General features: G+C 60.4%; 100 protein-coding genes, 2 pseudogenes and 1 other annotated feature (2 of these 103 cut by a window edge). Of the genes and pseudogenes, 47 read left to right on the top strand and 55 right to left on the bottom strand.

Annotated features, from left to right (window positions below; translation table 11 throughout):
• The 3 genes from ABH945_RS28315 to ABH945_RS28305 all read left to right on the top strand — a co-directional run.
• Positions 1-3,029, top strand: partial view of an efflux RND transporter permease subunit gene (locus tag ABH945_RS28315; RefSeq protein WP_429252772.1) — the 3' portion only. Its footprint begins 133 nt before the window's first position; 3,029 of the gene's 3,162 nt are visible here — the last part of the coding sequence; its start codon lies off the left edge, out of view; the stop codon is at positions 3,027-3,029.
• Entirely contained in the window at positions 3,026-4,495 is a 1,470-nt protein-coding gene (locus ABH945_RS28310) for an efflux transporter outer membrane subunit (RefSeq protein WP_429252771.1), read from the top strand. The genes ABH945_RS28315 and ABH945_RS28310 overlap by 4 nt, the downstream gene beginning before the upstream one ends.
• A gap of 65 nt (positions 4,496-4,560) precedes the next feature.
• Positions 4,561-4,830, top strand: coding sequence for a DUF4148 domain-containing protein (locus ABH945_RS28305; RefSeq protein WP_429252770.1), 270 nt, complete (start codon positions 4,561-4,563; stop codon positions 4,828-4,830).
• 63 nt (positions 4,831-4,893) lie between these two features.
• Here ABH945_RS28305 and ABH945_RS28300 read toward each other — a convergent pair whose 3' ends face one another.
• Complete coding sequence (locus ABH945_RS28300; protein ID WP_429252769.1) at positions 4,894-5,787, bottom strand: LysR family transcriptional regulator; 894 nt, start codon at positions 5,785-5,787, stop codon at positions 4,894-4,896.
• Positions 5,788-6,470: 683 nt separating this feature from the next.
• On the opposite strand from ABH945_RS28300, the gene ABH945_RS28295 reads away from it, so the two are divergent.
• The 5 genes from ABH945_RS28295 to ABH945_RS28275 all read left to right on the top strand — a co-directional run bounded on the left by ABH945_RS28295 (position 6,471) and on the right by ABH945_RS28275 (position 11,660).
• Positions 6,471-7,502: a DNA-binding protein gene (locus ABH945_RS28295; RefSeq protein WP_429252768.1), complete on the top strand. Its 1,032-nt coding sequence runs from the start codon at positions 6,471-6,473 to the stop codon at positions 7,500-7,502.
• Positions 7,503-7,536: 34 nt separating this feature from the next.
• Positions 7,537-7,652: a sequence feature (AL1L pseudoknot), on the bottom strand.
• Positions 7,622-7,882 carry an acyl-CoA dehydrogenase family protein gene (locus ABH945_RS28290; protein ID WP_429252767.1) on the top strand — a complete coding sequence of 87 codons (261 nt, stop codon included), beginning with the start codon at positions 7,622-7,624 and terminating at the stop codon, positions 7,880-7,882. Its footprint overlaps the feature before it by 31 nt.
• Before the next feature lie 63 nt (positions 7,883-7,945).
• Positions 7,946-9,166 (top strand): cation:proton antiporter, encoded by a 1,221-nt coding sequence (locus ABH945_RS28285; protein ID WP_429252766.1) that lies wholly within the window; start codon positions 7,946-7,948, stop codon positions 9,164-9,166.
• Positions 9,167-9,579: 413 nt separating this feature from the next.
• Positions 9,580-10,779 (top strand): CynX/NimT family MFS transporter, encoded by a 1,200-nt coding sequence (locus ABH945_RS28280; RefSeq protein WP_429252765.1) that lies wholly within the window; start codon positions 9,580-9,582, stop codon positions 10,777-10,779.
• A 107-nt stretch (positions 10,780-10,886) separates the two neighbouring features.
• Entirely contained in the window at positions 10,887-11,660 is a 774-nt protein-coding gene (locus ABH945_RS28275) for an MBL fold metallo-hydrolase (RefSeq protein WP_429252764.1), read from the top strand.
• Between the two features lie 46 nt (positions 11,661-11,706).
• Here the strand turns inward: ABH945_RS28275 and ABH945_RS28270 are convergent, their stop codons facing one another.
• Both ABH945_RS28270 and ABH945_RS28265 read right to left on the bottom strand, forming a co-directional pair.
• The gene (locus ABH945_RS28270; RefSeq protein ID WP_429252763.1) at positions 11,707-12,813 is read right to left on the bottom strand and encodes an alkene reductase; all 1,107 of its coding nucleotides are present in this window, start codon (positions 12,811-12,813) and stop codon (positions 11,707-11,709) included.
• 51 nt (positions 12,814-12,864) lie between these two features.
• Entirely contained in the window at positions 12,865-13,623 is a 759-nt protein-coding gene (locus tag ABH945_RS28265; protein WP_429252762.1) for a nuclear transport factor 2 family protein, read from the bottom strand.
• Here ABH945_RS28265 and ABH945_RS28260 point away from each other — a divergent pair.
• Positions 13,507-14,394: a LysR family transcriptional regulator gene (locus ABH945_RS28260; RefSeq protein WP_429252984.1), complete on the top strand. Its 888-nt coding sequence runs from the start codon at positions 13,507-13,509 to the stop codon at positions 14,392-14,394. The genes ABH945_RS28265 and ABH945_RS28260 overlap by 117 nt on opposite strands.
• Positions 14,395-15,159: 765 nt before the next feature.
• Complete coding sequence (locus ABH945_RS28255; RefSeq protein WP_429252761.1) at positions 15,160-16,464, top strand: MFS transporter; 1,305 nt, start codon at positions 15,160-15,162, stop codon at positions 16,462-16,464.
• A 234-nt stretch (positions 16,465-16,698) separates the two neighbouring features.
• Here ABH945_RS28255 and ABH945_RS28250 read toward each other — a convergent pair whose 3' ends face one another.
• A complete protein-coding gene (locus ABH945_RS28250) occupies positions 16,699-17,721 on the bottom strand; it encodes a DMT family transporter (RefSeq protein ID WP_429252760.1) in 1,023 nt (340 codons plus the stop codon).
• Between the two features lie 406 nt (positions 17,722-18,127).
• Positions 18,128-20,428, bottom strand: coding sequence for an NADP-dependent malic enzyme (locus tag ABH945_RS28245; RefSeq protein ID WP_074771448.1), 2,301 nt, complete (start codon positions 20,426-20,428; stop codon positions 18,128-18,130).
• A gap of 135 nt (positions 20,429-20,563) precedes the next feature.
• On the opposite strand from ABH945_RS28245, the gene ABH945_RS28240 reads away from it, so the two are divergent.
• The 8 genes from ABH945_RS28240 to ABH945_RS28205 all read left to right on the top strand — a co-directional run bounded on the left by ABH945_RS28240 (position 20,564) and on the right by ABH945_RS28205 (position 29,041).
• A complete protein-coding gene (locus ABH945_RS28240) occupies positions 20,564-21,550 on the top strand; it encodes a LysR substrate-binding domain-containing protein (RefSeq protein WP_074771447.1) in 987 nt (328 codons plus the stop codon).
• A 387-nt stretch (positions 21,551-21,937) separates the two neighbouring features.
• A complete protein-coding gene (locus ABH945_RS28235) occupies positions 21,938-23,371 on the top strand; it encodes an NAD(P)-binding domain-containing protein (protein ID WP_429252759.1) in 1,434 nt (477 codons plus the stop codon).
• A 188-nt stretch (positions 23,372-23,559) separates the two neighbouring features.
• On the top strand, positions 23,560-24,579 hold the full coding sequence (locus ABH945_RS28230; protein WP_429252758.1) for an ABC transporter substrate-binding protein: 1,020 nt from the start codon (positions 23,560-23,562) through the stop codon (positions 24,577-24,579).
• A gap of 22 nt (positions 24,580-24,601) precedes the next feature.
• Entirely contained in the window at positions 24,602-25,657 is a 1,056-nt protein-coding gene (locus ABH945_RS28225) for an ABC transporter permease (RefSeq protein ID WP_429252757.1), read from the top strand.
• The gene (locus tag ABH945_RS28220; protein WP_429252756.1) at positions 25,651-26,478 is read left to right on the top strand and encodes an ABC transporter ATP-binding protein; all 828 of its coding nucleotides are present in this window, start codon (positions 25,651-25,653) and stop codon (positions 26,476-26,478) included. Before ABH945_RS28225 ends, ABH945_RS28220 begins: the two co-directional genes overlap by 7 nt.
• A 61-nt stretch (positions 26,479-26,539) precedes the next feature.
• On the top strand, positions 26,540-27,574 hold the full coding sequence (locus ABH945_RS28215) for an ABC transporter substrate-binding protein (RefSeq protein WP_429252755.1): 1,035 nt from the start codon (positions 26,540-26,542) through the stop codon (positions 27,572-27,574).
• A 457-nt stretch (positions 27,575-28,031) separates the two neighbouring features.
• Positions 28,032-28,499, top strand: a complete 468-nt coding sequence (locus tag ABH945_RS28210) for a hypothetical protein (RefSeq protein WP_429252754.1) — start codon at positions 28,032-28,034, stop codon at positions 28,497-28,499.
• Positions 28,500-28,738: 239 nt separating this feature from the next.
• A complete protein-coding gene (locus tag ABH945_RS28205) occupies positions 28,739-29,041 on the top strand; it encodes a VF_A0006 family four-cysteine protein (RefSeq protein ID WP_429252753.1) in 303 nt (100 codons plus the stop codon).
• 724 nt (positions 29,042-29,765) lie between these two features.
• Here ABH945_RS28205 and ABH945_RS28200 read toward each other — a convergent pair.
• Entirely contained in the window at positions 29,766-30,065 is a 300-nt protein-coding gene (locus tag ABH945_RS28200) for a hypothetical protein (protein ID WP_429252752.1), read from the bottom strand.
• Positions 30,066-30,495: 430 nt separating this feature from the next.
• On the opposite strand from ABH945_RS28200, the gene ABH945_RS28195 reads away from it, so the two are divergent.
• Entirely contained in the window at positions 30,496-30,951 is a 456-nt protein-coding gene (locus ABH945_RS28195) for a hypothetical protein (protein WP_429252751.1), read from the top strand.
• Positions 30,952-31,296: 345 nt separating this feature from the next.
• Here ABH945_RS28195 and ABH945_RS28190 read toward each other — a convergent pair.
• The 6 genes and pseudogenes from ABH945_RS28190 to ABH945_RS28165 form a co-directional block, all read right to left on the bottom strand.
• Positions 31,297-32,188, bottom strand: a pseudogene (locus ABH945_RS28190) (IS30 family transposase).
• Between the two features lie 151 nt (positions 32,189-32,339).
• Positions 32,340-32,567, bottom strand: coding sequence for a hypothetical protein (locus ABH945_RS28185; RefSeq protein WP_429252750.1), 228 nt, complete (start codon positions 32,565-32,567; stop codon positions 32,340-32,342).
• Between the two features lie 13 nt (positions 32,568-32,580).
• Positions 32,581-33,240, bottom strand: a complete 660-nt coding sequence (locus ABH945_RS28180) for a flavin reductase family protein (protein WP_429252749.1) — start codon at positions 33,238-33,240, stop codon at positions 32,581-32,583.
• A gap of 357 nt (positions 33,241-33,597) precedes the next feature.
• Positions 33,598-34,074, bottom strand: coding sequence for a PRC-barrel domain-containing protein (locus ABH945_RS28175; RefSeq protein WP_074771440.1), 477 nt, complete (start codon positions 34,072-34,074; stop codon positions 33,598-33,600).
• A 167-nt stretch (positions 34,075-34,241) separates the two neighbouring features.
• Complete coding sequence (locus tag ABH945_RS28170; RefSeq protein ID WP_429252748.1) at positions 34,242-35,453, bottom strand: acyl-CoA dehydrogenase family protein; 1,212 nt, start codon at positions 35,451-35,453, stop codon at positions 34,242-34,244.
• A 40-nt stretch (positions 35,454-35,493) separates the two neighbouring features.
• Positions 35,494-36,405, bottom strand: coding sequence for an ABC transporter substrate-binding protein (locus ABH945_RS28165; RefSeq protein ID WP_429252983.1), 912 nt, complete (start codon positions 36,403-36,405; stop codon positions 35,494-35,496).
• Positions 36,406-36,667: 262 nt separating this feature from the next.
• Here ABH945_RS28165 and ABH945_RS28160 point away from each other — a divergent pair, with 262 nt between their 5' ends.
• Entirely contained in the window at positions 36,668-37,579 is a 912-nt protein-coding gene (locus ABH945_RS28160) for a LysR family transcriptional regulator (RefSeq protein WP_429252747.1), read from the top strand.
• 53 nt (positions 37,580-37,632) lie between these two features.
• Here ABH945_RS28160 and ABH945_RS28155 read toward each other — a convergent pair whose 3' ends face one another.
• From ABH945_RS28155 to ABH945_RS28140, 4 genes are read right to left on the bottom strand one after another with little or no spacing between them, the layout of a single operon-like run.
• Complete coding sequence (locus ABH945_RS28155; protein WP_429252746.1) at positions 37,633-39,243, bottom strand: rhodanese-related sulfurtransferase; 1,611 nt, start codon at positions 39,241-39,243, stop codon at positions 37,633-37,635.
• On the bottom strand, positions 39,240-39,836 hold the full coding sequence (locus tag ABH945_RS28150) for a cysteine dioxygenase (RefSeq protein WP_429252745.1): 597 nt from the start codon (positions 39,834-39,836) through the stop codon (positions 39,240-39,242). The genes ABH945_RS28155 and ABH945_RS28150 overlap by 4 nt, the downstream gene beginning before the upstream one ends.
• On the bottom strand, positions 39,836-40,651 hold the full coding sequence (locus ABH945_RS28145) for a class II aldolase/adducin family protein (RefSeq protein WP_429252744.1): 816 nt from the start codon (positions 40,649-40,651) through the stop codon (positions 39,836-39,838). Before ABH945_RS28145 ends, ABH945_RS28150 begins: the two co-directional genes overlap by 1 nt.
• 19 nt (positions 40,652-40,670) lie before the next feature.
• Positions 40,671-41,747 (bottom strand): LLM class flavin-dependent oxidoreductase, encoded by a 1,077-nt coding sequence (locus ABH945_RS28140; RefSeq protein WP_429252743.1) that lies wholly within the window; start codon positions 41,745-41,747, stop codon positions 40,671-40,673.
• 357 nt (positions 41,748-42,104) lie between these two features.
• Here ABH945_RS28140 and ABH945_RS28135 point away from each other — a divergent pair, with 357 nt between their 5' ends.
• The gene (locus tag ABH945_RS28135; protein ID WP_429252742.1) at positions 42,105-43,427 is read left to right on the top strand and encodes an LLM class flavin-dependent oxidoreductase; all 1,323 of its coding nucleotides are present in this window, start codon (positions 42,105-42,107) and stop codon (positions 43,425-43,427) included.
• Between the two features lie 73 nt (positions 43,428-43,500).
• On the opposite strand, the gene ABH945_RS28130 is transcribed toward ABH945_RS28135, so the two are convergent.
• The 11 genes from ABH945_RS28130 to ABH945_RS28080 form a co-directional block, all read right to left on the bottom strand.
• The gene (locus tag ABH945_RS28130; protein WP_429252741.1) at positions 43,501-44,730 is read right to left on the bottom strand and encodes a porin; all 1,230 of its coding nucleotides are present in this window, start codon (positions 44,728-44,730) and stop codon (positions 43,501-43,503) included.
• A gap of 496 nt (positions 44,731-45,226) precedes the next feature.
• The gene (locus ABH945_RS28125) at positions 45,227-46,762 is read right to left on the bottom strand and encodes an amidase (protein WP_429252740.1); all 1,536 of its coding nucleotides are present in this window, start codon (positions 46,760-46,762) and stop codon (positions 45,227-45,229) included.
• Between the two features lie 24 nt (positions 46,763-46,786).
• Positions 46,787-48,409 carry an ABC transporter substrate-binding protein gene (locus ABH945_RS28120; protein WP_429252739.1) on the bottom strand — a complete coding sequence of 541 codons (1,623 nt, stop codon included), beginning with the start codon at positions 48,407-48,409 and terminating at the stop codon, positions 46,787-46,789.
• 2 nt (positions 48,410-48,411) lie between these two features.
• Complete coding sequence (locus ABH945_RS28115; protein WP_429252738.1) at positions 48,412-49,461, bottom strand: aldo/keto reductase; 1,050 nt, start codon at positions 49,459-49,461, stop codon at positions 48,412-48,414.
• 42 nt (positions 49,462-49,503) lie between these two features.
• Positions 49,504-51,120, bottom strand: coding sequence for an ABC transporter substrate-binding protein (locus ABH945_RS28110; protein WP_429252737.1), 1,617 nt, complete (start codon positions 51,118-51,120; stop codon positions 49,504-49,506).
• A 39-nt stretch (positions 51,121-51,159) separates the two neighbouring features.
• Complete coding sequence (locus ABH945_RS28105; protein ID WP_429252736.1) at positions 51,160-52,224, bottom strand: ABC transporter substrate-binding protein; 1,065 nt, start codon at positions 52,222-52,224, stop codon at positions 51,160-51,162.
• 81 nt (positions 52,225-52,305) lie between these two features.
• Positions 52,306-53,496, bottom strand: coding sequence for an LLM class flavin-dependent oxidoreductase (locus tag ABH945_RS28100; protein WP_074771425.1), 1,191 nt, complete (start codon positions 53,494-53,496; stop codon positions 52,306-52,308).
• A gap of 175 nt (positions 53,497-53,671) precedes the next feature.
• Positions 53,672-54,628 carry an aliphatic sulfonate ABC transporter substrate-binding protein gene (locus tag ABH945_RS28095; protein ID WP_429252735.1) on the bottom strand — a complete coding sequence of 319 codons (957 nt, stop codon included), beginning with the start codon at positions 54,626-54,628 and terminating at the stop codon, positions 53,672-53,674.
• A 63-nt stretch (positions 54,629-54,691) separates the two neighbouring features.
• Entirely contained in the window at positions 54,692-55,933 is a 1,242-nt protein-coding gene (locus ABH945_RS28090) for an SfnB family sulfur acquisition oxidoreductase (protein WP_429252734.1), read from the bottom strand.
• A 56-nt stretch (positions 55,934-55,989) separates the two neighbouring features.
• Positions 55,990-56,778 (bottom strand): ABC transporter ATP-binding protein, encoded by a 789-nt coding sequence (locus ABH945_RS28085; RefSeq protein WP_429252733.1) that lies wholly within the window; start codon positions 56,776-56,778, stop codon positions 55,990-55,992.
• Between the two features lie 8 nt (positions 56,779-56,786).
• Positions 56,787-57,608, bottom strand: a complete 822-nt coding sequence (locus tag ABH945_RS28080; protein ID WP_429252732.1) for an ABC transporter permease — start codon at positions 57,606-57,608, stop codon at positions 56,787-56,789.
• 304 nt (positions 57,609-57,912) lie between these two features.
• On the opposite strand from ABH945_RS28080, the gene ABH945_RS28075 reads away from it, so the two are divergent.
• The gene (locus tag ABH945_RS28075) at positions 57,913-58,449 is read left to right on the top strand and encodes an OsmC family protein (protein ID WP_429252731.1); all 537 of its coding nucleotides are present in this window, start codon (positions 57,913-57,915) and stop codon (positions 58,447-58,449) included.
• A 115-nt stretch (positions 58,450-58,564) separates the two neighbouring features.
• Here ABH945_RS28075 and ABH945_RS28070 read toward each other — a convergent pair whose 3' ends face one another.
• Positions 58,565-59,164, bottom strand: coding sequence for a nitroreductase family protein (locus ABH945_RS28070; RefSeq protein WP_429252730.1), 600 nt, complete (start codon positions 59,162-59,164; stop codon positions 58,565-58,567).
• 433 nt (positions 59,165-59,597) lie between these two features.
• Between ABH945_RS28070 and ABH945_RS28065 the strand changes: the two genes are divergently transcribed.
• The 4 genes from ABH945_RS28065 (at position 59,598) to ABH945_RS28050 (ending at position 64,075) form a co-directional block, all read left to right on the top strand.
• The gene (locus ABH945_RS28065; protein WP_074771419.1) at positions 59,598-59,801 is read left to right on the top strand and encodes a cold-shock protein; all 204 of its coding nucleotides are present in this window, start codon (positions 59,598-59,600) and stop codon (positions 59,799-59,801) included.
• 619 nt (positions 59,802-60,420) lie between these two features.
• Positions 60,421-60,726 carry a DUF4148 domain-containing protein gene (locus ABH945_RS28060; RefSeq protein WP_429252729.1) on the top strand — a complete coding sequence of 102 codons (306 nt, stop codon included), beginning with the start codon at positions 60,421-60,423 and terminating at the stop codon, positions 60,724-60,726.
• A 572-nt stretch (positions 60,727-61,298) separates the two neighbouring features.
• Entirely contained in the window at positions 61,299-62,579 is a 1,281-nt protein-coding gene (locus tag ABH945_RS28055) for a dicarboxylate/amino acid:cation symporter (protein ID WP_074771417.1), read from the top strand.
• Positions 62,576-64,075 carry an aspartate/glutamate racemase family protein gene (locus tag ABH945_RS28050; RefSeq protein WP_429252728.1) on the top strand — a complete coding sequence of 500 codons (1,500 nt, stop codon included), beginning with the start codon at positions 62,576-62,578 and terminating at the stop codon, positions 64,073-64,075. Before ABH945_RS28055 ends, ABH945_RS28050 begins: the two co-directional genes overlap by 4 nt.
• Positions 64,076-64,105: 30 nt before the next feature.
• On the opposite strand, the gene ABH945_RS28045 is transcribed toward ABH945_RS28050, so the two are convergent.
• Positions 64,106-65,014 carry a LysR substrate-binding domain-containing protein gene (locus ABH945_RS28045; RefSeq protein ID WP_074771415.1) on the bottom strand — a complete coding sequence of 303 codons (909 nt, stop codon included), beginning with the start codon at positions 65,012-65,014 and terminating at the stop codon, positions 64,106-64,108.
• 370 nt (positions 65,015-65,384) lie between these two features.
• On the opposite strand from ABH945_RS28045, the gene ABH945_RS28040 reads away from it, so the two are divergent.
• On the top strand, positions 65,385-66,794 hold the full coding sequence (locus ABH945_RS28040; protein ID WP_429252727.1) for a purine-cytosine permease family protein: 1,410 nt from the start codon (positions 65,385-65,387) through the stop codon (positions 66,792-66,794).
• 105 nt (positions 66,795-66,899) lie between these two features.
• Here the strand turns inward: ABH945_RS28040 and ABH945_RS28035 are convergent, their stop codons facing one another.
• Positions 66,900-67,829, bottom strand: a complete 930-nt coding sequence (locus ABH945_RS28035; protein ID WP_074771413.1) for a LysR family transcriptional regulator — start codon at positions 67,827-67,829, stop codon at positions 66,900-66,902.
• A 206-nt stretch (positions 67,830-68,035) separates the two neighbouring features.
• On the opposite strand from ABH945_RS28035, the gene ABH945_RS28030 reads away from it, so the two are divergent.
• From ABH945_RS28030 to argE, 4 genes are read left to right on the top strand one after another with little or no spacing between them, the layout of a single operon-like run.
• The gene (locus ABH945_RS28030; RefSeq protein WP_429252726.1) at positions 68,036-69,385 is read left to right on the top strand and encodes a flavin-containing monooxygenase; all 1,350 of its coding nucleotides are present in this window, start codon (positions 68,036-68,038) and stop codon (positions 69,383-69,385) included.
• Positions 69,385-69,816: a RidA family protein gene (locus ABH945_RS28025; RefSeq protein ID WP_074771411.1), complete on the top strand. Its 432-nt coding sequence runs from the start codon at positions 69,385-69,387 to the stop codon at positions 69,814-69,816. Before ABH945_RS28030 ends, ABH945_RS28025 begins: the two co-directional genes overlap by 1 nt.
• Before the next feature lie 10 nt (positions 69,817-69,826).
• Positions 69,827-70,504, top strand: a complete 678-nt coding sequence (locus tag ABH945_RS28020; RefSeq protein WP_429252725.1) for a DUF1028 domain-containing protein — start codon at positions 69,827-69,829, stop codon at positions 70,502-70,504.
• A complete protein-coding gene (gene argE / locus ABH945_RS28015; protein ID WP_429252724.1) occupies positions 70,497-71,666 on the top strand; it encodes an acetylornithine deacetylase in 1,170 nt (389 codons plus the stop codon). The genes ABH945_RS28020 and argE overlap by 8 nt, the downstream gene beginning before the upstream one ends.
• Positions 71,667-71,756: 90 nt before the next feature.
• Here argE and ABH945_RS28010 read toward each other — a convergent pair whose 3' ends face one another.
• Positions 71,757-72,104, bottom strand: a complete 348-nt coding sequence (locus tag ABH945_RS28010; protein WP_429252723.1) for a hypothetical protein — start codon at positions 72,102-72,104, stop codon at positions 71,757-71,759.
• A 473-nt stretch (positions 72,105-72,577) separates the two neighbouring features.
• Here ABH945_RS28010 and ABH945_RS28005 point away from each other — a divergent pair, with 473 nt between their 5' ends.
• Positions 72,578-72,739 (top strand): hypothetical protein, encoded by a 162-nt coding sequence (locus tag ABH945_RS28005; protein ID WP_429252722.1) that lies wholly within the window; start codon positions 72,578-72,580, stop codon positions 72,737-72,739.
• 74 nt (positions 72,740-72,813) lie between these two features.
• Entirely contained in the window at positions 72,814-74,193 is a 1,380-nt protein-coding gene (locus tag ABH945_RS28000) for an MFS transporter (protein ID WP_429252721.1), read from the top strand.
• A gap of 112 nt (positions 74,194-74,305) precedes the next feature.
• Here ABH945_RS28000 and ABH945_RS27995 read toward each other — a convergent pair whose 3' ends face one another.
• From ABH945_RS27995 to ABH945_RS27970, 6 genes are all read right to left on the bottom strand, one after another.
• Positions 74,306-75,259 (bottom strand): LysR family transcriptional regulator, encoded by a 954-nt coding sequence (locus tag ABH945_RS27995; protein ID WP_429252720.1) that lies wholly within the window; start codon positions 75,257-75,259, stop codon positions 74,306-74,308.
• 269 nt (positions 75,260-75,528) lie between these two features.
• Complete coding sequence (locus ABH945_RS27990; RefSeq protein WP_429252719.1) at positions 75,529-76,026, bottom strand: flavin reductase family protein; 498 nt, start codon at positions 76,024-76,026, stop codon at positions 75,529-75,531.
• A gap of 17 nt (positions 76,027-76,043) precedes the next feature.
• The gene (gene ribB, locus ABH945_RS27985) at positions 76,044-76,841 is read right to left on the bottom strand and encodes a 3,4-dihydroxy-2-butanone-4-phosphate synthase (RefSeq protein WP_429252718.1); all 798 of its coding nucleotides are present in this window, start codon (positions 76,839-76,841) and stop codon (positions 76,044-76,046) included.
• 53 nt (positions 76,842-76,894) lie between these two features.
• Positions 76,895-77,206 carry a DUF4387 domain-containing protein gene (locus tag ABH945_RS27980; RefSeq protein WP_429252717.1) on the bottom strand — a complete coding sequence of 104 codons (312 nt, stop codon included), beginning with the start codon at positions 77,204-77,206 and terminating at the stop codon, positions 76,895-76,897.
• Between the two features lie 2 nt (positions 77,207-77,208).
• Positions 77,209-78,573, bottom strand: a complete 1,365-nt coding sequence (locus ABH945_RS27975; RefSeq protein WP_429252716.1) for an acyclic terpene utilization AtuA family protein — start codon at positions 78,571-78,573, stop codon at positions 77,209-77,211.
• 37 nt (positions 78,574-78,610) lie between these two features.
• Positions 78,611-79,975, bottom strand: coding sequence for an LLM class flavin-dependent oxidoreductase (locus tag ABH945_RS27970; RefSeq protein WP_429252715.1), 1,365 nt, complete (start codon positions 79,973-79,975; stop codon positions 78,611-78,613).
• A 313-nt stretch (positions 79,976-80,288) separates the two neighbouring features.
• Here ABH945_RS27970 and ABH945_RS27965 point away from each other — a divergent pair, with 313 nt between their 5' ends.
• The 3 genes from ABH945_RS27965 to ABH945_RS27955 all read left to right on the top strand — a co-directional run bounded on the left by ABH945_RS27965 (position 80,289) and on the right by ABH945_RS27955 (position 83,903).
• A complete protein-coding gene (locus ABH945_RS27965) occupies positions 80,289-81,359 on the top strand; it encodes an amidohydrolase family protein (RefSeq protein WP_429252714.1) in 1,071 nt (356 codons plus the stop codon).
• A gap of 100 nt (positions 81,360-81,459) precedes the next feature.
• On the top strand, positions 81,460-82,863 hold the full coding sequence (locus tag ABH945_RS27960; RefSeq protein WP_429252713.1) for an MmgE/PrpD family protein: 1,404 nt from the start codon (positions 81,460-81,462) through the stop codon (positions 82,861-82,863).
• Positions 82,864-82,994: 131 nt separating this feature from the next.
• Positions 82,995-83,903 (top strand): LysR family transcriptional regulator, encoded by a 909-nt coding sequence (locus ABH945_RS27955; RefSeq protein ID WP_074771401.1) that lies wholly within the window; start codon positions 82,995-82,997, stop codon positions 83,901-83,903.
• Positions 83,904-83,962: 59 nt separating this feature from the next.
• Here the strand turns inward: ABH945_RS27955 and ABH945_RS27950 are convergent, their stop codons facing one another.
• The 3 genes from ABH945_RS27950 to ABH945_RS27940 all read right to left on the bottom strand — a co-directional run bounded on the left by ABH945_RS27950 (position 83,963) and on the right by ABH945_RS27940 (position 87,823).
• Positions 83,963-85,261, bottom strand: coding sequence for an MFS transporter (locus tag ABH945_RS27950; protein WP_429252712.1), 1,299 nt, complete (start codon positions 85,259-85,261; stop codon positions 83,963-83,965).
• Positions 85,262-85,407: 146 nt separating this feature from the next.
• Positions 85,408-86,301 (bottom strand): NAD(P)-dependent oxidoreductase, encoded by an 894-nt coding sequence (locus tag ABH945_RS27945; RefSeq protein ID WP_429252711.1) that lies wholly within the window; start codon positions 86,299-86,301, stop codon positions 85,408-85,410.
• Positions 86,302-86,347: 46 nt separating this feature from the next.
• Entirely contained in the window at positions 86,348-87,823 is a 1,476-nt protein-coding gene (locus tag ABH945_RS27940; protein WP_429252982.1) for an aldehyde dehydrogenase, read from the bottom strand.
• A 127-nt stretch (positions 87,824-87,950) separates the two neighbouring features.
• Between ABH945_RS27940 and ABH945_RS27935 the strand changes: the two genes are divergently transcribed.
• Entirely contained in the window at positions 87,951-88,481 is a 531-nt protein-coding gene (locus ABH945_RS27935) for a hypothetical protein (RefSeq protein ID WP_429252710.1), read from the top strand.
• Positions 88,482-88,625: 144 nt separating this feature from the next.
• Here the strand turns inward: ABH945_RS27935 and ABH945_RS27930 are convergent, their stop codons facing one another.
• From ABH945_RS27930 to urtA, 8 genes are all read right to left on the bottom strand, one after another.
• Positions 88,626-89,651: an aliphatic amidase gene (locus ABH945_RS27930; protein ID WP_074771397.1), complete on the bottom strand. Its 1,026-nt coding sequence runs from the start codon at positions 89,649-89,651 to the stop codon at positions 88,626-88,628.
• Positions 89,652-89,724: 73 nt separating this feature from the next.
• A complete protein-coding gene (locus ABH945_RS27925; RefSeq protein WP_429252709.1) occupies positions 89,725-90,060 on the bottom strand; it encodes an FmdB family zinc ribbon protein in 336 nt (111 codons plus the stop codon).
• Positions 90,061-90,085: 25 nt separating this feature from the next.
• Entirely contained in the window at positions 90,086-91,324 is a 1,239-nt protein-coding gene (fmdA, locus tag ABH945_RS27920) for a formamidase (RefSeq protein ID WP_429252708.1), read from the bottom strand.
• Positions 91,325-91,376: 52 nt separating this feature from the next.
• Positions 91,377-92,066, bottom strand: a complete 690-nt coding sequence (gene urtE, locus ABH945_RS27915; RefSeq protein ID WP_429252707.1) for an urea ABC transporter ATP-binding subunit UrtE — start codon at positions 92,064-92,066, stop codon at positions 91,377-91,379.
• Positions 92,067-92,086: 20 nt separating this feature from the next.
• The gene (gene urtD, locus ABH945_RS27910; protein WP_074771393.1) at positions 92,087-92,830 is read right to left on the bottom strand and encodes an urea ABC transporter ATP-binding protein UrtD; all 744 of its coding nucleotides are present in this window, start codon (positions 92,828-92,830) and stop codon (positions 92,087-92,089) included.
• A 3-nt stretch (positions 92,831-92,833) separates the two neighbouring features.
• The gene (urtC, locus tag ABH945_RS27905) at positions 92,834-94,000 is read right to left on the bottom strand and encodes an urea ABC transporter permease subunit UrtC (protein ID WP_429252706.1); all 1,167 of its coding nucleotides are present in this window, start codon (positions 93,998-94,000) and stop codon (positions 92,834-92,836) included.
• A gap of 52 nt (positions 94,001-94,052) precedes the next feature.
• Positions 94,053-94,970 carry an urea ABC transporter permease subunit UrtB gene (gene urtB / locus ABH945_RS27900; RefSeq protein WP_074771391.1) on the bottom strand — a complete coding sequence of 306 codons (918 nt, stop codon included), beginning with the start codon at positions 94,968-94,970 and terminating at the stop codon, positions 94,053-94,055.
• 55 nt (positions 94,971-95,025) lie between these two features.
• On the bottom strand, positions 95,026-96,300 hold the full coding sequence (urtA, locus tag ABH945_RS27895) for an urea ABC transporter substrate-binding protein (protein WP_429252705.1): 1,275 nt from the start codon (positions 96,298-96,300) through the stop codon (positions 95,026-95,028).
• A 179-nt stretch (positions 96,301-96,479) separates the two neighbouring features.
• Here urtA and ABH945_RS27890 point away from each other — a divergent pair, with 179 nt between their 5' ends.
• Together ABH945_RS27890 and ABH945_RS27885 are read left to right on the top strand one after the other, a co-directional pair.
• Positions 96,480-99,908 (top strand): hybrid sensor histidine kinase/response regulator, encoded by a 3,429-nt coding sequence (locus ABH945_RS27890; protein ID WP_429252704.1) that lies wholly within the window; start codon positions 96,480-96,482, stop codon positions 99,906-99,908.
• A 55-nt stretch (positions 99,909-99,963) separates the two neighbouring features.
• Positions 99,964-100,878, top strand: a complete 915-nt coding sequence (locus ABH945_RS27885) for a response regulator (protein WP_429252981.1) — start codon at positions 99,964-99,966, stop codon at positions 100,876-100,878.
• 167 nt (positions 100,879-101,045) lie between these two features.
• Here the strand turns inward: ABH945_RS27885 and ABH945_RS27880 are convergent, their stop codons facing one another.
• The 3 genes from ABH945_RS27880 to ABH945_RS27870 form a co-directional block, all read right to left on the bottom strand.
• A complete protein-coding gene (locus tag ABH945_RS27880) occupies positions 101,046-101,909 on the bottom strand; it encodes a transporter substrate-binding domain-containing protein (protein ID WP_429252703.1) in 864 nt (287 codons plus the stop codon).
• Positions 101,910-101,974: 65 nt separating this feature from the next.
• Positions 101,975-102,466 carry a putative quinol monooxygenase gene (locus ABH945_RS27875; RefSeq protein WP_429252702.1) on the bottom strand — a complete coding sequence of 164 codons (492 nt, stop codon included), beginning with the start codon at positions 102,464-102,466 and terminating at the stop codon, positions 101,975-101,977.
• Positions 102,447-102,809 (bottom strand): alpha/beta fold hydrolase, encoded by a 363-nt coding sequence (locus ABH945_RS27870; RefSeq protein ID WP_429252701.1) that lies wholly within the window; start codon positions 102,807-102,809, stop codon positions 102,447-102,449. Before ABH945_RS27870 ends, ABH945_RS27875 begins: the two co-directional genes overlap by 20 nt.
• Before the next feature lie 102 nt (positions 102,810-102,911).
• Between ABH945_RS27870 and ABH945_RS27865 the strand changes: the two genes are divergently transcribed.
• Entirely contained in the window at positions 102,912-103,874 is a 963-nt protein-coding gene (locus ABH945_RS27865; RefSeq protein WP_429252700.1) for a LysR family transcriptional regulator, read from the top strand.
• Here the strand turns inward: ABH945_RS27865 and ABH945_RS27860 are convergent.
• The 3 genes from ABH945_RS27860 to ABH945_RS27850 form a co-directional block, all read right to left on the bottom strand.
• Positions 103,864-104,025: a hypothetical protein gene (locus ABH945_RS27860; protein ID WP_429252699.1), complete on the bottom strand. Its 162-nt coding sequence runs from the start codon at positions 104,023-104,025 to the stop codon at positions 103,864-103,866. The genes ABH945_RS27865 and ABH945_RS27860 overlap by 11 nt on opposite strands.
• 96 nt (positions 104,026-104,121) lie before the next feature.
• A complete protein-coding gene (locus ABH945_RS27855) occupies positions 104,122-105,807 on the bottom strand; it encodes a thiamine pyrophosphate-binding protein (RefSeq protein ID WP_429252698.1) in 1,686 nt (561 codons plus the stop codon).
• Positions 105,800-107,041 carry an MFS transporter gene (locus ABH945_RS27850; RefSeq protein WP_074771383.1) on the bottom strand — a complete coding sequence of 414 codons (1,242 nt, stop codon included), beginning with the start codon at positions 107,039-107,041 and terminating at the stop codon, positions 105,800-105,802. Before ABH945_RS27850 ends, ABH945_RS27855 begins: the two co-directional genes overlap by 8 nt.
• A 416-nt stretch (positions 107,042-107,457) precedes the next feature.
• Here ABH945_RS27850 and ABH945_RS27845 point away from each other — a divergent pair.
• A pseudogene (locus tag ABH945_RS27845) lies at positions 107,458-108,164 on the top strand (DDE-type integrase/transposase/recombinase); the annotation flags it as partial.
• Positions 108,165-108,455: 291 nt separating this feature from the next.
• A complete protein-coding gene (locus ABH945_RS27840) occupies positions 108,456-108,728 on the top strand; it encodes a hypothetical protein (protein ID WP_253189837.1) in 273 nt (90 codons plus the stop codon).
• A 77-nt stretch (positions 108,729-108,805) separates the two neighbouring features.
• Here ABH945_RS27840 and ABH945_RS27835 read toward each other — a convergent pair whose 3' ends face one another.
• Positions 108,806-109,300, bottom strand: coding sequence for a hypothetical protein (locus ABH945_RS27835; protein WP_253189836.1), 495 nt, complete (start codon positions 109,298-109,300; stop codon positions 108,806-108,808).
• 369 nt (positions 109,301-109,669) lie between these two features.
• Between ABH945_RS27835 and ABH945_RS27830 the strand changes: the two genes are divergently transcribed.
• The 5 genes from ABH945_RS27830 to ABH945_RS27810 all read left to right on the top strand — a co-directional run.
• The gene (locus tag ABH945_RS27830) at positions 109,670-110,659 is read left to right on the top strand and encodes a GlxA family transcriptional regulator (RefSeq protein ID WP_429252697.1); all 990 of its coding nucleotides are present in this window, start codon (positions 109,670-109,672) and stop codon (positions 110,657-110,659) included.
• A 930-nt stretch (positions 110,660-111,589) separates the two neighbouring features.
• Positions 111,590-112,381, top strand: coding sequence for a helix-turn-helix domain-containing protein (locus tag ABH945_RS27825; protein WP_429252696.1), 792 nt, complete (start codon positions 111,590-111,592; stop codon positions 112,379-112,381).
• Between the two features lie 46 nt (positions 112,382-112,427).
• Positions 112,428-113,810 (top strand): undecaprenyl-phosphate glucose phosphotransferase, encoded by a 1,383-nt coding sequence (locus ABH945_RS27820; RefSeq protein ID WP_429252695.1) that lies wholly within the window; start codon positions 112,428-112,430, stop codon positions 113,808-113,810.
• Positions 113,811-113,865: 55 nt separating this feature from the next.
• On the top strand, positions 113,866-115,047 hold the full coding sequence (locus ABH945_RS27815; RefSeq protein ID WP_429252980.1) for a polysaccharide biosynthesis/export family protein: 1,182 nt from the start codon (positions 113,866-113,868) through the stop codon (positions 115,045-115,047).
• Positions 115,048-115,069: 22 nt separating this feature from the next.
• On the top strand, positions 115,070-115,343 hold the beginning of the coding sequence (locus ABH945_RS27810; protein ID WP_429252694.1) for a hypothetical protein. It continues 1,409 nt past the right edge of the window; 274 of the gene's 1,683 nt are visible here — the first part of the coding sequence; its start codon is at positions 115,070-115,072; the stop codon falls past the right edge of the window.

The raw sequence follows: 115,343 nt of genomic DNA, 5'->3' as shown, positions 1-115,343 counted from the left end.
TTACTGTCACGTATCCGGGCGCGTCTGCAGAGACCGTGCAGGACACTGTGGTGCAGGTGATCGAGCAGCAACTCAACGGTCTCGACGGACTGCGCTACATCTATTCGAACAGCAACTCGGACGGCAGCATGTCCATCATTGCGACGTTCGATCAGGGCACCAATCCGAACATCGCGCAGGTTCAGGTGCAGAACAAGCTGTCGCTCGCGCAGCCGCTGTTGCCGCAGGAAGTGCAGGAGCAGGGGATTCGCGTCGCGAAGTACCAGGTCAACTTCATGATGGTGGCGTCGCTCGTGTCGGAAGACGGCAAGATGTCGAGCGCCGATCTGGGCAACTTCCTCGCGTCGAATCTGCAGGACCCGATTCTGCGGACCAAGGGCGTGGGTGACTACGTGTTGCTCGGCGCGCAATACGCGATGCGAATCTGGCTGAATCCGGCCGCATTGGATAAATACGCGCTGACGCCGCTCGACGTGACGTCCGCGATCAGTGCGCAGAACGTCCAGGTGTCGGCCGGTTCGCTCGGCGGACTGCCGACGCAAACGGGCGTGCAACTCAACGCGACCATTGTCGGCAAGAGCCGTCTGAAGACCGCTGAAGAGTTCAGGAACATTCTGCTGAAAACCAATAGCGATGGCTCGCTCGTGCATTTGCGCGATGTCGCCACCGTGGGCCTGGGTGCGGAAAGCTATTCGATCTCCAGCAAATACAACGGCAAGCCGTCGGCGGGGATTGCACTGCGTCTTTCGACAGGTGCGAACGTGCTCGATACGGTTGCGCGTGTACGTGCGTTGCTCAAGGAAAAGGCCGCGATCCTGCCGCCGGGCGTCAAGGCGATCGTGCCTTATGACACGTCGCCGGTCGTATCAGAGTCGATTAAGGAAGTCGTGAAGACGCTGCTCGAAGGCATCGTGCTGGTGTTCCTCGTGATGTACCTGTTCATGCAGAACCTGCGCGCAACGCTGATTCCGACACTCGCAGTGCCGGTGGTGCTACTCGGCACGTTCGGCGTGCTGGCGGCGTTCGGTTACACGATCAATACGCTGACGATGTTCGGCATGGTGCTCGCGATCGGCTTGCTGGTGGACGACGCCATCGTGGTCGTCGAGAACGTCGAACGGGTAATGACCGAGGAGCACTTGTCGCCGAAAGACGCGACCATCAAGTCGATGGGACAGATCCAGGGCGCGCTGGTCGGGATCGCGACGGTGCTGTCCGCCGTGTTCGTGCCGATGGCATTTTTCAGCGGCTCGACCGGTGTGATCTACCGACAGTTCTCAGTGACGATCGTCTCCGCGATGGTGTTGTCGGTGATCGTTGCACTCGTGTTCACGCCGGCACTGTGCGCGACGATTCTCAAGGTACCCGAGCACGGACATAGTGAAAAACGCGGTTTCTTCGGCTGGTTCAACCGGCGCTTTGACAGCTTCACCAACCGCTTCGAAAAAGCGGTGGTGGGGATTCTGAAAAAGAAGCCGCGCTATATGTTCGCGTGGCTGATCATGGTCGTGGCAGTGGCCGCCCTGTTTCCGAAAGTGCCGACGGCGTTTCTGCCGAACGAAGATCAGGGGCAGTTGCTTGTGCAGGTGCAAATGCCGCCGAACGCAACCGCCGAGCGTACCGAGCAGGTATTGACGGAAGTGCGCGAGTATCTGTTGACGAAGGAATCCGGTGCGGTAGCTTCCGTGTTTACCGTGAACGGCTTCAACTTTGCGGGTCGCGGACAGAGTTCGGCAATGGCCTTCGTCGCGTTGAAACCGTCCAGCCAGCGTACGGGTAAAGATCCGAGCGTGTTTGGTGTGGCCTCACGTGCGGGAAGTTTCTTCAAGACCATCAAGGACGGTACCGTGTTGCCGATCGTGCCGCCGGCGATCATGGAGATGGGTAACTCTGAAGGCTTCGACATGTATTTGCAGGACTCGCAATCGCGTGGTCACGAAGCGCTGATGGCGGCATTCGGCAAGTTCATGGCACAGGCGAAGAAGGACCCGGTGCTCACGAACGTGCGTCTGAACGGCATGTACGACGAGCCGCAATTCCACTTCAATGTCGACGAACAGAAAGCACAGGCATTGGGCCTGAGTCTCGCGGATATCGACGACACGATGTCGATCGCGTGGGGTTCCGAATATGTGAACGACTTTATCGACCGCGGTCGCGTGAAGAAGGTCTACGTGCAAGGGCAGGCGGGTGCACGCATTGATCCGAACGACTTCGCGAAGTGGTATGTGCGTAACAGCTCAAACCAGATGGTGCCGTTCGACGCGTTTGCGTCGGGTTCATGGGGCTTCGGTTCACCGAACCTCGAACGTTTCAACGGCATTCCCGCAGTCGAAATTCAGGGTCAACCGGCTGAAGGCTATAGCACGGGCCAGGCCACCGCCGAGGTGAAGAAGATCGCGGCCACGCTACCTGGCTACACCCTCGCGCCAGCCGGCCTGTCGTACGAAGAAGCAGCTGCTGGCAGCCAGGCGCCGGCCCTGTACGTGCTGTCGGTGCTGATCGTGTTCCTGTGTCTTGCAGGTCTGTACGAAAGCTGGACGGTGCCGATCTCGGTGCTGATGGTGATACCGCTTGGTGTTCTCGGCGCAGTGTGCGCGACACTTGCGCGCAGCCTGACCAACGACGTGTTCTTCCAGGTGGGCTTGCTGACGACCGTCGGTCTGTCGGCGAAGAACGCGATTCTGATCGTCGAGTTTGCGAAGCAGTTGTACGAGAAAGAAGGGCGGACACTTGTGAATGCAGCGGTGGAAGCAGCGCGGCTGCGCCTGCGCCCGATCATCATGACATCGATGGCATTCATGCTCGGCGTACTGCCGCTCGCGATTGCACGCGGCACGGGTTCGGGTAGCGAAAACTCGGTGGGTACAGGTGTGGTAGGCGGCATGTTGACGGCTACCTTCCTCGCAGTGTTCTTCGTGCCGATGTTCTACGTCGTCATTACCCAGTTGTTCACGAGAGGCAATCCCACGGACGACCCGGAAGCCGGTCAAGTGGAACAACGCGAAACCGAGGGGCATACAGCATGAACACAAGATGCAAGTGTATTTTTGCCGCTGCAGTCAGCCTGTTCATGGTGACCGGTTGCACGCTGATGCCGGATTACAGGCGTCCCGATGCGGCAGTTGCGCAGCAGTTCCCCGACGCGCAGGCGCATCGCGACAACGCCGTGTTGAAGAGCGTCGGTGATCTGCGCTGGCGCGATTTCTATCAGGACCCGGAACTCGATGGGTTGATCCAGATGGCGCTCGCAAACAATCAGGATTTGCGCGTGTCGGTGCTGAACATCGAGAAGGCGCAGGCCGAGTACCGGATTCGTCGCGCTGATCTGTTGCCCACGTTGTCAGCGTCGGCGAGCGATGCGGTCGAACGGTATCCGCAAGACGTGTCGCCGACCGGTTACGCGGAAACGGCGCACGACTACAGCGTGCAGGGCGCGGTTGCGTCGTATGAGTTGGATATTTTTGGCCGTGTGCGCAGCCTGAGTCAGGAAGCGCTGCAAAACTACTTCTCGCTCGAAGCGACACGCAAAGCATTCCAGATCACGTTGATTTCGGAAGTCGCGCAAGGCTGGCTTACCTATCAGGCTGATGCAAACCTGATGAAGTTGAGTGCCGATACGCTGAAGAGTCAGAACGACGCATACCGGATCACGAGCGCGAAGTACAAGTACGGTACGAGCTCGCTGCTCGACGTCACTCAGGCCGAGACATCGGTGCGTACCGCCGAGAGTAATCTCGCTGAATATCAGCGTCAGATGAAGCAGGACGTCAATGCATTGACGCTGCTGGTAGGCAAAGCCGTGCCGACGAATCTGCTCGATGTGCGTGAGATGGATGCGCTCAAACTGAACGACGCGCTGTCGCCCGGCGTGCCGTCAGATCTGCTGACGCGTCGGCCGGATATCGTAGCCGCTGAGGATTCTCTGAAGGCGGCGAATGCCGATATCGGTGCCGCACGTGCAGCGTTTTTTCCGCGCATCGAGCTGACGGCGTCGGGCGGCACGGCAAGTGCTCGCCTGGGCGGTCTGTTCGAACCTGGCAGCGGCGCGTGGAGTTTCGGTCCGAATATCTCCATTCCGATCTTCGACTATGGACGTAATGCGGCGAACCTGAAAGTCTCCAAAGTGCAGCGCGATATCGCAGTCGCGACGTATCAGAAGACCATTCAGACCGCGTTCCGGGAGGTGTCGGATGCGTTGGCCGGACTCGATACCTATCGCAGCCAGGAGACGGCCGGCCGACAGTTGGTCGACGCAAGTGCAAAGGCCTACAAGCTCTCCAGCGATCAATACGCGGACGGTGTCACCGATTATCTCGACGTACTCGTCAACCAGCGTTCGCTGTATAGCGCGCAGCAGAACCTGATCAAGCTCCGGCTTGCACACGCGGGAAATACGTTGTCGCTCTATACCGCGCTCGGTGGTGGATGGAATCAGGCGGATTCGCCTGATACGCCCAATGCACCTGCCACGCAGACAGTCAGTGCCCGATAGCGCGAGGCCGTGTCAGTGAATGCGTCTTGTCGCGCTAGCTATGAATCAATCTTGAGGTCTCAATCATGAAGTCTATTGTTCGTATCGTTGTGCTTACCGCTGCCGTTGCGGCGCCGATGTTGTCGTTTGCTCAGACCACCCCGTCCGTGACGCGTGCGCAAGTGCGTGCTGAAATGAGCCAACTGGAAAAGGCCGGCTACAACCCGAGTACCGCAGGCGCGTTTTATCCGTCGGGACTGCAAGCGGCGGAAGCGCGTGTCGAGACGCAGAACACGCCCGCTCAGGTCGCACATGCGACCGGTTCGAGCGCGGTCGATGGGACCACGACGCAGTAAGCAGTCAGCGGCTCCTGGCGATGGCGGAGCGAGGGCGTGTACGTTATCGCGATACCTCGCCCGCTAGGTGGCGATGGATTGCTGCGCGAGTTCGAGCAGGAGCCGCGTCGTTGCTGAACGGTCGAATGCGCGGGTCGCAATCACCAGTTCGGTGAAGCAGTTCGCCATCGGAATCGGGCGAAACACCGCGCCGTCAATACCGAATCGCTCAAGCGAGCGCGGCACCAGGCCCACGCCTAATCCAGCCGCCGCGAGACTCACGATACTCACGGAATCGCCTGCTTGCAGCATCGTTGCGGGTTCGAAGCCCGCTTCCATGCACAACTGCAATACGCGATGTCCGATCCCGACGCCAGGCGGATCGCCGACGACGATGAAGCGTTCGTTAGCGAGATCGCGCAGCGTCAACTTGTCCGCTTGCGCGGCAGGATGTTCGCGTGACATGACGACGTCTAGCGGTTGCCGCGAGAATGCGGTGAGCTTGATCGATGAAGGCAACGGGCCTGGCGGCGAGCGGAGGAATGCGACATCGATCCGTTCGTCGGCGAGGGCAGTCACCTGTTCTTGCACCGTGATATCGCGAAGGTCGAGCTCCACTTCGGGACGCGCTTCTGAGAATCGATGCAGCAACGCGGGCAATTCCGGTTCCAGCATTGCCGAGTGCGCATACGCGATGCACAGCTTGCCTAGTTCGCCGCGGCTTGCGCGCCGTCCCGCGAGTACGGCCGTCTCTGCTTTGGCGAGCGCCGTTTTTGCGTGTTCCAGAAAAATCGCACCGGCTTCTGTCAGTTCAATACCGCGCCGAACCCGATGAAAGACCTTGAAATCGAGTTGCGCTTCCAGCGTTTTGATCTGCTGCGTGACAGCGGGTTGGGCAATCCCAAGCAATTCTGCCGTGCGGCCGAGGTGTAACTGCTCGGCAGCGGTGACGAAGGTGCGGAATTGACGGAAATCCATGAACGTCCCCAAATTTCGGTCGGCGAATCATATCAAATCCGATGTGACTTAATGCGGGGTCAGGTAACCACAAAGGCGCATTCGCCCGTTGGTTTCATCGGACCAATGTGGCATGAACATGTTGGAGGAGCGTGGCAGGACTGCGGCGGCTAGCCGTCCGTATCCCGTCAATGCAGATTGCCGAAAATTCCTCGCAATGCCACGCGCAACAGTTCGTCCGATGTGGGCTTGCTCATGAAGCTCATGGCAGGGCGCATACGTTTATTCGTATATCAGCGCGCCGAGGATTTCTGGCTTGACGTCCAGTTGACTATCAAACTGCAGCACCAGTGTTCCGAGTAACGTCCACTGGGCGCGCATACCTTTTGCCGCGCACACAGGTGGCTATCTCCCGCTGAACATCGCCGGTTCGTTCCTCGGCCCCTGGCTTTATGGACCGGTGAGCGATCGTTACGGTCGACGGCCGGTGTTCCTTCTCTTCCTGGTGATGCAGGCGGTCGCGGTGCCTGTGTATCTGTCTGTCAGCGGCTCTTGCCGCACCCTGAATACGTTTCGCATCGATCGCTGGCGCGCGGTGATTTACAAACGACATTATAAATGTAATGTCGTTTGTAAAAACAAAATAGTCATATATCTACCGTTTTACGTAGTAAAATTGTCATCAACAAATCACGGATTTCCCCATGGACGCCGACCTTTCCCCTGATGCCGCTCTGGCTGCCGACATCGAGCGCGTAAAGCTCTCGCACCCGAAAACGCGCGAGTTATACCGCGAGGTGTGTGCGCTGCTGTTCTTCCGCTACGGCATCACGCCCACTGCGAACCGGCTGTACCAGCTGGTCCGGCGGGGCAGCATGGGCACGCCGACCCAGGTGCTCGGCGAGTTCTGGACGGAGTTGCGCGAAAAGAGCCGTGTGCGTATCGAACACCCGGACCTGCCGGCTGATCTCGGTGCGGCGGCAGGCGAACTGGTGGCGACCCTCTGGACGCGCGCGACTGCGTCGGCCGCGACCGCGCTGGACGCGCTGCGCGATGAAGTAGAGAGCGCGAGGGCGGACGCGCAGCTATCGGTGACCACAGCCCGCGATGAACTCGGCCGGGTCGAGACCGCGCTCGAGCAGCGCACCGCGGCGCTGCTCGCCGCCCAGGTCGAAGTACGGGAACTGGAGAAGGCGCAGGCCGAAGGCCACGCTCAACGTCAGGCGCTCGAGGCCGAACTGGAACGCAGCCGCGCGGCACTCACCGCACGCGATCGCGAACTGGTTGAGGTGAGGGAAGGTTTTTCGCGCGATCTCGACAAGCTGCGCGAAGCGGCGGAGCGTGCTGAGGAACGGTTGCGCGCATCGGAAAAGCGTGCGCTGCTGGAGATCGATCGTGAGCGCAGCGCTGCGGCGAAACTGCAGAAAGAACTCGATGAGACGACGCGTCGCGTGGAGCAGAAAGAGGCCGATCATCGTCGTGCGTCGGAAATCATGCAGACGCAACTGGGCGAAACACGTCACCAGGCAGGTGTACTGCAGGGGCGGCTCGATGCTGTTCAGGCAGAGAACACGCGGTTGCAGTCAGAGATCATCGCCCTGCGGGAAAAGCAGGCGAGTGCGCGCGAAATCAGTGAACGGGCGGCCCCTGCAGCGGACCGTCGAACGCCGCGTGCGACGCGTCCGGCGCGCAGTGTGCCGGCCAAACCGCTCACGCGTCGCAGAAAGACGATATAGGACGGAAAGAACTGATCTATGCGGAGAGGCCCGATGCGGCAATCCGCAGACTTTGGAGATCGGCTCGACCCCAAGGGTATCGCCATGCTGATCGATGGAGGCCTTCAGGATTTCAGGGGTTGGTCGAGCTCCGCCTGGGCGAAAAAACCACTCACGAGTTTCGGAGTCTTCTGAAACAGCCCAGCACCGAGCTTGCCAGGCGCGCAGCACATCTTTGCGCGCAGTTTCACGGTGCGCGCGGCTACCTGTCCGAATCCGAATCAGCACGGCTCTATCGCGATGCCACCGCTGGTACCATCGCGGCCGGCGCGAGCGAACTCGTCCGCGAAATCATCTTCGACAGTGTCGACCCGGAAGCGCTGCTCGACCAGGCGCGCTGATCACGCTGTCTTTTGTTGCAATCCCTCAAAGCAATTTTTCTTTTCTTCCGCACGGAGCATGCAATGTGGTTGATTCAAGTGGCTGTCGTCATTCTGGTCTGCAATGGCTGCGGTGCGATTGCCGTGCGTCTGGGGCAATGCAAGGTCATCGGCGAGATTACCGGTGGTATTTTGCTCGGGCCGCTCGCTCTGGGTGCCGTTACGCCGTCGCTCTATAACGAACTTTTCTCGCCGGGCGCGACTTCGGCAATCGGCCAGTTCGGAGAGGTCGGCCTTGTTCTGCTGATGTTCGAAATCGGCCTCGATGTGCGTTTGCCGCAGCAACGCGCGCTGTTCGGCCCGGTGCTGATTGCGTTGGCGGGTATGTTGCTGCCGTTCGGCGGCGGCGTCGCGATTGGCTGGTTTGCGCACGATACGCTCGCGCCGCAGCAGGCGTTCTGGCCGTTCGTGCTGTTTTGCGGCGTGGCGTTGTCGGTGTCGGCGGTGCCGGTGATGGCGCGCATCGTCGCCGATCTGAATCTCACGCGGCACCCGGCGGCCTCGTCGGCGCTTTCGGCGGCAATGGTCGGCGATCTGCTCGGCTGGTGTGTGCTTTCGCTGATTATCTGTTTGTCGCGCCACGACGCGGGATGGCGCACGCTGGGTGTGAACCTCGCGGCGCTCGCGGTGTATGTGGCGGTGCTCGTGATCGCGTCGAAGTGGTTCCTGCGACGCGCGGTCGAACGCTCGCTGGCGCAAGGCTGGTCGCGCGACACGGTGGTGATTCTGGCCGCCTTCGTGCTGATCTCTGGATGGCTCACGTCGCGCTTCGGCTTTCATAGCGCGTTCGGCGCACTGCTACCGGGCATGCTGCTGCGTCAGGTGCCCGGATTGCGCGAGCATTTCAACCGTCTGCTGGGCGGTTTTCTGCATAGCATCCTGATGCCGATTTTCTTCGCGTATGCGGGGCTGAATCTGCAGATGTTCGATGTTACTGTGCATGCGCAGTGGTTCTGGCTGCTGGCGTTTATCGCTGTCGGATTTTCGGGGAAGTATGTGGGCGTGTTCGTCGGATCGCGCGCGGTTGGACACGCGCGTGGCGACGCGACGGTAATCGCCACGCTGATGAATGCACGCGGTTTGATGGAACTGATTTTCCTGTCGATCGGATTGCAATTGCGGATATTGCCGCCGAACGTCTACACGATGCTCGTGATTTTCGCGTTGTTCACCACCGGGGTCACGGCGCCGCTGTTGCGCCGTTCTATGCGTCCGACGACGGCGGTCGCGACGGAGTCGATCTAGTACGGAGCGATGGGCGGAACGTCTTGGCGTTTCGTCCATTTTTGTTTATACGGATGCCAGGAATACCAGACAGTCGTCGGGCTAGACTCCGGCGAACGAGCGGATAGATACGGCAATGCCGTCTTCCATATAAGCCGTTCTTTCGCGACATGAATAATCATGTAATCACGGCGACGTTTTTCCGCGTTCGTTCGCGCGTCCATTTGCCATCTCCTCCGACGATATAGCCTCGAATTGCTACCACACGATGTCCCGCCGACGCGTCGATTGAGCGGCTTGCGCATCGATGCGCAAGCATTTACACTGCGGCCCAGACAAGCGGCTCACAGCTTCTTGCGTAAGCGTTAACGTGAACCAACGCACATCACTGCATCACCTGCAAGGGGTTGGTGCGAGTGCGACTGGTTCATTGAATGAAATCGAACGCTGCTTCTCTCGCGTCTTCGCGACGTACCGCTTTCCTGTTCTCCGTTGGCATCGTTCTGATAGCGGCTAACCTTCGGGCGCCTATAACAAGTCTCGGCCCTGTACTCGGCGACGTACAGCGCGAGCTTGGGTTGAACGACGCCGCCGGCGGCTTGTTGAGCGCACTTCCCCTTGCCGTCTTTGCGATCGTATCGCTCGTTGCGCCAGCTTCTGGCAGAAAGCTCGGAGCAGAGCGGGCACTGGGTGCCGCATTGGTCGCGATCCTGACGGGCACGTTGTTCCGGTCGCTTGCCATTCACTCTGCCGTTTGGGTCGGCACTCTGGTTATCAGCGCGGGTATTGCGGTAGCCAATGTCTTGTTACCGGGCCTGGTGAAACGCCGATCTCCGAAGCACGCTGCATCGCTCATCGGGATCTATGCGGCGGCAATGGCCTTATTTGCCGGACTAGGCGCCGGACTCGCGGTGCCGATTGCGCACATCCCCGGTTCAAGTTGGCGTGTGTCGCTTGGTGTGTGGTCCGTGTGCGCGGCGATCGCGCTGCTGGCGTGGCTTCCGCAGATGCGTAGCAGCCGTCATGAAGCTCGTTCCCCCGCGTCCGCCGCACTGGCGACGAACAGGTCGCCGTGGACGCAGGCGATCGGCTGGCAAGTATCCGCGTTTTTCGCATTTCAGTCGATCGTGTTCTATTCCATCGTGAGTTGGTATGCGACGATTGCCGCGTCGCGAGGAGTCTCCCCGGCATCGGCCGGTGTGGATCTGCTGCTTTTTCAGATTGTCGCGATAGCGACCAACCTGGGCGCCGCGCCGATCATCAAGCGAGCGAAAGACCAGCGGTTCATCGGCGCGGGATGCGGACTTCTTTACCTCGCGGGATCTGTCGGCATGATGCTGGATTTGCCGTTCTCGACTCTATGGTTGCTGGTGGCAGGTCTGGGTGCGGGCCTTTCGTTGACGACGAGTCTTTCGCTCTTCGCGCTCCGCTCTGCGAGCCACGAGCAGGCGGCCGAACTTTCGGGTATGGCGCAGTTCGTCGGATATGGCGGTGGTGCGCTAGGTCCGATTGTTTTTGGCGTGCTCCATGAGATGACCTCGAACTGGACCTATTCGCTCGCGATTCTGGTTGCAGCTAGCATGCTTGTTACGCTGTTTGCCTATCAGGCGGGTAGGGACCGGACGATGGTTTAAGCGTGAAGAGTGGTGGTTCAATCGCCTACGGCGCTTCCATGACAACGATCTCGAAGTCCGAGGCGAAGTGTGTCAAAGTAACCACTCATACTCGCGAGCGTCCCTAAATGACCACGTTACCAATTGCCCAGCGGTGGTTTGAACTCCAACGCGTCAGCGATGACATCACCCTGCTTTGGGAACCCCACGTCGTGCCGCTGATGCGCTGCAATATCTGGCATGTGCGCGGCCGCGACCGAGACCTGATGATCGACACGGGGATGGGTATCGGCAGCCTGCGCGATGCGGCCAGGCACCTGTTGCAGAAGGACGTCACCGCCGTTGCGACGCACACGCACTCGGATCACGTCGGCGGACATTACGAGTTCGAACACACACTGGTTCACGAGTTGGAGGCAGATAACCTGCGCTCGCCGCGCGAGCGTGGCACCCTACTGGCGTCGGTGTTGGGCGACAAGGCAATTCGCAGGTATCGCGAAGCAGGGTATTCGATCGACGGTGATCTGATTACGGCACTTCCCGACGCTGATTACTCGATGTCTGACTATCGCGTGCGGGCCGCGACGGTGACGGAAATCGTCAAGGAAGGGACCGTCGTCGATCTCGGGAACCGGAGTTTTGAAGTCCTGCATCTGCCCGGCCATTCACCGGGCAGCATTGGCCTGTGGGAAGCGGCTTCCGGCACTCTGTTCTCCGGCGATGCGATCTACGATGGCCCGCTACTGGACGAGATAGGCGGCGCTGATATTCCGACTTATGTGCGAACGATGAAGCGCTTGCGTGAACTACCCGTGCAAGTGGTTCACGCGGGGCACGATGGAAGCTTCGGGCGCGAAAGACTGATCGAGTTGGTCGATGCCTATCTGGCTAAACGCACCTGATCGCTGGCTGGCTCGGCGGTTGGGTGATCTGGCTGCTGGAGTCCGGTCACTCGACTTGGGACTGGTAAAACGGATAGTCAGTGTAACCCTTGGCAACCGTGCCATTCACACCGTATAAGGTGGCTCGATCCGCGTCAGCGATGGGCCAGTCGTGCTTCATCCGCTCGACCAGATCCGGGTTCGAAATGAACGGCCGTCCGAACGCGATCAGGTCGAGTTCGCCGCGAGCGAGGGCCGCCTCGGCGGTGGCGCGGGTGAACCCACCTGCCGCCATCAACGTGCCCTGATACGCCTCGCGGAATCGGGCAGCGAAGCCATCAGGGATCGACTCCGCGCCGATGGTCAACTGATCGCTCAAATGAACATAGGAGAGACGCATTTCATTCAGCACATCAGCCGCGTACAACCACGTTTGTGCTTCATCCTCGTAAGGCCGCATGTCGAACAGGCGGCCAAAGGGTGATAGCCGCACAGCAACCCGCGTATTGCCGATCTCATAGGCGAGTGCATCGAGCGTTTCCCGCATAAACCGCAGACGGTTCTCGATTGACCCGCCGTAGATATCGGTACGCGTGTTCAGCGCCCCATTCAGAAACTGTTCGAACAGGTAGCCGTTTGCACCATGCAGTTCGACGCCATCGAAACCGGCATCAATTGCCCTGCGCGCGGCCTGTACAAAGTCGACGGTGATTCGCTTAACTTCCTTTTCGCTTAACGCTCTAGGATGACTTGCCTGAATGGGTCCGGCTTGACCAGGTGCGATCCACGCAAAAGCGTTCGACTTCTCGGCCAGTTGCGAAACCGAGGACACGGGTGCTAATCCGTCGGGCTGGATGGATACGTGCGACATACGTCCTACGTGCCACAATTGGGCGAAAATTTTCCCGCCTTTTGCGTGCACTGCATCTGTGACTTGACGCCAGGCGTCGGTCTGTTCATCCATATAAAGCCCCGGATTGAACAGATATCCGCAGCCTTCGCGCGAAATGGGCACACCCTCACTGACAATCAGGCCTGCGGTCGCCCTTTGCGAGTAGTAGAGAACAGTGTGCTCATCGGGGATGTCATTGAGTGCTCGCGCGCGCGTCATGGGAGCCATGACTACGCGATTCGAAAGCGGCGTACCGGCCAGATCATAGGGTTCAAATAACATGTTCGTTGAAGTCCGAAAAAGAGTTGAAGAATGCGGGTGCGGCCAGGGTACTCAACTGGGCAGGATCAGACCGTTTCCCGGGTCGCCGCCACCGCCGTTGGACTCCGGCCAGACGACGTCGAGGCGGGTACGGCTGATAAGCCAATGATCGTCGACGAGTCGATATTCGTCGGCGTAAAGGCCAAGCAACAGAAACGGACTTTCTGATGCAGGCCGTGTCGTCACCAGGTCGATCAGGTAGCAACGTCCCTCAGCGCGATCCTCGTCAAGGAGTTCGATCCATTGGTTGGCGATCGCATGCAGAAATGGGTAGCGCCCACGGTTTTGAGTATCGAAAGCTGCGAAGGCTTGGGAGAGCCCCTCACGGATCGCATCCCGTCCACGCCACACGCCGCGATCGACTTCGCAGATCGCGTCCGTGGTGAATAGCTGGGCCAGTGCATCCATCCGGTTCGCGTCCAGGTAGTGGCAATAGCGCTTGCGGACGTTCTTGATGGCTTCAATCGCGAGTAACTTCGAGATGTCGGTAGACACAGATTCCTCGGTCGGAAATAGGTGTTGCCAGCTTAACCCCGCGCATTTACTCGATAAATCCCTCAAAAATCCATTCACTTGATCCTGCCAGGATAAAGTAAAGCATTTCTCGGGATACCTATGGCTTATCAGCGATTCGATGGAATTACCGAATTCGTACTGGCGGCGCAGCTTCAAAGCTTTACGGCTGCGGCATTGCAACTCGGTGTCACCAGTTCCGCAGTCGGCAAGGGAGTGTCCCGGCTCGAGCGTCGTCTCGGTGTAAAGCTTCTTCATCGAACTACGCGCCGGCTCTCCTTGACCAGCGAAGGAGAGATCTATCTGACCAGTTGCTTGCGTGTGATCGGGGATCTGGACGACACCGAGGATTGCCTCTCCACGGGACAACCTGAGCCGCGGGGGCAACTACGAATCGAATTGCCCGGCGCGTTCGGGCGCACGCATATCGCACCGGCGTTGATAGCGCTGGCGAGACAGTACCCGCAACTAGACCTGACGATTACTTTTGGTGACCGCACGGTCGACATGATTAGCGAAGGTATTGATCTTGCGGTACGTATCGGCGATCTGAAGGATGATCCAGAACTCGTTGCCCGACCGCTCGGTGAACAGCATCTGGTCATTTGCGCCTCGCCTGACTATTTGCGAAAGCGCGGTCAGGTGGCCGGCAAGGCGGCCCTGCTTGAGCATGACTGCATCATTGGATGGCGCAGGGGCATACGTGCTACCTGGTTACTCTCCGGCCCGGAAGGCTCGGTCGACGAGCAGGAAATTCACGTTCGTCACGAACTGGGCGACGGAGAGATGATGGTGCGAGGTGTCCTTGAGGGCTGCGGCTTGTCCCAGTTGCCGACCTGGCTGGTGCATGAGCATTTGAAGTCGGGCGATCTGGTGACGGTTCTGGATGAGTTCTCGGGGGTGAAGATGCCCATCCACGTTATCTGGCCTCGAACTCGCTATGTCCAGCCGAAGGTGCGTGTCGTCAGCGACGCTTTGCTGGCATTGGCGGAAGGAAGCCCAGAGGTTTTCGCGTGCGGTCCGGCCTGATTTTTTTGCGCTCGGGCGGCTATGTGCTATTGACGGAAGTCGGATCCGCGTCGACCTGCGAGCAGACTGATCGCGACGATGCACGCACCAACTGTTGTTTTATCCGTCATGTATCGAGCGCCGCTATTTACCAGGACAAAGGCTTGAACATTCACTACAACGTTCGACGCCATCACACTCTTTATTGAAAGCAATTGGAAAGGTCGATGACCCGTCCTGAGGTAACTGCGCACATAGCGTCACGCTCGACCTATGTCTGACTCTCTGCTCACCTCACTGCAATCTGGCACCCAACCCATCTAATTTAGTTATCAGCACTCTCGCATCAAACCGCCGCGAAGACTGCTTCCCATCTGCTGAAGAAATAACTCGAAGTCGTCGCGGCCGGGGCTCCTCGCGAATTTCCAGCGCTCCAGATACATAGACGGAAAAGAGCGGAAGCACGATGTGATCTGCATAGCCTGTGGTTAACCCGATGTTCTTCACCGGGCCGCGCTTCGCTAACGTGCGTACCAGGCGGTGGCTCGACATATCTTCTTCTACGCAGTTTGTCCGGGCCATTTTCGCGCAAACGGCAAGACGCCGGGTTCCAGCAGAAGCTCCGGTCGACGCGCATCAGACCGTTCGATGTGCAGGCATAAGCCATGCTGAATTCACCGGCTATCCCGCCACGTACTCGCCCACGCCATTCGCGCGATCAACGGCAAACTGCCCCAAAGCATCAAGCTGCACCTTCACCGTATTCACCGTATTGAGAGGAAAAAAATGCGTCTGGGTTGGTACTCTGATCTCACGCCTGTCGAGCGGCGCACCTACTGGGCGTGTTTCGCCGGGCTTGGCCTCGATTCGATGGATGCCACCATCTTCTCGCTAGTGATTCCGGCCCTGATCGCGACGCTCGGACTGACTCATCCGCAAGTGGGTTATCTGGCGACGGCGGCGCTGCTGGGGGTGGCTATCGGAGGATGGGGCGCGGGCATTCTCGCCGACAGAATCGGACGCGTCCGCGTGTTGCAGTTCACGATCCTGTGGGTGGGCGTCTTCACGGTCGCCGCAGCTTTCGCCAATTCGTTTCCCGTGCTGTTCGGCATCCGCGTAATGCAAGGTCTGGGTTACGGTGGCGAAGCGGCCGTGGGCGGCGTGCTCATCAGCGAGGTTATCCGGCCTGCGCTGCGTGGCCGGGTCGCCGCATCTGTCCAGAGTGGCTATGCACTCGGCTATGCGCTGTCGGTTGCGCTATTGCCGGTCATTGCCTCGCTATTCCCCGAGCAGATCGGCTGGCGCGTATTTTTCGCGATCGGCATCTTGCCGGCGGGCCTGATTCTGTTTATCCGCCGACTGGTGCCGGAGTCGGGCGCCTACGCCGACGCGAAGGCGGCACGCGACAACGGCGTCACGCCGACGCCGTTCTGGGAGATCTTCGCGCGTGCTCACCTGCGTCGCACGTTGGCCGCAGTGATCATGGCGACGGGAATCTACGGCGGCGCGTATGTGATGATCACCTGGCTGCCGACCTATTTGCGCACCGCATTGCACCTGTCGGTTGCGACGAGCGCGGGCTATCTCGCGTTCAATATCGTCGGCTCTCTCGTCGGGCCGTTCTTCTACGGATGGATGTCGGACCGCGTGGGTCGGCGGCCGGCGTTCATGACTTTCCTGGTGCTGCAGGCGGCCAACGTCGCCGTCTATTTGCTCGCTCCGATCGGGGCCACCGTTACCATCGCGCTGAGTTTCTTTCTGGGCGCCTTTCAGGCTGCTTTGGCTTCGGGCATGTTGCCGACCTTCGCTGAGTTGTTCCCGACCAACATCCGAGCCAGCGGCCAGGGCTTTTGCCTCGGCGGTGGACGCGGCTTCGGCTCCGTCGTTCCGGCGACGGTGGGACTCCTTGCCGCGTCTTTGCCACTCGGTACGGCGATGGGCGCATGCGCGCTGTGCGCGTACGCGATTGCCTTCTGTGCGGCTATTTTCCTGCCTGAAACCAGCGGGATGGACCTGCACAAGGCATCGGCCGAATCCGTGGAGCAGAGCGATGTCGAGAGTCCGCGCGTGGAGAGTGTGCTGCGCACTTGATGTGCAGATGCGTGGCTCGGCGAAGGTCGTTTGTAACGGTCCTTCGCCGATATGACGCGCGTGTATCCGGCACTATCTTTGAGCGCGTCGGAAAACGACAGGCGCGTGGATCAGCGCCACCGCTTCGAACTGTTCATCACAAGCCCGAACGTGCATCTCGAAGCAGACGTGCAACTACATGTCCAAAGCATCCGATAGCGCGTCGCGGTCACACCATCCCAAGCCAGATCGTTTTCAATTCGCCGGGCGGGATGCCGAAGAAGCCGATCCCGCCAACGTATCCGCCGGATTCGAATGACGCGAGCGCACTTGCGGCAAACGGGTGACCAGCCAAATTCCGCTGCATACCAGAACGAGCGCCACGAGGTTCTTCCACTCCATGATGTTCTCGTTCAGACAGATCGCCGACAGCGCCGTGCCGAACACGGGCACGAGGAAATTGAAAATGGTCACTTTGCCGACGGGGTTGTACTTCAGAAGCAAACTCCACAAAGTGAACGCGACGGCAGAGAGAATCGCCAGATATCCCAGCAATGCCGCCGATGCGGGCGTGAATTCGCGCAGCGTTCCGCCTGCAGCGTAACCGGCTGTCAACAGAACCAGGCCGCCGAATCCCAACTGGTAGCCGGTCATGACCATCACGTCCATCTGTTGCGAAACGCGCTTGCCGTAAATCGAAGCAGCGGAAAGGACAAACGCGGCAATCACGATGAAACCTTCTCCGCGCAACGTGAATGCAAAGTCGAATAGACCATCACCGAAATTGACGACCATGACGCCCGCAAATCCCAACAGGCATCCGGCGGCTTTGCGAGGCGAAATCTTGTCGTTCCGGTAAATGAAATGGGCGAGTAGCACGCTAAAGAAGGTCGTCGTCGAATTCAATATCGAACTGCGCACGCCCGTCGTGTAAGCGAGGCCGATATAGAAGAAAACATATTGAATGGCGGTCTGCGTGAAGCCTAAAAGCATCAACTGTCCGGCATTTCTCCGCGTTAAATTGAGCAAGGGCTTTTTCGATAACGCGGCAAGTATCAGCAGCGCCAGTCCCGCTATTGCGAACCTGTAGCCGGCAAAAATCAGTTTCGATGGAATGTCGTTCGGCGTAATGCCCAGCAGCGCATATCCAATCTTGATGGCGGGATACGAACTGCCCCACAGCGCGCAGCACAAGGTCGCCAGCGTGATCAGCAATTTGGGTTGCGAAAAGAATTGTGCGGAAACGCGTGGTTCCGTCGTTTTTATAGAAGTGCTCATGTCTCGAATGATGTTGTCGGCGCGCATGTGGTGGACTGGCCACTGCAGCAGGTCGCCGTTATTGCTTTGCCGTTGTACCGGTTGATGACGGGAAATCAGAACTTATCTGACTAATTTTTCTTGTACGTCATCATACAACATAGATTGAAAGGTTCGGTGGTTGCCGAACCGGTTTCAAGCTTTTGAATTGTCGAGACGGATGAGGGGACAACGTTGCCCCCGGAAGAGGCCCGGCCCCGCGCCCGAGTAGGCGCAAAGCCGGTTAAGTGCGCAATCCCTCGCGGCGCGTTATGCAAGTTTCTTCACGATCGCGTGGCCGGCTTCGGTAGCGATCGCATTGCCGCCGGGATCGCCGGTATGCGGTCCTTCAATCACTGTTGTCCCGTCACCGAACCTCGCCGCCCGATTACGCGGACGCGTTGCGATTCGCTTCGATCACCGTCAGCGCCGCCATGTTGACGATCCGCCGCACCGTCGAACTCGACGTGAGGATGTTGACCGGCGCGTTGACGCCGAGCAGGAAAGGTCCGACCGCGACATTGCTGCCCGCTTCGGTCTTGAGCAGGTTGTAGGCAATGTTGCCCGCATCCACGTTCGGGCAGACGAGGAGATTGGCAGGCCCCTTGAGCGGCGAGTTAGGCAGAAGGCGCAACCGCAATGCTTCATCGAGCGCGCAGTCACCGTGCATCTCGCCGTCCGCCTCGATGTCGGGAGCCTGCTGCCGGACGATCTCCAGCGCGCGGCGCATCTTCACGCCCGAAGCCGCGCTGCCCGAACCGAAATTCGAACGCGACAGCAGGGCAGCCTTCGGCGTCAGGTTCAGCCACTCCATCTGACGAGCGGCGGCAATCGTGAATTCCGCAATCTGCTCCGCGTTGGGATCGTCGTTGATGTGCGTGTCCACCAGTGCCACCGTCCGCTGATCGAGCAACAGAATATTCATGGCCGCGTACGTGGATGCCCCCGGCTTCCTGCCGATTACCTGATCGACAAAGCGCAAATGATCGTGGTACGCGCCAACGGTCCCGCAAATCATGCCGTCCGCGTCGCCGAGCTTCACCATCATCGCGCCGATCAGCGTCAGGCGACGTCGCATCTCGACCCGCGCCATCTCCTTCGAAATGCCGTCGCGGCACATCAGTTCCCAATACGTCGTCCAGTATTGCGGGAAGCGCTCGTCGTATTCCGGGTTTGTCACTTCGACATCCTGGCCGAGTCGAAGCCGCAAACCAAATCGCTCGATGCGTGCCAGCAGCACCTCGGGGCGTCCGACCAGGATCGGCCGCGCGAGCTTCTCGTCGACGATCACCTGCACGGCGCGAAGCACGCGCTCGTCTTCGCCCTCGGTGAAGACGATCCGCGCATTGCCGCCGTCGCGCACGACCTGACGTGCGGTCGCGAACAGCGGCTTCATGAATGCGCCGGAGTGGTAGACGAATTGCTGCAGCTGTTCGACATACGCGTCCAGATCCGCCAGCGGACGCGTGGCGACGCCGCTTTCCATCGCCGCCTTCGCCACGGCCGGCGCGATACGGGCGATCAGACGCGGGTCGAACGGCGTGGGGATCAGATATTGCGGACCGAAGGCCACATCGGATGCGCCATAGGCTGCCGCGACGACTTCGTTCTGCTCCTCTTCCGCGAGACCTGCGATCGCGTGAACCGCGGCGATCTCCATTTCACGGGTGATCGTCGTTGCGCCGACATCCAGCGCGCCGCGGAAGATGTACGGGAAACAGAGGACGTTATTGACCTGGTTCGGATAGTCGGAGCGGCCCGTCGCGATAACGACATCGTCGCGCGTCGCGTACGCCAGTTCCGGGAAGATTTCGGGCGTGGGGTTGGCAAGCGCGAGAATCAGCGGACGCGCGGCCATTTGCTTCAGCATCTCCGCGCTCAGGATTCCGCCTACCGAGAGACCCAGAAACACGTCCGCGCCGCCGATGACTTCGGCCAGCGTGCGGGCCTTCGTCTCCTGCGCGAAGCGCTCCTTGGCCGGGTCCATCAGCGTGGTGCGGCCGCGATACACGACACCTTCGATATCCGTCGCCCAGATGTTTTCGAGCGGAAGCCCGAGTTCGACCAGCAGGTCCAGACAGGCCAGCGCTGCCGCACCGGCTCCCGACGTCACGACCTTCACTTCCGAAATCGACTTGCCGACGACCTTCAGCCCGTTGAGGAAAGCTGCGGACACGGTGATGGCGGTGCCATGCTGATCGTCGTGGAAGACCGGAATCTTCATGCGCTCGCGCAGTTTGCGCTCCACGGTGAAGCACTCCGGCGCCTTGATGTCCTCGAGATTGATGCCGCCGAACGTGGGTTCAAGACCCGCGATGATGTCGACCAGCTTGTCCGGATCGGTCTCGTTGATCTCGATGTCGAAGACGTCGATTCCCGCGAACTTCTTGAAGAGGACGGCCTTGCCCTCCATGACCGGCTTGGATGCCAGTGCGCCGATGTTGCCGAGGCCGAGCACGGCTGTGCCGTTCGTGATCACGCCCACCAGATTGCCGCGGCTCGTGAAACGGTGCGCCTTCAGCGGATCGGCGGCGATGGACTCGCACACGGCGGCCACGCCGGGCGTGTAGGCCAACGCGAGATCGCGCTGGGTCACGAGCGGTTTGCTGGCGACCACGGAGATCTTTCCGGGGGTCGGAAACTCGTGATAGTCGAACGCGGCCTGCTGTTGTGTCTCTGTCTGTTTCATGTTTTCGGTCTGAGCGCGTGCGCTGGGCCAGTCCCGGCGCGATCCGTCGAGACGATTCTAGAGATCTGCCATAAGGAGATGATTCTGTTTTAATATCGACCCATCATTTTTTCGTGATGGGTGGTCGGCTAGCCAATGACATTCGAGTCCAACGACGTAGTCCGGCGGCTTGGCGCGCGTCTGAAGATGCGGCACCTCGTGCTGTTGCTGCAAATCCAGCAGCACGGCTCGCTGACGCGCGTCGCGGAGCACATGGCCAGCAGCCAGCCCGCCGTGACGAATGCGCTGTCGGAGCTGGAGAGCATGTTCGGCACGCCGCTGTTCGAGCGCTCGTCGCGCGGCATGCTGCCCACCGCGCTGGGCGCGGTCGTGCTCGAGCGGGCGCGGGCGATGGTCAACGATCTCGACCACCTCGCCCGCGAAATGGAGGCGGTCGCCGCCGGGCATGCGGCTCACCTGCATATTGGCGTGATTCCGTTTATCTCCGGGCAGATGCTGTCGGCGGCGCTCAAGCGGTTGCAATCGCGGATGAAGCAGCGCGTAACCGTGACGATTCACGAAGGAACCAGCGATCAACTCCTGCTTCAACTCAACGATCACATCGTCGATATCGTGATCGGGCGAGCGTCGTCCGCGGTCGATCTGAACCACATTTCGTTCGAAGTGCTGTACCGGCAGCAGCCCCGGATGATCGCGAGCCGGCGTCTTGCGGCAAAACTGGCGCGCACGAAGCTGGACTGGAACAAACTGGTTGCGCTGGACTGGATTCTCGGCGCACCGCATACGCCGATGCGGGAGCAGGTGGCCGACCTGTTTCTCGCCGAGGGCATTTCGCCGCCCGTTCCGGTCATTGAAAGCTACTCGTCCAAGCTGATCGGGGAAATGATTGCGTCGAGCGACGAAGCGGTATCGATCGTGCCCGCCGATATCGCGGAGGAACTGGTGCGCATTGCCGGAGTGGCAATCGTGCCTTACTCGTTTACATGGACGTTGCCGCCCATCGCATTGTTCACGCGTTCCGCAGGAGCGAACTCATCGGCGCGGAGTCTGTTCGCCGAGGCGCTGCACGAGATATGCAGCGAGACCTATGCCGAAGTGCCCCGGCAAGGGTTGACGGGGTAATGACGCCCTTGCGATAGGGCGGCCTGATTTCTTGCTGCATGGCCTGCAGATGAAACGCGCCGGCACGAACGTCCCGATACAGCCGCTCCAGTTCCGCGTGTCTCGCCAACGCACTCGCACCCGCACCGGCACCGGCGATTTTCATCGCGCGGCTTTTCCTCCGGCTGAGAATCCAAAGATCGATTTGTTGGTTTGCCTTGTGCAGGCGCCTTTGTAAGCTGCGGAGTTCAAACGCTTGTCCAGACCGGACAACTGGCGCTGAAAGCAGGCGTCGACTCCGTGTGCTCCGGCAGCGCGGCACGAGACGCGTCATTGCATCTTTGCACTTTCGCGCAGCATCGGCGCAATCTGCATCGCCCTGATACGGCTAACGAGGAACCCCGACTGATGACACAGACTGTCCATCCCGATGACGAAGCCCGCCGCACGCTCGAACTGCTCGGACCCGCGCCCGAGAACTGGGTGCCGGACCGCCCGGGTATCGACCACAACGTGTTGATTGTCGGCGGCGGGCAGAGCGGTTGTGCGTTCGCTTTTGCGTTGCGTCGCGCGGGCATTGGGCGCGTCAGCGTGATCGATGCGGCCGACGATGCGTCGCTGGCCGGCGTCTGGCTCACCCGCGCGCGGATGAACCGGCTGCGCACGCCGAAGTCGCTGGTTGGGCCCGAAGGCGGGCTACCCGGACTCGGTTTTCAGGCGTGGTACGAGGCGCGTTTTGGTGCGGCGGCGTATCGCGAGATCGAGCGGGCTCCGCGTGAACAATGGGCAGACTATCTCGCGTGGTATCGCGAGTTTTTGCAGATCCCGATTCGTTACGGAACCCGGCTGCTCAAGATTGAGCCGCTCGGCACACACTTTCGTTTGCATCTCGATGTGAACGGCGTCGCGCGGGTCGAATCGGCGCGCAAGGTGCTGCTGTGCAATGGCGTCGCGGGCAACGGCGGCGCTTTTGTGCCGCGCGTCTTGCAGCAGTTGCCGCCGTCGCTTGTCGCGCATACGTCCCACGCCATCGATTTCGACGCATTGCGTGGCAAGTCGGTTGCCGTGCTCGGCGGCGCGGCTTCTGCATTCGATGCGGCGGCTACCGCGCTCGAAGCGGGCGCGGCGGAGGTCCATCTGTTCGCACGGCGCGCGAGCCTGGCGGCGGTGCCGGTCTCGCGTGCGCGTGGCTATCCCGGTGCTTACGACAACTACTTCGATCTGCCCGACGCATTGCGCTGGTCCCAGGCGCTGCGCTTCCGGCGCTCTGGTTCGACCGCGCCGCTCGACGCAATCCAGCGCGCGACGCGATTCGCGAACTTCCATCTGCATCCAGGAACGGAGTGGGAAACCGCGAGTGAATCGTCAGGGCGTATTACGGCGCAGGTTTCAGGCGAGACGTTTCAATTCGACTTCGCGATTGCGGGAACCGGCTATTTCATCGATCCGTCGGCGCGACCGGAACTCGCGGCGTTCGCATCGCAGATTCGCTTGTGGCGCGATCAGTACACGCCTCCCGCGAGCGATGCCGACGACGCGCTCGGCGCGCATCCGTATCTCGGCGCGGCGTTGGAGTACGTGGAAAAGTCAGCGGGACAGGCGCCGTTCCTGAAGGATATTCACGTCTACAACCCGGCCGGATTCGTTAGCGCGGGCGTGCCGGTCGGTGACGTGCCGAGTATGAAGCGCGATATTCCTGCCCTAGTCCGGCGCATCAGCCGCGACCTTTTTCTCGCCGACCTTGACTCGCATGCGGTGCGACTTTCAGCAGACGTCCCTGCTGATTTCGACGATTCGGCGTATGCGGCGAGTATCTGGCAACGCGAAGCCTCGAACGTCTGACTCAAAGGATAAGAGAGGTATCCACGGCCGTTGACGGCCGTCGGATATCTGTCTCTTCGCCGCGCATGTCGCCGTTCTGATGACATGCAAAACATAAATATTGAATAAATATAAACATATCGAAAGAGAATAATTCTCTCGCCGGTATTTCGTCGCTACGCTGTGCTGATTATTTCCGGCGAGGACCTATGACCGATTCCGCTCCAACGTCTTTTTTCACACGACGACAACTGTTGCGCACGCTGGCTGCTGTACCGCTTGCCGCAGCCGGACTGCGCGGCGCGAATGCCGCGACCGCTGCAACTACCGCAATTACGAACGCGACCGCAAGCACGAGCGGTGTCACGCTAGTACTCGGCGATCAGGCCGGCGGCACGCGCGCGCTCGTCGAAGCAGCGAAGGTGCTCGACGGTGTGCCTTACGCGTACCGCTGGGCCAACTTTCAGGGAGCGGCGCCGCTATTCGAAGCGCAACGCGCGGGCGCCGTCGATCTCGCTCCGGCTGGCGACCTGCCGGTTCTCGCCGCGGCGGTAGGCGACCCGTCTCTGAAAATCGTGGCGACGCGAGTGGGATCGGGCGCGCAACTCGGCATTCTTGTCGGCCCGCATTCGACCATTCGCAACGTCGCTGAACTGAAAGGGCGCACGGTGTTCGTTTCGTCGGCGCGCGGCAGCATTTCGCAGTTCCAGCTTTATGGCGCACTGGCCGAGGCCGGGTTGTCGAAAGAAGACGTGACCGTGCGTTTCATTCTGCCCGTCGATGCATTCGCGGCTTTCGCGTCCGGTTCGATCGAGGTATGGGCGACGTTCGACCCGTACTACGGCATCGCCGTGCAGCGCGGCGGTCGCATTTTGCGCGACGGCAGTGGCATTAACAGTGGACTCGGCTTCATCACTGCTTCGGGTGATTCGCTGACCGATCCGCGCAAACGTGCGGCGATTGCGGATGTATTGGCGCGCTATCAACGCGCGGGCGATTGGGCCGTGGCGAACCCCGATGCTTATGCACAGATCTACGCGTCCCTCACGCGTTCGCCGCTCGACGCCGCCCGGCAGATCACGCAGCGCGCGTCGTTGAAGCAGCACTTTGTCAACGACACGGATATCGACGCGCTGCAAAAAGTCGCCGACCGCGCGAACCGGGACGCGATTCTGCCACGTCGTATCGATGTCCGTGCGATCTCGGAGACCCATCTTGCCGCCGCATGACCTCGCATTGACGGAGCGCGACATGTCCACACAAACGCAAACCCACATTCTCGATCTGGCGGATGTTCCGGCCAGGGACGCCACCATTTCGCGTGACGATCGCAAGCTGATCGTGGCGGGGTTCGCCGCACTCGCATGGTTTGCAGGCGCGGCTATCACGCAGTGGTGGCCCGCACTCGACGACTGGCCGTACACGCGCGAATTGCTCATCCTCAAGCTGGTCTTCGCGGTGTTGTCGGTGGCGATCGGCGTAGCCGGATGGCACGTGAGTGCAGCGGCGAAAACGGGCAGCGCGCAGTCGAACCGCTTGCGCGTGCGAACCTGGCTCAACGCGACGCCCTGGCTACTGGCGCTCGCCATCGCGCTGACGCTATGGGAAGTCGTCACCGCCCAACTCGAATGGCTGCCACGGCCATTCTTCGCGCCGCCGCAGGCATTGATCGGCGTCTTTGCAGACGATCTGCCGAGGCTCTCTGCGAGCGTCGGCCATTCGTTCGTGCTGCTCGCCTACGGCTATGTTTGCGGCGCGCTCGCGGGCTTCGTGATCGGCGTCAGTATTGGCTGGTCGAAGGCGGTCGGCTACTGGCTGCATCCGGTCTTGCGCCTGGTCGGCCCGCTGCCCGCTACCGCGTGGTTACCGCTGGCGTTTTTCTTCTTCCCATCGAGCTTCAGCGCGAGCGTGTTTCTGATCGCGCTGGCAACGTTGTTCCCCGTCGCGGTGCTCACGTGGTCCGGTGTCGCGAGCGTCAGTTCGGCTTACTACGACGTCGCCCGCACGCTCGGCGCGCGGCCATCTTTCCTGATTCTTCGCGTCGCTATTCCCGCAGCGCTGCCTTCCGTTTTCGTCGGCCTTTTCATGGGGTTGGGTGCATCGTTCGCCGTGCTGATCGTCGCCGAGATGATGGGCGTGAAGGCCGGGCTCGGCTGGTATCTGCAATGGGCGCAGGGCTGGGCCGCGTATTCCAACATGTATGCCGCGCTGCTCGTGATGGCGCTGATGTGCTCCGGGCTCATCACGTTGCTGTTCCGTGTACGGGACCGTCTGCTCGCCTGGCAAAAAGGATTGCTCAAATGGTAGCCGTTGCTTCTTCCAATTCGTCGCCGCATGCCGCGACGACTGTACAAGCTCGCCGGGGCACGCGCGTGGACGTGCGTGGCGTCAGTCACCGCTTCACGCTGCGCGGCGAAGCGCTGCCGGTGCTCGACGATATCAACCTGACGGTCGAGCCCGGTGAATTCGTCGCGTTGCTGGGCGCGAGCGGCTGCGGGAAATCGACCTTGCTGCGGCTCGTCGCCGGTCTCGATGCGCCCGCGCGCGGCGCGATTCACGCGGATGGCGAAGTGGTGGCGGGTCCCGATCCGTCGCGCGTGGTCGTTTTTCAGGACCCGACGCTGTTTCCGTGGCGCACCGTGCGCGATAACGTCGGACTCGGTCCTCAAGCTCAAGGCAAGACGCGTGGTGCTGCTGCGAAACGCGATGCCGCTGAACGTATCGATGCCGCGCTGGATCTCGTCGGCCTCGCGGCTTTCGCGAACGCCTTTCCGCATCAACTGTCGGGCGGTATGGCGCAGCGTGCTGCGCTGGCGCGCGCGCTCGTCAACAATCCGCGGTTGCTGGTGCTCGATGAACCATTCGGCAAGCTCGATTCGCTGACGCGCATCCGTATGCAAGGCGAACTCGTGCGGCTGTGGCAGGCGCAGGGGTTTTCGGTACTGCTCGTCACGCATGACGTCGAAGAGGCGCTGTATGTCGCCAATCGCGTGATCGTGTTGAGCGAGCGTCCCGCGCGGATCGTCGCCGAGGTTCGCAACGACGCGCCGTATCCGCGCCATCGCGACGATCCCGCGCTGGTGTCGTTGCGGCGCGAAGTTCTCGGGCTACTGGGGCTCGACACGTAATTGCGTAATCGCGCGAAGACGCGATCACAGACCATCCACTCAAGTACAGGGAAGCACTGCAATGAACCATACCGACGACAATCAGCCCGTCAACGCCGCGCGCCGCCTGTGGTTGCGTAACACCGCGTGGGCGGCTGGAGCGGCGGCGCTGGGCGGCGCGGCATTCGGCCTGCCGGGCACGCGCGCAGCAGCCGACGAAGCACTCAAGCCGATCAAACTCTCGTGGAATGCGGGGGCGATCTGCACGGCGCCGGTCCCCGTGGCGGAGAAGCAGGGCTTCTTTCGCAAGCATGGCTTGCAGGTCGAGCTGATCAACTACTCAGGTTCCACCGACCAGCTGCTCGAAGCGATCGCCACCGGCAAATCGGACGCGGGCGTCGGCATGGCGCTGCGCTGGATCAAGCCGCTGGAGCAGGGCTTCGACGTCAAACTGACGGCGGGCATCCACGGCGGCTGCATGCGGCTGCTGGCGACGAAGGCGTCGGGCATCGTCGATCTGCAAGGACTCAAGGGACGCACCGTGGGCGTGAGCGACATGGCGAGCCCCGCGAAAAATTTCTTCGCGATCACGTTGAAGAAGATCGGCGTCGATCCCGACAACGATGTGCGCTGGCGGCAATACCCAGCACCGCTGCTGGGCGAAGCGCTGAAAAAAGGCGAAGTACAGGCGATCGCAGATGGCGATCCGACCATCTGGACGATTCGCGAGGGCGATCATCTGCAGGAGGTGTCGAACAATCTGTGCGGCGAGTATGAGAACCGCGTGTGCTGCGTGCTGGGCGTGCGCGGCTCGCTGATCCGCAAGGACCGTGGGACCGCGCAGGCGCTGACTCAGGCACTACTCGAAGCCACCGAGTGGACCGCGAACAATCCGGCTCAGGCTGCGGCGATTTTCGCGCCGAATGCGCCGGGCGCGAATGTCGAGCAATTGACCGCGATGCTCAAGAGCCATACGGATCATCATCATCCGATTGGCGATGCGTTCAAGAAAGAGATCTCGCTCTATGCGGATGATCTGAAATCGGTTGGCGTGTTGAATGCCGGCACGAACTCGGATCGTTTCGCGACGCGGGTGTTTTCGGATGTGTTGGCTTGAGGAGGGGCGCGACGGGAGTTCGATTTTTTGAAATCGCTGGTGGGGATCGTGGATTGTGGGGAGCTTCGTCGACAGCGCAAAATGTTTGTTCGGTGAATCTGCTGGCTGTCTTTGTGCGCTGTCGATGAATAGCGCGTGGATTTGCATGGGCCGGCCATTTCGCGGACGCACTGTGAGCATTACCGGAACGGCTCTTTCAGTGGATGACACCGCAATGGGCTAAACATTAAATTTTATGCGATATGACTGAGTGGAGGAGGTCGGACTGCCAGTTTCAGACGTTCGACCCCTGTGAGTAGATTGATAACTGTTCCGGGAGGCATTGAAGAAATCTTCTCAAGATTTTCTGAACATTGCCGTATAGACAGGTTGGATTTGCGCATCTTCTGGTGCGCTTATAGTTGATCCATGCTTTGTCTCGGAACTTAAATAAAAAATGAAACGTGGCGGAATACCTATGTTGGTCGCGGGCGTGTTGTCGATTGCCGGTTGCGCAACGACTTATCAGGAACCGACGCAAAGCGACGCATCCACCCTTGTTTTTCGCAAAGCCGCTGATTTCACTGCGCAGGCCATGATCTATGGCGGCGCAGCGGAGTGCACGGAGCGACATCTTCTGCCAGTGATGAACACAGACAAGGAACTGGCGCGCAAAGTGATTCCCGGCGCACCACTTTCTTTTTCAATGTTCTATACGAAAAATCTGTTGGTGGCAGGCAGGTTCTGCGTCGACACGTTGACATTCACGCCGGTTGCCGACCACACCTATGTTGCCACGCTGTCCGTGGACGACGGCCAATGCCATATCGATCTGAAAGACAGAGGCGCAGCGGCCGCGCCGCTTGCGACGCCAGAGCCGGTGATTAGCAAAGAGCACAACTGGAAACGCGCGATGACGGAACAAGGTCCATTTTGCGGTTCGTGATGTGATAAGGGATTATGGGCTTTTGCACTGGATGTCGTTGCAGGGGGATGTGCGAAAGTCTGTATGCCGCGAATTTGGAGGGCGGATATTGGTGGCGCAAGGAAGGTTGCGAGACAAGTCTATTCATTTGGCATTGAATGGTGCGGTTTTACGGGTTTCGGCAATTAGCGACGTTCGACATCGTAGCCAAAATCCTCGACAATCGCTGCCGCCATTACCTTTTAGTCTCGCCCGGATTCATGCGCAACATTACCTATCTGATTCTTTCGATTATGCTCGCCTCTCCGCTCCCGGCAGTGGCATTCGGGCCCAACAATTCAGACTATGACCAGTGCATATTGCTTTCACTGACAAACAGTGAAAGCAGGCAGGCCGCAACCTCAATTAGAGATGCATGCTACGCGCTTTATAGAAACGGCGAGTTGCTCTTGCCTCGCGAAAAGTCGTATCACGTCTGTGTGCTGCAGAATGTGCAGGGCGTGAGAGACGTATTTGCCGTTAATGAGATCTTGCACGCTTGCCGCCGTCAGAATCGGATGTGACTGTCCGCTGATGAATTTGGCCGCCGTTCTGTGTGGGCCGGGCGAGTTTGCGATGCGATGCGATTCGCATCGACCGGGAGTGAACTTCCGGGTTCGGCCAGCGACGGCCAGTCATCATCGCATCGGAGCTGACATATGAGCGACCACTCGATGTCGAAACACGGTCGCGGCGTTACAGGGCTTTGTCTCAAAGCGTGCTCGCGGTATCGGAAGCATCGAATATGTCATTTGCCTTCGGCTACTTTAAGCCCGGTGTCGTGAACGACGCGTCGGTCGTGGAGGCTAGCGGTCACGGCGTCGCGGTCGGAGGAACTGATGTCATATATCTAACGTTTTCCCCAGAAGACTTGGCGGGATCGCGAGGCCGACGTATCAGAAAATTACCACTTATCTGGCACTTTGGACGTCGGGTCATATTCCCCCCATTGCCAAAGAACGGGACGCCCAATGTCCAGATGGTTCTATCCGGCCGTACTAAACCATTCATTTCGTACGGGCTAATTTGAAGGGTAAGGCGAGCGGGATATGAGTGCTATCTAATGTATCAAGCATCATTCCATTATCCATCCTGCGTGAGAGTAGCGTCTGCATGCAGAAACAGTCGAGGTTCAAGTTTCTGAGTCAGATCCGACAGAGCCGTATTGATCTGTGACGTCATATTCAAATGCGCGCGTCCCAATGTTTCGAACAATCAATGATGCTTGCTGGGCTAGCATCAATGAATTTATGCAAAATAAGTAAAATCGGGCCAACATGTAATTTTTAGATAATTGATGAAACATTTTGTGTTAAAAATCGGGTGCATTTTTACGTACAAAAAATTGGAGAAATTCGTGAAAAAATCGAGGGTGCTCTGCGCACTTTTTGGAGTGTTCGGATTTATCGCAACTACTGCTTTTGCAAATTTGGTAATAACAGCACCAAACCAAGGGATACCGAGTCGCACAACGACATGCGACTGTGAGCAGGAGGCAATCGTCACACCCGGGTCGTATTCGGCACCGGCTGGTTCAACGATGGACATGCTCACCAATGTCTGGATCACGTCACACGCAAACGGCAATGCGACTGTGTTCGCAAGTTCACCAGACGCGTTCTGCAAAGTGATGCCAGGCTCTTTCCTTTCGTATCAGTGGCCCACCCAGCCGTACAATTATCAGGTGACGGTCGAATGTCAAACTGGCTTGGTTGTCAAACAGAGTTCTATCACCATCCAGGCGTGTACGCCTATGTCGGACTGTGAAACGTTAACCATTCCGTTGAATATCACCGCATATATCGGACACTAAATAAATCTCCAATCTCAAGGAAACGCCCACCATTCGTCGGACTTTTTCATTTGCGACACTAGCCTTGGTTTCGACATAAATGCTGTGACCTTGGGCGTCAATTCACTTGGAGCTGCTTCAGGCTTCAGGTTGGTCCAGTTTCACATAAACAAATAGGAGAATTTCGTGAAAAAATTTAGCATATTCTACGCGTTGCTAGCCGCATTCGTATTCATCGCTCCTGCTGCTTTTGCACAACTGATAATCACAGCACCAAACCAGGGGGTACCAGATCACACGGTGAATTGCGACTGTGAGCAGGTGGCAATCGCCACGCCCGGATCTTACACAGCGCCAGCCGGTACGACGATGGATATGCTTACCAATGTCTGGATCACGTCTCACTCAAACGGCAATGCGACTGTATTTGCAAATTCGGCACATGCGGCCTGCAAAGTTTTGCCGGGGACATTCCTTTCGTATCAGTGGCCCACCGAACCGTACAATTATCCGCTGACGATTGAATGCCATACCGACTTAGTTGTTGCGCAGACCTCTATCACCATCCAGGCATGTACGCCGATGGGAAAATGTGAAACGTTGGACGTCCCGTTGAATATCACCCCGTCGACCGCACATTAAAAATTTTTCTGTTTTAATGAAAAGTCCCACTATTCGTGGGAATTTTTTGGTTTAATCACGGCAGCGCTGACAAAGCATCAAAAAATGCGAGTTATATTCCTCGACTGTTTTCACTGGAATTTCGCCGTGAATACTGTGACCTTGGGCGCCGGTTCGCTCGAAACTTTTTCGGGACGCTGTATTGCCGCGATGAAGCGCGAACCGCAGGGCGCATACTTCACATCTCGTTCAGATCTTGGCTCAGCCGAGGGCTTCTTAACGACGACGAACCGGCGAATGGCTGCTGTACTTTGGAACACGACGATCAGGCGGCGATCGCCTGAATGTCCGAGATGGGCGGCGGATTCAACCGGTGGATGCAATAGTTTGCTGGAATTGTTCGGCTGGCGTCTCGTAGTCCAATGTCTTTCTCGGACGCCCGTTCAATCGTCTTGCCACGGCATTGAGTTTGGCCTGCGAATACACTGACAGGTCGGTGCCTTTAGGGAAGTACTGCCTTAACAGCCCGTTTGTATTTTCGTTCGATCCGCGCTTCGATGGATGCTGAGGATCGCAGAAGTAGACCTGGATATCAGTGGCCACAGTGAAGCGTTTGTGTCCGGCCATCTCCGTTCCCCGATCCCATGTCAGCGATTTATAGACCTCCTGCGGTAATTTTCGGCATGTTTGATGAGCGCTCGATGACCGTTTCGCTGTCCTTGCTGGCTATATTCACCAGCATGACATAGCGTGTCTGTCGCTCGACGAGCGTCGCAGTCTGGCTGCTCCCGCGGCCGCACAGAAGATCGCCTTCCCAGTGCCCCGGCGCTGTGCGGTTGTCAATTGCGGCTGGACGTTCGCTGATCGACACCGTGTCGCGAATCCTGCCGTGGTCGTCCGTCTTCTGCGTGTGATGGCGCGAACGGCAAGTGCCCCGGGTGCGCCGCAAATGTTCCAGCAACCCATTCTCAGGGCTAGATGAAGAGACTGCGATAGATGGTCTGGTGGGACACGTGGTACTCCTCGTTGTCTGGGTACGTAAGCCTGAGCCATCCGGCAATCTACTGCGGTGACCACTGCAACTGGAGCTTGTCTGCCACGATGTGCGCCAGCGTTCGGTGCACAACCAGTTACTGGCTTTGGGGCGCTGCGCCCGATTCCAGGCAAACTGATTGGCGTGGCTTGCCCGATAGCCGTCCGGGCCACTGTTACATTTGATTTCACGACAGATGGTGGAGGGAGCTTGCGAAAGTGGCATGGCGATTGACTGGATTGAATCGTCGGCCGCAAGTGCCCGCGAGATTTATTCGCGCTCCTCCAGCGTCAACGCCAATCTCGATCGATGCCTTTGTAGTGACTGGATTTCAGCTGTCTCAGCCAGAATCCCCTGTACAGACGAGTGGTTCCAGTCAAAAAGCTTGACGACTTTCTGAAAGCGACTCTCCCTTGCGCCAACGTTCCCAGATCAGCGCTTTCTGCTTCTCGCTGTAGTAAATTCGCCGTCGCTGTTTCATCTGCAACACTCCCACTGCTTGCGCAGTCTTTAGTGTGTTGCATCCACCGGTTGAATCCGCCATCGCCTGCCACCGTTCGAAGCAAGCAGTAATCAGCCAGAAACCGGCGATCAACAACTCCATCCGGACATTCGCCTCACACCTTCGCTAGCGGCTCGTAAGCTCTCTCCGGTATGTCAGCCAGCCTGGACGTATGCACCTGTGCGCTAAGCCCAAAGAACTTCTGGAAGCTCATAATCAACGGCGACCACTTATCCGGATCGATCCGATTGGCGTGACCTTCCATCAGCAGATCGGGATGGACGTGAACGCGCTGGATCCGCACCTCTATCAAACTGATAAAGCCGCGCAGTTGATCACTGTCTTCGCCGATGCCGTGAGTTGCCGCAACGACAGCTTCGAGCTGGATCGGACATTCGAGTGCGCGTGGCGCGCTGACGGTATCGGATGCCACTCTCGTCATTCCCGCGCGGCCGAATTTGTCGGGTTCATAGACGTAGCCCAACGCCTGCCTGAATTCAGAAACAGGATATGTACCCGTGGTTCGTGCAATGCGGTCGACAGCGCCGACCTCGTTGACTGACGGAAGATTCAGCACACATTCTCCGGTGCGGAGCAGATTGCGTGTGGTCTGCGATGCTGACGCGATACCCAGCACGCCTCGCCAGCCCAGCCAGAACGCCGACGACATGGGCGCGAGATTGTGCGTCCCGTCTTCGTTGACGGTGCTGATCAGAACAACGGGCGTTCCCAGATACAGGATGTGGGGCTCTGCGACTACGTGAGGCGTATTCATGGGTTCCTCGATATGTGAATGGAGGATTCCATGATGCGATCTGTTCACACTCGATACACCCCGATTCTTGCTTCGTTATTCGTCGCCGCGTTAGTCTTGCGATTGGGAGCCCTTCAGGGCTGATCGAAGTCGACTACTTGCGTATCTGGTGAATATCAGGCGCCCCATGATTCTGATCGTGTCCGCATCCACGTAACTGCGCGAATGATTCCGGATCATCGATCTCATCAACGGAAACAAAAAGCCGCCTGCGCGGCATCACACCAGGCAGGCGGCATCGAGGCCACTTTGCAATAACTTCACCGACGCCTTCCAGCGCCAGAAATTCAAGCGGCCTTCTTAATGGCCCTAACGGCCTTAATGGTCGAGCGGCGGCCTGATGTCAGGATCGCTCTCGACCACTTCCTGCGTTGCAAGCCAGTACGGCTGACGGTCGTAATAGCTATGCATCGTCGTGCCCCATTTTGAATCGGCCATTGTCGGCCAGTGGTCCTTGTCGAAGCCAGGATCGTCCTTCAGACGCTGCGCAGTGATATCGACGTGAAAGCATTTTTCATCAGTGTCGAGGGTCAGCGCGCTCCACGGGATGGCGTGCAATGTCGCGCCCATGCCCAGGAAGCCGCCTTCGGACAGAACGGCATAGGCGATTCGTCCGCCGCGTACGTCCAGCATGATGTCGGAGATTTTGCCCACATGCTCGCCATCCGACGACATGACCTTGGTGCCGTCGAGCGTCGCCGACGCCATCACGTCCGGCCCCGGACCTTCGCCGATACCGCTGCCAATCACGTTGGCGCCGCCACGCGTATCACCTTGAGGATTGATTGAGCCCATTTGTGCCTCCTGAAAGAATGGTGCATCGAGCATGCCGCAAGGGCCATACCTGACGTATCCACCGAGCGGTGGCCGTTTCTTCCAATGGTCTGCACAAAGCGGGATGCGTTTGAACGCTTGCCCTACGCGATAGCGGCGCATGCGCAACGTTTAATAAACCGCCTCATTCAGAGCGCAGCAAAGCCAGCAAACGCGGCGCGCCCCACATTACCCAGCACCGTGTCGTTTTGCGGCGTATGAATCCGCGCGCACAACACGTCGCGATAGTGACGCTCCAGCGGATTGTTGCGACTAAGTCCCGGATTGCTACTCGCCTCCAGCGCGAGTTCCACTGCTTCGATCGCGTGCCGGCTGACCAGATATTTGATCGACGGCGCCTCCGCTGCGCTCACCTGGCCAGCCGCGCCCGCATCCAGCAGGATGCGGTTATTGAACAGCAACGTATCGATGCGGCCCACTGTCTGCTGGAAACTGTCGAGACTCGACAGCGGCGCCTTCAGTCCAGACGGGATGCGCGAAGCGGCCCATTGCACGAACCAGTCACGCGCGGCGCGCGCGACACCGTCGTAGATTGAGGGGAGCAATACGTTCATCCAGATGCCCGTGATCGGGTCCATGCCGCTCGCCGATTCGGGAGCCTGAAGATCGACCGCATAGCCGAGCGGCACACGCACGTTCTCGAAGATAACCTCATGACTACCCGTTGCGCGCATGCCGAGATGGTTCCACGGTTCGCCGAATCGGATGCCCGGCGTATCGCGATGAACGAGCCAGGTCCCCACGCGCGGCGATGCTTCATCCGTGCGGCCCCAGACTGCGAACCAGGTGAGGCCAGGACTCCCCGTCGAATAAAGCTTGCGGCCGCTCAGTAGCCAATGATCGCCGTGACGTTGCCCAACCGTCGCAGGCAGGCCGCCACGGGACGGCGAGCCGAGTTCCGGTTCGACACGCAGCGAATTGATCAGCCCGCCGCGCTCGACCGCATCGCGCGCAATCCGCTCTTTCAATTCGACGGGCCAGTTCGGATTTGCCTGAAGGCGCAAATGATAGAGGCACTGCATAACGAAGATCAGCGCCGTCGAAGGCTCGCCGCGTGCGATTGCACGGACCACCTTCAGCGTTTGTGCCAGCGTCGCTTCGTGCCCGCCGAGCGCACGCGGCACGGTCAGCGATAGCAGGCCCGCGCGCCGCAAACGCGCGAGGTTGTGATGCGGAAATTCGGGGCCGCTGTCGAGCGCGGCTGCGCCTGCGGCGAATTCGCCGGTTAAGGCGTTGAGCCATTCGTCTGCTTGCGGGCCGTCGAGGTCGGCGAGCGCGTGCAGTGCAACGGCGTCGCGCTCCACGTCGTCAAACGAGGTAGCGGGGTGGCGGCTGGTCATAAGCGTGACTCGGAGAGACTGAAGCGGACGTGTGTCGACCTTATTGCCCGGCAAGCGGGAATTGACGATCGAAACTCGGCGTCACGTCCAGATGCGTTTTGATGACATCCGCGCGTTCGTACAGATTGGCGGTCTTCTGCTGCTCGGCAATCAAACCGTCGTCGATGGCGACAGGATGTAGTTGCGCGCGCTGATACATGGTCTTCAACACGTCAGGCGGCAAGCCGGTGACCTTCGACTGCATCGCCGCCACTTCGTCGGGATGCGATAACGCCCAACGCTGTCCTGCCGCGACGCGCTTCAGGAAGTCGGCGATCTCGCTTTGCTTTGCCTTGATCGACGCTTCGGTGGCCGCCTGGAAGCTAAGGCCCGACGACAGGTTGACGCCGTTCGCAATGCTGCGGTCGTGATCGCGCTGCTCGGCCAGCGCGACATACGGGTCCCACGTGGACCATGCATCGACATTGCCCGACGCGAGCGCGGCTTTGGCGTCGGCGGGCTGCATGAAGCGCAGCGACACGTCCGACTGTTTGATGCCTGCGCGCTCCAGCGTTGCAATCGCCAGATAGTGACCAATCGAGCCGCGCGTCGTGGCGATGCGCTTGCCCTTCAGATCGGCAGCGGACCGGATCGGCGAGCCGTCGGGCACGATGATCGCGAGATCGACCGGAGCCGAGCGCGTCGCGGCCACCGCGCGCACTCTCGCGCCCGCCGCATACGCGAAGATCAACGGCGCGTCGCCCAGGCCGCCGACGTCGATTGCGCCTGCGTTGAGTGCTTCGCCAAGCGGCTGCGCAGCGGGGAAGTTGAACCACTCGATCTGGTAAGGCACATTCTTCAATTGCCCGGAGGCTTCCAGAACGCCGCGCGTCTGCAATTGCTGATCGCCTACCTTCAATGTCGTGTCGGCGAGCGCGGCCTGAGCCGCGCCAACGGTCAGCGCGGCGAACATCAGGCCGGAGAGAAGCCGGTGCGTGAAACGAAGGGCAGGATAGGTCATGAGATGTCGGTATGTAGAAAGCGCAGCAATGCAAAAGCACACAATACGTACGCGTCTTTTATAAGGCAAACGCATTGTTCTGCTTTCTTAAGATGCAAGTTAGAAAAGCACGGCGCGCTTGAACAGAAGCACGACAACACGCTAAGCTCGCGTCAGTGCCGTGTCGTCGCGGTCATTTCACACTCCACGCTCAACTCCACGCAAAAGCCAATCAATGAAACTCGATGACATCGAGGCCTTCGTCGCCGTCGTGCGCAGTCAGTCGCTCAGTCAGGCAGCCGACTCTCTTGCGCTGACCCAGCCGGCCGTCACGCGCCGCATCCAGAACTTCGAAGAAGCGCTCGGCGTCGAACTGCTCGACCGCAATACCAAGCCGCTGAAAACCACTGCAATGGGTCGCGCGGTCTACGATCAGTGTCGCGCGATCGTGCGTGAAGTGGACGCGCTCAGACACCTCGTTACCGACGATTCGCCGCTCGCAGGCGTGTTGCGGCTCGGCGTCGCGCAAACCGTCGCCGATGTCGCGATGCTCAAGGCACTGCACGCGCTGCGTGGCGCGCATCCTGAGTTGCAGGCGCGGGTCTCGACGGGGTGGGGCAATCCACTGCTGCAAAGAGTGGAAGACGGCGAACTGGATGCCGCGATTGTTCTACTGCCCGCCAATCGCGTATTGCCGGAAGCGCTGTCGGGCAAGATGCTGGGCGAGTTGAAAATGGCCGTGGTCGCGCGCAAGGGCACACTGAAAAAGCGTGCACATACGCTGGCCGAGTGCCAGTCGTACGGATGGGTGTTGAACCCGGACGGCTGCGGTTTTCGCGCGGGTTTGCAGCAGACGCTCGCAGCGCAGGGGTATACGCTGAAACTCAATCTGGAAACACTGGGCACGGAGTTGCAACTCGGTCTGGTGGCCGATGGTGTCGGCCTCGGGTTGGTGCCGCAGCCGCTGCTGCGCATCAGCACTCACGCCGCGCAACTCGATGTGATTCAGGTCAGCGATTTCAAGCCCGAAATCGCAGTGTGGATCGTGCGATCACGCGCACTCGGCAAGTTCGAGTCGGCGCTGCAGGTGCTCGCGGAAAGCGTCGAGCAGCGCTTCAAGGCCGCGCATCTGTCGCGAGCAGCCTGAGTGCTTGAAGCGCGAGCGGCTTCGGTGGACCGCTCGCGTTGCCCGCTGCGTCGTTAGATCACAAAGAACCCGTGCGTGCCGTCACGATCGAGTTGCGCGACGAGACCGTACTCCCACTCCAGATACGCGTTCATCGCTTCGCGTGCATTGTCGGTGCCTTCATACGGACGGCGGTATCGATCGATGCGCGGCGACGCCAGGCGTTGTTCGCCCGTTTCGGAGGGCAGGCCCGCTGCAATCCATGCGGTCGTGCCGCCGTCGAGCACATGCACCGGCTTGCCCGTCAACGCGGCGATTTCCGGCGCGACGTACGGTGCTAGCGCGTTGGTGCCGCACGTGACCACATAGCGCTTTGCATCGGGCAACGCGCGCAGATCGTCGGCGCCATTCGACAGACGCGAGCGCACGAGCCAGTACGCGCCGGGAACGTGCGCCTTCACATGATTCGCACTCGACGTGACGTCGATCACCAGCGTTCCGCTCGATGCGTCCGCGAGCAATACAGCGAGTTCGTCGGCACGTAGAGCCGGTGTCGCCGCTGTGGGTTCGGGCTTTAAGCCACGCCATGCGCCGCTATCGGTGAGGTCGTCAGCCGACGCTTCGTCGACGACATACACGTCGACGTTCATCTGCGCGAGCCACGACGCCGTCATATTCGCGCGCACGCCGTCGTCGTCGAACAGCACGACGCGTGCGCCGCGCACCGGCGCGAACATCTCCGTCTCCTGGACAAGCTGGCCACCTTGAGCGCCCTGAAAACCCGGCGCATGAGCGCGCTCGTATTCGGCAGGCGTGCGTACGTCGAAGCGATACGTGGTGCGTGCGGAATCCGCTGCCCATCGGGCCGCTTCCGCGAGCGTCGTGCGATGAACCCCGGCGCGGTCGGCCAGCGCCCGCGAAGCGGTGCGCGACGCGTCGAGATGAGTGTCGGCGAGACCGGCCTGCGGATCGAAACGACGCTGGCTACCGTGCTCGAGCGTTTGCCCCGCGAGCGTCCAGCCGATCGTGCCGTTGCGCAGCGCGGCGACCGGATTCGGCAAGCCCGCATTCACCAGCGACTGCGCGCCGATGATGCTGCGCGTGCGCCCCGCGCAATTGACGATCACACGCGTTGCCGGATCTGGCGCGAGCGCGCGCGCACGCAGCACGAGTTCCGCGCCGGGCACGCTGACGCTGCCGGGAATGTTCATCGTCTGATATTCGTCGAAGCGACGCGCATCCAGCACCACCACGTCGTCGCCGTTCGCAAGCAGCGTGTTGACCGCCTCTGCCGACAACGACGGCGTATGCCGTTGCGCTTCGACGAATTCACCGAATGCCTTGCTCGGCACGTTCACATCGCGGAACACTTCACCGCCCGCGCGAATCCAGCCGTCTAGTCCGCCCGCAAGTAACGCGACCTGCGTGTAGCCGAGCGACGTCAGCACGTCGGCGGCTCGCTGCGCGAAGCCTTCGCCGGCATCGAACAGAACGATCGGCACGTCGCGCCGGGGCAGTCGCGTGTACGCATCCAGTTCGATTTTCGAAAGCGGAAAATTGGCGGCGAACAGCGGATGACACTGCGCGTGCGGATCTTCTTCGCGCGTATCGAGCAGCGCGATTTCACGGCGCGCCAGCAGTGTTTGTCGCACGTCTTCGTAAGTGCGGGTCGGGTATGACGTCATGAACGGGGTTGTTCCTTGCTGAGGTCCCACAGGTTGGGGAGTGTCGGATTCGAGTAGCCGGAAATAAAGGGCTTGGGCACGCCCTCCGGTGAATAGGTCGCGCGGCGCACCGCGCCGATGTTCGCGCCATAGACGTGGATGCTGATCGATGTGCGATCGTCGTAGGCATTGCGTACGCGGTGGATATCGCCGATAACGGGCGACACCGCTTCGACATCGCCCGCGTCGAGACGCAGTTCGGCGCCGCTCTGCTGTAGCGAGCCGTCGGCATGACGCGTATACGGCGCGGCCAGTTCGGCGCCGCGCAGCACGCCGATGAGACCCCACACCGTATGGTCGTGAATCGGCGTCTGCTGGCCCGGTCCCCACACGAAACTCACCACACTGAAACGCTGACGCACATCGGCGTAAAGCAGGTATTGCTGGTAGCGCTCGGGCGACGGTTGCGCGTACGCATCGGGAAGCCAGTCGTCGGTGCGGATCAACTCGTGCAACGCGGCCTTGCCGTGTTCGAGCAGCGCGCTTTCCCCGACATTCGAATCGACCAACTCCGCGATGTCTCCGATAAAGCTTCGCAGTTTATGAATGGACATCAGTCGAGAAAATCCCTTTCTGTTTCCAGCAAGCCTTCATACAGGCTGTCGAATGAATGCCGTGCGCCGTTGGCGCGGCCTATCTGCTGATGGGTCAGATCGGCCATCTCGTGCGGTATTGGCTGTGGCGTGCCTGCGGCTTCGGCAAGCAGTTGCGTGTGGCAGGCGTTCTCTAACGCGATGTACCACCACGCCGCCGCTTCCACCGACGGACCCGCCGTCAGGATGCCGTGGTTCTTCAGGATCACCGCCTTGCGTGAGCCTAGCGTGTCGGCAATCCGCGCACCCTCGCTGGTGTCGAGCACCACGCCGCGAAAATCGTCGAACAGTTCATGGTCTTCGTAGAACACGCACGAATCCTGCGTCAGCGGATCAAGCTTGCGGCCGAGCGTGGACCACGCCTTGCCGTAAAGCGAATGCGTATGCGCGGCCGCCACGATCCCGGGATGCGCTTCGTGAATCGCCGCATGAATCGCAAATGCCGCCTGATTCAGCGGACCATCGCCGATCACGATTTCACCGTGCTGATTGACGAGCAGAAGATCCGAAACCCGTATGCGGCCAAAATGCCGCCCCAGCGGATTGACCCAGAAATGATCGGTCCATTCGGGATCGCGCGCGGTGATGTGTCCCGCGAGACCTTGTGCAAAACCGTTGTGCGCAAACAGGCGGAATGCGCCTGCAAGTCGCTGCCGACGGTGAAGACGTTCCTGTTCGAGCGAACGTTGCGGCACGTTGTCGTCATCGAACCAGAACTTGCGTACGGGCGTTTCGCGAAACGTGAGGGAAGAGTGGTCGGCGGTCGGGGTGCTCATGGGGTTCTCTCGGGTCCGGTCATGCAGCGCGACGCACGCGAGAGGTCAACTCGCGGGTGGCGGGGATCAGTTCGCGGCCATAGTCGATTGCGTCGTCGAGCGGATCGAAGCCTCGAATCAGGAAAGTGGTGACGCCCAGTTCGTAGTATTCGCCGAGTGTCTGCGCGACCTGTTCGGGCGTGCCGACCAGCGCGGTCGAATTCGAGCGGCCGCCGATTTCCTTGGCCACTGCCGTCCACAGACGGTCATCCGCGCGCACGCCATCGCCCGACGCGGCGAGCAGACGCCGCGCGCCTTCGCTTTGCTGCGGAGCGCCTGTCGGCAAACCCTTCTCGGCGCGCAAACGGCGCGTCTCGTCGAGAATGTGTTCGGCGCGTTCCCACGCGGCTTTTTCCGTCGACGCGAGGATCGGCCGGAACGACACCGAGAAGCGCACGGTGCGGCCGTGTTTGGCGGCTTCGGCGCGTACGCGGGTGACCTGCTCGAGCACCTGCTGTTTCGATTCGCCCCATAGCGCGTACACGTCGGCATGTTTGCCTGCGACTGCGAGCGCAGGTTCCGATGCACCGCCGAAATATATCGGCAGATAGGGCGTCTGTTTCGGCTTGACTTCGGAGAACGCACGCTCGAAGCGATAGAAGCGACCCTCGTGATCGAACGGCTCCTGTTCGGTCCATACGCGACGCAGCACTTCAAGGTACTCGTCAGTGCGTGCATAGCGTTCGTCGTGACTCAGGAAGTCACCGTCGCGCCGTTGATCCTCGTCGCTGCCCCCAGAGATGAAATGCACCGCGAGCCGCCCGCCGGAGAAGTGATCGAGCGTGGCAAGCTGCCTGGCTGCGAGCGTCGGCGCGACAAAGCCGGGTCGATGCGCCAGCATGAAATGAACCCGTGACGTAACGCTCGCGGCATAGGCAATCGTGATCGTCGCGTCGGGGCTGGTCGAACTGTGCGGCACGAGAATGCGATCGAAGCCCGCATTCTCGTGCGCCTGGGCGAAGGCGCGCACGTAATCGGTATCGATAGCGGGACCTTGCGGATGATGCGTTTCCGACGTCACACGTTGCTGAATCATGCCGATGAATTCGACGCTCACGTTAGCTCCTTGCGGAAATCCGTTGGGGTGGATAGAGGAATGCTTTAGCAGATAAGCCGGAGAGTGGCCCATCAACCTGTCGCATGCAGGCTAACATCGCGTTATGCAAGGGCTAAATAGTATATTCAGCTAAAGATATCGAATGTGCATGTTAATGGCGGCGCAAGCTAATAGCCGCGTTACACGTCCACGCGCCTGAGCGTGGTGCCTGCGCGTCACGCAACCCACACATATGACGTCGTTGGGTGCTGTCATTGCATTCGCTGTTTATGCATTGTTAAGGAGTCAGCGACCGCAAGCAGACGAAGCGAAGCGCAAATATACTTGCACGACCGTATCCGCGATGGAGATCAACCGATGTCCCGTCAGCTTCGCCTCGGCGCTTTCATGCGCCCCACCACGATTCACACCGGCGCATGGCGCTACCCCGGCGCCTATCCCGACGCCAACTTTAACTTCACGCACCTGAAGCGTTTCGCGCAGACGCTCGAACGTGGCCGCTTCGACGCGTTCTTCATGGCGGACCATCTCGCGGTACTCAACATGCCGCTCGACGCGCTCAGGCACAGCCACACGGTCACGTCGTTCGAGCCACTGACCTTGCTGCCGGCACTGGCCGCAGTCACCGAACGGCTCGGGCTGGTCGCGACCGCATCGACCACGTTCGACGCGCCGTATCACGTGGCACGCCGCTTCGCGTCGCTCGATCACATCAGCGGCGGCCGGGCAGGATGGAATCTGGTGACGACATCGAACCCGGACGCAGCACTCAATTTCGGCCTCGACGAGCATGTGGAACACGACGAACGTTATCGACGCGCGCGTGAGTTCTTCGACGTGGTCACCGGACTGTGGGATAGCTGGGCCGACGACGCTTTTATCCGCGACACCGCGAGTGGCGACTACTTTGATCCCGCGAAACTGCATGTACTGAACTACAAAAGCGACAACTTCTCGGTGCGGGGGCCATTGAATATCGCGCGGCCCGTGCAGGGCTGGCCGGTGATCGTGCAGGCAGGTTCATCGGAAGCAGGGCGGCAGATCGCGGCCGAAACTGCGGAAGTGGTATTCACCGCCCAAAGTAATCTTGCCGACGGCCAACGCTTTTATGCCGATGTCAAAGGGCGAATGGAAAAACTCGGCCGACAGCGCGATCACATGAAGATCCTGCCGGCTGCATTCGTCGTAGTGGGCGACACGCTGGAACAGGCTCAGGAAACGCGAGCGCGGCTCGACACATATGTTCACTATGAAAGCGGCATTGCGTCGTTATCGATTGCATTGGGTCACGACGTCTCCCGTTTCGATCCGGATGGATCGTTGCCCGAGATTCCCGAAACCAACGCGAGTCGCACGGCGCGTCAACGGGTGCTCGAATGGGCGCAGCGAGACGGTCTGACGATTCGCCAGCTTGCGCAGCGCATTGGCGGTTACTCGGGGCTGGAAATGGTCGGCACGCCGGCATCGATCGCGGACCAGATGGAGCAGTGGCTCGTGGAAGAAGGCTCGGATGGCTTTAATGTCATGTTCTCCCACCTTCCGGCCGGACTCGACGACTTTGTCGATAAGGTCGTGCCGGAGTTGCAGAGACGCGGCCTGTTCCGCCGCGAATATGAAGGGGCGACGCTGCGCGAGAACCTTGGCTTACCGCGGCCGGAGAACCGATTCTTTCGCCGGTAAAACACCCTGACGCGGCCGTCGGAAGAAAGGTAGAGCGAGATCCCGGTCCATTGCCGGACCGGGATCTTCTGCTTTAGAACAGATGCTTGATACCGGCCGACACTGCGACCTGTTTGCTGGTCGCAGACGGTGTGAGATAGCCAATCGCAGCCACGGCCGGACGTCCGAGCGAGTCGGTTCCGCTTGCATGCTGGAATGCGCCGGTCACATACAGGTCCGTCGCTTTCGACAGCGAATACGCGGCACCCAGGTTGACCTGCTCGTACTTCGCGCCTTCCTTGCCGCTCGTACTGCCGCCTTCCGTATAGTCGAACGATGTGCCGAAGCGCAGGAACGGTGTGGCCTGATAACGCAGGCTTGCGCCCACCGTATTCAGACTCGTCGAACCGTGATATCCGAACGTATTCAACGCTGCGGTCGTCCCGAGACCACGGAACTGCGTATTCGAGTAAGACACGCCGAAGATCGCGCCTCCTGCTGCATAGGTTGTCGCGACGGAAACCGTCTGCTGCGAATTGGCCGACGCAAAGCCCGCGATAGCCGGATTGGATTCGGCGGTCGTGGCCGAGCCTGCGGAGCCGAGATTATTGCCCGTCGCGGTCGCATTCGGGTTGGTGCCGTATAGCGACACGTTCGGATTGCGCGCATTGAAGATCGACGCGCCGATCGCGAACGCTCCGCCCGTATAGTTCGCACCCAGCGACCAGTACTGGTTCTGCGTAGCATTGCCGGCCACACCGCCGAGGCTGTACAAGCCGCCGAAACGGAAGCCTCTATAAGTGTCCGACAGATACTTGAGCGTATTGTTGATACGGTGCGTGAAGTTCAGATTGTCATAGTCGGCGGGATGAATCGCGAGGTTACCCCAATACCATCCATAAATGAGCGGCGAAACGAATTCGACCGACGCGTCACCCTGACGGCCCAGGGTGAACGTACCGTATTGCGGAGCCGAAAGTCCCACATAAGCCTGCCGGCCGAATATCGCACCGCCTTGCCCTAGCGCGCCATTGTTCACGCTGAAGCCACCCTCGATCTGGAAGATGGATTTCAGTCCACCACCCAGATCTTCAACGCCTTTCAGGCCCCAGCGGCTCGATGCCAGCCCGGACGAGCCGCTGTCGAATTGCGCTACCTGTGTGCCGCCTTTTGGCCGTCCCGAAGCGGAAGTCGCTGCGGTTTGCGCGTTGTTCACGTAAGTCACGTTGCCGGTCACGATGCCATATAGCGTGACGCTGCTTTGTGCGTTTGCAGTGCTGGCCAGCAGAGAAGAAATACTGAATGCGAAAAGTAGTTTTTTCATATTTTTTGAATCGATGTCGAGGGGCGCGTCGCGGAAGTGACTAAATGAAGAACATCTGACGATGCCGGGAGAACGATAAGCAAAAGCAATCGACGGAACAAACAATAAAAGTCGATATGGATATCGGTCATTTGTTTCCGGGAAGCGCTACAGCTTCAATAAATTGGCGATGGCATCGGACATCGACACTTATTAGTATTCCTTGGGTAATTTGCTGTCGGTTGATTGAACAGATTCGCGTTATATAGCGGCAGAAAATAGCTTTGGAAGAGGGTATGACGAAGAAGATTGGTAAGGCGAAAGCGTATGAAACTGCGCGCATGTCGCGTGCTCACGACACTTTTTTGGGGACGTGTGTTGTCAAAGGACGAGCAGGTTATCGGGAGCGTAAAAAAAAGCGACGTCGTTGCCGACACAAAGATGCGGGCAACGACGTCGGCTATCTGCTGATAGGTGCCGCAATAGAGCGGCACGTATCGAGGAGTAGAAAAGCTGTTTAACGGGTAGCGCGTGTATTGCCCGCTTCATAACCCGGCGGCACGAGAAATCCGCCATAAACCTCTTCCAGCAGAGCCGCAAATGCAATCGGCGTGCGGTCTTCGAGCCACGGCCCCACGGCTTGCGCGCTGACCGGCAAGCCGTCATCGTCCAGACCGAGAGGGAAACTGGTGGCCGGCAATCCGGGCAGCACAGGCAACCCCGCCCAGTAGAAGAAGTCGAGGAAGCGCACTTCGCGCACGCCGTCTTCGAACGCTACAGGATAGGTGCGCGCGTCTTTCGGCTGCTGCTGGTTGTGGCGGAAGGCAGGTACCGGCGCGACCGGCGTCACGACTACATCGAACGATTCGAAAAGCCGTTCCCACTGATGACGCAATGCATGTCGTTGTTCATCGGCCCTGAGCCAGTCGCGATGGGCGAGCGTGGGGGCGCGCAGCCAGGCGGCGTCGGCGCTGTCGTCGTCGGGGGCGAGTGCGGCGAGGCGCTCGCGGGCCGCCTCGCTCAATGCGGGCGGCTCGGCCAGCGACGAACCCAGCAAGGTCCGGTACAGCGCATGACTGCGGGTGAGATCGGGCAACAGACCGCCGGGAAGATCGGCAGGGCGGCTCACCTGCACGCCCTGTGTGCGCAATCGCTCGACCACGCGTTCGGACACGAAGCGCTCCGATACACTTCTTTCGGTGCCAGGCCACGTATCGATCACCAGCACACGGAATCCGGCGAGGTGCGCATGACGCGCGGGCGGCAACGTTACATGCCACGCTTTATTCGTCAACGGATCGCGGTTGAGCAGCAGATCGAGTGCGAGTTCGAGGTCGCCTGCACTGCGCGCGAGCGGCCCGGCGACACTCAGATCGCGCGCGGAAAAGCGACCGCGCGGTGCACCTGCGCCGAGCAGGGATACGAGACCGTAGCTCGGTTTATGGCCATAAACGCCGGTGAAATGCGCGGGAATGCGGATCGAGCCGCCGATATCGGAGCCGAGTTCCAGCGCGACATAACCCGCCGCGAGCGCCGCCGACGATCCGCCGGACGATCCACCGGGTGTGCGCTCATGATCCCAGGGATTGCGCGTCAATCCATAGACTTCGTTGTAGCTTTGCAGGTCGGAAAGCGCGAGCGGCACATTGGTTTTGCCGATGATCAACGCACCCGCGTCACGCAGAGCGGCGACCGAGAGCGAATCGCGCTCTGCGACGTTGTCAGCGAAAGCCGGATTGCCGACGCTGGTCACGAGTCCCGCCACATCGAATGATTCCTTTACCGTAATCGGCACGCCAAGTAATGGGCGTCGGTCGCCACGCGCCAATGCCGCGTCGGCATCACGGGCGGCAGCTCGCGCGGTGTCGAAATCGCGCGCGACCACGGCGTTCAATTCGCCGTCGAAGCGTGTAATGCGGGCAATCGTATGTTCCAGTAATTCGACCGCTGACACGCGGCCTTCGGCCAATGCTGCGGCCTGCTCCCGCGCACTGGCAAAGGTCAGTGCATCGAGTACGGCGGACTTCGGTTCATCCAGTTCAGGTGCGCTCATGGTAGCTAGATCTCAGGTCGATGGTCAGGCTTTCGGTTCGATCCACGCGTCGGAGAAATCGCCCGCCGTCAGATCGATGCTGTTGTTCAGGTTGTGAACCCGCGAGTGATACACCTGCAACGCCGACGGCACCGTCACCAGCGGCAGCACCGGCAGGTCACGGCCGACGATCTGCTGAATCTGCCGGAACGCGGACGCGCGGCGGCCCTCGTCGGTTTCGACGGCGGCCGCTCGAAACAGGTCGTCGACTTGCTGGTTCTGATAGTGCGAAGCGTTGATCCAGATGAGCGGATGGCTGACACCGTCCGACCAGTAAATGCGCTGCACGCCAACCGTCGGATCGTAAAGACGGCCGAGGCCGTTCAGATTCAGATCGAACTCGCGAGCCGTATAGGCGCGACGCAAATAGGTCGGCAGATCGCCGTCGAGAATGCTCGCCTTGATACCGATGCGCGCGAGCGCGGCGCGCAGATAATCCGCCGCGCGCCGGAAATCCGATCCGCTGATGTAGTTGATCTTCAGCGCGAAACGCTGGCCGTCGGCCTGTTTCGGATAACCTGCCGCATCGAGTAAGCGATTCGCTTCGTTCACGTCGAACGGATAGCGAAAGGTGCTGTCGTCGTAATAGCTCGACAACACGGCGGGCACTGGCGAATCGACCACGCTCGAACGTTGGTAGAAGACGTTGTCCTTGATGAAGTTGCGATCTATCGCGTGTGCAATAGCCTTGCGCACCTCGGGCTTGGCAAGCACTGGATTGTCCAGGTTGAATTCGAGGAAAGCCGCGTTGTTCAGATACGCATCGTAGCTGTCGTCGATTTTCAGATTCGGCAACTTTGCAAGACGGCTCAGATCGGCGAGGCCGACGTTGGTTGCGGCATCGACCTCACCGGTTTCGAGCGCGGCGGAAATGGACGCCTGATCGGGCACGATACGGTAGATCACATGGTCCAGATTCGGTGCGCCCGGCCGCCAGTAGTTCGGATTCCTGCGAAGGCTGACGTGACTGCCGCGCACCCATTGGTCGAAGACGAACGGGCCGGTGCCAATTGGCGCGGTGAGATTCGGGCTTGTCAGAGGATCGCCGTCGCCGTAGCGGTGTTGCGGCACGATGGGCAATTCCGCGGACGAAAGAGCCTTGATCAGATAGGGCGTCGGCTTGCCGAGCACCACGATGGCCGTCAACGGATCGGGCGTTTCGACCCGCTCGACATTGGCGAGCGTGATGCGTCCGCGCGGGCCGAGGCGTTTTTGCGTGAGGATCGAGTAGCTGACGTCGGCGGACGTGAAGCTCTCGCCATCGTGCCACTTCACGTTGGGCCGCAGTTTGAACGTGTATCGCAGACCGTCGTCACTGGTGCTCCAGGCAATGGCGAGCAGCGGTTGCGGCTTGAACTGCGCGTCGTAGCGCAACAACCCTTCAGTAATTTTCGCGCTGATGTTGCGGATCACCGTATTGGTGTCGAGCAGCGAAACCAGCGACGGCGGCTCCTGCTGGACTGCATAGGTGAGCGTTCCGCCCTTCGCGGGCGTGGTCGCTTGCGTGCTGGCGGCTGCCGCAGTCGGGAGGTCCGCCCATGTGCCGAGTGCACCGGCGGAGAGAGCGGCCAGCGATGTCTGCATGAAACGCCGACGATCTACAGTCATGGTTAGCCTTTTAGCGCGTTTGCCGTTGTGTGTTCAGTTGCCCCGTGACGCGCAATTCGACCGAAGAACGGATGCCCCGGATCGTTGAAGCCAGGCGTCGACGGATGGCCGCTCGTCACCAGCGAATCGACGAATGCTTCGTCGTCGGCATTCAACTGATAGCGCAGCGCGGGCAGATAATCCTGCCATTGCGCTTCGGTGCGCGGACCGGCAATCGTCGAACTGATATAGCGGCTGTTGAGCACCCACGCCAATGCGAATTGGCCCGCCGACAAACCGCGCGCCTCGGCATGTTCCCGTACGCGCCGCGCGAGTTCGATCGACTCGGGACGCCATTCGGTCTGCTGCAAGCGGCGGTCGCTGCGGCCCGCGCGCGTATCGGCACCGGGTGTCGCGCCGGGTTCGTATTTGCCGGTCAGTACGCCGCGCGCGAGCGGGCTATAGGAGATCACGCCGAGCCCATAGCGGTGCGCGGCAGTCAATTGCTCAGCCTCGGCCTGACGATTGGCGATGTTGTAAAGCGGCTGGCTTGCGATAGGCGCAGCGAGTCCAAGCGCCTGCGCCGTGTGGCTGAACTCCGCAATCTTCCACGCGCGATGATTCGACAGCCCGTAGTAACGCAGCTTGCCTGCGCGGATCAGATCGTCGAGTGCGCGCACCGTTTCATCAACCGGCGTTTCGTGATCTTCGCGATGGATGTAGAGCAGGTCGAGATAGTCGGTGCCGAGCCGTTTCAGGCTGGCATCGACGGCGCGCTCGATGTATTTGCGCGACGCACCTTGCGCGTTCACGTCGCCGCTTTGCAGCGGGTTCGCAAATTTTGTCGCCAGTACCCAGCGTTCGCGCTGTGCCGCGATTGCGCGGCCAACCACGCGTTCCGACTCGCCCTTGCCGTAGACGTCGGCGGTATCGATCGAATTCACGCCCTGTTCCTGCGCCTGATCGATGATGCGGGCTGCGGTCGCTTCGTCGGTGGGGCCGCCGAACATCATTGTGCCGAGCGTCAATGTCGAGACCTTGATGCCGCTGCGGCCGAGTTGTCTGTATTCCATGTCAGTCTGATTCCGTGAGATTACGAGTCGAAAAGAAAGGCGTTAGCGTTGCAACCACGTATCGGCGAAACTGCCCGATACGCCGTCGGGTCCCGTCGTATGGTCGTGTACCGCGCGCGAATAAACGGTGAGGTATTGCGGTGAAACGAGATTGATGTCGGGCAGGTCGCGCTCGATAATCCGTTGAATCTGCGAGAAGAGTTGCTTGCGTTTCGCCTCGTCGGTTTCTTCGGCGACTTGCGCGAACAGTTGATCGATCTGCGGATTGCTGTAATGCGAGCCGTTCGTGAAAGGCACGCCGCGCCGGAAATTATTGGTCGTATAAAGCCGCGCTACGCCGGCCACCGGATCGAACAGATTGCTCATGCCATTGACCGAGAAATCGAAATCGCGGTCGGTGTAGATCCGCTTCAGATAAGCGGGCAGATCCTGGCTCCGAACAGTCACGGTAATGCCGAGCCGCGCGAGTGCCGACTTCACATAAGCAGCCGTACGCGCAGGCAGATCGCCAATCGGCAACGGGTCGAGCGTCAGCGCAAAGCGCGTGCCGTCGCTCTTACGCGGATATCCCGCTTCGTCGAGCAGCGCGTTGGCGCGCTCCACGTTGAAGGGATACGGCGTTGGCGCGGGATCATAGTAAGGGCTTGAAGGAATGATCGGGCTGGCAAGCGGCGTCGCGTAACCGTAGAAGATCACCTTGCGAATGACCTCACGGTCTAGCGCCGATGCAATCGCCTGACGCACCTTCAGATTCTTTAAAACCGGGTTGTCGAGATTGAATTCGATACGCGATACGCCGGCCTGAAATTCATAACCGCGTGTGTCCAGTCCGAGCTTCGGATTGCCTTTCAGGCGAGCGAGGTCAGAGAGCGGTACTGGGGTGTCGCCGCTCAGATCGGCGGAGCCGTCTTCGAATGCAACGGTCCGCGCGGCCGGATCGGTGATCACCTTTACGACGATGCGGTCGAGTAGCGGCTTGCCTTTGTCCCAGTAGTCGTCGTTGCGCACATATTCGATGTAGCTGCCGCGTACCCATTTGACGAAGCGAAACGGTCCGGTGCCGATCGGTGCATTGTTGGCGGGATTGGTGAGCGGGTCAGTGCCTTCGTAGATATGCTTCGGCAGAATAGGCGTTTCCGACGACGAGAACGCCTTGATCAGATACGGCGCGGGCTTCGACAGCGTGATAACGACGGTGTACGGGTCCGGCGTCGCGACCTCGGTGACGTTGGCAAAGGTCGTTTTGGCGCGCGGATGAACCTGCCTGAGCGTCTCGATCGAGTAAGCGACGTCGGCGGAAGTGAACGGCTGACCGTCCTGCCACTTCACGCCGTGACGCAGATGAAAGACGTATTTCCGGCTGTCGTCGCTGACTTCGAACGAGGTCGCGAGCGAAGGCTTCGGCCGAAACTGGAAGTCGTATTCAAGGAGTCCTTCGACCACTTTCGGACTGACCTTCAGCACGTTGGTCGCGGTAGTCGCGAGATCGACTAGCGCGGTCGGTTCCGGCGTGACGATGAAATTGAGCGTTCCGCCGCGCGTTTGCGCCTGCGCATGCGATGCGCCGAGTGCGGCGACCAGCGAGAGCGACAAGACAAGCGCGCGATGAAAGACGCGCGCGCGGCGGCGCAGCGCCGCCTGCGTTGTGACATAAGCCATCGTAGGATTGTGCGTAAAGAAAGGGGGATTGCAGCCGGTTCAGAGCGTGGCGGGTGCGGCGGTCTGCTGCCGTCTTGCGAGCGCGGCACGCAAGGGCGCGGGATCGACCCACGCGTCAACATCGAAATCGGAGGGAATGAAGCCCCATGTGAACAGAAAATGCTTGAAGTCAGCGAGCGCGGCGAGTGCTCGCGGATCGAGCCCGAGTGTCAATTGACGATGCAATCCGCCGGGATATGCGTGGCCTACCCAGTGCTCTGCGCTGCGTGTTTCGCGGGCAACGTAGTGCGCGACATCGCCCGGATGAGCTTGCGCCCAATCAGCGGCGTCCAGCGTGCGGGCCACGACCCGTTCGACCAGGTCGGGGCGCTCGCGCAGCAATTGCGCATCGACCGTGAGCGGACGCGGCGTGCCGTTATTTGCATGCAGCACGCGGTTGGGCTGCGCGCCGATTTCAACCAGAATCTTCGCATTGAGCAGATTCGCGATGTCGAGACCTGTCGCGCCTTTGACGAACACAACGTCGGCTTCGCCCCGCAGCAAAGCTTCTGCTTCGCGTGCGAATTCGTGCGAGCGTTGCGCGTCGAGCCAGTCCGCGAGTGATGCATCCACGGAAGGTTTGGCATCTTCCAGACCGCGCGGTGTATGCGGCAAATCGACGAGATCGATGTCTTCGAGTTGAACGCCAATCGCGCCGAGCAGTGACGAGAAGCCCCGCAAGGCGGTCGCGCGATGAAAATCGACCACGCTTGCCCGGGTGTTCAGCGGGAAGCCGAAGCGCCGCCCCTGTAGCGCCTCTGGAGACGCATCCAGCTGACGGTCAAGGGTGATCAATGCCTGGAACTCGTCGACCCAGCTCAGGCCGATCAGACGCGTTTCGCTGCCTTGGGCGCGCGCCCACAGCGCGGGGATATTGCCGCCCTGTCGAAACGACCACGGCTGCGTGTGCGTGAAATGCGAGCGGCGAATTTTCACGTCGTCGGCATCCTGCAGCGCTTTGACGTCGATGCCGTCGGCGGCGAATTCCTGTTGCAGCCAGCCCTTCTGCGCGGCAATACCGAACGGAGTGGGAGCAGGGCAGCGCGTGTACCAGAGTCGGCTCATTGAATCACCTTGAAGTTGGAGGGTGTCGGACCCGTACGGCGGCGGCTAGCGACGCCGCCATTTCGCGCATTGGCGAAACGCTCAGAAGCGCAGGCCGGCTTCGCGTAACAGCGGCAAAACGCGTTCGCCGAAGAATTCGAGGTCCGGTTGAAAATCGAAGAAGCTCAATTGCACACCGTCGATGCCCGCCTGATGCAGACGCACGATGTAATCGGCAACCTGCTGTGGCGAGCCAACTATCGAGATGTTGCCGCCCACCGCACGCGCGGCGGCCTGGTTGCGTTGCGGAGCGTTGCCGCGCCACGCATGCGCATCGCTCTCGAAGCGGTGGAAGCTACCTTCGTCACCATGCGCAACGATTGCATCGCGATAGGCGTGTGCTTCTGCTTCGGTCTCGCGGCACACCACCATCGGATTGATGAGCGTGCGGATCTGGCGCCCATGCTTCGCGGCAGCGGCTTTCACGCGTGCCGTGTGGGCGGGCAACGCGGCCAGCGCAGCTTCGATTTCGGAACCAGCGGGACTTGTGATGAACACAATGTCCGAATAACGTGCGGCGAAGTCGATACCGGCGTCCGAGCCGGTTGCATTCACGAGCAGCGGACGGCCGTAATTCGGCTTCGGCGTAACGAAAGCCTTGTCGAGTTTCCAGCTTGAGAGCGGAGGTGCGAAGCTGAAGTTATCCGGCTGCGACCAGAGTTGCTGAACGGCGTCGAGAAACTCGGCCGCCAGTTCGTAGCGTCGATCGTGTTCGATGCGATGCCAGCCGAACATTTCATGCTCGACTGCACGATGACCGGTCACGACGTTGATACCCCAGCGTCCTTTCGAAATATGATCGAGCGTCGCGGTGAATTTGGCGAAGTGCAGCGGATGCCACGGTCCATAAAGCACATGACTGGTGGCGACCAGAATGATGCGCTCGGTGCGCGCCGTCATTGCAGCGAGCGACATGAATGAGTCGAGCGCCTCGCCGTTGAATACGCCGCCATAGCCGCCTTTTGGCAGCCACTGCGACAGCGCGAATACCAGATCGAAACCGAGTGCTTCCGCTTTTTGCACGAGCGCGAGGTTGTAGTCGAAGCTCCAGTCGGTGGAACGCGGCAGCGTCGAGGCGCTCCAGCCGCCCGCCTGAATCGGCAGGAACAGGCCGAGCAGAAGCGGTTGTTCGAATGCGCGCGACACGGGGCTGTCGGCGAACGTGGCAGGCGAACGAACCGGCACGAATGAAGATGCGGCCTGTGGTTGAGCGTCCAGAAGAGAGTGAGTCACAGTGAAAGTCCGTGCCGGTTAGAGTTGTCTCAGCAAGCCGACTCGACTCGCATCGACGCAGTAGATCATGTGAGTTCTGGAATGCAAACCAATCAATTCTGCTTTTCTTTTGATGCCTTCCAACACTGTATGGCCGCTGCTGTTGCAGCAACGATTCAGCGTCAATCGAAGCACTTCAGGTGTTCGATTTCCAGACGATGTCGCGCACATTCACCTTCTTCGGAATCAGGCCGAGTGCATACAGGCGGTCGGCGGTGTTCTGCTGTGCATCGAGTAGCGGCGTGCTTAGCGCGGTTACATCGAAGCTGGCGTTCTGGGTGACGAGAGCCATTACGTCGGCGGGTATGCCGGTAGCGGCGGAAAGCGCGCTGGTCACTTCGGCGGGATGCGACTTCGCCCACGCTGCGGCTTCTTTCGAGCCGTCGATATATTCACGGACCAGTTCAGGATGCGCGGCAGCAAAGCCGCTATTCGCCAGCAGAAATCCCGAACTCGGCTTGATCTCTCCGGTGTAGGCGAGAACTCGCGAAGGTGTCCGCTTTTGCGCAATCGTAAAGTAGGGGTCCCAGATAACCCATGCGTCGATATCACCGCTGTCGTATGCAAAGGCAGCGTCGGCGGCGCCTAGCGAAATGGAGTCGATATCGGCTAGCTTCACGCCGGCCTTTTCCAGAGCCGCCGCAATCAGATCATGCGAACTCGAGCCTTTTGCATAGCCGACTTTCTTGCCGCGCAAATCGGCGAGTGTGCGGATGCTGGAAGTGGCCTTCACCAGAATGCCTTCGCTCTTGGGCCCCGAAGGCTGCGCGGCGATGTAATCGATATGGCCGCCTGCTGCCTGTTGAAAAATGCAGCCCACGTTGCCGGAATTGCCGAACGAGATCTGACCGATGTCGAGTGCCTGCAACAACGTGAGCCCGGATGGAAACTCCACCCAATTGACTTTTATCCCACGCGGCTCGAAGCGCTTTTCGAATACCTTGAGTTGTCTCGCCACGAGCGGAATGCCGGTTTTCTGAAAGCCGAGGCTGATCGTATCGGGCGTCGCGGCAAGAGCTTTAGATAGCGGCGCAATAAAAGCCGCGGCGGCGAGCGCGCTGCCTGCGGCGAGAAATTGACGACGTCCCGGCATGCGAGGATCTCCTGAAGAATGAGGTGAATACGTAAGCGGCGAGCGTGTAATGCAGCGCCGCTCTTAAGTTTGTCCGGTAGGCGAAGGGCGCACGCCGTTCAGATAGAAGTTGCCGACTGCCGCGTATTTCCAGCGGACCGGATCGTGCACGGTATGCACCCGTGCATTGCGCCAATGCCGGTCGAGATTGAATGAGGGATGCGTTGAGCGGGTACCCGCCAGTTCGAACAGTTTGCTGCTTGCGTCGATGGCGATTTCGGTGGTCAACGCTTTTGCTTCGGCCACCGCGATCGATGCCGCGGCAATCGTGTCCGGGCCGGGGTCGGCGAGACAATGGTCGATTTCGCGGCCTGCACGTTCCATCATCGCTTCGGACGCGTGTAGACGCGTGGTCAACTCGCCGAGTTGATGGATCACGTACGGGTCGGCTCCGATTGCCGGAATCGTGCTCGCAGACGAAGCCGCGTCGCGCTCGCGGATGAACGCGATCGTCGCGTCGAGCGCAGCCCGTGCAATGCCCGCGTCGATGCCGACGTGGCTGATCTGCGTGACCGCGTTTTGCGGCCAGTGTGCGTAGCTTTCGTGAATCGGGAGCACGTTCAAAGCGGGCACCCACACGTCATTGAAAATCACGGTGCCGCTGGCGGTGGTTTTCTGGCCGAAGCTTTGCCAATCGTCGACGATCTTCATGCCCGGATGGCCTGCGGGCACGATGGCGACCGTGCGGCGTCCCGCCTGATCCTGGCCGATGGTGGACACGTAGTCGGCGAATAGTGCGCCGGTCGAATACAGCTTGGTGCCGGACAGGCGGAAGCCTTCGCCGTCGGGTGTGATAGTCATCGCCGAGCCGCTGGGCTGTCGTCCGCCCACGTCGACATTCGCATTGCCAAAGCGGGCGCCGTGCAGAATTTCGCCGAGAAAGAAGGCTCGTTGCCGTTCGTCGCCGGTCTTCCAGATCCAGAAAACCGCGCTGTTGTGGTTCTGCTGAATTTGCGCAATGGACGGGTCGGCCGCGGCGAGCAACGCGAATACCCGGCCGACCGTCGCGTACGACACCTGTGCGCCGCCGTATTCTTTCGGCACGGTCATCGCCCACAGTCCCGCGCTCGAACAGGCATTCAATTCGTCAAAGGGAAGAATGCGTTCGCTGTCGCGGCGCGCGGCGTCGGTGGCAAAGTTCTGCGCGAGATCACGCGCGATCCGCAACGCTTCATCGTCTGACGCAATGATGTGGGCCGGTGTATAGACCCGTGGTGTCGTTCGGGCGGTCGCCGCGAACGCGAGGTTTGAAACTTGGGCGGTCATCGACGGCTCCGGGGCAGTCCATTGAGGACCGGGGGATAAGCGGGACACTTCGTTCATCAGAAGTGAGAGACGGTGCTGATTTCGATTTCGGACGCAGCCGGAGCTGGCGTGTGCTTCGGCGCGGGCAAAGGCACGCCGAGTTCCGTGAGCAGCAAATGGCGCAATTCCTTCAGCTTCGGATGACCCGGCTCGCGAGGATGATCCAGCTCGAGCGGAATATCGAGCGAAATACGACCCTTCGACAGCACGAGGACACGATCCGCGAGTAGCAGCGCTTCGTCCACATCGTGAGTGACAAGGAGGACGGCAGGGCGGCGGCGTTGCCACAGGTCGAGAACCAGTTGCTGCATTTTTAGCCGCGTCAACGCGTCCAGCGCGGCGAATGGTTCGTCGAGCAGCAGCAGTTGCGGGTCCTGTACCAGCGCGCGAGCCAGCGCCGCCCGTTGCGCCTCGCCACCGGAGAGCGTGAGCGGCCACGCATCGAGCCGGTGCGAAAGACCCACGTCAGTGAGCGCCGCCACTGCTTTATCGCGTGCATTAGCGCTACGCAAACCGAGTGTGATGTTATTGACGAGCCGCTTCCACAGCACGAGCCGGGGCTCCTGAAACACTACTGCCCGTTGAGTGGGGACCGTGACGGCTCCGTATGACGCGGTATCGAGTCCCGCGAGAGTGCGCAACAAGGTGGATTTGCCCGATCCGCTATGGCCGAGCAGAGCCGTAAAACTGCCGCGTTCGATGTCAAGGTTCAGGGAGTCGAGCACCACCTGTTGATCGAATGCGCGAGTAAGGCCGCGCAGACGAACCACGGGTTCTGACTCGGGTAAAGGCGGGGTCACTGTCACGGCGTGGCTCATTTTCTTTGCGCCGTTGGACGCCACACAAGCGCGGCGCTTTCAAGCTTTCTCACCAATGCATCGGCGGCAAGACCGAGCAGCGAGTAGACGATCAGGCCGACGAAAATGATGTCGGTTCGCACGAACTCGCGTGCGTTCATGACGAGATAGCCGATTCCGCTCGATGCATTCACCTGCTCGCCAACCACCAGGCTCAGCCACGCTACACCGATTGCGTATCGCAAGCCAACCAGTGCCGAAGGCAGCGCACCTGGCAAGATGATGTGCCAGATCATTTCTGCGCGAGTCAGCCCGACCGTGGTCATTGCCTCGATAACTTTGGGATCGACATGGCGAATGCCCGCATACAGGTTCAGATAAATCGGGAAGGCCGAACCCAATGCAACCAGCGCAATCTTCGGCGCTTCACCGATGCCGAACCACAGAATGAACAGCGGCACCAACGCAAGGTGGGGCAGCGTGCGCATCATTTGCATCGGCGGATCGATTGCGTCCTCGCCTTTGGAAGAAAGCCCCGCAACGAGCGCAGCCACTACGCCAATCGTGGCGCCAATCGCTAGCCCGCTCGCGGATCGGCCGAGTGAAACGAGAAGATTGCGCGCGAGTTCGCCGGAGACGGTCATCGCCCAGAACGTCTGGGCGATCGTGACCGGCGCGGGAATGAAGCGCGTCGATACCCAGCCGTTCCAGCAGGCAATCTGCCAGGCGAACAATAATGCAATCGGTGATACCGCGCGACGCCATCGAATAGAGGGAAGACGGCGTTGCGTCGATTCGTTAAAGGCGTGTGGCGTCAGGAATTCGGTTTTTGCAGACATGTCCGTTGCTTTGACCAACAAAATTTACCGTGCAGCAGCGAGTCTCGCGTCAATGCGCCGGGCATGAGAAATCTATCGGAGAGAAGACGCCATGGACAACGAACAATAATTTCTATTCTTATCTGATTCGTTGCGCGAGAGTGTGGAGAAATGATCGATTGACGTAAGCAAAGCAGAATCGCTTGGTTCGTTCGAATGGAGCGGGTAGTTATTCTTCGACGCGAAGCCGAAGCATGCGGGCGCGTGTGCCTTTGCTATTCATCGCGTTTTTTTTATCCAACCTTCGAAATAGAACTATCGACTCATGACGACGCTCAACGAGTACCTTGTCCAGAAGCGCGCGGCGTGGCTCGCCAAACGTGAAGCGGCGCGCAACGATCCCAATATTGCAGCGAACCGACTGAAAGCCAACGTGCGTGCATTAGGCCGCAGTGGCGTGCGGGAAATCCGTATCCGCGATTTCCAGGTGATTAGCGATAGCCCGGCAGACTTCGCGGGATACAACCTCGGGCCCGCGTCGCCGGAATTGCAACTCGGCGTGCTGGGAAGCTGCATTACACACATCACGCTGATTCAGGCCGCCGAGCGGCAGCTCAGGATCGATTCGATCGAGGTGGAAGTAACCGGTGAGCAGCATCCGCTTGCACAACAACCGGGCTTCGAAAATGTGCCGATCTATCCGCACAATATTCGCTATACGCTGGATATCGTGTCGCCTGAGTCACCCGAAGCGATTCGCGCGTTGCATGAAGCGGTGGAAGCGGTGTGCCCGATTTTCAATCTGCTGAAGAATCCGCAGACGATTGTCGGCGAATTGCGGCACGTGAGCGTGGCGGCTTAAGTCGCTGCTAGCTACCGCGAGTGGTTGCAGTGAGGGTTTCACAGCGACAGGACATGAGTCATGATTTGCGGCTTCGCGCGTTGAACGCGCGAAGCACATGCAACTCGCGTGGCGATTAGAGCGCGAGTCGTCCTTCGAACGCGATCTCGGCTAGCGGCTTGCGCTGGCTTTGCACTTCGCGGGCCTGCAGCGTTTCGGACAACGTGGCCTTGTCACCCGCGCGACCGATCGCAATACCCGCTTCAATCGAATAACCGTCGGGAACCGCGAGTTGCTGGCGAATCTTGTCGCGCTCGATGCCGGCGAGACCATGTGCATGCCAGCCGGACAGCGTGGCTTGCAACGCGAGGTAGGCCCACGCGGCGCCGGTATCGAACGAATGCGTCGGTGCAGGTACTTCCGCTGCCGCGCCGGGAGGCGTGAAGGTGTTCTTCGACAGCACGATCACGATAGCGGCCGCGTGCTTTGCCCAGCTCTGATTGAACTCATTGAGAAAGCCGACGAATTGCTCCCAATGCGGCGTGCCGCGCCGTGCATAAACGAAACGCCACGGCTGTGAGTTATACGAGGAGGGCGCCCAGCGAGCCGCTTCGAGGAGCGTTAACAGCGTAGCTCCGGGGATCGTGTCGGCACTGAAAGCGCGCGGCGACCAGCGATCGAGAAATTGACGGTCGATCGCGTGTTCGGCCGTACGTGAGTTCGATTCAGTTGTCATGGATTACTCCGGGGAAAAAGAGGTGAGTGCCCGAGTTCTGAAAGCAGATGGGTCTGGGACGACGCCGGCCATTTTATCTGCACGCATTGCGCGACTGAACTGAATTCTTCTCGCACACTTATCACTCGCGGAGTGGCTTACTTGTGATGAAAGCCAATTCGAATAAAGTTCTTTTCTTCCGTTTCAAGACAACAGCACTGGATGAAAAATCAGCGGCGCGACTCTGCGCGGCAAACCGAACCGGTAGTGACACAACGAGATAACCATCGAAGATTTGCTTGGTTTGGCGCAGCCCTGAATTCATTTATTGTGAAGGTCGCGTCACTTGGATCAACCATCCCCGGCGCAACCTGGATCCGGCAGCAACGGAGCGCCTCGGGCGCGCAACGCCTTCGCCGTGGTCCAGCCCAACAACCAGCAAGGAAGAAGCTTCATGGCGACAGGTACGGTCAAGTGGTTCAACGACGCGAAAGGTTTTGGCTTCATCACGCCGGATGACGGTGGCGATGATCTTTTTGCGCATTTCTCGGAAGTGCGCGCGGAAGGTTTCAAGTCGCTGCAGGAAAATCAGAAGGTGAGTTTCGACGTCAAGCAAGGACCGAAAGGCAAGCAGGCGGCGGATATTCGTCCGCTGTAATTGCAAGCGTTTTAGCTCTTCAAGACGCGCATCGCGTTCAACTGCGCAGAGAGACGACGCGCTGCCGCCCTATCTGGGCCGGTGGCGCGTTGTGCTTTTAGCTGTGTGCTGTTGTTCACGGCTTGCAATGTTCTGACTCTCGTCAGATCTGAACTTGCGCTTACTCGATGACAGATAGTGTGCAATGCACTTCTGGCAGGACTCGCTGCGATCATCAAAACGAAATCCTTCCCGCCTGCCTAAAAACCTCCTGCGAAAGGATGACTGGCCGATGAGGTTTCACCCGGTCTTTCGTTGTTAAGGCCAGCCACTTTCTCGTCCTCTGCCATTTAGAAGCGATACCAACCCAACGCGTAAAAATTACGGATCGCTATCCTATAGCAGCGCTTTTCGTTCTCAATAAAATCTGATCGCTGTTATCGCGCTCTATTCGAAGTTTAAGCAGATTATCCGATGCATCGCATTGCACTTTTCCGATCACATTCTGAAAAAGCGAACCGGACAATAATAAGTTTTCAAATCGATGTTAATTTCCGGCATTCCATTGACTAGACTAAGCTTATCAGCCGGATAGAGGATTGCTTATCGCGGCTGAATCCATAGTCTTCAGAGGTGAGCCATGATGAAATCGCTGATTTGCGTAGCTATAGCCGCGGCCTGTTCCGCAGCGCCGATCGTTGTTTTCGCCCAATCCAGCAGTTCAGTCACGCGAGAGCAGGTGCGAGCCGAGGTCATCGATCTTCAGAAAGTGGGATATAGCCCCGGTACGGCGAGCGATTACGATTTCCCCGGCAATATCCAGGCGGCCGAAGCACGCCTTGCCGCGCAACGGGCTGGTGCGCAAAAATCTTCGTCAGGTGGCTATGGACCGTCCATCGGCGGATCAGGGCAATCCGGCGCGCGGAGCGTGCGGGGAGCGCCGTGACACGCGGCTTTCAATGTGAGTAAGTTCGCAGTCGAACCCTCGGTTCTGCCAGCGCGCAATGACCAGGCGCACTGGCAGACCAGCCGCACCACACTGACTTCGCCAGAGAAGAGCCGCGAACCCGCGTTTATTCGCAAAAAGACAAACCAACGCGCCCAGGTCACGCGAAGTCTTTGCAGAAAATCGCACACGTCTTCGCATTCGATCCTCTCGTAGCATTAAGACTCGCTTTACGCCCACTCCCACTTCAAACGCCGGTGAGCAAACGCATCGCTTCCATTCCTGTCGATCTGACCAGTACCCAGTTCCGCAGCAATCCCTATCCCGCATACGAACGCTGATCCAGGATTGATCCGAACCACCGCGCCCCGCGCCGGCAAGGCGTCGGGGCGCGTTATGCGGCAGCCGCATAGCGCAATGCCACACCCGCATCACCGATATTTTTTTCCCCCTTAGCATTTGCCGAACCTCCCGTGAGTCGCTGGGAGCCCGATCTGCAACCAGTCATATTCATCGACGCCCGCGCCGCTTACGAGCCGCGTGGGCGTCGAACAACCCGAAGGGATCGATAAATGAAAAACCGCCTCACGCTATATATCGCCGCCGGCATGGTGCTCGGCGTCATCGCAGGCTATGTGTGCCACGCCGGGGCGGCCGATGCGGCGACCACCAAGGCGATCGCCGGTTACTTTTCGATCATCACCGATATCTTCTTGCGGCTGATCAAGATGATCATCGCGCCGCTGGTGTTCGCGACGCTCGTGTCGGGGCTTGCCGGCATGGAGAGCGGCTCGGACGTGGGCCGCATCGGCTTGCGCACGGTCGGCTGGTTCGTGCTGGCGTCGCTGGTCTCGCTGGCGCTCGGGCTGGCGCTCGCCAACCTGCTGCAACCGGGCGCTGCGCTGCATCTGACGCCGCCCGCCGGTGAGGTCACCACCGGACTCGACACCGACGGCCTGAACGTCAAGAACATCCTGACGCACGCGTTCCCGACCAGTCTGCTCGACGCGATGGCGCGCAACGACATCCTGCAGATCCTCGTGTTCTCGCTGTTCTTCGGTATCGGCCTTGGCGCGCTCAAGCAAGATCCGCGCGTGAAGGTCGTGGTGGATGCCATCGACGGCATGGTGCCGGTGATGCTGCGGCTCACCAACTACGTGATGCGCGCCGCGCCGTTTGGCGTGTTCGGGGCGATTGCGTCGGCGGTCACGGTGCGCGGACTCGGTGTCCTCCTGACATACGGCAAGCTGATCGGCTCGTTCTATCTGGGGCTGGTGCTGCTGTGGGCGATTCTGATCGGCGTCGGGTATCTGTTCCTCGGCAAGCGCGTCGGCACTTTGCTCAAGCTGGTGCGTGAGCCGGCTCTGCTGGCGTTCTCGACGGCCAGCAGCGAAGCGGCTTATCCGCGTCTGACCGAAAAGCTCGAAGAGTTCGGCGTCGACAAGAAAGTGGTCGGCTTCACGCTGCCGCTCGGCTATGTGTTCAATCTCGACGGCTCGATGATGTATCAGTCGTTTGCCGCGATCTTCATCGCGCAGGCGTTCGGTATCGACATGCCGTTGTCGCAGCAGATCATCATGTTGCTGGTGTTGATGCTGAGCAGCAAGGGCATGGCGAGCGTGCCGCGCGGGTCGGTGGTGGTGGTCGCGGCGGTCGCGCCGATGTTCCATCTGCCCACCGCCGGTGTCGTGCTGGTGCTCGCAATCGACCAGATTCTCGACATGGGCCGCACGATGACCAACGTGATCGGCAATAGCATCGCGACCGCCGTGATCGCCAGGTGGGAAGCGCGACGCTCGGCGGCTCCGGCGCAGGCGCAGCACTTCGATCAACTGCAAGGCGAAATTCGATGATGGAACCGTTAGCCCGGCCCCGGCGGTCTCTCGGCATCATCGGCGGTCTTGGGCCGCTGGCGAGCGCCGATGTGTTCTACAAGCTGGTCAAGGCCACCCCGGCGAGCAACGATGCCGAGCATTTCGATCTGGTGTTCGAGCAGCATCCGTATCGCAATGCGGGGCGCTCGCGGGAGGCGACTGTCGAACGCATGCTGTATATCTTCGACACCATTCGCGAATTCGAGAAGCGCGGCATTGCCTCCGTGGTGTTGCCGTGCTTCCTGAGCCACACGTTTATTGACCAGTTGCAGGAGAATTCGCCGCTGCCTATCGTCGATATGCTCGAAGGGATTCGCGCTCATGTGCGGCGGCGTTTTCCTTCCGCGCGGCGCATCGGCGTGCTCACGTCGGACTATGTGCGTGATGCAGGGCTTTTCGAGCGTTACTTCACGCAGCCCGAGTTCGAAGTGATTCATCCGCGACCTTTCGAGGCGGACGGTCTCGATCCGGTGACGAGCGCCGTGTACGGAGAAAACGGCATAAAAAGCGGCACACTCAGCGGATTGCCGGTGGAGTTGCTGCGCGCGGCCTGCGAAGATCTGGCCGCGCAGCGCGTGGACGTGATCGTGCCGGGCCTCACCGAGATCGGCCTCGTTGCCGACCAGCTCGACCGTTTGTCCGTACCTTTGCTGGATTCGAACCTCGTGTACGCACAGTACGTCGTGAGTGGCGAGTACGGTCATCCAGGACGTGTTTTCAAGGTAGGCGTGGTGGGCGGCGTGGGACCTGCGGCGACGATCGATTTCATGCAGAAAGTCGTGCGCAACACACCGGCTTCGCGCGATCAGGATCACATCAAACTGCTGGTCGAGCAGAATCCGCAGATTCCCGACCGCACCGAGAATCTGATCGGCGACGGACCCGACCCCACGGTCTCGCTTTACGCGACGTGCAAGAAGCTCGAAGCGGGTGACGCCGACATCATCGCGATTCCGTGTAATACCGCGCATGCGTATGTCGAACGGATTCAGCCTTATTTGAAGGTGCCGATCGTCAATATGCTGACTGTGACGGTCGCGTATCTGCGCGAGTCGTTTCCGGCGTTACGGGAGGTCGGTCTGCTTGCGACATCAGGCACGATTGCCAGCGGCGTTTATCAGAAGGCGCTGGAAGCGCACGGTCTCACGCAGGTGGTGCCGGGACCGGCGCTGCAGGCTCGCGTGATGAACGCTATCTACGGCCCTCGCGGCGTGAAGGCGGGCTATACCACCGGCGAATGCGTGGATGAAATCACGCAGGCAGTCGACGATCTGATCGGGCGCGGTATCGAAGTCATCATTCTTGGCTGCACCGAATTGCCGTTGCTGCTGCAGCAAGGCGAGATATGCGGGTCGAGCGGACGCATTGCAATGCTCGCCGATCCGACCGACATTCTCGCGCGGCGTTGCGTCGCGTATGCGCGCGGCGACATGCAGGCGGAAGTTGTCGGGTTAGCCTCGCTGAGTTCCGCTTAGGTATCTCGGCGAATCGTGGGACCGGACCGTCTATGCCGCCGGGCGGGATTGAAGGTAGTCCCAGAGATCGTTGATCAACGGCATGTCGTTGTTCCGGTCGCGATAGAGGCGCAGTTCGAGATCGAGTTGCCATGTCTTGTCGCCTGCCGGCACGAGCGAGCCATCATTGAGTTCCGATTCGATCAGACTCTTTGGCAGCCACGCGATACCTTCGCCATTGAGAACCAGACGTTTGAGTACATCCGCCATATCGGATTCGAAATGCGGATTAAGGATCGGTTTCTTACTCGCGCGATGCAGTAACAGGTCGAAGCATCGGCCGAAATAGGTCGTCGCGCTATAGGCGATAAGCGGAATAGGGCGCGCGAGCGTGCCAGGAAGTCTGAATGCGCGAGTCAGGCGCGGGTCTGACGAACACACCGGCAGGAATACATCGCGGCCGACAGTGAGATACGGATAGCGTGTCGAGTCGAGATGCAGCGGCAGTTCGGGATGCTCGTAGGCGAGCATCAGTTCACAGTTGGAGTTCACGAGCATCAGAATCGAGTCGTGAACATTGGTCGGTATGATCCGCACTCGCTGCACATTAAAGCGGCTCTGCAGCGATTGAAGCCAGTCCGGTACAAAGCCCACGGAGATTGCATGCCCAGCCGCTATTTGCAGCGCAGTGCCCGGCATGCGTTGCTCGCTGCGAATGATTGCACGCGTGTCGAGCAACTTGCCGATGACGTCTTCGGCGGCTTCGCGAAAAAGCCTGCCAGCGGCAGTAAGAGTAGGGGGGAAGCTGCTGCGGTCGATCAGTTCCGCGCCGATCCACTGTTCCAGAGCCTGAATGCGGCGACTCAGGCCCGACTGAGTCACATTTCTAAGTTCTGCCGCGCGCGAAAAACTTTGGTGCTGTGCGAGTGCGATGAAATCCTCAATCCATTTGACTTCCACTTTGACTCCTTGACGGCATCCAGACTTATCGGTCTTACGGGTAATTGGCGCCTCATTCTAAACGCGCCAATTATGTGGCGCATTCAACGTATGAGGAATTGGGCATTGGCGGTATGTTGGGGAAGGGCAGGCACGGCTCGGGAAAATCGTCACCAGAACAACCTGCCACGCGCTTCGATCTCCGTTCACATTCCCATTACGCATAGGTAGAAACTATGCAAAGCATCGTAAAACAGTGTTGGTCAACGAAATTTGGCGTCAGTAAATTCGGACGCATCGTGGGTTGCGGGACATTTCACTAATCGAAGTCCTCGCCCGGTTGATCAATTTTCGTCTCGTACGCGATACGACGGAGACACTGGAGAGACGTATGGCTCAAGACCGCATGACGGTTCCCCTGATCGAGAAACACACGATCGGTTACGTGCCGGAAAACGAGCGGCACGGCAAGGTTCGCGATCTCTTCACGCTCTGGTTTGGCGGCAATATCGCGCCGTTGCCGATCGTGACTGGCGCGCTCGGCGTGCAGATCTATCACCTCAATCTCTTTTGGGGCATCGTCGCGATCGTCGTCGGGCAGGCGCTGGGCGGCATCCTGATGGCGCTGCATTCGGCGCAGGGCCCGCAGATGGGTATTCCGCAGATGATCCAGAGCCGCGCGCAGTTCGGCTCATGGGGCGCGCTACTCGTGACGGTGATCGCCGGCATCATGTATGTGGGCTTTTTCGCTTCAAACATCGTGCTGGCGGGTAAATCACTGCACGGCATCGAATCGTCGATTCCGGTCAGCGTCGGCATCGTGATCGGCGCAGTGGGTTCGGGGCTGATCGGCATCATCGGATACCGATTCATACACATGCTGAACCGGATCGGCACATGGGTGCTCGGAATCGGTATCGTGGTGGGATTCGGCTACATCGTGACGCACGTGCAGTCAGACGACTTCCTGACTCGCGGTGGTTTCAGCATCGCCGGCTGGCTCGCTACAGTGTCGCTGTCCGCGCTCTGGCAGATCGCTTTTGCGCCGTACGTGTCCGACTATTCACGCTATCTGCCCAAGGATGTGGGCGTCGCGTCGACGTTCTGGGCAACCTATCTCGGCTGCTCGCTAGGCTCGACGCTCGCGTTCGTATTCGGCGCCGTGGCCGTGCTCGCGGTGCCGGCCGGTGCCGACACGATGGACGCCGTCAGGACATCGACCGGCGCGATCGGCCCGATCATGCTGGTGCTGTTCCTGCTGAGCGTGATTAGCCACAACGCGCTGAATCTGTACGGCGCGGTGCTGTCGGTCATTACGTCTCTGCAGACGTTCGCGTACCGGTGGATTCCGACGGCGCGAGCGCGTGCGGTGCTGTCCATCGTCATTCTCGTGGCGTGCTGTTTTGCTGCGGTCGGTGCGTCGAAAGACTTTATCGGTCACTTCGTCGATCTCGTGCTCGCGCTGCTGGTGGTGCTGGTGCCTTGGACCGCGATCAACCTGATCGACTTCTACGTGATCCACAAAGGCCAGTACGAAATCGAATCGATCTTCCGCGTGGACGGCGGCATCTACGGACGCTTCAATCTGCAGGCGCTGATCGCTTACGCAATCGGTATCGTGGTGCAGATTCCGTTCATGAATACGCCGATCTACGTGGGTTCGTTCTCGTCGCATCTGGATGGCGCGGACCTGTCGTGGCTGGTGGGCATCGTCGTGACGACGCCGCTGTACCTGTGGCTCGCTACACGCGACACCGCGTATCGCCGTCGCCAGAATCAACCGGTGGCCTCGGCGCGATAATCAGTGCGGCGCGCCTTGCGCGTTGTGACATTCGTCTGATGTTCAAACAGAAAAGCCCGTCGGCAACCTGCGTTGCCGACGGGCTTTTTGCTATCCGCCTCGAACTTATCCCTGGCCGATGTGCAGGCGCCGGATATAGCTCTCACAGAACGCTGAGAATCGCCTGACCACCTCGCGCGGCTTCATCGAATTCGACATGGCGATGCCGAGCGTCGTCGCGTTCACGCTCTCCTTGAACTGCTTGATCACGAAGCCTTCGCCGTCGACGGTGCGGTTCGACTTCAGCGGGAAGTTGAGAATGCTGTAACCGAGCCCGTTCGCGACCATGCCTCGCACCACTTCCGGTTGCGACGACCGGAACGCCGGCATCGGCCGGCCGCCCACCGCGTCGAACAGCGACGAGAAATACTCGCGGCTGTGCGGCAGATCGAGCATCACGTACGGCTCGGAAAGCAGATCCTGCAACGACACCTTGCGCGCACGCGCGAGGCGGTGCGTGCCCGGCAGGATCGCGTAAGGGGGCAGTGTCAGCAACGGATTGAACGTGACGCCGTCGGCGAGATCGAGGCTGTAGGTCAGCGCGATATCCAGCGAGCCGTCCAGCAGACCGCTCAGCAACGTGTCCTGATGCGCCTCCGTGGTGCGGAACGTGATGCCCGGATGATCCTGAACGAAGCGGCTGATGATGCCCGGCAACAGCGGCGGCGCCAGCGACACCATGCAGCCGAGCGCGATGGACCCGGACATGCCGCCGTCCAGTTCCTGCGCGGTGAGCTGCAGTTCTTCGGCGTTTTTCAGCAGATTGCGCGCGTGGCCGAGCAGATCGCGGCCCGGCTGCGTGAGCGACAGTCCGCTCGCGTGATGGCGAATAAAGAGCTGCACGCCGAACAGTTCTTCGAGATCGGCGAGCGCCGTGGAAATGGACGGCTGCGAAATATGCAGACGCTTCGCAGCGGCAGTGAACGACAGTGTTTCTGCGGTCACGACGAAGTAGCGCAGTTGACGCAGCGAATAACGTACCGGATAGCCTTCCATCCAGATCTCCTGTGAAGACGTGCAGAGCGTCATTATCCGCCGTCGTGCGACAGCTTGCATAGGTAAAAACAATGCAAGGCATTTTTTGAATGTATTTTAGTTTGAGACCCGTGCCGCGTAGAGTCTGTCGCTAAGTCGTCGTCGGAAGAGGGTTGCGCAGCGCACCCCGACCATAACGGATCAAGTCGTTTTTATAGGAGGCAGCCATGACGGCTGAAAAACTGTCCATCGACACCGTGATCGTAGGTGCCGGTCAGGCCGGCGTAGCAGCGAGCGAGCACCTGAGCAGGCAAGGTGTTCCGCACCTCGTGCTCGAGCGCGACCGGATCGCCGAACGGTGGCGCACGGGCCGCTGGGATTCGCTGGTCGCAAACGGTCCCGCCTGGCATGACCGGTTCCCCGGCATGGAGTTCGAAGCACTTGACCCGGACGCGTTCGCGGGCAAGGAGCAGGTCGCGGATTACTTCGTCGCCTACGCGAAAAAATTCAATGCGCCGGTACGCACCGGTGTCGACGTGAAGCGTGTCGAGCGTCAGCAGGGGCGTCCAGGCTTCATCGTCGAAACGAGTGAAGGCACGATCGAAGCGAAGCGTGTCGTGGTGGCGACCGGGCCGTTCCAGCGCCCCGTGATTCCGCCGATCGCGCCGCAGGACGCAAACCTCACGCAAATCCATTCGGCCGATTATCGCAATCCCGCGCAATTGCCCGCAGGCGCGGTGCTCGTGATCGGCGCGGGCTCCTCGGGCACGCAGATCGCCGACGAACTGAATCGCGCGGGCCGCGACGTGTACCTGTCGGTCGGCGCACACGACCGTCCGCCGCGCGCTTATCGCAATCGCGATTTCTGCTGGTGGCTCGGCGTGCTCGGCGAGTGGGACAAGGAAGAGGCCGGCCCCGGCCGCGAACACGTGACGATCGCCGTCAGCGGCGCCTACGGCGGCCAGACCATCGACTTCCGCCGCCTCGCGCATGAAGGCATCACGCTCGTCGGCCTGACGAAATCGTTCGGCGACGGTGCCGTGCAATTCGAGCAGGATCTCGCCGACAACATCCGGCGCGGCGACGAGAATCTGTTCGCGTTGCTCGACGCCGCCGACGCCTATATCGAACGCAACGGCATCGATCTGCCCGCTGATCCGCAGGCGCGCGTGATTCCGTCCGACCCCGCATGCGTGACGAACCCGCTGCGCGAACTGGATCTCGCGAAGGCAGGCATCCGCACGATTATCTGGGCGACGGGTTATGCGACCGATTACAGTTGGCTGCACGTCGACGCCTTCGACGAGAAGGGCAAGCCGAAACATCAGCGCGGTGTATCGAAGGAGCCAGGCGTGTACTTCCTCGGTTTGCCGTGGCTGTCGCGACGCGGCTCGTCCTTCATCTGGGGCGTGTGGCACGACGCGAAGCATGTCGCCGATCACATCGCGACGCAGCGCAAATACGCCGAATATCGCGACGCGGATCAACGTCGAGCCGACACGGATCGCACAGCGAAAGCTGAATCCGCGTGGAACGACACGCAAACCACCAACACGACCGAACTGGGAGTCAACTGATGCCGACCCATACCCGCATCCGTATGTTCAACACGAAAGACACGTATCCGAATCAGACGCTCGACAACGACCTGTGCCAGGCCGTGCGCGCCGGCAACACGGTGTATGTGCGCGGCCAGATCGGCACCGATTTCGACGGCAACCTGGTCGGTCTGGGCGATCCGCGCGCACAGGCCGAACAGGCGATGAAGAACGTCAGGCAACTGCTCGAAGAAGCGGGCAGCGACATGTCGCACATCGTCAAGACGACGACGTACATCATCGATCCGCGTTACCGTGAGCCGGTTTATCAGGAAGTCGGCAAGTGGCTGAAGGGCGTTTTTCCGATCTCCACGGGGCTTTGCGTGAGCGCGCTCGGCCAGCCGCAATGGCTGATGGAAATCGACGTAATCGCCGTGATTCCCGATAACTGGACGCCGTCGCAAAGCTAAGGAGCAACGCATGACATTCTCGATCGTCGGACGTTGCCGTGAGACGGGTCAACTCGGCATCGCCATCAGTTCGTCGAGCATTTCGGTTGGCGCGCGCTGTCCATGGGTACGCGCGGGCGTCGCTGCAGTGGCGACGCAAAATGTCACGCTGCCCGCGCTCGGTCCGTTGATTCTCGATCTGATCGAGCGTGAGCAATTGAGTCCCGAGGCCGCACTCGAGCGGGCGTTGAGCGAGCAGGCGTGGAGCGAATATCGTCAGGTGACGGTGGTCGATTCGCAAGGCCGCACGGCGGTATTCACCGGCCAGCACGCGCTCGGCGTGCATCACGCGGTGGCGGGCGAACAGTGCGTCGCGGCGGGCAACATGCTGGCCGGCCCGCATGTGATCGACGCGATGACGACAGCGTTCGAAGCGGCGCAGGGCATGCTCGCCGACCGTCTGCTCGCGGCGATGCACGCGGCGACGAAAGCAGGTGGGGAAGCGGGCCCGGTACATTCGGCCGCGTTGAAGATCGCCGATACGCAAGTGTGGCCGGTGGTCGATCTGCGGGTGGATTGGGCCGACCACGATCCGATCGGCCAACTCGATTCACTGTGGCAAGCGTATCGCCCGCAGATGAACGACTACGTGACGCGCGCACTCGATCCGACCACGGCGCCGAGCTATGGAGTGCCCGGCGATGAGTGAGCTATCGAGCCGCGCGGTGCTGGAGCGTCTGGTCAGTTTTGCGACTGTCAGCCGCGATCCGAATCTCGAACTGATCGCGTTCGTTCAGCAATATCTGGCCGATCACGGCGTCGAATCCGAGCTGTTTCATAACGACGAGCGCACCAAAGCGAATCTCTACGCCACGATCGGACCGCGCGACAAGGGCGGCATCGTGCTCTCCGGTCATACGGACGTGGTGCCGACCGACGGCCAGGCGTGGACCGTCGATCCGTTCCGTCTCACCGAAAAGAGCGGCCGTCTGCATGGACGCGGCACGGCCGACATGAAGGGCTATCTCGCGTCGGTGCTCGCCGCGGTGCCGATGCTGGTCGCGCGCAAGCTCGACATGCCGGTGCATCTGGCGTTCTCGTACGACGAGGAAGTAGGCTGTCTCGGGGTTCGCTCGATGCTCGCGGATATTCAGGAGCGTGCGCACAAGCCGCGTGTTTGCCTGATCGGCGAGCCGACCGGAATGAAGCCGGTGCTCGGTCACAAAGGCAAGCTCGCGATGCGCTGTCACGTGAAAGGCGCGGCGTGCCATTCGGCGTATGCACCCTATGGCGTCAACGCGATCCAGTACGCGGCGCAGCTCATCAACCGGCTCGAAGCAATCGGCGACGAACTCACGCAGTCGCAGTATTGCGACGAGCGTTTCGATCCGCCGTTTTCGACGGTGCAGACAGGTGTCATCAAAGGCGGACGCGCGCTGAACATCGTGCCCGCCGAATGCGCATTCGATTTCGAAGTGCGTTCGGTGCCGGGCTTCGACGCGAATACGGTCGCCGAGCGTCTTCAGGCCTATGCGCAAACCGAATTGCTACAGAAAATGCGCAAGGTGCAGGCCAATACCGATATCCGTTTGGAACCGCTCAATGCGTATCCTGGACTCGCCACATCGCCCGACAGCGACGCAGCGCGTCTGGTCGCCCATCTAAGCGGATCGGATGACTTCGGCACCGTGGCGTTCGGCACCGAGGGCGGGCTGTTCACGAACGCGGGTATTCCGACCGTGGTGTGCGGGCCGGGCAGCATGGACCAGGGCCACAAGCCGGACGAGTTCATCACGGTTGAGCAGTTGCAGCAATGCGATGCAATGCTTGCGCGGCTCGCGCAACACCTGAGCGAAGGCGCGAGTCACTGAACGGAGAGAGCGAGTGAGGTAGCCGCACTTTCACTATCGAGTCTGTCGGCGGCAGACCTGAGAACCGGTAGCGCGGTCACGATGCAGCGCTTATTTCTGTCGATTTTCCTCGTGGAATTCGACGTCCTCGATCACATCGCCGGTATCCATACGCTGGCCCGCGCGCTCGCGTACTTCCTGTTCGTGCGTCTGCTGGGCGCGTATTGCCTGCTCACGAAGCTGTTTGCGCAGATCGCGCGTCTTCCACCAGATGATGCCGCCGATCACGATGGCAGCCCCAAGTAGCACTGCCAACATCACGAGCGAAACGGCGAACCCCACGACGAGCAGTGCAGCGCCTATTACTACGGCCAGCACCTTCGTCAATAAGCCCGGCGGTCGAGGACGCAGGGTTGCACCGTTCTGTCCGAGCCTTTCCTGCTGCCTGTCGAATTGCATTACATCTCCAATCGCCGTTATCCCGACGCGGTTTCAAGGGTGAACGCAGCAGCGAGCTCAAATTCGATGGTTTGAGGTTGAATTGCTGATGCGAGGGTCGCCCCTTTAGAACAAAGATTTACGCGGTGGAACTTCGAGTGCTTTGTCCTGTGCGGATCCACGTTGCATACCGTGTGCATTATCATGCGCAAGCTCGGCGAGTCGCAAGCGGGTCGCAAGCGGGTCGGCCGGAGGCCGCTGGGGCGGCATTGGGAAAGTAATGACGCGCGGTCAGTTGAGGGCGGCGCTGATTTTCTGCGGTGTTTGGCTAGCAAGATGGTTTTCTATATTCGGTTAAATTTGACATAACGTAAATTATCAACAGAAAGTCTGTAGCGGCAATATGAGAATGTCGTGTTCCAGCAAGATACAGATGTCGGGTTTTGCTGCTGGTGCGATGCTGGGTGCTTCCGGTCGGATTACGGGAGGCTGGCATGCGTCAAGCCAAACTGGTGACACTGAACATGCGCGAACTCGACCGGTTGAAGATGGTCCAGCCGTATTCCGCCGAGCATCTTCCGCTCATTCATCCGCAAACCCAATCAGTGTATTTGTTCATCGCATGGATGCCGCGCCGTCACTTGACGAGAATATGACGTAATCGGCTCTGGTGCCTCCGTAGTAATTTCGACGCCCAGCTCACCGTCCATTATTCAAATCAGGAGACAACATGGCAGAGCAGAACATCCGGACCCGGGTCGACAAGGCCAGACAGGCGCGGCGCGCACTGATTTCCAGTTGCGTCGGGACATCGGTGGAATGGTATGAATACTTCATCTACGGCACCGCAGCCGCACTGTATTTCGGACCGCTGTTCTTCCCGAACAAAGATCCCGCGATCGCACGGCTGATCGCCTTCGCGTCGTTCGGTGTGGCCTTCCTCGCCCGTCCACTCGGCGCGTTCGTGTTTGGCCACCTCGGCGATCGCATCGGCCGCAAGTCGACGATGATCTTCACGCTCATGCTGATGGGCACGGCCACCGGCGCGATCGGAATACTCCCGACTTACCAGCAGATCGGCGTACTCGCCCCGGTTCTGCTGGTCACGCTGCGTCTGCTGCAAGGTCTCGCGGTTGGCGGAGAATGGGGCGGCGCCGTGCTGGTGGCAGTCGAAAATGCGCCACGGCACAAGGTTCGGCTCTACGGCGCGGCGCCGCAAATGGGCAGCGGCTTCGGGCTGTTTCTGTCGACGGGAGCCATGGCGCTCGTCGGCCTGTTGCCACCTGACGCGCGCCTCGCATGGGGCTGGCGTGTGCCCTTCATTGCGGGCTTCGCGCTCGTGCTGATCGGCCTTTTCATCCGGCTCGGCGTCGCGGAATCCGAAGACTTCAAACGCATGAAGGCGGCTGGCCGGCGCGTGAAGCTCCCGATCGCAGACGTGCTGCGCCATGCGAAGCTGCCCACGCTGGTGGCCACCGCGATGTCCGCGTCATTTGCGGTCGTGTTCTACATAGTAGCCACCTACTTCGTGTCGTACGCAACGTTCCATCTGAAGATGCCGCAGGCAACCACCTTCAGACTTGTGATGATTGCCTCGCTGATCGATCTGATCGCCTTTCCGATCATCTGCTCCTACGCGGACCGGATCGGCGCGCATCGGGTATTTTTCTTCGGAACGCTGTTTGCGGTGCTGTGCAGCGTTCCTTTATTCCTGACGCTCAATACGGCCAGTCCGGTGCTGGTCGGTCTTGCCCTATCGTTGACGATGGTTTGCGGACAGGTCACCACCTATGGCGTGGTCGGCAGCATGAGCGCCGAACTGTTCCCCGCCGAGTACCGCTACACCGGCGTCGCGGTGTCGGGAGCGATCGCGTCGATTCTGTTCAGCGCCCCCACTCCGCTCCTCGCCGAATGGCTAATGCACAAGACGGGTTCGTGGGTGTATCTGGCCGGCATGGTGTCGGTTGCCGGGTTCATCGCGACGCTGGGCGGCATCGGCTACATGAAGCTGCGTCGTCAGGTGCATCCGGTGGGCTACGTGGGCGAGTCCAGCCACGCCGTCAGCGACACCAGTCCTGCAGCCACCGTAATCGGCAGTAGCCCTATGTGATGGGCTGACGCCTCTTCCTGCCGCGCTTCCAGATCACGCCACCGTTCAATCGCGGTGGCGTGATCGTTTGTTCAGTACGCTGGGGAAATCGAAATCGGAAGGCAACGCGATGTCATGCAGCCGAGCGACCGGCGTCCAGCGGCACCGCGCCGGCATCCGGAATCAACGACTCGAATTGCTGATGCAGATGCTCGCGAAAGCTCGTGATCGCCGCAGTCGGCAACGCCTTGCGCGTCACGATGCTGCCGTAAGACCGCGTGGCGTGAAAGTCCGTGAGTTCGAGCGTGGCGCGATTGCGCCGCGCATTCGACTCTGCGAGCGATCGTGGCATGAAGGTCAGAAAGCCTCCCGTGTCGATCATGCCGAGCAGCGTCGGCAACGTCGCCGCCGTCGTCGCATCGAACACAGCGCCGCGTTCGCCGAAGGCCATCGCCAGCCGCTGACGCAGGTCGCTGTAACGCGCCAGCAGAATCAGCCGATAAGGCAACAGCATGTCGATCGTCACCTCTTTCGCTTGCGTAATCGGATGAGCGGACGGCGCCATCAACACAACCGGCTCCTCCGCCAGCGGACGAAACAGCAGGTTGTCGTGGTCACCGTCGACCGCCGCGACGCCGAGATCGGCCGTGCCGTCGGCGATCGCCTTGAGCACGTTTTCATACGGCATGTCCTTGAGCTGGACACTCACGTCCGGAAAGCGCTCGCAATACGAATGAATGATCTGCGGCATGAAGGTTGCCGCGATCATCGGCGTCGCGGCAACGACGACACGATTGCGCGCGGCGTCGGAGCGGTCGCGGAACTGACGCAAAATGTCATACAGACCGCCGAGCGCGTCGATCGCCGCAGCTTGCAGCAAGCGGCCTTCTTCGGTGGGTTCGACGCGCCGGGTCGTGCGCACCAGAAGCTGCACCCGTAGTACGGATTCCAGCTTTTTGACCCGACTCGACGCGGTGGGCTGCGAGATGCAGAGACGCTCAGCCGCTTTGCTGAACTGCCCTTCTTCGAGGACTACCAGAAATGTTTCCAGCTCGGGCAGGTGAAAGCGAAACGAGGGATTGTCCATGAGGTCGGCAAGGATCGAGAATCGTCCGGGCCGCTACCGCGCCGCCGTCGGAGCGTACGAACGCTCGAACGCGAGAGGTATACGGCATCGTTGATGTGCTGGCGATGGTAGCACGCAGCGTAAGCTGTAGATTGATGTCGCGGATGCGTGCTCGACCAGGGAAAACGCGTAGGTTTGCAACCAGCCGTGGCCGTTTCGCCTTCGCATGCGCGAGCGCCGGCATCCATCCCGGAGCCGGCGCATGTCGAGATGAATCAGCCAGCTTCGGCTTACGCTTCGGCGAGATCGTGGAGCAGACGGGTCAGGTATTTGCCGTCACGAAACGCAAGCGGCGGGCGGTCGCCGCGAAACACGTTCTCGACCAGGCCGAGAAACACCACGTGATCGCCGCCGGGGTACGTCGCCATCTTCCGGCACTCGAGGAACGCAGACGCGCCGCGAATGATCGGCAAACCGGCGACACCTTCGTCGATTTCGACGCCGTCGAACTTGTCGTCGCCGGACTTGGCGAAGCGATCCGACACGTGAATCTGATCGACGGCGAGGATGTTGACCACGAACCGTTCTGTGTCGCGGAAAGCAGGATGACTGCGCGACGTAGTCGACTGGCTCCAGAGCACGAGAGGCGGCGCGAGCGAGACGGAACTGAACGAATTGGCGGTGACGCCGTAACGCCGTCCGTCGGCGCCCAGCGTAGTGATGACCGTCACGCCTGTGGTGAATGCGCCAAGCGTGTTGCGCAAAATTTTGCTGTCGATGGCGTCCATGGTTTTTCCCCAAAAAATCAGGCTGTTTCTAACGCCGCACAATACGCGGCCATTTGTGCAATCGATACGAGCACGATCCGATGCGCGACCGCAAAGCGCACCAGATCGGCTCGCCGCGCCATCGTTCCGTCTTCGTTGACCAGTTCGCAAAGCACACCGGCGTAGCCGCGCCCCGCCAGCCGCACGAGGTCGTAAGCGGCCTCGGTGTGACCTGGGCGCTCCACCACACCGCCCTCGCGGGCTCGTAGCGGAAACACGTGACCGGGACGCACGAAGTCGGCAGCCACCGATTTCGTCGACGCGAGCGCGTTGATCGTCGCGGCGCGGTCGGCCGCCGAAATGCCCGTGGTGACGCCGTGGCGAAGATCCACGCTGACGGTGAACGCCGTGCGAAAGGACTCGTCGTTCTCCTGCACCATCGGCGGCAATTGAAGGCGATCGAGCACGCGGCCCGGCATCGAGATACAAATCAGACCGCTGGTGTGCCGCACCATGAACGCGAGAGCTTCGGGCGTCATCGCGTCGGCGGCGATGATCAGATCACCTTCGTCCTCGCGATCCTCGTCGTCGACCACGATGACGAACTCGCCACGCTCGATCGCCCGTATCGCGGCCGGCACACTGTCGAACGCGGCCGTCGGATCGGCACGGCGTCGAAGCGATGCAGCGCGCGTCAACGGGTCGGTCAATGGGCTACCCTGGCGGCTTCGTTCGTCGGCCGGCTCGATAAAAAAGCTGCTGCGCTTGCAGACCTCGCCTGCGTCGTACGATGCGTCGTCTGCGCGTGCATCGAGCGTGGAATTAGCGTCTTGCATATTGATTACCCTTGCGTCCATTTGCGTCAAACAGAAAGTCAGCGAGGCGCTCGTTACAGCGGCACTTCGATATCGAGCAAAGGCGCATGCTGCTGCGCGCCGTAAATGTCCGTGTCGCCGATCGCACCCGAGGCGATCCGGCGCGGCAGCGTCGCTTTCCACGCCAGCGCGGGCGGATACTCGGTGAACCGGACTTGCCCGACCTCGACCTGATAGAGCGCCGCAATCCGCTCCGCCGTGATGACGCCCGACTCGCGGACCTTCTCGAACAGCGAACGGTCGTCGAACATGATGTCGAGCGTGATATGGAACGGTCCTGCGTTCTTGCTCTTGCAGGCCTTCGCAATGTCTTTGAGACGGACCATCGTCACACCTCCTCGTAGTCGATCGGGAACATTTCCAGCGGATCGTCGGGCAACACGACGTGCTGCAGAATGAATTCGTAGACTTCGCCGCGCTCGATATCCGACGGCGAGAATGGAAACGCCATGTTGCCTTCGCGGCACATCCGGCCCGCGAAGTCGGAATGCAGCAAGGTCACTCGCGTCAGCGACAGCGCCGCGTTGGCGATCTCCTGCGTTTTGCCCACGACCTCCGCAATGATCGCCATCTCGATCGGTACGACGCCCGTCGCCGGCTCCCACGCGCCCATCACGCCGTTGTGGCCGTATGTGCGCAGCACCAGTTGATAATCGTCGGAGTTGATGCCGAGTGCGGACACTTTCGTGCGCGTCGATTCGCGCACGAAATCGAGAAACGTTTCGATTTGCGCGATCAGCCCGGGGTCCCGGGTCGCGGCAAACGTCACAGTACTGAAGCCGACGCTGCGCACACCCTCCAGCTTGATCGAATAAGGCTGCGGCTGCCAGCGCATGCCCGACACGCGCACCACGCGATCGGTGACGGCCTCGATCCGGCAATCGGTGGTGTCCACGAGGCCGCCAGGCTCATGACGGATCACCGGACTCGACGTCTCGTGCAATGCCTGCACGGCCACCGACAACGGCGTGCAGCGCAACTCGGGATTCATCGGTTCCGCTTCAACATAGTCTTCGCCGACCGTCACGAGCAGGCAGTCATGCTTCTTCGGAATAGCGGCGTTGCACGCGCACTCCAGCATTTTTCCCGCATACCACGACGAGGCCGCCGGCATGCCGTGATGCATCGCGAGCGCGACCCACGGCGACGGATCAGTGCCGCGTCCGCCGAGAATCACCTGCGCGCCAGCTTCCAGCGCGGTGCGATACGGCTCGGGACCCATCATGCCGACAATCCGTTTCGCGCCGTCCAGCACCTGCTCGTCGAGGTGCGGCGCGTCGTCGAGCGCTCTGATACGGCCTTCGCCAAGCCGCTGTTTGATATAGGCCGCCGGTTGCTCCGCGTGGATCAGCGCCATTCTGAAATGCAGATCATGCTCACGGGCGATTTCGCGCACGATCTCCGCGCAGACCTGAAGATGCGGCTCACCACCTGCGCCGCCCGCGGTGCCGACCATCATCGGCACGCCGGAGGCGATCGCAGCACGCAGCAGCAGTGACAGGTCGCGCTTCATCGCAAGCCGCGAGTTCAGCGTTTTGCCGGAGCCGAGGTAAAACGGGCCGGGGTCCGAACTGCCACCGTCGACACCGAACATGTGCGGCTTGCGCTCCATCGCCGCCCGAATCGATGCCTCGGGAAAGCCATACCCGAGGATGCCGCTCGCCGACATCATGCGTACAGTCTTGCTGGTCATTGTGACGGGTTCTCCTGGATAGATGCTCGACTCACGCTCACGACGGCTTGCGCCAGTCGCCCGCCAACGGTTTGCGCAGACCCAGATGACTGCGCAGCGTGTCGTCCTCGTATTCCTTGCGGAACACGCCGCGCTTCTGCAATTCGGGGATCACCAGACGCACGATGTCCTCGTACGTTCCCGGCACATAAGTCGCCGACAATACAAAACCATCGCATGCCTTGTCGAACCATTCGATCATCTGCTCCGCGACCTGCTCGCCTGTGCCGACAAAGCACGGTCCGTCGCGCAGCGTGCCGCGACCGGACGCCTCGACGAAGTCCTTCACCGACGGATTCTTTTTGCCGCTGACCTGCACCACCTTGTCGCGCAGGCTTTGCCATGACACGGCGGCGAGTTCCTCGTCGGTGAACGGCTGATCGTAGGGGCGGCCCGCGAAGTCGATATTCAACGTTTCGCCGATCATCGTGAGACCGTCGATGGGCCGCGACAGCGCCGCGATCACCTCGTGCTTCTCGCGCGCCTCGGCTTCCGTCGCGCCCACGATGATCTTCACTTCCGCGCAAATCCTGAGCGAGTCAGGATCGCGCCCGGCCGCTGCCGCGCCCGCCTTCAGCGCCTGGTACTGTTTGATGCCGTTCTCGAGCGTCGGATATTTGGCGAACACCACTTCGGCCCAGCGGGCGGCAAAGGCAAGGCCGCGACCGCTCTGCCCCGCTTGCAGGATCACCGGATGCCCCTGCGATGAACGCGGTACGGTCAACGGTCCGCGTGAATTGAAGAAGCGTCCGTTGTGATCGAGACGCGTCACCTTCGACGGATCGGCGAAATAGCTTTCCTGCTTATCGGCCACGATCGCGCCTTCGCGCCACGTGTCCCAGTGGCCCATCACCACTTCCATGAATTCGTCGGCGCGGTCGTAGCGGGCGTCGTGTTCGAGATGTTCGTCGGCGCCGAAGTTGGCGGCCTCCGAGTCGTTCATCGACGTCACCACGTTCCAGGCCACGCGTCCTTTCGTCATCAGATCGAGCGTGGCGAACAGGCGGGCAACGTGATACGGCTCGTAGTAAGTCGTCGAATACGTCGCGCCGAGGCCGAGACGGGAGGTGACCATGCCCATCGCCATCAGCACGGAAGTCGGTTCGAGCTTGATCGCGCGCACGCCGTAGCGGACCGTCTCGCGATGGCTATTGCCGTAGATATCGGGCATCGCAAGACGGTCGTCGAAGAACGCCATGTCGAACTTGCCTTCTTCCAGGGTACGTGCCACGCGCTGGTAGTACTCGGGAGTCAGATAGTCCGTCATGCTCGACGGATGCCGCCACGAGCCCGCGTAGTTGCTGCAGTTCTGCGCCTGAAGGAAAGCGACCAGCGCCATTTGTCGAGGCTTGTTGGAACTCATGATGTGATTGTCCTTGTGATGGTTCTGGCAACGGTGTGCACGGAAGCAAAGGTATTCCCGCGGACCACTTGGGACAATTTGCACAGTTCGATAGATCTATAGGCATATCGAATGAATCGCGCTATCCGGGCCGCACATCGATCCGGTTATGCTTGTCGCCAGGCCTTGAGTGCGACACTTTCACGGCTTCACACGAATGAATACGAGCATCGGCCGCGTATTCATCCGCTTGACGAATAGACCCGAAAAACCGCAATGGGCGTCGAACAGATTCATTGCAAGGTCCGGGCAATTTTCCTGGAGGAGACGTTTCGTGAACCTGTCAACGCAGCCCACGCCGGGCACCGTCCACAACAACCCGCCGCTTCTGCAAACCCGCTCCCCAAGTGCCGAGTGGCTCGGCAGCGCTCAGGAGCCCGCGCTGGACCCGCAGCGACGGATCATCGATCCGCATCATCACTTCTCGCATCACTGGGGAGGCTACGGACTCGACGACCTGCTGCGCGATACCGGCGCCGGTCACCGGATCGAAAGCACGGTCTACGTGCAATGCGGCTGGGAATATCGTCAATCAGGCGACGAATCGATGAAGCCCGTGGGCGAAACCGACGCCGTGGTGCGGCTCGCCGAAGCGGCCAAAGCGCGCGGCGCGAATACCGATGTTGCAGCCGGGATCGTCGGCTTCGCCGATCTGCTACTCGGGGATGCGGTCGAGCCGGTGCTGGGTGCACAGATCGACGCGGGCAAAGGACGTTTTCGCGGTATCCGCTTTGCCGCCTCGCGTCACGAATCGTTTCAGCATGGCGTGCTGCCGCGACCGCCCGTCGGGCTCTATGCGAACACTGCGTTTCGCGCGGGCGTCCGGCAGCTCGCCCGACTCGGACTGACGTTCGACGCCTGGGTGTATCACACGCAACTTCAGGATGTGATCGAGCTGGCGCGCAGCGTGCCGGAATCGACCATCGTGGTCGATCACATCGGCGGCCTGCTTGGGGTTGGACCTTACGCGGAGCGCCAGAAGGCAGCGTTCGACGAATGGTTGCCGCTGCTCGCGCCGCTTGCCGCCTGCCCCAATATCGTGATGAAGATCGGCGGCTATGGGACTACGGTGTTCGGCTACGACTTCATCAGTCAGCCGAACCCGCCATCGTCGGCCACGCTTGCCGATGCCTGGCGGCCCACGGTGACCGAGGTGATCGAAACCTTCGGTGCGAGCCGCTGCATGTTCGAGAGCAATTTCCCGGTCGACCGGGCGTCCGCGAGCTATGCCACGGTGTGGAACGCCTTCAAGAGACTCGCCGTTGACGCCAGCGAGTCGGAAAAACAAGACCTTTTCTATAACACCGCAGCGCGAACGTATCGGATCGGCGACGCCGGTCGCTAACGTTGACCGAGCTCGCGCTGACTATTGCGTCGCAACGCTTTCTGACCCTCGCACGCAAGTGCCGGGATCCTATTCCGCCATGCCTGATCCTGGAGACCCCATGCATAGCACCTCCGTTTTACGCCAACCGTCAGGCAATCTCGCGCAATCCCTCGCGCGCTTCACGCTCGATCTGCAGCTCGCGGCCATTCCAGATACGGTCTGGAACAAGTCGGTCCATCACATCGTCGATGCGATCGGACTGGCGTTTGCGTCGCACAATTTCCCATTCGCGAAGGCGGGTCTCGCGGGCATCCGTGCCGCGGGTGCCGCCGGCGACTCAACGGTGATCGGCAGCGGCGACAAGCTGTCGCCTCGCGACGCCGCGTTCGCCAATGGCTACCTGATGCACGGCCTCGATTTCGACGACACGCATCCGGCCAGCATCGTGCATCCGACCGTGGCCTGCCTGCCTGCGGCACTGGCCATCGCCGAAGCACGCGACATGAGTTGGGGCGAGCTCATCACCGCCTACGCGGCGGGAATGGAGACCGCCATCCGGCTGGGCCGGGCGGTCAAAGGCGGCTTCCATCATGTCGGCTTCCACGCGACCGGCATCGTCTCGCACTTTAGTGCGGCGATCGTCGCCGGTAAGCTGCTCGGGCTGAGCCTCGATCAACTCGTGTCCGCGCAGGGCATTGCCGGGAGCACGACGTCCGGTATCCAGGTGTTCCTGGAAAACGGCGCGTGGACCAAACGCATGCATCCGGGCTGGGGCGCGCTGTCGGGTATCACGGCGGCGCACATGGCGCAAGCCGGATTCGCCGGACCGGATCGGCCGTACGAAGGCAAATTCGGACTCTTCGATACACACCTGCAAGCGCTTGCCGGTGAAGTCGACGCCGATTCCATCGCCGAAGGTCTGGGTCGACAGTGGACCCTGCTCGATACGTCGATCAAGCCCTATCCGGTTTGCCATTTCATTCACGGATGCGCCGAAGCCGCATTGCAATTGCGCGAACAGACAGGTTCGATCGATCGCATAGCAGGTATCACTTGCGAGTTGCCCGCCGCCACCCTCGCGATCGTCGCCGAGCCTGCCGCCGCCAAGCGTGTGCCGAAAAGCGATTACGAAGCCAAGTTCAGTGCGCAATTCGTCATCGCGGCCTGTCTGCTGCGCGGTCGCTTCACGTTGGCGGAGCTCAGCGACGAGAGCTTGCGGGACCCCGACATCCTGAAGCTCGCGGCGAAGGTCGAATGCATCGCGGAAACGGAGTCGCAATTCCCGAAGTACTTCTCCGGTGCGGTATCGGTGCGGCTTGTCGACGGCGGCACGCTGCGCGTCAAGGTGCCGATCAATCTCGGAAGCGGCGAGCGCGCGTTGAGTCTCACGGAGATCGTCTCCAAGTTTCGCGGCAACGCGAGCATCGGTTTGCCCGCCAGCCAGGTCGATGCCGCGCTCGATACCCTGCTGGGCGCTTCCCGGGACACCCCCGTGCGAAGCATCACGCGGGCGCTCGCCTGATCCGTGGCGCAGTGCCTGCTAGAATCGGCGCTCAGTAGCCACGACTGAGCCGGGGCCGCCGCCCATCCGGGCGGTGCATCGCTAACCGGCCGGCTTCGACTCTTTCCGCTGATTCTTAAAGGCTCCGTGCTATGGACATGAGGCACCTTCGCTCCTTCGTCGCAGTTGCTGAAGAACTGAGTTTCAGCCGGGCCGCGGAGCGGCTGCACATGTCCCAGCCTCCTCTCTCACAACACATCAAATCGCTCGAAGAGGAGATGGGGGTGACGCTGCTGGCGCGTACCCGTCGCGAGGTCCGGTTGACGGACGCGGGCGCGGTCTTTCTCCAGGAGAGCCGGGTTCTGCTCGGCCAGTTGCGCGTCGCTATCAATGCCACTGTCCGAACTGCACAATCCGATGCGGGTGTATTGCGGCTGGGGGTCGCCACGTCGGCGTTGTTCGGCGTGATGCCGCGATTTCTGGACCTGATGCGCACGACTTTCCCGCACGTCGACGTGTCGGTCAGCGATATGCAGTCGAAAGATCAGGTCATTGCCGTCGCGCAGGGAACGCTCGACATCGGCATCGTTCACGTTCAGCCCGACCGGATGAAACTGCATCACATGCCGATCTTTAGCGAACCTCTCGCGGCCGTGCTTCCCGAAGGCCATCGACTGGCCGATTCCACCGACTTCTCTCTGTCCGACCTCGCGATTGAGCCGATGATCGCACTCTCGCGCGAACACGGGCCGGCGGTGTTCGATGCGGTCGTCGCGTCGTGCATCGATGCGGGTTTCAGTCCCGAGTTCAAGCACATGGCGCGCAATCCGCTGATCATCTTTCAGATGGTGCGGTTGGGTTTCGGGGTGTCCGTGGTGCCGCTCTCCTATGCGCACAGTGCTTTCCCGGGACTCTGTTTCCGCGAACTGCGACCAACCGAAGGTCGCGTACGAATGGAAGCCATCTGGAGCGACAAACGGGCGTCGGCGCTGACGCTGCAGGTGACGAAGCGAATCCTGCCGCAACTGACTGAGTCGTTGCAGCAGGCGGTGGCCCCGTAGCTCGCAGGCAAACATTGCGCCGACATGCGGCATGTAGACAGTCATCGCCCACGCGCAGTTCAGGCTTCCCCTTTCACCAGATCCGGCGTCGCCCGAACAACAGGCCTCACCACCGACGACGCCACCACCACCGTCAACGCGATAAATATCGCCAATGCGAGCAGCCCGCTCGAAAACGTACCCGTCATCTGCTTGAGTACGCCCACCGCAAACGGCGCGAAAAATCCCGCTACATTACCGATCGAACTCAGCACGGCGAAGCCCGCAGGTGCTTCTGTTTCAGACAGCATCGCCGCGGGAATTGTCCAGAAAACCGAGATGCTGGCGAACGCGCCGAAGCCTGCCACCGTGAGTGCGCCGAGGCGGAGCACGGGTTGTTCGGTCAGCGCCGCCGCACTCAATGCGAGCACCGCGACGATACCGGGGATCATCAGATGCCAGCGCCGTTCACGCTTACGATCTGAACGCGCGCCCCACCAGATCAATCCCGCTGCGCCAGCCACGAACGGCAGCGCTGACAGCAGTCCCACCTGGCTCACGCTCACGCCGAACGCCTGCACGATCTGCGGCAGAAAAAAGCTGACTCCATAATTTGCCGCGACGATGCCGCAATAGATGAAACCCAGCAGCCACACCCGCGAATTGCACAGCGCATGCCACGCGCCGTGCGAACTCGAAGGCGGCAACGCGCGGCGCTCGACGGCCAGTGTCTGCTCCAGCCACGCGCGCTCCTGCGGTTCGAGCCAACGCGCGTTGGCCGGAGAATCGGCCAGCACGCGCAGCACCACTATGCCAAGCACGAGCGAAGGCAGCGCTTCGAGCAGGAACAACCACTGCCAGCCATGCAGTCCCAGCGCACCATGCAGATTGAGGATCCATCCCGAGATCGGTGCGCCGAGCGCCGCGGACATCGGCAGCGCGACAGCGAACCACGCGACCATGCGCCCGCGATAAGCGGAGGGCAGCCAGTCCGTCAGAAACAGCATCACGCCTGGGAAGAAGCCGGCTTCGGCGGCACCGAGCAGGAATCGCAAACCAAGAAAACCGGCGGTGTTGTGAACGAACGCGAACAGCAGCGATATCACGCCCCACGACAGCATGATCCGCGCGAACCAGCGACGTGCGCCGAAGCGCCGCAACATCAGGTTGCTCGGTACCTCGAACAGCACGTAGCCGAGAAAGAAGATGCCGGCCCCCGCGCCGAATATCGCCGGCGACAGGCCGAGATCATGATTCATCGAGAGTGCGGCGAAACTCAGGTTGACGCGATCCAGATAGGCCGCGAAGTAACAGACCATCAGCAGCAGAACAATGTGCAGGCGAACCTTGCGGATAGTACTGGCTTCGATGCTTGTCATGGATTCGTCTCCTTTATTCGGCATCGGATGCAGTCACACGCGCTGTGCTGAAGATCAGCGATCTGTCCCGTGCCGTTTCGTTATTCGTCTGGCCTTTCAGAAAAACGGGACGACGATTACTTCGCCGTCCATCAACCGGCAGTCGTTCAATCGCTGGATGCGGTGATGCGCCCATCCACCATTTGCACAATGGCCGGGTGATAGTTCTGTCCAAAACCCGCATCGCGCGTCCGGCACATCAGGTCATAAGTGTATTGCGCAATGTGCGGCGCGAATTCGCCTTGCCTGGCGAGGTTGAGTGCCAACGCGGCATCCTTGATCGCATACACCAGCGGAAAAACCTTCTCCGGAAACTTGTCCAGCATCAGCGACTTCATGCCGTGATTGCGTAGCACGAAACTGTCGGCCGAGCCTTTCGACAGCAGGTTGAACAGCACCTCGCCGTCGAGCCCCGCGCGCCTGCCGATCGTCAGGACTTCGGACAATGCGTTGACGGTCATGAAAACCATCATGTTGTTCAGGATCTTCACCGTCTGACCGCTGCCGATATCACCGCAATGAAGCACGTCCGAACCCATGCATTCGAGCAAAGGCCGCAGCATGCTCACGTGCTTCTCAGTGCCGCCGACGGTGATGAACAACGTACCCTGTACCGCCGCTTCGCGCGTGCGGGCAACCGGCGCATCGACGAAATCGATGCCCTTCTCCGCGAGCGTGGCGGCCAGTTCACGCGTGCCGGCTACATCGCTAGTGCTCATATCCACGATCATCTTCACCCGGCCGTGCGACGCCACCAGCGCCGCGCACACCTCTTTCACCTGCTCGATGGAAGGCAGCGAGAGAAACACAATATCTGCCTGCTGCGCAAGCGCTTCGATCGAATCCGCCGCCGACGCGCCGTGCTCGACCACCCGGGCGACGGCTTCTGCTGACATGTCGAACACATGCACCGGCAACGACGACTTGCGCACGAGGTTCGTGCTCATCGGTTCGCCCATTACGCCCAGCCCGACAAATCCGAGGCTCCATTCCTGATTCATGACTGCTCCACAAGATTAGAAAGTACGCACACTGGCTGGGTTGCTGTCATGTCCGGATCGCAAACGGATCGCGCACGGAATCCGAGAAATCGATCATGACGTTTTTAGTGGTGAGATATTCGCGCAGCCCAGCGTCGCCGCGCTCGCGACCGATACCCGATTCCTTGAATCCGCCAAACGGCGCCTGAGCAGCCAACGCCCGGTAGGTGTTGACCCACACGGTGCCGCATTGCAACGCTTTGGAGACACGCATGACGCGGGAAATATCGCGCGACCAGATGCCGGCGGCGAGGCCGTATCGACTGTCGTTGGCCATTGCGATGGCTTCAGCTTCGGTGTCGAAGGGAATGATGGCGAGCACCGGTCCGAACACCTCCTCCTGTGCGAGTGCGCTGCGATTGTCGACGTCGCTAAAGATGGTCGGCTCGATGAAATAGCCCTGTTCGAGGCCCGGTCCCCGCGCGCGCCGTCCACCTGTGACCAGACGCGCGCCCGCGCTTTGCGCTTCGTCGATGATCGACAGGATGCGGCGATATTGCGGCTCATTGGCCACCGTGCCCATCTCCGTGCGCGGGTCGGTCGGATCACCCATGCGGATCGCCTGGGCTCGCTCGACGAGGCGATCCACTACCTCGTCATAGACGCCGCGTTGCACCAGCAGGCGCGAGCCCGCGACACAGGTTTGTCCGGTCGCACCGAAAATACCTGCGAGCGCACCGACGACCGCGTGATCGAGGCTTGCATCGTCGAAGATGATGTTGGGTGATTTACCGCCGAGTTCGAGTTTGACCGGCACGAGACGCCGCCCCGCCGCAGCCGCAATCTGGCGGCCCACTTGCGGACTGCCTGTAAAGCTGATCAGTGCCACACCCGGATCTTCGACCAGCGCGCGGCCGGTCTCCGCGCCACCCGTGACGACGTTGAACACGCCCGGAGGAAAACCCGCCTCTTCGACCAGCGACGCGAACTCGAGTGTCGAAGCGGATGCATGTTCCGACGGCTTCACGACGACGCAGTTACCAGCCGCGAGAGCAGGCGCGAGTTTGTTCGCTAGCAATGCCAATGGCGAGTTCCAGGCAGTGATCAGGCCGACCACTCCATATGGCTCCATCGACACATAGTCGAGCGTATCCGGCTGATCGATGGGGACATGCTGACCGAACAACTTGTCGGCGTAGCCCGCGAAATAACGCAGTTGCCGCCCGACCCACAACATTTGCGGACGGGTCTCGCGCACGAGCTTGCCGTTGTCGGCGGTTTCGATCAGCGACATGCGATCGGCAGAGCCTTCGATCAGTGTCGCCAGCCGATGCATCAGCGCGGCTCGCGACACGCCCGAACTGTTACGCCAGCCTTGTGTGAATGCGCGATTGGCGGCAGCGACTGCACTGGCGACATCGGCTGCGCTGGCATCGGGAATTTCGGCCCACACTTCTGCGGTGTAGGGATTGATGCTTTGCAACATACGGCGGTCCGTCGCATCCACGCGGCGGCCGTCGATATAAAGTTGATATTGGGTTATCACCGTCACTCCTCCTCGTAGTCTGTCCTCCTGGCAGCGAACTATACGAAGTACGGAGCAACGTCGTCCAATACGGAATTCGACGTTCAGTTATTTCAAAGCACAACGCTTCACTGAACGCCTTGGATTGCCAACCGGCTGGCTCGACGTTCCGCGGCTGGTCACGGATGTTCCCGAATCGGTCTCGGCTCTGCTCGATCCGCCATCGGGTCGGCTTGCATCCAGTCAGCAGGAACCGCTTGCAGCGATAACACCGGAGAAGGCGGTGGCAGGAAAGTCCGGAAACAGGACGGCGACGACCACGAGCGATCGGCGCGCTCTATCGTCTGAGGCGAAGCAGGACAAAGTTACCACCGTGACGGAGCAAGTCGTGGAGCAGCAGAACCAAGCCCGCGCGGCTCGCTCTGATCTGGCAATCCCGCAACCTGCTGACAACGATGCGCCCACGCCCGCTTCTCAACCGCAGCCCGCACCAGCCTCTTTCACCGAGATCGTCGCGGAGCCGCGTCGTTCTGCGCCTGTCACCAGCCTGGACGATCTGGTCGGTATCGCGCCGATCGCAGAGGCGCTCATCAAGACGCTCGCGGGCAAAGCGCGGACTGGCCGTCTTGACGAAGTGAAAGCGCTGGCACTGTTACAGCAGATCGTCACGCTCTGACCTGAATCGGCTGTTGAACGGGATATCGCGACTCCTGGTTCGCCGGAATGGATGGTCCGTTCTGTACAGACCATTCCGCGATCCAGCCGTGTCAGATCATCCAGCGCCGCGCAGCGCCGCAACCGGATGACCGCGCCCGCCCCCTTATTCCCCGTTCGGAATCCCTTCAATAGGACACTCCGGCGTGCCCGGTGTGGCACGCGTAAGCGCTTCGACGCGACGGCGCGTGCCCTCGGGGTCTTCAATCCAGTCACGATAGAATCCAAACGGACAGGCCGCCACGCCGTTCGCGCCGTCGCCCGAATTGATCGTGCCCGTGTACCCACGGTGCAGAAGTTTGTACAGATGGTTCTGCGACTGCATATTGCGCCGCGCGTCGCGGATCATGCCCAGCGATAGCTCCGCGTACTGCACGCCCATCTCCTCCTCGCCGCACTCGCCGAGCGTGCGTCCGTCGAAGCCCACGATCGCCGAGTGGCCGAAGTACGAATACACGCCGTCCCAGCCCGTCGCATTCGCCACGGCGACATACGTGTTGTTCATCCAAGCCATCGCCTTAGCCACCATCACCTGCTGCTCCTTGGCCGGATACATGTAGCCCTGGCAGCGCACGATCAATTCCGCGCCGTTCATCGCGCAGTCGCGCCAGATCTCGGGATAGTTGCCGTCATCGCAGATGATCAGGCTGATCTTCATCCCCTTCGGCCCGTCGGTCACGTAGGTACGATCGCCGGGATACCAGCCTTCAATCGGGGTCCACGGCATGATCTTGCGATACTTCTGCACGATCTCGCCGTGATTGTCGATCAGCACGAGCGTGTTGTACGGCACCTTGCGCGGATGCTCTTCGTGACGTTCTCCGGTGATCGAGAACACCCCCCAAACATTGGCCTGGCGACATGCCGCCGAGAAAATTTCCGTTTCCTCGCCCGGCACCGTCGACGCCGTATCGAACATCTCCTGCCGGTCGTACATGATGCCGTGCGTCGAATACTCGGGAAATACCACGAGATCCATGCCGGGCAGTCCCTGCTTCATGCCGACCACCATGCCGGCGATCCGGCGCGCGTTGTCGAGCACCTCCGCCTTCGTATGCAGACGCGGCATCTTGTAGTTGACCACCGCGACGCCCACGCAATCCTTACTGCTCGAAATATCGCCATGTCGCATGACAGATCCTCCTTGAATACGCCTGGATTGCGGGCGGCATTCCGGCCGCCCGCGCCGCTTCCCCACCATCGCCCTAGTGGCTGATCATCCAGGGTCGTCCTGCCGGTCGTTTGAGTCCGTCCGAAGCCGTCCCGGCGAGCTTCGTGCCGCCACCCGAGCAGCAACTGCATCCCGCACGATGACGCAACGGCGGACCGTCACCGGACTGTCGCGGCGCATGCGACGCACGCTCGTTCGTCGCGTGTGCCGAGCGGCGCGCGTGCGTCATCAGAGCCAGCGAAGGCGCACTGATCACCCGGCCGCTCTCGCCCCCGCAATCGGGACATCGGCAGGGTTTTTCACGGTCCGCCATGCGCCGCATGACAGAAAACGGGCCGCAACTCGCACATTCGAAGTCGTAGATCGGCATGACAAGTTCTCCTGGTCGCGTGGGCTCAGACGTTCACCAGATCCGGCGAGCATGGCAATTCCACGCCGCCCTTGATGTGCTGGATGGGGCCATCGGCATTCGGGCGAATGTCGAAGTCGAATATTTGCGTCGGCAGCCACAAGGTCGCGCACGCGTTGGGAATATCGACCACGCCGCTGATATGCCCTTGCACCGGCGCACAACCAAGCAACGAATACGCCTGCGCGCCCGAGTAACCGAACTTCTTCAGATACTCGATCGCATTCAGACACGCCTGCCGGTAAGCAACCGTCACGTCGAGATAATGCTGACCACCGTGCTCGTCGACAGAAATGCCTTCGAAGATGAGGTAATCGTTGTAATTCGGCGTGATGGGGCTCGGCTGGAAGACAGGATTGCGGATGCCGTATTTCGCCATGCCGCCCTTGATCAGGTTCACGCGCATGTGCACCCAGCCCGCCATTTCGATCGCGCCGCAAAACGTGATTTCGCCGTCGCCCTGGCTGAAGTGCAGATCGCCGACGGAGAGTCCCGCGCCATCGACATAGACAGGGAAAAACACTTTCGAGCCGCGCGACAGGTCCTTGATGTCGCAATTGCCGCCGTGCTCGCGCGGCGGCACGGTGCGCGCCCCTTGCGCCGCCGCTTTGTCGCGCGCGTCGCCGGTGAGCTGCCCCATATGCGCGGTCGCCGCGAACGGCGGATTCGCCAGCGGCGGCACGCGCTCCGGCGCCGTCGCGATCAGGCCGGTTTCGCGTGCGTTCCACGTTTCGAGCAGCTTCGGATCGGGCAGGCAGCCGATCAGGCCCGGGTGAATCAGGCCCGCGAAATTTACACCTGGAATGTGGCGCGAGTTGGTGTAGAGGCCGTGAAAATCCCAGATCGATTTCTGCGCGCTAGGGAATTGATCGGTGAGAAAACCGCCGCCATTCGACTTCGAGAAAAACCCGTTGAAGCCCCACTGGCTATCGGACTTGGCGCCGATATCCAGCAGGTCCACCACCAGCAGGTCACCGGGTTCCGCACCGTGTACGCCGACCGGGCCGGACAAAAAATGGACGATCGACAAGTCGATGTCGCGCACGTCGTCGGCGCTGTCGTCGTTCTTGATGAAGCCGCCGGTCCAGTCGTAGGTTTCGAGGACGAAGTCGTCGCCTGGCTTGACCCAGCAAGCCATCGGAATATCCGGGTGCCAGCGGTTGTGCACCTGCGTGTTTTCGTAGGCCGACTGGTTCAGGTCTACCTTGATGAGAGTGTCGGGCATTGCGTTCGCTCCTTGGTTCGAGGGTCGGTAAATGCGGTGCGGTGAGCCGCACTCATACGGAGAGGTATTCGCGGATGCGGTCGGTGTCGCCCGCATCGCGTGTGCTTTGATGCACGAAGCGGCCGCCTTCGATCACGAAGAGCCGGTCGGCGACGTCGAGTGCAAAACTCAACACCTGCTCGGACACCACGATCGCGATGTTGCGGCTCGTGCGAATCTCGTTGAGCGCCTTCGCGATGTCCTTGATGACGGATGGCTGAATGCCCTCCGTGGGCTCGTCGAGCAACAGCACTTTCGGCTCGGTGGCGAGCGCGCGGGCAATCGCAAGCTGCTGTTGCTGACCGCCCGACAGGTTGCCGCCCTTGCGCCGACGCATGTCGAACAGCACGGGAAAAAGCGCGTAAAGATCGTCGGGAACGAGTGTCGTCGCGGCGTTTTCGAGACCCGTCTGGATGTTTTCCTCGACGGTCAACGACGCGAAGATCTGCCGGCCTTGCGGCACATAGCCGATGCCTTTCGCGACGCGCCGGTAGCTTTCGTCTTTCGATACGTCGGCGCCGCCCACGCGCACCGTGCCGCGATTGGCGGGCAGCATGCCGATCAGCGCCTTGAACAGCGTTGTCTTGCCCATGCCGTTGCGGCCCATTACCGCTACGCTTTCGCCGTTCGCCACGGAAAATCCGATGCCGTGCAGCACTTCGCTCTGGCCGTAGCTGACCACGAGGTCGTCGACTTCCAGCATGATGTGTTCTCCGTATAGATTCAGTGGCCGAGATAGACGTCGATCACGCGCGGGTCGGATTGCACCTGCGCCATCGGCCCTTCCGCGAGGATCTTGCCTTGATGCATGACCGTGACCTTGTGTGCGATCCGCTCGACGAAAGCCATGTCGTGTTCGATCACGATCATCGAGCGATTGCGGCAGATGCGATCGAGCAGTTCCGCGGTGACTTCGCGCTCGCGCACGCTCATGCCCGCAATCGGTTCGTCCAGCATCAGAAGTTCGGGGTCCTGCATCAGCAACATGCCGATTTCAAGCCACTGCTTCTGACCGTGCGACAGCAGCCCGGCTTCGAGATCGAGTGAAGCGGCAAGACCGATCTCGTCGGCGACCGCACGCACCCGGTCGGCCACCTCGGCATCCTGACGATAGGCCAGCGCGCCGAACACGCTGCGGCCGCGCGGAAACGACACTTCGAGGTTTTGCGCGACGCTCAGGTTTTCGTAGATCGACGGCGTCTGAAATTTGCGGCCGATGCCTTTGCGCACACGCCGAAACTCGGCGAGATTCGTGATTTCCTCGTTGCGAAACTTGATGCTGCCGGCGGTTTCCTTCGTCTTGCCGCAAATCAGATCGAGCAGCGTCGTCTTGCCCGCACCGTTCGGCCCGATCACGACGCGCAATTCACCGCGCTCCAGATAGAGATTCAGCGAATCGATCGCCTTGAAGCCGTCGAACGACACACTCAGGTCTTCGACCGCGAGCAGAAAGTCAGTGTTGCTCATGCGTCATGCTCCCTTGTTCGCTGCGCCGAGCCAGCGCCGGATACGCGGCCGGGCATGTTCTTCGTAGAGACCCGCGAGCCCGTTCGGGAACGCCATCACGACACCGATGAACATCGCTGCCATCAGGTAGAGCCAGAGGTTCGGCAAGCTCTCCGAGAACCAGCTTTTGCCGAGGTTGACGAGAATCGCGCCGTACACCGCACCGACCAGCGACATACGCCCGCCGATCGCCGCATAGATCACCATCTCGATCGACGGCACGATGCCTACGAACGACGGCGACATGAAACCCACCTGCAACGTGAACATCGCGCCGCCGACAGCCGCCAGCATCCCCGCGAGACAGAACGCGAACACCTTGAACATCGCGACGTCGTAGCCGGAGAAGCGCACGCGGTCCTCCTTGTCGCGCATCGCGAGCAGCAGCGTGCCGAGCTTGCTGCGCTGGACCCAGCGACAGGCGAGCAGCGCGCCGATCAGCAGCACCGCGTTGACGAAGTAAAGAACCAGTTTCGCGTGATCGGTGCGGATGTCCCAGCCGAGCAGCGTACGCAGATCGGTAATGCCGTTCACGCCGCCCGTATAACCTTGCTGGCCGATGATCAGCACCGAGAGAATCAGCGCGACCGCCTGTGTGATGATCGCGAAATACACACCGCCCACGCGCCGCTTGAACATCGCATAGCCGATGACGAACGCGAGAGCCGTCGGTACGACGAGCACCGCAAGGATCGAAAACGGCAGGTAGTGAAACGGTCTCCACCATGTCGGCAACGCGGTGATCTGATTCCAGTCCATGAAATCGGGAATGCCGGGCGTGGTCTGCGTGTGCGTGGCAACCGGGTCGGACGCTTCGAGCTTGAGGAACATCGCCATCGCGTAACCGCCAAGGCCGAAGAACACACCTTGTCCGAGACTGAGCACGCCGCCGTATCCCCACGCGATCACGAGACCTAACGCTACGAAGGCGTAGGTCAGGTACTTGCCCATCAGGTTCAGGCGAAACGTATCCAGCGCGAGTGGAAATACGACCACGATCAGCACCGCGAGTATCGCGATGCCCACGTAACCCGACGCGTCGAGCCGCATCGCTAGCGCGCGCCAGCCTCCCGGCGCGCCGGGACCGGATCGCGGGGAAACACTCCCCGCTACGGGTTGGATGGGTTCCATGTCCATCTCCATACGAATGAATCAGTGAATGAGACGTGCACGGCGCGCGCACTCACACGCGCCGGACTTTCGACGCAAAGAGTCCCTGCGGACGCAGCATCAGGATCACGACGACCGTCAGCAGCGTCAGAACGCGCGCAATCGAACCGGACAGGAAAAACTCGCTGATCGACTGCATCTGCGCGATGCCGAACGCCGAGGCCACGGTGCCGAGCAGGCTCGCCGCGCCGCCGAAGGTGACGACCAGAAACGAATCGACGATATAAAGCGAGCCGCTGGTGGGACCGGTCGAGCCGATCGCCGTGAACGCCGCGCCCGCCACCCCCGCGATGCCGCAGCCGATCGCGAAGGTCATCCTGTCGGTGCGCCGTGTGTTGATGCCGGCCGCGTTCGCCATCGGCCGGTTGGCGACCGTGGCACGCACGCGCAGGCCCCAGCGCGAGCGGTAGAGCGCGAGCAGCAAGCCGCCTGTCATGACCAGCGCAAGTCCCATCACGAACATGCCGCTAACTGGAATATCGAGACCCGGCGCAGGCTCCCACGAACCCATCAGCCAGTCGGGCAGCGCCGGGCTTACTTCCTTCGGCCCGAACGTCGAGCGAAACACCTGCTGCATGCCGAGACTCAGCCCCCAGGTCGCGAGCAGCGTGTCGAGCGGACGCCGGTATAAATGGCGGATCAATGCCCATTCGGCGAGCCAGCCCGCCGCGAACGCGAGACCGAACGCCGCGATGATCGCGAAGAAGAAGTACACCGGCGTAATCGCGTGCCAGACGTTCTGCGCAAACCACGAAAACATGTAGACGGTATAAGCACCGATCGTCATGAATTCACCGTGTGCCATGTTGATCACGCCCATCTGGCCGAAGATCACGGCGAGTCCCAGCCCCATCAGGAGCAGAACGCTGAACAGGCTCAGGCCGGCAAAGCCCTGCATCAGCGTGATGTTGAAAATATCGGTAGCGGACATCGAGCGCTCCTCGCGCGGCGGCGCATTGCACCGCCGCGCAGTTGCAGTTGACGGATTACATGTAGCCCTTCGGGAACGGATTCGGCTGGATCGGCTGGTCGGACTGCGCGACGACCTTGAACTGACCGTCCGCCTGACCCTGCCCGATCAGCGAGCGGCTCCACAGGTGGTGATTCGCATCGACCTTCGCATAGCCCTGCGGCGCATTGGCGACATCGATGCCCGCCGACGACGCCACCACCTTGTCCACGTCGAAGCTGCCGGCACGCTCGCAGGCGGCCTTCCAGATCCACGGGCCCAGGTACGCGGCCTGAGTCACGTCGCCGATCACGGACTTCTGGCCGTAGCGCGCCTTGAACGCGGCGACGAACTTCTTGTTGTTTTCGTTATCGAGCGACTCGAAGTACTTCATCGACGAATAGAAGCCCGCGAAGTTGTCGCCGCCGATGCCGAGCACTTCGTCCTCGGTCACGGAAAGCGTCAGCAGGAACTGCTTCTGCGGCGTGATGCCGGCTGCCTTGAGCTGCTTGTAGAACGCGACGTTCGAGCCGCCCACCACGCTTGCGAAAATGCAGTCAGGACGCGCGAGCTTGATCTTGTTCATCAGCGACGCGAATTCGGTCGTGCCAAGCGGGTAATACTCTTCGCCGACGACCTTCGCGTGCAGATGCTGCTCGATATGACGGCGCGCGATCTTGTTCGACGTACGCGGCCAGATGTAGTCCGAGCCGATCAGGAAGAAGGTCTTGGCCTTCTTCGTGTTCGATGCCCAGTCGAGCGCCCAGAGAATCTGCTGGGTCGCTTCCTGGCCGGTGTAGAACACGTTCTTCGACTGTTCGAGGCCTTCGTAGAAGGTCGGGTAATAGAGCAGCCCGTTGTCCTTTTCGAACACCGGCAACACGGCCTTGCGCGAGGCCGAGGTCCAGCAGCCGAACACGGCCGCGACATGGTCGTTCTCCAGCAACTTCTTCGACTTCTCCGCGAAGGTCGGCCAGTCGGACGCTCCGTCTTCCTGAATGATCTGGATCTTGCGCCCGAGCACGCCGCCCATCGCGTTGATCTGCTCGATCGCGAGGCGTTCGGCCTGGATCGAACCGGTTTCGGAAATCGCCATCGTGCCGGTCGCCGAATGCAACTGGCCGACCGTCACGGTGGTATCCGTCACCGCGAGTCCGGTGGTGTTGACCTTGGCGGTAGGCGGCGTTTGCGCGAACGAAGTGCGCGGCAAGCCCAGCGCCATCAACGGCGCAGCGGCCAGGCCGCCAATCAGTTTCCGGCGCAACGGCGACGGTGTGCGTGCGTCATCTTCGATTCGATCGTCTGCGGACATCACATTCTCCTTATCGGTCGCCCCGGCTTTCTGCCAGGGCTGGTTCGAGTTGGATGCAATGTAGGAAGCCAAATTGGCGACCGGAATACGTCGATTGACGTATTCCCCGCAGTCGCACTGGAATGTAATTTGCATCAGACACCGTTCCGCTCGTTTCCGCACCAATCCAGATCACACTCATGCCCCAGAGTCACCCGTCAGTGGGCACGCCCAGTACCCAGCGCATCGTCAAGGTGCGGCGTGACTACAACGCGTGGGTCGGCGACGAAACGCTCGAGGACTACGCGTTGCGCTTCACGCCGCGTTCGTTTCGACGCTGGTCGGAACTGCGCGTGGCCAACACGGCAATCGGCGCGGTGTCTTTTCTGGTGCTCGAAGCAATCGGCGGCAGTCTTGTCGTCAACTACGGCTTCACGAATGCGGTCTGGGCGATCGCGGTCGTGTCGGTGCTCATCTGGCTCACCAGTCTGCCGATCAGCTATTACGCCGCGCGCCACGGCGTGGACATGGATCTGCTCACGCGCGGCGCGGGCTTCGGCTATATCGGCTCGACGCTCACGTCGCTGCTCTACGCGGTCTTCACGTTTATTTTCTTTGCGCTCGAAGCGGCCATCATGTCGCTCGCGCTGCAACTCTATTTCCATATCTCGCTAGCGATCGCCTATGTACTGAGTTCGCTCGTCGTGATTCCGATCGTGATGTTCGGCATCACGCTGATCAACCGGCTGCAAAGCTGGACCCAGCCGCTGTGGCTGATATTGTTCGCGCTGCCGTATGCGGCGGTGCTGTGGCGTCACCCCGGTCTGGTGCACGAATGGACGACCTTCGCCGGGTTCGCTCCGCAAGGCCGCGCGTTCAGCGTGATCGCGTTCGGGCAGGCCTCGACCGTGGTGTTTGCGTTGATCGTGCAGGTCGGCGAGCAGGTGGATTACCTTCGCTTCCTGCCGCCGCTGACTGCAAAGAATCACAAGCGCTGGTGGCTTGCGCTGCTGTCGGCGGGACCCGGCTGGATCGTGCCCGGCGCGCTCAAGATGTTGGGCGGAGCATTCCTCGCTTTCGTCGCGATCCAGTACGAAGTCAGTCCGACGGAAGCCACGCAGCCCACCCAGATGTACCTCGTCGCCTATCACCTGCTGCTCGATCCGTTTGGGCTCGCGAGCTGGGCGCTGCCCGCGATGACGCTGTTCGTGATCGTTTCGCAGTTGAAGATCAACGTGACGAATGCGTATGCGGGCTCGCTCGCGTGGTCGAATTTTTTTGCGCGTCTGACGCACAGTCATCCGGGTCGCGTAGTGTGGCTCGTGTTCAATGTGATGATCGCGCTGCTGCTCGTGGAAATGGGCGTATTCGAGGCGATCGGCAAGGTGCTCTCGCTCTATGCAAACATCGCCATCGCATGGATCGGCGCACTGTTCGCCGATCTCGTCATCAACAAGCCGCTGGGGTTTAGCCCGCGTCATATCGAATTCAAACGCGCGCACCTGTACGACGTGAATCCTGTCGGCGTCGGTGCGATGCTGATCGCCGCCGCCGCCGCGATGCTCGCCCAGAGCGGCATGTTCGGCCTGCTGGCGCAAGCCATGTCGTCGTTCATCGCGTTCGGCATGGCGGTGGCCTGTGCACCCGTGCTCGCGATGCTCACGCGCGGGCGCTACTACATCGCGCGCGCCGCGCAGCCCACGGGCGACGCCACCTCGCTTCGCTGCGCGATCTGCGAGAACGCGTTCGAACCCGAAGACACCGCCTTCTGCCCCGCCTATGGCGGCACGATCTGCTCGTTGTGCTGTTCGCTCGACTCACGTTGCCACGATCGCTGCAAGCCGCATGCACGCTTCTCCTCGCAAGCCGATCGTGCGCTGCATCGCGTGTTTCCGCGCGTACGGCTCGGCCCCGCCGCGCTGCGTCTCATGCACTATGCGAGCCTCATGGGCGCGATGCTCGCCGTGCTCGCGAGCGTGCTCTATCTGATCTGGTCACAGAGCGTGACCTCGCTAGCCGCCGACGGATCGTCGATCGACAGCGCGATTGGCCACAGTTTTCTGAAGATATTTTTCGCGCTGTCTCTGGTCGGCTGCATAGCAGCGTGGTGGTTCGTGCTGGAGCGCGAAAGCCGCCGCGTCACGCAGGAAGAATCGCAACGGCAAAACGAACTGCTGATGCAGGAAATCGACGCGCATCAGAAAACCGACGCCGCGCTCAAACGCGCGACGGCTGCCGCCGAATCGGCGAATCAGGCAAAAAGTCGCTATGTGTCCGGTTTGAGCCATGAGTTGCGCACGCCGCTGAACAGCATTCTCGGCTACGCGCAGTTGCTATTGCAGGCGAAAGAAGAGTTTTCGCCTGCACGCTACAGCGCCGTGCGAACGATTCACCGCAGCGGCGAACATCTGCTTGCGCTCGTCGATGGACTGCTCGATGTCGCGCGAATCGAGGCGGGCAAGCTGGAACTGAACATTGCGCGCGTGTCACTCGCGGATTTCGTCGCACACGTCACCTCGATGCTGCGCCCGCAGGCGCTCGAAAAAGCGCTCGCTTTCGATGTGCAGACCGTAGGCCGCCTGCCCGCCACCGTGCGTACCGACCAGAAATGCATGGGGCAGATTCTGACCAATCTGATCGGCAATGCGATTCGCTTCACGTCCACGGGGACTGTGACGCTGCGCGTGAGCCACGTGCTCGACACCTTGAAGTTCGAAGTCGTCGACACCGGCCCCGGCATTCCTCCCGCCGAAATGGAACGCCTGTTCCTGCCGTTCGAGCGAGGCGAAGCGGCCGTTGCGCACGATCACGGCGCAGGACTGGGATTGACGATCTGCCGACTCCTCACGCAGGCGCTCGGCGGCAGTCTCGAAGTGGATAGCGAGGTCGGGCGCGGCACGCGCTTCATCGTGCGGCTGTTCGCGCCGGCGGTGAACAGCGCGGCCGATGCGCGCACTGAACTCGCGGCGATCCGCGGCTATACGGGGCCGCAACGCGCGATTCTGGTGGTCGACGATCTAGCGGACCAGCGCGGCATCGTCGTGCAACTGCTGACGCCGCTCGGCTTCGATGTCGCCGAGGCGGAGAGCGGCCCCGACGCGCTGCGCTGGCTGGCCACACACACCGTCGACGCGATCATCATGGACATCTCCATGCCGCTGATGGACGGCTACGAGGCCAGCCGGCTGATTCGCGAAAACCAGTTGTCGAGCGCCCCGATCGTCCTGCTTTCGGCTAACGCTTTTGCCGACGATCGGGAACGTGCGAGCGCGACCGGCTGCGCGGGATATCTCGTGAAGCCGCTCCAGATCAACCTGTTGCTCGACAAGCTCGCGCAGTTGCTGGTGCTCGACTGGATTGCATCCGAGCCGTCCGCACCCGCACGCGCTGCGCCGCCCGTCAGGCACGCATCACTGGACGTCGAGTGGCCGAAAGCGCTGCTCGAACGGCTGCGCGCGCATCTCGACGTCGGCTACCTGCAAGGGGTGATCGAACAACTCGACTCGGCGCGTGCAACATGGCCCGCGCTACAGGAGCAGATCGACGTGTTGCGCGTTCTGGCAGAACGCTTTCAGCTAAGGGAGCTTGAGCATGAACTCGACCGACTGTCTCGCGCCGCGGGCGTCTGACGCGCGTGCGGTGAACGCCGCGGACGCATCGCCCGAGTGGCTGCGCGACCGCCCCGTGGTGTTGATTGTCGACGACACGCCGGACAACCTTGCTTTTCTCTCGGATACGCTTCAGGCGCATGGTTACGCCGTGCTGGTCGCGCTCTCGGGCGAAGACGCGCTCAAACGCCTCGCACGCGTGACGCCCGACGTCGTGTTGCTCGACGCGATGATGCCGGGCATGGATGGCTTCGAGACTTGCAGCCATCTCAAGCAGGACGTGCGCCATGAACATCTGCCTGTGATCTTCATGACCGCATTGACGGAAAGCGAGCACGTGGTGCGCGCGTTCCGCGTCGGCGGCATCGACTATGTGACGAAACCCGTGCGGCCCGAGGAGGTGTGTGCGCGCATCGGCGCCCATGTGCAGCGCTCGCGTGCGCAACTCTATGCGCACGCGGCGCTGTCGCTCGAAGCGCATGCGGCGCTTGTCGTCGATGCCGACGGCGCGATTCGCTGGCAGAGTCCGCTGGCGGCACGGCAGATTTCCGCCTACCGGGCGAGCCACACCGACGACACCGTCCAGGCGGTGGCGCGCCCCATGTTGCCGCCGCCGTTGCGCGACTGGTTTGCGGACTGGCTCGCGCGCGGGAGGCCCGCCGATGCCGTCCTCGAATTCACCGCGGGACATGTGCGACGTTCTGCGAGCGCGACGTCCGCTCCCGATCCCGGAGAGTGGATTCTCACCCTCAAGGAAACCGACGATACTGTGCACAGCAGCGCGCTGGCCGCGCGTTTCAACTTGACGGCCCGCGAGGCCGAAGTGCTGCTCTGGGTCTCTCGCGGCAAGACGAATCGTGATATCGGCGACATTCTCGGCATGGCGCCGCGCACCGTGAACAAGCACCTCGAACATCTGTTCCGCAAGCTGCACGTCGAAACGCGCGCGGCTGCCGCTGCGGTTGCGATCAAGGCGCTGGACCGGACCTGAAACTGGCGGGACCTGTTAATGCAACACCAGCGGTTTTTAGGAGTTTTCGCGTTGAATTCAGCTACCGCTACCGCACCCGCGTCGAAATAGTTGAGATAAACCGTGGGTCACGCGTGTAGCCCACGTTGTAGCGACGCCAGGCAATCGGCTTCGGGTTATCGATCGCGCTAGTCGCCATCCTTTGCAACCGATGCACCCTCAACGTGGTTTCGCGCGAGCGACGCAGCAACGAATCCAGACGCTCTCATCGTCTCGATAAAGTTCGCAAGACAGGCGGCGGCTATAGCGCCTCGCGACTTACGCACCCCCATCGCCTGCCGGATCACCATGAATCGTTGATCTAGCACACGCAGGCCGCCGGCACTCGATGCCTGTTGCTCCAGCTGTGGCTTGATCCCGGCCAGGACATCGAGATGTTCGCTCAAGAAAGCCGGCATGACCGCCGACGACGGCGAAATGCGCACGATCTTCGCGTGTTGCAACGTACGCGACAAAAACAGGTCGTATGCACTACCTCTGCTGACAGCCACGGTGATATCCGGCCGGTCAACCTGCTCGTTGAGGGTAATCGGCGAATCGCTGCGGACGGCATACGCGCCTTCAATCAACACGTAGGGCGCTGTAAAACTGATCTCTCCACCACGCTTCGGATCGACAGCGAAAAACCCTATGTCGGCCTGATTGTTCTCGACATTCTCGACAGAGGCTTTTGCAGACTTGACGGGGACGAGCTGCAGGGGCACGCCAAGACGCCTGGCCAGTTCCGTAGCGAGATCGACGGACACGCCGACAGCTTTTGCGCCTTGAGTATCAAGCGTGGCAAGAACCGGATTACCCAGATTGATTGATGCGCGCAGCGTTCCGTTCGGCGCCAATGCGTTGACGACCGATGCGTCGACAGGTCCGCTGACGCAAGTGGATGCATCTGAGGCTGACTGCGCGTGCACAGCCGTCACACCAACGCCCATCAAACAGGCCACGCCGAACCAGGTGAAAAGTGCTCGCCGTCCGGCGGCATCAACGATTGCCATGTTTGCTCCATAGTTTTGTGATTCAGGACAAGGCCGCGCTGCGATCAGTGCTATTCGCGCAACCGCTATTGCGTCTGTGGCATTGCACGGTGAATCCGCTCATCGAAGGGGCCGCCCAGGAGTGGTTGCAAACCGGAACGCAGCGCCTTGACATAAGGCCGGGAGACAAAGTCGTCGTAGCCCGCGGCAGAAGAGAACTTCTCAAGCAACGTGAAGTGATTTTCCGCGCCCATCTGCTGCAGCACATCTATGCTGACCACCGCCGTATCATGCGCGGCCTGTTGTTCGAACGACTGCAACAGCGGCAGTGCGGTCTTAAGGTCCTTGGGTTCGATGTCTACATGCACGACCGCATAAATCGCAAGAGGGCTCGCGGACTTTGCCACTTCAGCCGCGGATGCCGCGCCAGACAACGCTACGCTTGCCACAATAGAGGCAGCCAGAAAAATCTTCATTCTTAAAGCATCCCGATCGATTGTAAAAAGAAAGTGCGGAAAGCGGCGCACCGCCCCCAACGTTCCGGTAAAGCTCGCGTCGTTACTGCAAAGTTGCGCCATTCGCCAGCTCGCGAAGCAGCACCTTGTGAAAGAGCGCAGGTTCCCGCATTTGAGGAGCATGTCCGGAATCAGTGAACTCAATCAGTTTCACATCCGGAATCACCGCTGCAGCATGCCGGGCAAATTCCGGAAAATTGCCGGGCGAAGGACGGATCGCCACAGGCGCATATTCCTTACCAATGGCCGTGGTGTCCTTATCCCCGATCATCAGCACGGTCGGTGAAGGGATCTGCGGCAACTCGTAGAACACCGGCTGCGTCAGAATCATGTCGCACAGCAATGCTGAATCGCAGGCTACGCGGGTACGCTCCGATCCGCGATACATGCCGGCCAGCATCTGCACCGAGGGTTCATACGAGTCGCGCCACTGACCGGCAAAGTCATAGACGTTACACTTCCCGCTCACGCAATCATCGCTTTCCGCGAAGCCCTGTCGACGGCCCCTATGAATTCGGACGACCTCGAACTTTTCTCTCGCGTCGCGAGAACACGCAGCATCTCGCGCGCAGCACTGGAAACCGGTATCAACCAGTCAACCGTCAGCCGGCGTATCACCATGCTGGAAACCGAGCTCGGCGTACGCCTGTTCCGACGAAGTGGCCGGGGCGTCACGCTGACCGAACGCGGCCAGGTGTTGCTCGCCTACGCCGCGACCATGGAGAAAACTCTCGAAGAAGCGACCCGAACCCTTCGCAACAGTTCCGAACTCGGACCGGCACAGATTTGTATCGCCGCCCAGCCGACCGTCGCGCGGATCATGTTCGGCGCGCTGCGACATGAACTGGGCGCTCGCTATCCGCAGACACGGGTCCGGTTTGTCGAAGGTCTTGCCAGCCAGCTTCTGGGCATGCTGCAGGACGGCAAGATAGACATCGGCATCATGTATGTGCCCGAGCAGCGCGGAGCATTGCAGTACGATCTGTTGTTCAGCGAACGCGTCTGCCTCATCACGCCACCCGACTATCCATTGCGCGGCGACTCGATCAACGTGAGCGAACTCGCCAACATCCCGTTGATCCTGCCTAGCACGCATCACGGCTTACGTTTGCTGGTCGAATCGCTCGCCGCACGTGAAGGCTTCACGCCTAAAATCGCGCTCGAATGCGACGGCTCGATCTCGATTACAAAGCGGCTGGTGCTCGCTAACTGCGGATGTTCAGTGTTACCTGCCGCTGCCGTCGTCGAAGAGGTCGCGGCTGGACGACTCAAAAGCTTCCGCCTCGACAACCCGGCAGTGGAACGCGATGTTGCCATCGTCTGGTCCCAGAACAGTTCGACATCCGGGGGCCTCTGGGATATCGCGCAGATCATCCGCGATACGGCAGCGACGCTGGTGCGCAACGGCGAATGGCCCGGCACCGCAGCGAGCGTCGGCCGGCCAGATAGTCCGACGCTGGTCAAGCCCTGACCGGCTCACCGTCCCGAAGCCGCCAGCGGTTGAGCGGATTGCCGTTCTTCAGTGATTCGGGCCATTCGCGGAACGTGTCGAATGCCGCGTCCGCCAGCTCGCAGGCGGACGCGACGTCCGCTTCGGTGGCGGCGCCGAAGGCCGGCGTCAATTGCTCGCCGCTATGAGCCGCCCGCGCAAACAGGTCGCCGCCTGCCCCTTGACAGTCCAGTGGCCCAGAATCATTTCGCCGACTATCTGCATGGCTTCAGAGCTCCACGAGACGGTTGGCAGGCGTGATCTGTCGCGGATCGGTGCGCAACTCGATCAGTGCGGCCACACCCGACTGCTGTGCGCGCGCAAACGCGGCAGGAAAGTCCTCGGTGCGCTCGACGCGTTCAGCATGGGCGCCAAACGACTTCGCGAACGCGATGAAGTCCGGGTTAGAGAGCCGCGTCGCCGAGACGCGCCCCGGATATTCGCGCTCCTGATGCATGCGGATCGTGCCGAGCATGCCGTTATTGACGACGATCACAACCAGCGGTGCGCTGAACTGCATCGCGGTTGCAAGCTCTTGCGGATACATCATGAAGCAGCCGTCGCCCGCGAAGCACACGACGTCGCGCTCGGGATACCGCAGCTTCGCGGCGATCGCGGCGGGAAAGCCATAGCCCATCGCTCCGTTGGTCGGCGCGAGTTCGGTTGCGCCCTGCCGGTATCGATAGAAGCGATGCACCCAGACCGTGTAGTTGCCTGCGCCGTTGGTGATGACCGCGTCGTCCGGCAGAACGTTGTTCAGATGAGCCACGACAGACGCCAGATCCACGCCCGCAAGCTCTGGCGCCGGAGCGGGCGGCTTCGAATGTGCGAGGTAGTCGGCGCGGGCGGCAGCGGTCCACGCGTGCCAGACCTGTGCGTCGTTGCGAGCGCTGTCGTCAGCCGTTGGCGATAGCGCGTCCAAAGCGTGGGCAAACGCGCGCATTCCGGAGTTGATCGGCAAATCTGCCTGATAGACGCGCCCCAGTTCCTGCGGGTCGGGGTGCACGTGGACCAGGGTCTGTCGCGGTCGAGGACTCTCGAACACCGTATAGCCGGAGGACGTCGTTTCACTCAGGCGCGAGCCGATCACGATCAGCAGATCGGCCTCGCGGGCACGGGCTGCCAGTTGCGGCGAGACACCCAGTCCCAATTGGCCGACATAGTGGGAATCCCGGTTGTCGAAGAGGTCCTGGCGACGGAACGACGCGGCGACCGGCAGATTATGCGCGACCACGAAACGCTTTAACGCGTCGCACGCTTCCCGGTCCCAGCCCGTCCCGCCAACCACGACCAGCGGTTGACGTGCCGTCTCGAGCAAACGCGCGAGTTCGGTCATCGCAGACGATTCCGGGGCGGCCTGCGCGACGCGCACTGCCGGTGCGTCGGCAGCGACCCCTGAATTGAACAGCACGTCCTCGGGCAAACCAATCACCACCGGCCCAGGGCGTCCCGACATCGCGATGCTAAAGGCCTTCGCCACGATCTCCGGAATCCGCTCAAGGCTGTCGATTTCCGTGACCCATTTCGCGAGCCCACCGAACATCTGGCGATAGTCGACCTCCTGGAAAGCCTCACGTCCAATGAAGCCGCGCTCGACCTGGCCGATGAAGAGGATCATCGGCGTCGAGTCTTCGCGGGCGGTATGCACACCGTTCGATGCATGGGTAGCGCCCGGGCCTCGCGTCACGAAACAGATGCCGGGACGACCGGTCAATTTGCCGTGCGCGTCCGCCATATTGGACGCCGCGCCCTCGTGACGCGTGACGATGGTGCGAATACCGTGCGCGTCGTGCAGCGCGTCGAGGACCGGCAAATAGCTTTCGCCGGGTACGCAATACACGGTATCGACGGCATTGCGCGCCAACGCGTCAACGAGAATCTGACCGCCGTTGCGCGATGCAAGTGTTTCAGACATGGACTTCGAGCTCCTTATTACGGGTTTCGGGTATAACGATCGCAACGGCGAACACCAGCAGGTAGGCGAGCGCAGCCCATACGCCGATCGATTTTGCAAGACCCATCGATGTGCTGGTCAGGCCGACAGCGGCGGGCACGAGCGCGCCAATACCTCGGCCAAAGTTGTATGAAAAGCCTCCGGCCGTCCCTCTGATCTGCGCGGGGAAAAGTTCTGTAAAGCACGCGCCCATGCCGGACACGATGCCGGACTGAAAGAGTCCGAGCGGAAAACCAAGCAGTAGCAGCACGCTCATCGGCAGATGCAACTGCGTGTAGACCAGCACGGTAACCGTGGCACCGGCCGCCGACAGTGCGAACGTTTTACGGCGGCCAAGGCCGTCGCTGAGGTAGGCCATGCCGATATAGCCGCAAAACGAACCAAAGATGTTCACCGCGAGATAAACCGACGTCATGCCAACGGTCAGACTTTGTGTTTGCCGCAGATAGGTGACCAACCAGGTAAGGATCGTGTAGTTGCCGCCCAGCGCCCCTGCGGCCATCAGAGACGCGAGCGCGGTCAGGCGAAAGACGCCGGGTGAAAAAATCAGCGCGAAGGTACCAAACAGGCCGCTCTTCTTGCGATACTCCGCCGCTGCTTCGAAGGCCGATGATTCTTCGATGTTCCGGCGCATCCACAGCACGAGCAGACCCGGCAGGATGCCAATCATGAACAATGCACGCCACGCCAGATGCTCCGGCAACCCGCTGTAGAGCGCCCAATATGCGAGGGCGGCCAGTGCGTAGCCGACGGGCCAGCCACTTTGCACCGAGCCGACCGCGCGTCCACGAATGCGCTTATCGACGACCTCCCCTATAAGGACTGCGCCTGCGGCCCACTCTCCCCCAAAGCCCAGCCCCTGAAGACTACGGGTGACAAGCAACTGATGGAAATCGTTCGTCAATGCCGACAGCCCTGTGAACAGGGAAAACCACAGAATGGCGATTTTGAGGACCCGCACCCGTCCGATACGGTCAGCGAGCAGACCGGCGACTACACCGCCGACTGCGGAAAAGATTAATGCCGATGTCCCGAGCACGCCGGCCTGAGCTTTGGTCATTCCCCAGATCGTCAACAAGGTAGGAATGACGAACGCGAAGATCTGCACGTCCATCGCGTCGAGAACCCAACCCAGGAAGCACGCCCAAAAAGTGCGGCGTTGGGAGGCCAACATACTGCTGTACCAGGACTGCATTGTCATCTCCGATATTGACGGCATCAGCCCTTTGAACACCAGCTGTGCGACGCCTTCTGTGATTGCACGGTCATGCGGGCCTCTCTGATAGCCCGTTGGCCTTGAGGGAAGTATGCAGATTCAAACCATTGCACTCATGACCTCTGCTGCATAACAGCTATGCAGCAGAGGCCCGGGCACCGGCACAGAGCACGTTGCGACAGAGGCCGCTGGGACGGTGTCCAACGGCTAGATGCTGTCCAGCGCTCTGCGGTTCACGCAGACGCTAGAGCGTGCTCTTCCCGATACCGAGGTGCTGGTTCAACTAAATGACGTCGATCTTCCGGACAACGCCGGTATGCAACAGCAAACTGCGATGCGTTTCTCGGGCGATGCATCGATAGGTAGAGTTAGAGCTTCAACGCTTGCTTCTATCAGCCTTGCCGAGCTACGGCTATCGACGGGTCTGGGGCCTGCTGCGAAGTGGGCGGGAATTGTGATGCGAGATTCCAGTGAACGCGAAACGTGTTTATTGCGTGATGCGCCAGTACGATTTGCTGCTTCACAGGAGGCCTGCGAGGCCGCGCATCGAGCGTCGGCATGAAGGTACGGTGGCGGTGCCCAGAAGCAATCAGCGATGGTGCTCTGACGGTTTCGAGTTTCATTGCGACAACGGCGAGCCGCTGCGCGTGACGTTCGCGCTCGATTGTTGCGACCATGAAGCAATGAGCTGGGCAGCGACAACAGGCTGTCATAACGGCGACGTAGTGCGCGACGTTCATGCTGGCGGCTGTCGAACATCGTTTCGGGAACGTTCCCAAAGCGCCTGCGCAAATCGAATGACTGAGCGACAACCGCTCGGGGTACATTGCCGAAAAGACCCGTGCGTTCGCTTCAGCGATTGGTCTCAAGCCGTTGACCACGTCCGTATGTAACCTTCCATGCAATGGCATGGAAGAAAGCTTCGTCAAGACGACGAAGCGTGATTACGTGGTGTTCATGCCGAAGCCGGACGCGACGACCACTGTGCGCAATCTGGTCGTCGCATTCGAACACCACAACGACAAAACACCCGCATAGCGCGCTGAAATACCGCTCGCCGCGCGAGTTCCGCCGTAAAACCGATTCATCAACCTTAGTGTGAGATGGTGTCCGGGACTACGGGGAAAATCCATCAATATCTTGGAATAGCTCTATTTCACGTACTGATCGGTCAACAACATGAGCTATTCAGCCTTCTTTTTCCACCTGTCACTTTGAGTGCCTACACTCAGCCTCGGCCTTTCGAGGGGCGCCTCTCTCAGGCAAACCCGGCTCCTCGAGTTTTCATCCTGCCGCCCTCCGGGGCGGCGGGTCTTTTTGCTTTAGCAGACTATCAGGGCCATTTCGCGATGTTGCAACGTGCGGAATACCGGCACTCGAGAAGCAACGTGTTATGTCCTTCCTTCACGCGGTTCCTCCCCAAACCATCGGCGCAACACGTCATTCGAATGCGGCTCTTGAGGAAGTCATGCAACTGCCAAACGTCAATAATTTTTTCAAGGATCAGCAATCCGGCATCACGTACAACGTTTGTGCCTATCGTGAGCTTTCCTGGGAAGAGAGAATGCGCGCCGTTCAGGTCTTCATTCAGCAACAGGGCTGTCACCCAACAAAGCAAAAAAGGGTTGTTAAAATTTTTTCCGTCATGGGACTCAGCGACCGGTGAAGGCACCCGCATCGCGTAACTCAACAGGTCGTGCGACAGACTTTCCAACCGGCCTGTCGATGTCTCACGCGCTAAATTTATTTAGAAAGAGAAAGCAGATCCGCAACGCTAACATTGGGAAATTTTTTTGTGAGTATGTCCCAGAAAATTATGTCATGCATTGCACTCGCTTCTTCGGCCGTATTCCATTTTTTGGCTCCAACTATAGCGTCGGCAGTCTCGTTTGCGGCATCAACGATTGTCTTGATTTCTTGTCTTTGCATGAATGGGTTATCGGCTGTGTTTCGGGAATATTTAGGCTCGCGCGCAATCGTTTGCATGTGGAACGAATAAAACGCTCGCATCCCTTCACAATCAATTTTTTTACCGGCTCTCTCCGTTGTACGTCTGTAGACTCGCGCCACATAATACTCGCGTCGTCTTACAGAAATGGCACCGGAAACACGATCTGGTACATCAACTCTACTCGAGGTGAGTGCGCCAAAAGCCTTACGGGTAAATATCTTGTCAGGCGGGAGCCTTTGCGGACATGGACGGACCAGGCTGCCAAAAAAGCGGCCATGCACAGGCATCGCAACTCTCAGGTTAAGGCATAAGTGCTGCGCAACGTAGAAGCTCGTCTAACGCCAAATCGTTGTCCTATTTTGGCACCAATTCAGTGCCTGAAGCCAATCCGCCGTCCTTTCCTGCCCTATTCAAGCGGCGCGATATAACGCTCTACCTCATTTCAGCGATTTTTTTCAATTATCCGAAAAAAAGCTCGTTAAACGCTTATTCTTGCGGCTTTCCCGCTGACCACCGCATAGCCGGAGCTGACAACGTATTGGTGAATTCCGCCATATAATATTGGCGAAGCATTATTTGCATAGAATTCGTCCGAAAAGATAAATAACAGGCCTTGAAAGAGGCTCACAGGCCACGAAAGATTACGGGGGAAAACAATGGAGCTGGTACACACTCCGCCGCTTGACTCACGTCGCCGCACGGTCGTACAGAGTCAGGCGAGCAGAACGATTCGCGTCGATATGGCGTTGTTCGACGGGTTTGCGCTGCCCAAAGTCGCGGCGCTGATCGAAATATTTCATAAGGCGAACGCGTTGTCGGTATCGCAAAGATCGGGCCGCATCCGCTATGACATATCGCTCCTTTCGGTAGCGGGAGGGCGTATCGCGAGTTCGTCCTCTGTTTTCGTCTGGACCGATAGCGTCGACACACACAGGGGAACGAACGACACACACGTGATGTTCATTGCCGGGGGCGCAGGCGTACAGCGGGCATGTCTCGATGAACGCCTCTGCCATTGGCTACGCCACCGGCACCAGTTTAGCGAGATAGTTCATCCCATCGCGGAAGGCCATCTGCTTCTCGCGGCCGCCGGACGTTCCAGTCGACCTGTTTCACGCCAGGATGAAACCCCCGGCGCAGGCCGCGCCTCGTTACGAAATATTGCACCCACCGCAGTGAGTACCGCTCTGCAGATCATCGAGCAAGATCTTGGCTCGGAGCTGGCGGCGCACGTCGCCCAGTCGGTTCTGCCAGTTCACAAGACGCCCTTCGGTTCTTCTGTCGCTCGAGGCGCAGCACCGCAGGTCAGCGACAAGATCATGGCATCGGCGCGTTGGCTGGATGCCAACGTCGATCGTCCCATTTCAATCGACTACGCGGCTCGCCTCGCTGCGATGAGCGAGCGCAACTTCTTACGGCGCTTCAAAAATGAAATAGGTATGACGCCGTCCGACTATCTTCTGCGTTCAAGATTGAATTTAAGCTGCCAAATGCTCGTCGAGTCGCGCTTGCCTATCGACAAGATCGCACGAAGATGTGGAATCGGCAGCGGTGGTCAATTAGCGAAACTGTTCAGAAAGTATCTTTCGACCACCCCCACCGCATATAGAACAAGCAACACGACTGATCAAAGCGGAATGTCCTGAAGCAACGAGGTGACTCGACGCCGAGACGAGTCCGCGCACGGCAGCCCTACCGATGAGCGGTTTCGCTCGCCGCTTGCACCGCCAACAACACAATTGAAAAGGCACTCGACCTTTTCTTCTCGATGAAACGTTCACCGACACTTTGGCTATCAAAGGTACTCGGGCCGTCTATTCACGCCTCGCACTCCTCACCTGATTAGCCGGTCGTCGGCGGACAGACGTTCTCTTCCCGCATCAGCTCTCTCTCTTCTTGTCGCATCTGCGCTTATCAGTCGTTTTTTCCCACTGGATGCCCCATCAAAAAAGTATTGCCTTTCCCGATTAGGCAATAAGCGATCGATTTCCCAGCGAAGAATAGATCCACAGGCAATTTCCGGAACGCCGAACCTGAAGACATCAGGGCGAGGCCAACCAAGCCGTTCCGTTACATATATCCATATCGTCAAGATAACAAAGTTTACTTTGGGTCGCTCAAGAGCGTCATTGCAATTGCGTCGTTCCTCATGTCCCTCCTTGCAGGATGCCATTTCGCCACCGGTCTTGAGCAATTCCGCCAACAACATGGTTGATTCGGACGACTCATTCTGATGAGAGCGCCACCGCACATATGATGCGCTGCAGAAAACCTGACTTCGCTAATAGTGCCGGGGGGCCAGCGGTATGGAATGTGCGGCGGATACTACAAAAAAGACGGTTCATCTCATGATGCGCGGGCGTATTGGACTAATCCGAGGCGGCAGGACAATTGTGATTCTATTGTTCGAGGGCTTCTCTCTGATTCATATGGGACGTCTTGCAGAGACATTCAGTCTTGCGAACCAACTTCGTCACTCGAGCGAAACACCGCGAAGTTATTACGAACTACGGCTCGTCTCAACCAGAGGAGGAGCCATTCGCTCGTCGTCGGGGGTACTGATCTGGACTGACGCATTGGAATCCCATTACGCGAAAAATGTCCACGCTCTGTTCGCACTCGGTGCCGCAGCGACACCGGTGGAGAAAGACGAGCGACTGCTTTCATGGTTACGCAACACCTACCCTCATGCCCAGATCGTCCACGGGGTTGGTGCTGGCCGCGACACGCTCCGCCTCGCCGGTCTCGAGCCGAAAGAATCGGCCGAGGACCAGCCAACGAGAACCCCTGTTGCGCCAGACGCTCCGCCCGGACACGATGCCACGGTTTCCGATGCGGAGGCGGGCATTGCACTAAGCAGCGCACTGACCGTTGTGACGCGCGACTGCGGTTTCGAGACCGCCAGTCAAGTTGCACAAGCCTTGCAACCCGTTACGCCAAAACAGTTCACTCGCGCAGTATTTGATTCCAGCGAGTCGCGTGCAAGCGACCTCATTCGCACCTCTGCACAACACCTGCGTGCCAATAGCGAGCGCCGAATTTCGATTGCAAAAACGGCGCAACTGGTCGCGATGAGTGAGCGCAATTTCCTGCGCCGCTTCAAGCAGGAAATCGGCGTCACTCCAACCGAGTTCGTTCTTCGGGTGCGCCTCGAGAAAGCTTGCCACATGCTGGTCGATACGGACCTGCCTGCCGACAAGATTGCCCGCCGCACCGGACTAGGCAGCGGTGACAGGCTTTCCAAACTGTTTCGTCAGCATTTGTCGATGTCACCGACCGAGTATCGGACCGCCGAGCGCAATCGTCTTGCCGATAACGGCGCGTCCGAACCCTCGACGCTCAGACGAGTGCGCCGCCCTGCCTCCTAACGAGCCACATTGCTGGACGGTCCGCCTCCAGACCCACGGAGATCCCATGAAAAGAACTCTCTCGCGTGCTATCGATAGCGGGTGCCTGGCGCTCGCAGCAGTCATTGCAACCCTGATCGCTCCTGCACGAAGCCATGAAAACGGTGCGCTGCAGTTACTGTTCGCGATCGTGATCCTGATGGCGTCTACCGCCATTTTGCCGGCATGTCGTGCGTACGCCGTTCCTCCTATGCGCTCGATACATCGCCTATGTACTCGAGTTTTGCCGGCCTGGTTAGGTTTGCAGTTCGGGGGGGTTCTGCTCCTGCTTTCGATTAACCGGCTGGACGCGGCCATCGCTTCCTGGATGGCATGGTGGACCGTAGTCGGCGTCGTCATGCTTGCCGCCTGGCGCCTGACCGGGCACACGACGGATCCGGCCTTGCGTGCGCAAAGACGTCCGGCCCGCCATGTGGCCGTCGTCGGACATGGGGACTATCTCAAGCAGATCGTCGCCAAGGTGGATGCCCGCGACCATCTGGATTTTCGGGTCGCCGATGTCGTCGAGCTGCACGCCTCCAACACGGGAACGGACGAAGAAGTCGTTGAATTTGTCGAAACGCGCTTCGCTCACCTGGTGGAGCAGGCGAAATCCGGCGGCATCCAGGAAGTGTGGCTCGCGTTGCCGTTGTCGGCTCATGCAGTCACGGCCCGTTGTACTGACGCGCTCCGGAACACACTCGTTGAGATCCGGTTAATGCCGGATTTCATGCCGTTAGGACTGTATGCGGGTATTGCATCGGCCAACGCACTCGACATTCCGTCGATCAGTCTGTCGCCGTCGGCCATTTCCGACGAAGCGATGGCCGGCAAGGAGATTTTCGACCGGGCTTTTGCGCTGGCTGCATTGGCCGCGCTCTCACCGCTGTTCATCGCGATCGCCATCGCTATCAAGATTTCGTCGCCGGGTCCGGTCTTTTTCCGGCAACGCCGCAAAGGCCTGAAGGGCCGGCCGTTTTCAATCTACAAGTTTCGCTCGATGCGGGTCCACGCACAGGAGCACGGCGTGGTGCGTCAGGCAACCCGCAACGACAGTCGTATTACGCGTGTTGGCGGCTTCCTTCGTCGTACCAGTCTCGACGAGATTCCGCAGTTCATCAATGTGCTACGCGGCGACATGTCGATCGTCGGTCCCCGGCCTCACGCGCTCGAACACGACGACCTGTACGGCCCCCTCATTCTCGGCTATGTCGACCGTTATCGAATCAAGCCCGGCATTACAGGATGGGCCCAGATCAACGGCTACCGGGGTGAGACGGACGCACTGGAAAAGATGGCCGGTCGCGTGGAGTACGACCTTTACTACCTGCGCCATCGATCGTTCTGGATGGACATCAAAATCGTTTTACACACGGTGATTCGTGGTTTTTCCGGCAACCAGGCCTATTAAACATTATGTGGATCGGCAGTCCGGGAGAAGACGGTCTGCAAGCCCCACGAAAGGAATTGAAGTGAAGCATTCGAACCTGTGGTTCCCTGTGCTCGGGCGCAGCGGAGTCAAAGTATTTCCGATAACGCGGCTGGCAGGACTCGCAGCGCTGTCGTTCGCGCTCTCGGCGTGCTCGATTGCGCCCGGCATGAAGATGCAAAGCAACTCGTCGTTACCTGTCGGCGATGCGACGGCCCAAACGCCGGCCGAAAAATTGCCTGTGCCGACAACGGAAGTGACGTTGTCGTCGATCGATGACATCAGCAGCCAGGCGGATCACCGCGACGACGCCAATCTCGCCGCCCTGCTGGCCCGCGCGCAGAGCTACACGGTCGGCGCCGGCGATGTGCTCCAGATCACCGTCTGGGACCACCCGGAACTCGCTGCCGCGCTGGGAGCGCAGCCGCCCGCCGACTCGCGTGCCTACGATCCGCCGCCTGGATTCGTTATCGACGATAGCGGCTTCCTGCGGTTCCCGTACGTCGGCAGCGTTCGGGTTCAGGGTATGAAGATCGACGAGATCCAGCAGAAAATTGCCACGGAATTGGGCAAATCGTTTCACAACCCTCAGGTGACGGTGCGCGTGGCGTCGTTTCGCGCCAAGCAGGTGTACGTCGACGGAGAAGTTCGCACGCCGGGCGCGCAAGCCATTAACGATATTCCCACCAGCCTGTATGACGCGATCAGTCATGCGGGAGGATTCAGTGCGGCGGCGGATCAGAGCCGCATCACGTTGACCCGTGAAGGTCGATCGTACGACATCAACTTCACGAAAATGCTGCAACGTGGTGTGAATCCTTCAAAGATCATGTTGCGCGCCGGCGACCTCGTTCGTGTCTCCGCCAGAGAAGAAAACGGTGTGTTCGTGCTCGGCGAAGTGACGAAACCCGTGACCGCACTACCGCTACGCAGCGGGCAACTCACGTTGAGCGACGCGATTTCGCAAGCCGGAAGCATCAGTTCAACGACGGCCGATGCAGCACAACTCTATGTCATTCGCGGCGTGGGCAAGGACGCGCACGTGTATCACCTCGACGCCGGCTCACCCGTGTCGATGATTCTCGCCAACCGCTTCGAATTGCAGCCCAAGGACATCGTGTATGTCGACGGCAACGGCCTGGTGCGGTTCAGCCGTGTCTTGAGTCTGCTGCTTCCTGGCATTACCGCAGGTCTCTATGCTGGCCTGGTGACGAAATGATCATCGGCCAAGGCTATTTGGAATGCGGGTCTCGTACAGCGAGGTCGTCGTGAATCGACGCTCGATCATGGGTCTTTCCGCCGGTGTCGCCATGCTGGGTGCGACCGCCGCTTCACGTGGATGGAGTGAATCCGCCGTGGCTCCGTCGCAAAACGGATTTCTGTGGGTTACCGAATTTGCTGCCAAAGGCAAGGGCTCAAGCGACGACACGGGCATGTTCCAGCGCGCGATCGACTACGTACGGAACATTGCACTGCGAGCGCGTGACACGTCGTGCCTGCCTGCATTGCTGATTC

It is taken from the genome of Paraburkholderia sp. GAS333 (assembly GCF_050435665.1).
Taxonomy (GTDB): Bacteria; Pseudomonadota; Gammaproteobacteria; order Burkholderiales; family Burkholderiaceae; genus Paraburkholderia; species Paraburkholderia fungorum_A.
Note: the sequence above shows the minus strand (reverse complement) of the source record. Positions and strands in the feature narration are given on the sequence as shown.

Excerpts from the sequence above, each read along its gene's own strand:
- ABH945_RS28245 (WP_074771448.1), bottom strand. The coding sequence starts at position 20,428 with ATGAAACAGACAGAGACACAACAGCAGGCCGCGTTCGACTATCACGAG.
- ABH945_RS27955 (WP_074771401.1), top strand. The coding sequence starts at position 82,995 with ATGGACATGAGGCACCTTCGCTCCTTCGTCGCAGTTGCTGAAGAACTG.
- ABH945_RS28165 (WP_429252983.1), bottom strand. The coding sequence starts at position 36,405 with ATGTTCGCCGCGCTGACCGTTGGCGCGGCTCAGGCCGCGCTCGCCGAC.
- ABH945_RS27930 (WP_074771397.1), bottom strand. The coding sequence starts at position 89,651 with ATGCGACATGGCGATATTTCGAGCAGTAAGGATTGCGTGGGCGTCGCG.
- ABH945_RS28090 (WP_429252734.1), bottom strand. The coding sequence starts at position 55,933 with ATGACCGCCCAAGTTTCAAACCTCGCGTTCGCGGCGACCGCCCGAACG.
- ABH945_RS27855 (WP_429252698.1), bottom strand. The coding sequence starts at position 105,807 with ATGTCTGAAACACTTGCATCGCGCAACGGCGGTCAGATTCTCGTTGAC.
- ABH945_RS28050 (WP_429252728.1), top strand. The coding sequence starts at position 62,576 with ATGATGGAACCGTTAGCCCGGCCCCGGCGGTCTCTCGGCATCATCGGC.
- ABH945_RS27890 (WP_429252704.1), top strand. The coding sequence starts at position 96,480 with ATGCCCCAGAGTCACCCGTCAGTGGGCACGCCCAGTACCCAGCGCATC.
- ABH945_RS28040 (WP_429252727.1), top strand. The coding sequence starts at position 65,385 with ATGGCTCAAGACCGCATGACGGTTCCCCTGATCGAGAAACACACGATC.
- ABH945_RS28285 (WP_429252766.1), top strand. The coding sequence starts at position 7,946 with ATGTGGTTGATTCAAGTGGCTGTCGTCATTCTGGTCTGCAATGGCTGC.
- ABH945_RS28135 (WP_429252742.1), top strand. The coding sequence starts at position 42,105 with ATGTCCCGTCAGCTTCGCCTCGGCGCTTTCATGCGCCCCACCACGATT.
- ABH945_RS27925 (WP_429252709.1), bottom strand. The coding sequence starts at position 90,060 with ATGCCGATCTACGACTTCGAATGTGCGAGTTGCGGCCCGTTTTCTGTC.
- ABH945_RS27850 (WP_074771383.1), bottom strand. The coding sequence starts at position 107,041 with ATGCAGTCCTGGTACAGCAGTATGTTGGCCTCCCAACGCCGCACTTTT.
- ABH945_RS28170 (WP_429252748.1), bottom strand. The coding sequence starts at position 35,453 with ATGACCAGCCGCCACCCCGCTACCTCGTTTGACGACGTGGAGCGCGAC.
- ABH945_RS28035 (WP_074771413.1), bottom strand. The coding sequence starts at position 67,829 with ATGGAAGGCTATCCGGTACGTTATTCGCTGCGTCAACTGCGCTACTTC.
- fmdA (WP_429252708.1), bottom strand. The coding sequence starts at position 91,324 with ATGCCCGACACTCTCATCAAGGTAGACCTGAACCAGTCGGCCTACGAA.
- argE (WP_429252724.1), top strand. The coding sequence starts at position 70,497 with ATGAGTGAGCTATCGAGCCGCGCGGTGCTGGAGCGTCTGGTCAGTTTT.
- ABH945_RS28095 (WP_429252735.1), bottom strand. The coding sequence starts at position 54,628 with ATGCCGGGACGTCGTCAATTTCTCGCCGCAGGCAGCGCGCTCGCCGCC.
- ABH945_RS28265 (WP_429252762.1), bottom strand. The coding sequence starts at position 13,623 with ATGAAGAAGCTTTACACCGAGACGACGCTCGAGCCGGGACACTCCCTT.
- ABH945_RS27840 (WP_253189837.1), top strand. The coding sequence starts at position 108,456 with ATGTCCTTCCTTCACGCGGTTCCTCCCCAAACCATCGGCGCAACACGT.
- ABH945_RS28185 (WP_429252750.1), bottom strand. The coding sequence starts at position 32,567 with ATGGAGTTGTTGATCGCCGGTTTCTGGCTGATTACTGCTTGCTTCGAA.
- ABH945_RS28225 (WP_429252757.1), top strand. The coding sequence starts at position 24,602 with ATGTCCACACAAACGCAAACCCACATTCTCGATCTGGCGGATGTTCCG.
- ribB (WP_429252718.1), bottom strand. The coding sequence starts at position 76,841 with ATGCAAGACGCTAATTCCACGCTCGATGCACGCGCAGACGACGCATCG.
- ABH945_RS27950 (WP_429252712.1), bottom strand. The coding sequence starts at position 85,261 with ATGACAAGCATCGAAGCCAGTACTATCCGCAAGGTTCGCCTGCACATT.
- ABH945_RS28080 (WP_429252732.1), bottom strand. The coding sequence starts at position 57,608 with ATGTCTGCAAAAACCGAATTCCTGACGCCACACGCCTTTAACGAATCG.
- ABH945_RS28075 (WP_429252731.1), top strand. The coding sequence starts at position 57,913 with ATGACGACGCTCAACGAGTACCTTGTCCAGAAGCGCGCGGCGTGGCTC.
- ABH945_RS28000 (WP_429252721.1), top strand. The coding sequence starts at position 72,814 with ATGGCAGAGCAGAACATCCGGACCCGGGTCGACAAGGCCAGACAGGCG.
- ABH945_RS28270 (WP_429252763.1), bottom strand. The coding sequence starts at position 12,813 with ATGTTATTTGAACCCTATGATCTGGCCGGTACGCCGCTTTCGAATCGC.
- ABH945_RS27835 (WP_253189836.1), bottom strand. The coding sequence starts at position 109,300 with ATGCCTGTGCATGGCCGCTTTTTTGGCAGCCTGGTCCGTCCATGTCCG.
- urtB (WP_074771391.1), bottom strand. The coding sequence starts at position 94,970 with ATGTCCGCTACCGATATTTTCAACATCACGCTGATGCAGGGCTTTGCC.
- ABH945_RS27830 (WP_429252697.1), top strand. The coding sequence starts at position 109,670 with ATGGAGCTGGTACACACTCCGCCGCTTGACTCACGTCGCCGCACGGTC.
- ABH945_RS28305 (WP_429252770.1), top strand. The coding sequence starts at position 4,561 with ATGAAGTCTATTGTTCGTATCGTTGTGCTTACCGCTGCCGTTGCGGCG.
- ABH945_RS28200 (WP_429252752.1), bottom strand. The coding sequence starts at position 30,065 with ATGTCCATCGTTGAACCAGCCGGTGCCGAATACGACCCGGGTGTGACG.
- ABH945_RS28065 (WP_074771419.1), top strand. The coding sequence starts at position 59,598 with ATGGCGACAGGTACGGTCAAGTGGTTCAACGACGCGAAAGGTTTTGGC.
- ABH945_RS28155 (WP_429252746.1), bottom strand. The coding sequence starts at position 39,243 with ATGACGTCATACCCGACCCGCACTTACGAAGACGTGCGACAAACACTG.
- ABH945_RS27875 (WP_429252702.1), bottom strand. The coding sequence starts at position 102,466 with ATGGCGCAACTTTGCAGTAACGACGCGAGCTTTACCGGAACGTTGGGG.
- ABH945_RS28130 (WP_429252741.1), bottom strand. The coding sequence starts at position 44,730 with ATGAAAAAACTACTTTTCGCATTCAGTATTTCTTCTCTGCTGGCCAGC.
- ABH945_RS28210 (WP_429252754.1), top strand. The coding sequence starts at position 28,032 with ATGTTGGTCGCGGGCGTGTTGTCGATTGCCGGTTGCGCAACGACTTAT.
- ABH945_RS28175 (WP_074771440.1), bottom strand. The coding sequence starts at position 34,074 with ATGGGCTCAATCAATCCTCAAGGTGATACGCGTGGCGGCGCCAACGTG.
- ABH945_RS27990 (WP_429252719.1), bottom strand. The coding sequence starts at position 76,026 with ATGGACGCCATCGACAGCAAAATTTTGCGCAACACGCTTGGCGCATTC.
- ABH945_RS28215 (WP_429252755.1), top strand. The coding sequence starts at position 26,540 with ATGAACCATACCGACGACAATCAGCCCGTCAACGCCGCGCGCCGCCTG.
- ABH945_RS27975 (WP_429252716.1), bottom strand. The coding sequence starts at position 78,573 with ATGACCAGCAAGACTGTACGCATGATGTCGGCGAGCGGCATCCTCGGG.
- ABH945_RS28070 (WP_429252730.1), bottom strand. The coding sequence starts at position 59,164 with ATGACAACTGAATCGAACTCACGTACGGCCGAACACGCGATCGACCGT.
- ABH945_RS28310 (WP_429252771.1), top strand. The coding sequence starts at position 3,026 with ATGAACACAAGATGCAAGTGTATTTTTGCCGCTGCAGTCAGCCTGTTC.
- ABH945_RS28280 (WP_429252765.1), top strand. The coding sequence starts at position 9,580 with ATGAAATCGAACGCTGCTTCTCTCGCGTCTTCGCGACGTACCGCTTTC.
- ABH945_RS27995 (WP_429252720.1), bottom strand. The coding sequence starts at position 75,259 with ATGGACAATCCCTCGTTTCGCTTTCACCTGCCCGAGCTGGAAACATTT.
- ABH945_RS28180 (WP_429252749.1), bottom strand. The coding sequence starts at position 33,240 with ATGAATACGCCTCACGTAGTCGCAGAGCCCCACATCCTGTATCTGGGA.
- ABH945_RS28005 (WP_429252722.1), top strand. The coding sequence starts at position 72,578 with ATGCGTCAAGCCAAACTGGTGACACTGAACATGCGCGAACTCGACCGG.
- ABH945_RS28300 (WP_429252769.1), bottom strand. The coding sequence starts at position 5,787 with ATGGATTTCCGTCAATTCCGCACCTTCGTCACCGCTGCCGAGCAGTTA.
- ABH945_RS28235 (WP_429252759.1), top strand. The coding sequence starts at position 21,938 with ATGACACAGACTGTCCATCCCGATGACGAAGCCCGCCGCACGCTCGAA.
- ABH945_RS28105 (WP_429252736.1), bottom strand. The coding sequence starts at position 52,224 with ATGAGCCGACTCTGGTACACGCGCTGCCCTGCTCCCACTCCGTTCGGT.
- ABH945_RS28115 (WP_429252738.1), bottom strand. The coding sequence starts at position 49,461 with ATGGAATACAGACAACTCGGCCGCAGCGGCATCAAGGTCTCGACATTG.
- ABH945_RS28120 (WP_429252739.1), bottom strand. The coding sequence starts at position 48,409 with ATGACTGTAGATCGTCGGCGTTTCATGCAGACATCGCTGGCCGCTCTC.
- ABH945_RS28150 (WP_429252745.1), bottom strand. The coding sequence starts at position 39,836 with ATGTCCATTCATAAACTGCGAAGCTTTATCGGAGACATCGCGGAGTTG.
- ABH945_RS28205 (WP_429252753.1), top strand. The coding sequence starts at position 28,739 with ATGCGCAACATTACCTATCTGATTCTTTCGATTATGCTCGCCTCTCCG.
- ABH945_RS28230 (WP_429252758.1), top strand. The coding sequence starts at position 23,560 with ATGACCGATTCCGCTCCAACGTCTTTTTTCACACGACGACAACTGTTG.
- ABH945_RS28220 (WP_429252756.1), top strand. The coding sequence starts at position 25,651 with ATGGTAGCCGTTGCTTCTTCCAATTCGTCGCCGCATGCCGCGACGACT.
- ABH945_RS28110 (WP_429252737.1), bottom strand. The coding sequence starts at position 51,120 with ATGGCTTATGTCACAACGCAGGCGGCGCTGCGCCGCCGCGCGCGCGTC.
- urtA (WP_429252705.1), bottom strand. The coding sequence starts at position 96,300 with ATGTCCGCAGACGATCGAATCGAAGATGACGCACGCACACCGTCGCCG.
- ABH945_RS28295 (WP_429252768.1), top strand. The coding sequence starts at position 6,471 with ATGGACGCCGACCTTTCCCCTGATGCCGCTCTGGCTGCCGACATCGAG.
- ABH945_RS27820 (WP_429252695.1), top strand. The coding sequence starts at position 112,428 with ATGAAAAGAACTCTCTCGCGTGCTATCGATAGCGGGTGCCTGGCGCTC.
- urtE (WP_429252707.1), bottom strand. The coding sequence starts at position 92,066 with ATGCTGGAAGTCGACGACCTCGTGGTCAGCTACGGCCAGAGCGAAGTG.
- ABH945_RS28255 (WP_429252761.1), top strand. The coding sequence starts at position 15,160 with ATGCGTCTGGGTTGGTACTCTGATCTCACGCCTGTCGAGCGGCGCACC.
- ABH945_RS27980 (WP_429252717.1), bottom strand. The coding sequence starts at position 77,206 with ATGGTCCGTCTCAAAGACATTGCGAAGGCCTGCAAGAGCAAGAACGCA.
- ABH945_RS27960 (WP_429252713.1), top strand. The coding sequence starts at position 81,460 with ATGCATAGCACCTCCGTTTTACGCCAACCGTCAGGCAATCTCGCGCAA.
- ABH945_RS27970 (WP_429252715.1), bottom strand. The coding sequence starts at position 79,975 with ATGAGTTCCAACAAGCCTCGACAAATGGCGCTGGTCGCTTTCCTTCAG.
- urtD (WP_074771393.1), bottom strand. The coding sequence starts at position 92,830 with ATGAGCAACACTGACTTTCTGCTCGCGGTCGAAGACCTGAGTGTGTCG.
- ABH945_RS27865 (WP_429252700.1), top strand. The coding sequence starts at position 102,912 with ATGAATTCGGACGACCTCGAACTTTTCTCTCGCGTCGCGAGAACACGC.
- ABH945_RS28025 (WP_074771411.1), top strand. The coding sequence starts at position 69,385 with ATGCCGACCCATACCCGCATCCGTATGTTCAACACGAAAGACACGTAT.
- ABH945_RS28060 (WP_429252729.1), top strand. The coding sequence starts at position 60,421 with ATGATGAAATCGCTGATTTGCGTAGCTATAGCCGCGGCCTGTTCCGCA.
- ABH945_RS28125 (WP_429252740.1), bottom strand. The coding sequence starts at position 46,762 with ATGAGCGCACCTGAACTGGATGAACCGAAGTCCGCCGTACTCGATGCA.
- ABH945_RS28030 (WP_429252726.1), top strand. The coding sequence starts at position 68,036 with ATGACGGCTGAAAAACTGTCCATCGACACCGTGATCGTAGGTGCCGGT.
- ABH945_RS28160 (WP_429252747.1), top strand. The coding sequence starts at position 36,668 with ATGAAACTCGATGACATCGAGGCCTTCGTCGCCGTCGTGCGCAGTCAG.
- ABH945_RS28240 (WP_074771447.1), top strand. The coding sequence starts at position 20,564 with ATGACATTCGAGTCCAACGACGTAGTCCGGCGGCTTGGCGCGCGTCTG.
- ABH945_RS28020 (WP_429252725.1), top strand. The coding sequence starts at position 69,827 with ATGACATTCTCGATCGTCGGACGTTGCCGTGAGACGGGTCAACTCGGC.
- ABH945_RS28055 (WP_074771417.1), top strand. The coding sequence starts at position 61,299 with ATGAAAAACCGCCTCACGCTATATATCGCCGCCGGCATGGTGCTCGGC.
- ABH945_RS28010 (WP_429252723.1), bottom strand. The coding sequence starts at position 72,104 with ATGCAATTCGACAGGCAGCAGGAAAGGCTCGGACAGAACGGTGCAACC.
- ABH945_RS28145 (WP_429252744.1), bottom strand. The coding sequence starts at position 40,651 with ATGAGCACCCCGACCGCCGACCACTCTTCCCTCACGTTTCGCGAAACG.
- ABH945_RS27880 (WP_429252703.1), bottom strand. The coding sequence starts at position 101,909 with ATGGCAATCGTTGATGCCGCCGGACGGCGAGCACTTTTCACCTGGTTC.
- ABH945_RS27945 (WP_429252711.1), bottom strand. The coding sequence starts at position 86,301 with ATGAATCAGGAATGGAGCCTCGGATTTGTCGGGCTGGGCGTAATGGGC.
- ABH945_RS28275 (WP_429252764.1), top strand. The coding sequence starts at position 10,887 with ATGACCACGTTACCAATTGCCCAGCGGTGGTTTGAACTCCAACGCGTC.
- ABH945_RS28250 (WP_429252760.1), bottom strand. The coding sequence starts at position 17,721 with ATGAGCACTTCTATAAAAACGACGGAACCACGCGTTTCCGCACAATTC.
- urtC (WP_429252706.1), bottom strand. The coding sequence starts at position 94,000 with ATGGAACCCATCCAACCCGTAGCGGGGAGTGTTTCCCCGCGATCCGGT.